The organism is Streptomyces lavendulae subsp. lavendulae (assembly GCF_002803845.1).
GTDB classification, from domain to species: domain Bacteria; phylum Actinomycetota; class Actinomycetes; order Streptomycetales; family Streptomycetaceae; genus Streptomyces; species Streptomyces lavendulae.
The window spans coordinates 5556576-5670223 of record NZ_CP024985.1; the positions used below are offsets into that span (position 1 = coordinate 5556576).

The following is a 113648-nucleotide window of genomic DNA, read 5'->3' on the forward strand; positions in this document are numbered from 1 at the left end:
TCCGCACCGCCCGCGGCGGCTTCCGCACCGTCGAGGACCTCCGGCAGGTCGACGGGATCGGCGAGCGCAGGTTCGCCGACCTGCGCGGGCTGGTGCGGCCGTGAGCACCCCGGAACAGGGCGGGGCCGCGGCGGTGGACCTGCGGCTGGCCGGGCCGGCGGTGGCCGCCTGGGGTGCGGCCGCCCTCGCGCTCGGGCTGCCCGGGGCATGGACCGCCGCCGGGGCGGGGCTCGCGGTGGCGGTGGCGGGGGCGCTGCTGCTGGCGGCCTCCCGCCGGCCGCAGCCGCTGTGGCAGGTCGGTACGGCCGCGGCCGCCGCGCTGCTGTGCGCGGCCGCCGGGGCGGGGGTGGCCGGGCTGGAGCGGGCCGAGGCACGGGCGGGGCCCGTCGCCGGGCTGGCCCGGGAGCACGCCCGGGTCCTCGTGGAGCTCACCGTCGGCTCGGACCCCCGCGTCACCCGGGGCGGGAGCGGACCGCCCGGGGTGGCCCTGGAGGCGGTGGTGACCCGGGTGACCGGGCCCGACGGGGTGACGACCCGGGTCGGTACGCCGGTGCGGGTGCTGGCCGGGCACCCGGGGTGGGCCGCGCTGCAGCCCTCGACCCGGGTGACGGTGGCCGCCCGGCTGGCCCCGGCCCGGGACGGGGAACGGGCGGTGGCGCTGCTGCGCCCGGCCGTCGACGCCCCGCCCGGGGTGAGCGGCGGCCCCGGTGCGGCGCAACGCCTCGCAGGGAGGCTGCGGGCCGGGCTGCGGGAGGCCACCGAGGGGCTCCCGGCCGACGCGCGGGCCCTGCTGCCGGGGCTGGTGGTCGGCGACACCTCCCGGGTGCCGCCCGACCTGCACGCCGCGTTCGAGGCCACCGATCTGCTGCACCTGCTGGCCGTCTCCGGGTCCAACCTGACCGTGGTGCTGTACCTGCTCATCGGGTCCCCGGCCCGCGCGCAGCAGGCCGAGCGGAGCGGGCTCGCGCCCCGGCTGGGGCTCCCGCTGCGGGCCACGGCCCTGGGCGGGGCCGCGCTGACGCTGGCGTTCGTGGTGGTGTGCCGGCCCGAGCCGAGCGTGCTGCGGGCCGCCGCCTGCGGGGCGGTGACCCTGCTCGCCCTGGCCACCGGGCGGCGCAGGTCCCTGATCCCCGCGCTGGCCGCGGCCGTGGTGCTGCTGGTGCTGTACGACCCGTGGCTGGCACGCAGCTACGGTTTCCTGCTCTCGGTGCTGGCCACCGGGGCGCTGCTCACCCTCGGGCCCCGGTGGGGCGAGGCCCTGCGGCGGCGGGGGATGCGGCCGGGGCCGGCCGACGCCCTGGGGGCCGCGGCGGCCGCGCAGGCGGTGTGCGCGCCGGTGGTGGTCGTGCTCTCCGCCCGGGTGAGCCTCGTCGCGGTGCCCTGCAACCTGTTGGCGGAGCTGGCGGCGGGGCCGGCCACGGTGCTCGGCTTCGCGGTCCTCGCCGTGGCCCCGCTGTCCCTGCCGGCGGCGAAGGCGCTCGCCTGGTGCGCGGGGGTCCCGGCCGGGTGGATCGCGGCCGTGGCGCGGGCCGGGGCCCGGCTGCCGGGGGCGGAACTGCCCTGGCCCGGCGGGCTCCGCGGGGGTCTGCTCCTGGCCGTCGTCACCTGCGCCGTCGTCGGGCTCGGAGCGCGCTACGGCCGGCGCCGCGGGGTCCGGGCCACCCTGGCGGTGCTGCTGCTGGTCGCGGTGGTGCGACCGCCGCTGCCGCTGCGCGTGCTCACCGGCTGGCCGCCGCCGGACTGGACGTACGTGCAGTGCGCCGTGGGGCAGGGGGACGCCGCCGTCCTCTCCGCCGGTCCGGGTACGGCCGTCGTCGTGGACACCGGCCCGGAGCCCGGTCCGGTCGACTCCTGTCTGCGCGCCCTGGGTGTGAATCGCGTCCCACTGCTCCTGCTGACGCACTTTCACGCCGACCACGTGGGCGGGCTCTCCGGAGTGCTGAGGGGCCGTTCCGTCGGTGTGATTCAGACCACCGCCCTGCAGGAGCCGGCCGCGCAGGTGGCCGTGGTCCGGCGCACCGCGGCGGCCGCCCGGGTGCCCGTCGTCGCCACGGCGGCGGGGGAGCGGCGCAGGGCCGGGCCGCTGGAATGGCAGGTGCTCTGGCCGTCGGCTTCCGGCCCGCCCCCGGACGGCCCCAACGACGCGAGCGTGGTCCTGCTGGTACGGACCGCGGGCCTGACGCTGCTCCTGCCGGGAGACCTCGAACCGCCTGCCCAGCAAGCCCTCTTGAGGGCGCATCCGGAACTGGGCCCGGTCGACGTGCTCAAGGTGGCCCACCACGGATCGGCGCACCAGGACCCCGTTCTGCAGGACCGGATCCGGCCACGACTCGCGATCGTCCCCGTCGGCGCGGGCAACCGCTACGGACACCCCGCACCGGGTACGCTCGCGCAGCTGAGGGCCCGTGGGACGACCGTGCTGCGCACGGATCGGGACGGCTCCGTGGCCGTCGCCGGAAGTGGCTCGGGGATGCGAGCATTTCCAGCCGGACGGCGCCGGAACCGGCGTGGTCATACCGGGCGCGACCACTCTGTTTGCCCACAACCCGACAGCATGATCGAATGCGTCTTCGCCAGAACGGTCCAAGTCCACACAGCACGGGGGTGCATCAGCCATGTTCGGTCGCAGACGGGGGATGGAGACAGCCGGGAGTGCCGGCTCACACACATCCGCGACCCTTTCACTGCCGCCCACGGCAAGGTTGTTGAGCTGCAGGGTCCTCGACACGGTCCACCAGCCCATCCGCCAGGCCAAGTTCGAGGTCACCGACCCGATCGGGCGACGGGTCGTCAGCGGGGAGACCGACCCCTACGGCGGTTTCGCGGCGGCCGTGCCGGAGGGGGAGTACCGGCTCTCGGTCACCGCGGAGGGGTACGCGCCGTTCCACGGGGCGACGCTGGTGGGGGACCCGGCGCAGCCCGGCACCGCGGAGATCATCCTGGACGCGGTGGAGCCGCCGCTGCTGCCGCAGCCCGGCCACTGGGAGCTCGACCCGACGCACTCCTCGATCGGTTTCACGGCCCGGCACATCGGCTTCGCGAGGATCCACGGCCGGTTCACCACCTTCGCCGGAGCGGTGCGGATCGCCGAGCGCATGGAGGACTCCTCCATGCACGTCATCATCGACGCGGCGAGCATCGACACGGGTCTGCGGATGCGGGACGACCACCTGCGCTCCGCCGACTTCCTCGACGCCGCCCGTCACCCGACGGTCGAGTTCTACAGCGAGCGGTTCATCCACCGCAGCGGCAGCCGCTGGGCGGTTGCGGGAGCCCTGACGCTGCACGGCGTCAGCCGCTCCGTGACCCTCGACACCCAGTACCTGGGCAACGGCACGGGTCTGGAGGGCGAACCGCGCGCGGCCTGCCGTGCCACGGCCGAACTGCACCGCGAGGACTTCGGTCTGAACTGGCAGTCGATCCTGGCGCAGGGGATCGCGGCGATCGGCTCCAGCGTGGAAGTGGAGCTGGACGTGCAGATCGTCCACAAGGCGTAGGGGCCGCCCTACGGGGCTTCCAGCCAGCCCTCGTACTCGGCGGCGAGTTCGTCGAGGGAGGCGGCCTCCAGGCGTTCCTGCGGGTCCTCGACGACCACCAGCCACTGGGCGTCCTCGGCGTCGTCCTCTCCGGCGAGGGCGTCGCGGACCAGCTGGGGTTCCTCGGGCAGGCCGAAGCGGTCGACGACCTCCCGGGCCACCTCCTCGGCGGCGTCGCGGTCGGGCAGGACCAGTACATGTCGCTCGTTCACCCGAACATTCTCGGGCACCGGGCGCGGGGGACTGTCGGTGCGGCGTGGGATGCTGGGGGCGATGGCCACCAGGAAGAACTCCACCGACGAACCGCTTGCCCCGCTCACCCTCGCGGTGGGGCAGGAGGACCTGCTGCTCGACCGCGCCGTGCGGGACGTCGTGACGGCGGCCCGCGCGGCCGACGCCGACACCGATGTGCGGGACCTCACGTCCGATCAGCTCCAGCCGGGCACGCTGGCGGAGCTGACGAGCCCCTCGCTGTTCTCCGAGCGCAAGGTACTGATCGTGCGCAACGCGCAGGACCTGGGCGCGGACACGGTGAAGGAGGTCAAGGCCTACATCGCCGCGCCGTACGAGGAGATCACCCTGGTCCTCCTGCACGCCGGCGGGGTCAAGGGCAAGGGCCTGCTGGACGCCGCCCGCAAGGCCGGAGCCCGGGAGATCGCCTGCCCGAAGATGACGAAGGCCGCGGACCGGCTGTCGTTCGTGCGGGGCGAGTTCCGCACGCTCGGGCGCTCCGCGACCCCGGAGGCCTGCCAGACGCTGGTCGACGCGATCGGCAGCGACCTGCGGGAGCTGGCGAGCGCGGCGGCGCAGCTGTGCGCGGACGTCGAGGGCACCATCGACGAGGCGGTGGTCGGCCGCTACTACACCGGCCGGGCCGAGGCCTCCAGCTTCACGGTCGCCGACCGTGCGGTGGAGGGGCGGGCCGCCGAGGCCCTGGAGGCCCTGCGCTGGTCGCTGTCCACGGGAGTGGCGCCGGTGCTGATCACCAGTGCGCTGGCCCAGGCGGTCCGGGCGATCGGCAAGCTCGCCTCGGCCCCCCGAGGTGCCCGTCCCGGCGACCTCGCGCGGGACCTGGGGATGCCGCCGTGGAAGATCGACCGGGTCCGCCAGCAGATGCGGGGCTGGTCGGCGGACGGCGTTTCGGACGCCCTGCGCGCCGTGGCCGCGGCCGACGCGGGGGTCAAGGGCGGCGGGGACGACCCCGAGTACGCCCTGGAGAAGGCCGTCGTGGCCGTGGCCCGCGCGGCCCGCCCCCAACGCCGCTAGACCGAGCCGGTCCGACCGAGCCACGCCGGTCCGACCGGGCCGACCGGGCCGGGCGGAGCCGACCGATTCGGCCCGGCCGAGCCGATCCGACCCGGCCCGGCCGAGCCGATCCGACCCGGCCCGGCCGAGCCGATCCGACCCGGCCGTCAGGGGTCTCGGGGGCGGCGGCCGGTCAGCTTCTGCCAGACGTCGCACTGCGCCTCCCAGTCGGCGAGGGCCCGCAGCAGGCGGGGGTCCGCCCGCTGGGTCTCGCCGAGGGCCGTTGCCTCCAGGTGGGCCTGCTCCCGCTGCGCGGCCGTGTCGGACTGCAACTGCTGGAGCTCGGCGTCGATCTCGGCGGTGCGCTCCCGCGCCGACTCCCGGAAGGCCCTCTCCGCCAGCACCTGGTTGTGGATCCGGTCGCGGAAGTGCCGGACCGCCGTCTCGCGGTGTTCGGCCCGCGGGAACGTCGCGGTGCGATGGGTGCCGTCCTGCCGGGTGACGTGCAGGAAGAGGTGCTCGCGGGCGTCCGAGAAGCCGATGGCGAGGTCGGCCAGCGGCAGCTCCTCGTCGATCCCGGCGGAAGCCTCCTCCCCTTCGGGGGCCTCCTTCATGAACACCAGCACGTGCTCGTGCAGCCGCAGCTGCCCCACGCGGGGCCCCACGGCAGCGCCCCGCCCCGGCCGCAGCAACCGCCGGCGCTCCGCCTCCAGCGTCCGGGCCCGCTGCCGGCCCCGCTGCTCGATCACCTCGACGTGCTCCCGCGCCCGTGCCAGGTGCCGCCGCTGCTCGCCCTCCACGGCCCGCCGGTTCACGCGGGCGCCGTGCAGGGCCTCCCGCTGGTCGCGGTGCGCGGCGGCGAAGGCGTAGCGCCATTCGCTCGCGCGGCACGGGTACAGGCGCAGCCGCCGCAGCGCCCAGAACGCTCCGAATCCCAGGACCACGAGCACGATGAGCACGGCGTTCAAGGTCCGCCCTTCTCCCGGGGGCCACGTCGCCAGCAGTGTCCCAGAGGGCCGGAGCGCGGTGAAGGGGGTCGGCCGGAAATGCCGACGGCCCACCCGGTGGGGCCGGGTGGGCCGTAGGTCACCCCGGTCGGTGACCGGGGGTGATGCTGTGAAGATGCTTGCGCCGCACCCGCGTGGCGAACGCAGGCCGCGTGCGGCGCGGTGTGCCGGTGAAGGAGCGGAAGAGAGGGCCCGCTGGGTCCCTACCGGCGATTCACATCAGGAGCTCAGCCCTGGAGGGAGGCAACCTTGGTGGCCAGCGCCGACTTCTTGTTGGCGGCGGCGTTCTTGTGGATGACACCCTTCGAGACAGCCTTGTCGAGCGCACGCGCGGCGGCGCGGGAAGCCACGGTGGCCTTCTCGACGTCACCGGCGAGGACGGCCTCGCGGGCCTTGCGGATCGCGGTCTTGAGCGACGACTTGACGGCCTTGTTGCGCAGGCGCGCCTTCTCGTTGGTCTTGTTCCGCTTGATCTGGGACTTGATGTTCGCCACGAAAGAGCCTTTTCAGGTTCAGAGTTTGATCTTCGGATTGTGTCCCGACAGCTGAGAGGGCATACGAGACACAGCTGCCCAGGCTACCAGGCGCGCTCCGACCGGCCCAAACCGAGCGCACTGCCCCGTCCATGGGACCATGGGAGCCTGCGTACAGATCCGACATCGCGCCGACGAAGCCGAAGGCGACGAGATCCGACCTTCGCTGAAGAGACCGCTTCCGACTGCGCCCCGAGAATCAGGACACTGCGTGCCCGCGATCCCCAGCCACGTGCCCGAGCCGAGCCGTACCGACCCGGCGCTGATCCGCAACTTCTGCATCATCGCGCACATCGACCACGGCAAGTCGACGCTCGCCGACCGGATGCTCCAGCTCACCGGTGTCGTCGACCAGCGGCAGATGCGCGCTCAGTACCTCGACCGCATGGACATCGAGCGTGAGCGCGGCATCACGATCAAGTCGCAGGCGGTCCGTCTGCCCTGGGCCCCCACCGAGGGTGCGGGCAAGGGCAGCACGCACATCCTGAACATGATCGACACCCCCGGCCACGTCGACTTCACCTACGAGGTCTCGCGCTCGCTGGCGGCCTGCGAGGGCACGATCCTGCTGGTGGACGCCGCCCAGGGCATCGAGGCCCAGACCCTCGCCAACCTGTACCTGGCGATGGAGAACGACCTCGCGATCGTCCCGGTCCTCAACAAGATCGACCTGCCGGCCGCCCAGCCGGAGAAGTTCGCCGAGGAGCTCGCGAACCTGGTCGGCTGCCAGCCCGAGGACGTGCTGCGGGTCTCCGCGAAGACCGGTCTCGGCGTCGACGCCCTGCTCGACAAGGTCGTCGCCACCGTCCCGGCCCCGGTCGGCGTCAAGGACGCCCCGGCCCGCGCGATGATCTTCGACTCGGTCTACGACTCGTACCGCGGCGTCGTGACCTACGTCCGTGTCGTCGACGGCCAGCTCAACAAGCGCGAGCGCATCCGGATGATGTCCACCGGCGCCACGCACGAGCTGCTGGAGATCGGCGTCTCCTCCCCGGAGATGACCTCCTCCGACGGCCTCGGCGTCGGCGAGGTGGGCTACATCATCACCGGCGTGAAGGACGTCCGTCAGTCCAAGGTCGGTGACACCATCACCAGCCTGCACAACGGCGCGACCGAGGCCCTCGGCGGCTACAAGGACCCGCGGCCGATGGTCTTCTCCGGCCTGTACCCGCTCGACGGCTCGGACTACCCGGACCTGCGCGAGGCGCTGGACAAGCTCCAGCTCAACGACGCCGCGCTCGTCTACGAGCCCGAGACCTCGGCGGCCCTCGGCTTCGGCTTCCGCGTCGGCTTCCTCGGCCTGCTCCACCTGGACGTGGTCCGCGAGCGCCTGGAGCGCGAGTTCGGCCTCGACCTGATCGCGACCGCGCCGAACGTGGTCTACCGGGTGGTCCTGGAGGACGGCAAGGAAGTCACCGTCACCAACCCGAGCGAGTTCCCCGAGGGCAAGATCTCGGACGTGTTCGAGCCGGTCGTGCGGGCCACGATCCTCGCGCCCAGCGAGTTCATCGGCGCGATCATGGAGCTCTGCCAGACCCGCCGCGGCACCCTGCTCGGCATGGACTACCTCTCCGAGGACCGGGTCGAGATCCGCTACACCCTCCCCCTCGCGGAGATCGTCTTCGACTTCTTCGACCAGCTGAAGTCCAAGACGCGCGGCTACGCCTCGCTGGACTACGAGCCCACCGGCGAGCAGTCCTCCAGCCTGGTCAAGGTCGACATCCTGCTGCACGGCGACAAGGTCGACGCCTTCTCCGCCGTCACGCACAAGGACGCCGCCTACGCCTACGGCGTGCGCCTCGTCGCCAAGCTGCGCGAGCTCATCCCGCGGCAGGCGTTCGAGGTGCCGATCCAGGCGGCCATCGGCTCGCGCGTCATCGCCCGCGAGACCATCCGCGCCATCCGCAAGGACGTCCTCGCCAAGTGCTACGGCGGTGACATCTCCCGTAAGCGGAAGCTGCTGGAGAAGCAGAAGGAAGGCAAGAAGCGGATGAAGATGGTCGGCTCCGTGGAGGTCCCGCAGGAGGCCTTCATCGCCGTCCTCTCCAGCGACGAGTCCGGCGGCAAGAAGAAGTAACCGGCCGGTAACCGACAGCGGTCGGGGGCGGCCGCGTCAAGCGGTCGCCAAGGGCGGGTCAAGAACCACCCTCGCCCCAACTCGGACGAATGGGCCCACATGCGCACGCATGGGGGCCCTTTTCGTTATGAAGCGGCCGCTCGGAGGCTCTTACGCGCCGGGCGCACGGCCTCTACGCTGATCATTGCTCGATGGTTACTCGCCAGTTTCAAAAAGGTGCCAGCACAACCCGCCCGTCCCAAAGCACCCCCACGCCCACGCCCTGCCGCGTGGACCGGTCCGGAGGATGTCGTGAGCGACACACAGACCTTGATCGAGAACCGCCCGCCCACCGTGGCGGCCCTCTTCCTTGACCGCGTCGCCGCGACACCGAACGCGGAGGCCTACCGCTTCCCGGTGCCCGCCGCCGGCCCCGAGGGCGGTCCGGACGACTGGAAGTCGCTGAGCTGGGGGCAGGCGGCCGAGCGGGTCTTCGCCATCGCGGCGGGCCTGATCTCCCTGGGCCTGCGCCCGGAGGAGCGGGTCGCGCTCGCCTCCAACACCCGGGTCGAGTGGATCCTGTCCGACCTCGGCGTGATGTGCGCGGGCGGCGCCGTCACCACGATCTACCCCAGCACCAACGCCGAGGAGTCCTCGTTCATCCTCGCGGACTCCGAGAGCCGGGTGCTGATCGCCGAGGACGCCAAGCAGCTCGCGAAGGCCCGCGAGCGCCGCGCCGGCCTGCCGAACCTCGCCCACGTGGTGGTCCTGGACGCGGCCGACGCGGTCGGCGCCGAGGGCGACCCCGAGGGCTGGGTCCTGTCCCTCGCCGACCTGGAGGCGCGCGGCAACGAGCACCTGGCCAAGCACCCCGAGGCGGTCAGGGAGCGGATCGCGGCCATCACCGCCGACCAGCTCGCCACCCTCATCTACACCTCCGGCACCACCGGTCGCCCCAAGGGCGTCCGCCTGCCGCACGACAACTGGTCGTACATGGCCAAGGCCACCGTGGCCACGGGCATGATCCACTCGGACGACGTCCAGTACCTGTGGCTGCCGCTGGCGCACGTGTTCGGCAAGGTGCTGACCTCCGGGCAGATCGAGGTCGGGCACGTCACCGCGGTCGACGGCCGGATCGACAAGATCATCGAGAACCTGCCGGTGGTCCAGCCGACGTACATGGCGGCCGTCCCGCGCATCTTCGAGAAGGTCTACAACGGCGTGGCCGCCAAGGCGCGGGCCGGCGGCGGGGCCAAGTACAAGATCTTCCAGTGGTCGGTCGGCGTCGCCCGCGAGTACGCCAAGGTCACCCAGGACAACTTCCGCCGCACGGGCCAGGCCACCGCCCCCTTCGGGCTCGCCACCAAGCACAAGATCGCCGACGCGCTCGTCTACTCCAAGCTCCGCGAGGCCTTCGGCGGCAAGCTGCGGGCCGCCGTCTCCGGCGCCTCCGCCCTCGCCCCCGAGATCGGCTACTTCTTCTCCGGCGCGGGCATCCACATCCTGGAGGGCTACGGCCTGACGGAGTCCAGCGCCGCCTCCTTCGTCAACCCCGGCGAGGCCTACCGCACCGGCACCGTCGGCAAGCCGCTGCCCGGCACCGAGGTCCGCATCGCCGACGACGGCGAGGTCCTGCTGCGCGGCCCCGGCATCATGCAGGGCTACCACGGGCAGCCCGACAAGACCGCCGAGGTGCTGGAGAGCGACGGCTGGCTGCACACCGGCGACATCGGCGAACTGTCGCCCGACGGCTACCTGCGCATCACCGACCGCAAGAAGGACCTGATCAAGACCTCGGGCGGCAAGTACGTCGCCCCGGCCGAGATCGAGGGCCAGTTCAAGGCGATCTGCCCGTACGTGTCGACCATCGTCGTGCACGGCGCCGACCGGAACTTCTGCTCGGCCCTGATCGCCCTCGACGAGCCGGCGATCCTCGGCTGGGCCGCCGAGAACGGCCTGGAGGGCAAGACGTACGCCGAGGTCCTGGCCGCAGCGGAGACCGACCGCCTGATCGAGACCTACGTCCAGACCCTGAACGAGGGCCTCCAGCGCTGGCAGACGATCAAGAAGTTCCGGATCCTCCCGCGCGACCTGGACGTCGAGCACGGCGACCTGACGCCCAGCCTCAAGCTGAAGCGCCCCGTGGTCGAGCGTGAGTTCAAGCACCTCATCGACGAGATGTACGCGGGCTCCCGGGAGGCCTGAGCAGGGCCCGGACCGGCGCGGGAAACGACCTTGGGGCAGTGCGGGACAATGGGCCCATGCCTTCCGCACTGCCCGACGGTGAACCCATGCCCGAAGACGGCTCGCTGCCGTCGCACGCCCTGGCGGGTGCCGGGGACCGGCCCCTCGGGTTCTACCTGCACGTCCCGTACTGCGCCACGCGCTGCGGGTACTGCGACTTCAACACCTACACGGCCACCGAGCTGCGGGGGACCGGCGGGGTGCTCGCCTCCCGGGAGAACTACGCCGACACCCTGATCGACGAGGTCCGCCTGGCCCGCAAGGTGCTCGGGGACGACCCCCGGGCCGTGCGGACCGTCTTCGTCGGCGGCGGCACGCCCACGCTGCTGCCCGCCCGCGACCTCGTCCGCATGCTCGCGGCGATCCGCGACGAATTCGGGCTCGCCGAGGACGCCGAGATCACCACCGAGGCCAATCCGGAGTCCGTGGACCCGCGCTACCTCGCGGAGCTGCGCGAGGGCGGCTTCAACCGGATCTCCTTCGGCATGCAGAGCGCGAAGCAGCACGTCCTGAAGGTGCTCGACCGCACCCACACCCCAGGCCGCCCCGAGGCCTGCGTCGCGGAGGCCCGCGCGGCGGGCTTCGAGCACGTCAACCTGGACCTGATCTACGGCACGCCGGGGGAGACGGACCAGGACTGGCGCGACTCCCTGGCCGCCGCCATCGGCGCCGGACCCGACCACGTCAGCGCCTACGCCCTGATCGTCGAGGAGGGCACGCAGCTGGCCCGCCGGATCCGCCGCGGCGAGGTCCCGATGACCGACGACGACGTCCACGCCGACCGGTACCTGATCGCGGACTCCGTCATGGCGGAGGCCGGGTACTCCTGGTACGAGGTGTCGAACTGGGCCACGACCGAGGCCGGCCGCTGCCTGCACAACGAGCTGTACTGGCGCGGGGCCGACTGGTGGGGCGCGGGCCCCGGCGCCCACTCGCACGTCGGCGGGGTGCGCTGGTGGAACGTGAAGCACCCCGGCGCCTACGCGGCGGCCCTGGCGGAGGGCCGTTCCCCCGGCGCGGGGCGCGAGCTGCTGTCAGCGGAGGACCGGCGCGTGGAGCGGATCCTGCTGGAGCTGCGCCTCGTCGACGGCGTCCCGCTGTCACTGCTGGCCCCGGCGGGCCTGGCGGCCGCCGCGAAGGCCCTGGCCGACGGCCTGCTGGAAGCCGGCCCGTACGAGGCCGGGCGCGCGGTGCTGACCCTGCGCGGGCGGCTGCTGGCCGACGCGGTGGTGCGGGACCTGGTGGACTGATCACTCCCCGGAGTGAATCGCTGCGGATACGGGCGGGAGCGGCCTAGCCTGTGAGTAGCTTTCTGTCGCAACCCCGGCGGCAGAAGTGGAGGGCACGGAGATGACCGCTGTGGACGATCGCCGGATGACCGAGTACTTCGAGAGCTTCGAGGCTCCCGAGGGGGTCAAGGTCGAGCTCCTCAGGGGGGAAATCGTGATGATGGCGGGGCCTGACGTGGTCCACAACCTGATCGTCATGTTCGTGCAGCGGCAGATCCCCATGGACCGCTGGTACCCGCTCCAGACGCAGGACGTGGCCATTCCCGGGGACTCGTCGGAGCCGCAGCCGGACCTCGTCGTCCTGCCGAGCGAGGCGGCGCCGGCGTCGGGCCGTCTCCTGCCCGCAGGCGCCCTGGCGATGGTGGTCGAGGTCGTCTCCAAGACCAGCAAGCTGCGCGACTACGTGACGAAGCGCTCCATCTACGCGGCTGGCGGCATTCCCGCCTATCTGATCATCGACCCCTTCCAGGCCACGTGCGTGGTGCTCACCGAGCCTTTCGGTGCCGGAGAGGAAGCCGACTACCGGGGCGCGCGGACCAGCAAGTTCGGTGAGCCGGTCCCGCTCGACGTCCTCGGCGTCACGCTCGACACCACGGAGTTCGCCACCCTGCCGTAGACCGGGTCAGGGCGCCGTGACGAAGTCGATCAGCTCCTCCACGCGGCCCAGCAGGGTCGGCTCCAGGTCGCGGTAGGACGTGACGCGGGACAGGACGTGCTGCCAGGCGGCCCCGGTGTTCTCCGGCCAGCCCAGGGCCCGGCAGACGCCCGTCTTCCAGTCCTGGCCGCGCGGCACCTCGGGCCACGCCCGGATGCCCAGCGCGGACGGCTTCACCGCCTGCCAGACGTCCACGTACGGGTGACCCACCACCAGCACGTCCGGGGAGGTCACCGACGCCGCGATCCGGGACTCCTTCGACCCCGGCACCAGATGGTCCACCAGGACGCCGAGGCGGGCGTCCGGCCCCGGGGCGAACTCCTCCACCACGGCCACGAGGTCGTCGATCCCCTCCAGGTACTCCACCACCACGCCCTCGATGCGCAGGTCGTCACCCCAGACCCGCTCCACCAGCTCGGCGTCGTGGCGGCCCTCCACGTAGATCCGCCCGGCCCGCGCCACCCGGGCCCGCGCCCCCGGGACGGCCAGCGAGCCCGATGCCGTACGGGCGGGCGCGGCGGGCGCCCGCGACGGGCGGGTCAGGGTCACCACGGCGCCGTCCAGCACGAAGCCGCGCGGCTCCAGGGGGAAGACCCGGCGCCTGCCGAACCGGTCCTCCAGCGTCACGGTGCCCGCCTCGCACGCCACCACCGCGCCGCAGAAGTCGGTGCCCGCCACCTCGACCACCAGATCGGGGTCCGCGGCCACCTCCGGCACGGCCTTGGCACGCTTCCACTGCGGGGTCAGGTCGGGGGAGTACTCGCGCATCCGGCCGACACTAGGAGAGCCGCCGCCGTCAGCTCCGCGACACGCCGAACAGGTCGGCCAGTGTGTCGCGTTGGGCACGCACGAACCCGGCGCCGACCACCGCTCCGTGACCCGGCACGTACAGCGCGTCGTCCCCGCCCAGCGCGAGCAGGCGGTCCAGGGCGGCGGGCCACTGCCCGGGCACCGCGTCCGAGCCGGCCTGCGGCTCGCCCGACTCCTCCACCAGATCCCCGCAGAACACCACCTCGCGCTCGCCCGGCACCAGGACCGTCAGGTCGTGCTGCGAGTGCGCGGGACCGACGTTGGCCAGCAGCACCTGTACGCCGCCCAGCTCCAGCGTCCACTCGCCCGACACCAGGTGCTCCGGCGCCCGCAGCAGGCCCGTCGCCTCGGCCGCCTCCGCCTCGTCCAGGCCGTGGTGGACCGCGCTCGCGCGCAGCGCCTCACGGCCGCCGGGGGTCGCCAGGAGCCGGTCGAGGCCGACGGCTCCGTAGAACCGGGCACCCGGGAAGGCCGGGCCACCCAGCACATGGTCGAAATGTCCGTGCGTGAATGCGATATGGGTCACGCGCCGACCCGTCAGCCGCTCCGCCTCCGCCCGCACCAGGGCGCCCTCGCGCACACAGGAACCGGGGTCGATCAGGAGCACCGACTCGTCCCCCACCACCAGTCCCACCGTGCAGTCCCACACCGGGAGCCGCCGCCGGCCGGTCCGCCCGGTCAGCCGTTCCCAGCCCGCCTCTTCCCAACGTACGTCCATGGGGCGACGCTACCCTGGCGGGCCGCCCTTGCCCGGGGTGTACCACCCGGCCGTACACTGACCGGGGGATCTCTGGCACTCGGGCGCTCGGAGTGCCAACCAGGGCCCGGGGGCGGACGCCGGCGGGCCGGCCGGCCGGACCCCATGACCGACCGACGACAGACGACCGACCGACGACCGACCGCATCCGGAGGTGTGCGCGATGCTCAGTGAACGCAGACTCGAAGTACTGCGCGCCATCGTCCAGGACTACGTCGGGACGGAGGAGCCGGTCGGCTCCAAGGCCCTCACCGAGCGCCACCGCCTCGGGGTCTCGCCCGCGACCGTGCGCAACGACATGGCCGTGCTGGAGGAGGAGGGCTACATCGCGCAGCCCCACACCAGCGCCGGCCGGATCCCCACCGACAAGGGCTACCGCCTCTTCGTCGACAAGCTGGCGGGGGTCAAGCCCCTGTCGACGCCCGAGCGGCGGGCCATCCAGAACTTCCTCGACGGCGCCGTGGACCTCGACGACGTGGTCGGCCGCACGGTGCGGCTGCTCGCGCAGCTCACCCGGCAGGTCGCCGTCGTCCAGTACCCCTCGCTGACCCGCTCCACCGTCCGGCACGTCGAGCTGCTGTCGCTGGCCCCGGCCCGGCTGATGCTCGTACTGATCACGGACACCGGGCGGGTCGAGCAGCGGCTCGTCGACACCCAGACGCCCTTCGGCGAGACCTCCCTCGCCGACCTGCGGGCGCGGCTGAACAGCCGGGTCGTCGGCCGTCGGTTCACCGACGTGCCGCAGCTCGTGCAGGACCTTCCGGAGTCGTTCGAGATCGACGACCGGGCGACCGTCAAGGCCGTCCTCGCGACCCTTCTCGAAACGCTGGCCGAGGAGGCGGAGGAGCGGCTGATGATCGGCGGCACCGCCAACCTCACTCGCTTCGGACATGATTTTCCCTTGACGATCAGGCCGGTGCTCGAAGCACTTGAGGAGCACGTCGTGCTCCTCAAGCTGCTGGGCGAGGCAGGGGAGTCGGGGATGGCCGTACGGATCGGGCACGAGAACGCCTACGAGGGGCTCAACTCCACGTCGGTCGTGTCCGTCGGCTACGGTTCGGGCGGCGAAGCAGTCGCCAAACTCGGCGTGGTCGGACCGACCCGCATGGACTACCCCGGAACGATGGGAGCGGTACGCGCAGTGGCACGTTACGTCGGACAGATCCTGGCGGAGTCGTAAGTGGCCACGGACTACTACGCCGTACTCGGCGTGCGCCGCGACGCATCCCAGGACGAGATCAAGAAGGCCTTCCGGCGGCTCGCGCGCGAGCTGCACCCGGACGTCAATCCCGATCCGAAGACGCAAGAGCGCTTCAAGGAGATCAACGCCGCCTACGAGGTCCTCTCGGACCCGCAGAAGAAGCAGGTCTACGACCTCGGCGGCGACCCGCTGTCCTCCTCGGGCGGCGGCGGCGCGGGCGGCTTCGGCGCGGGCGGCTTCGGCAACTTCTCGGACATCATGGACGCCTTCTTCGGCCAGTCCCAGCAGCGCGGCCCGCGCTCACGGACCCGCCGAGGCCAGGACGCCATGATCCGTCTGGACCTGGAACTGGACGAGGCCGCCTTCGGCACGACCAAGGACATCCAGGTCGACACGGCCGTCGTCTGCACCACCTGCTCCGGCGAGGGCGCCGCCCCCGGCACCTCCGCGCAGACCTGTGACATGTGCCGCGGCCGCGGTGAGGTCTCGCAGGTCACCCGGTCCTTCCTGGGCCAGGTCATGACCTCGCGCCCCTGCCCGCAGTGCCAGGGCTTCGGCACCGTGGTCCCGACCCCGTGCCCCGAGTGCGCGGGCGACGGCCGGGTCCGCTCCCGCCGCAGCCTGACGGTCAAGATCCCCGCCGGTGTCGAGAACGGCACCCGGATCCAGCTCGCGGGCGAGGGCGAGGTCGGCCCCGGCGGCGGCCCCGCCGGCGACCTGTACGTGGAGATCCACGAGCTGCCGCACCCGACCTTCCAGCGGCGCGGGGACGACCTGCACTGCACGGTCACCATCCCCATGACGGCGGCGGCCCTGGGCACCAAGTGCCCGCTGGAGACGCTGGACGGCATGGAGGAGATCGACATCCGGCCCGGCACCCAGTCCGGCCAGGCGATCCCGCTGCACGGGCGCGGCGTCACGCACCTGCGCGGCGGCGGGCGCGGCGACCTGATCGTCCACGTCGAGGTCACCACCCCCGGCAAGCTGGACCCCCAGCAGGAGGACCTGCTGCGCCAGCTCGCGAAGCTGCGCGGCGAGGAGCGCCCGATGGGCCAGTTCGCCCCCGGCCAGCAGGGGCTGTTCAGCCGCCTGAAGGACGCGTTCAACGGCCGCTGACCGGCCCGCGAGAGCACGTACGAGCCCGGTCCGGGGACACCCCGGACCGGGCTCCGCGTTTCTCCCGCGACGGGAGGGAAGTGGACTATGCCAGGCGAATTGCCGTGATTCGGTGCGGTGCTCCGGACGTGGCACGATGCAGTCCATGTCCTCCGCACCGAACGGTCTCCCCCGGTACCCGATCGTGCAGGCTCCCATGGCGGGCGGCGCCTCCTGTCCGCCGCTCGCCGCCGCCGTGTGCGAGGCCGGCGGGCTCGGTTTCCTGGCCGGCGGCTACAAGACCGCCGACGGCATGTACCAGGAGATCAAGCAGCTCCGCGGGCTCACCCGGCGCCCCTTCGGAGTGAACCTCTTCCTGCCGCAGACCGGATACGTCGACCCGGCAGCCGTCGAGGCCTACCGCGGCCAGCTGGCCGGCGAGGCGAGCTGGTACGAGGTCTCGCTCGCCGAGGAGGACATCATCGGCACCTGCGACGACGGCTACGAGGCCAAGCTGGCGATCCTGCTGGAGGACCCGGTCCCGGTCGTCTCCTTCGCCTTCGGCTGCCCGGCGCCCACCGTGATCGCGCGCCTGCGCGCCGCCGGTACGCACACCGTCATCACCGTGACCTCCGTCGACGAGGCCCGCGCCGCCCAGGAGGCGGGCGCCGACGCCCTGTGCGTCCAGGGGGTCGAGGCCGGCGGACACCAGGGCACCTTCCGCGACGACCCGCAGACCGACGGCACGGCGGCCGTCGGCCTGCTCACCCTGGTGGCGCAGGTGCGCGAGGCCGTGGCCCTGCCGATCACCGCCTCGGGCGGGCTGATGCGCGGGGCGCAGATCGCGGCGGTGCTCGCGGCGGGCGCGGAGGCGGCGCAGCTCGGCACGGCCTTCCTGGTCTGCCCGGAGTCCGGGGCGCACCCCCTGCACAAGAAGGCGCTGACGGACCCGCTGTTCGGCCACACGGAACTGACCCGGGCCTTTACCGGCCGCCCCGCCCGGGGCCTGGTCAACCGCTTCATGCGGGAGCACGGGCCGTACGCCCCTTCCGCCTACCCCCAGATCCACCACATGACCTCGGGGCTGCGCAAGGCCGCCGCCGCGGCCGGGGACCCGCAGGGCATGTCCCTGTGGGCCGGGCAGGGACACCGGCTGGCGCGGGCGCTGCCGGCCGGGGAGCTGGTGGAGGTGCTGGCCGCGGAACTGGCGGAGGCACAGAGCGCGTTGAAGGTGTTGCAGATGAGGAGAGCGTCATGACGGCCCCCGTGTTCGTGGTCGAAGAGGTCCCCGCGGGGCCGGAGTTCGTGCTGGACGGCCCCGAGGGGCGGCACGCGGTATCGGTGAAGCGGCTCGAACCGGGCGAGGCGCTCGTCCTCACGGACGGCCGCGGTCACTGGGCCGACGCCGTGGTGAAGACGGCGGAGGGCAAGGACCGGCTGGTCGTCTCCGTGTCGGGGGCCGGGGAGGAGCCCGAGCCCGCCGTGCGGATCACCGTGGTGCAGGCGCTGCCCAAGGGCGACCGGGGCGAGGTCGCCGTCGAGACGATGACGGAGACCGGCGTCGACGCCATCGTGCCGTGGCAGGCCTCGCGGTGCATCACCCAGTGGCGGGGCGAGCGCGGGGCGAAGTCCCTGGCCAAGTGGCGGGCCACCGCCCGGGAGTCGGGCAAGCAGTCGCGCCGGGTGCGGTTCCCGGAGGTGGCCGAGGCGCTGTCCACCAAGCAGGTGGCCGCGCTGCTGGCGGCGGCCGACCTGGCGATGGTGCTCCACGAGGACCGCGAGGCCGCCTCCGAGGCGCTGGCGACCGCGGAGCTGCCCGTGGCCGGCTCGGTGGTGCTGGTGGTCGGCCCCGAGGGCGGGGTCTCCCCGGAGGAACTCGCGGCCTTCGCACAGGCCGGCGCCCGCCCGTACCGCCTGGGCCGCTCGGTACTGCGCACGTCCACGGCGGGCACGGCGGCCACCGCAGTCCTGTTGGCCCGCACGGGCCGCTGGGCCTAGCCCGCCCCCGCCGGGCCTGCGGGCCCCTGTCGGGCCGTGGGGGCCCTGCCGGGCCTTCCGGGCCCGCTCGGCCCGTCTCGCACCCCTGGTCCTGCCGCCTCGCCCGGCGTGCCCCGCAGAGCTCGGCCCGGGCGGGACGGGCGGCCCGGGCCCTGCGCCGGGGCGGTGTGCGGTGGGGGCCGGGCGATCCGGGGGTGGGGGGCGGGCGGTTACGATGCCCCGACCGATCAACCTCACGGGAGGCGCAGCCATGGCCGGGGAACCGCAGGCGGACTGCCTGTTCTGCAAGATCGTCGCGGGGACCATCCCGGCGACCGTGGTCCGCGAGACCGAGACGACCTTCGCCTTCCGGGACATCAACCCGCAGGCGCCCACGCACGTCCTGGTCATCCCGAAGGTCCACTACCCCGACGCCGCCTCCCTCGCGGCCGCCGAGCCCGGAATCGCCGCCGACGTGCTGAGCGAGGCCGGCCGGATCGCCGCCGACGAGAAGGTCGACGGCCACGGCTACCGGATCGTCTTCAACACCGGTGCCGGTGCCGGGCAGACCGTCTTCCACGCGCACGCCCACGTCCTGGGCGGCCGCGGCCTCCAGTGGCCCCCGGGATAGACCGTGTCCGTACGTGAGTTCGTGGTCCTCGGCACCGCCAGCCAGGTCCCCACGCGCCAGCGCAACCACAACGGCTACCTGCTGCGCTGGGACGGCGAGGGCATCCTCTTCGACCCGGGCGAGGGCACGCAGCGCCAGATGCTGCGGGCCGGGGTCGCCGCGCACGACATCAACCGGATCTGCGTCACGCACTTCCACGGGGACCACAGCCTGGGCCTGGCCGGGGTGATCCAGCGGATCAACCTCGACCAGGTCCCGCACCCCGTGACCGCGCACTACCCGGCCTCGGGGCAGAAGTTCTTCGACCGGCTCCGGTACGCGACCGCCTACCGGGAGACCGTCCGGCTCCGGGAGGAGCCGGTCGAGCGGGACGGGACGCTGGCGGACGGGCCCCCGTACGTCCTGGAGGCCCGGCGGCTCTCGCACCCGGTGGAGTCCTTCGGCTACCGGGTGACCGAGCCCGACGGGCGCCGGATGGTGCCGGAGCTGCTCGCCCGGCACGGAATCAAGGGGCCCGACGTGGGCCGGATCCAGCGCGAGGGACGCCTCGGCGAGGTCACCCTCGACCAGGTCAGCGAGCACCGGGCGGGGCAGCGGTTCGCCTTCGTCATGGACACCCGGCTGTGCTCCGGGGTGGACGAGCTGGCGGAGGGCTGCGACATGCTGGTCATCGAGTCGACCTTCCTCGACGCCGACGTCCGGCTGGCCACCGACCACGGGCACCTGACCGCCGGCCAGGCGGCCGGGGTGGCGCGGGACGCGGGCGTGCGGCACCTGGTGCTGACGCACTTCTCCCAGCGGTACTCCGACCCGTCGGAGTTCGAACGCGAGGCCCGTGCGGCGGGCTTCGAGGGTGAGCTGACGATCGCGGCGGACCTGGTGCGGGTCCCGGTGCCGAAGCGTCCGTAGTCCCGCGGCCGTCGCCGGTGCCCGGCCGGAGCGGGAGGTTCCGGCGCGACGGGAAGAGCGTTCTGTGAGTGAGGTGCGTCACACTGGGTTTCGGTCCTGCCCGTCACGGGCAGGGCTGGCAGCTTTCCACCCGTGAACCCGCAAGCAGAAACGACACTTCAGACACCTCAACGGGGAGCACACCGTGACCAGTCGGGACAGCCGCACCAACCGCCCGGGCAAACTGGATCCTCTGGGGCCCTTGCGCGACCCCCAAGAGCCGGGCTGCGACGTCTTCCTGACCGGCACGGTCTTCCTCGACATCATCTTCACCGGACTCGACTCGGCCCCCGTGCGCGGTACGGAGTCCTGGGCGCGCGGCATGGGCTCCAGCCCCGGCGGCGTCGCCAACATGGCCACCGCCCTGGCCCGGCTCGGCCTGCGGACCTCGCTGGCCGCCGCGTTCGGCGACGACCACTACGGCGAGTACTGCTGGGACGCCCTCGAACAGGGCGAGGGCATCGACCTGTCGATGTCGCGGACCGTGCCCGGCTGGCACAGCCCCGTCACCGTCTCGATGGCCTACGAGGGCGAGCGCACGATGGTCTCCCACGGCCACGAGGCCCCGCCCCCCACCGGCCCGGGCCCCTTCCCCTGGTGCCCCCCGAAGGCCCGAGCTGCGGTGGCCTCGCTGGCGGCGGGCCCCGGCGAGGGGTGGGTCGCCGAGGCGGCCCGCCGCGGCTCGCGGATCTTCGCGGACGTGGGCTGGGACGACACCGGCCGCTGGGACCTGGGGACCCTGCCCGACCTGTCCCACTGCGAGGCCTTCCTGCCCAACGCGGGCGAGGCGATGCGCTACACCCGCACCGAGTGTCCGCGCGCCGCGGCCCGGGCCCTCGCGGAGAAGGTGCCGGTCGCGGTGGTGACCATGGGGGCGGAGGGCTCGTACGCGGTGGACAGCCGCACCGGGGAGACGGCCGAGGTCCCCGCGATCACCGTGGACGCCCTGGACCCGACGGGCGCCGGGGACGTGTACGTCGCCGGGTTCGTCACCGGCAGCCTGGCGGGTTGGCCGCTGGCGGACCGGCTCGCCTTCGCCGGTCTGACCGCCGCCCTGTCGGTACAGGAGTTCGGCGGCTCCCTCTCGGCCCCGGGATGGCCCGAGGTGGCCCACTGGTGGCGCACCGCCCCGGAGGCCCTGCGCGGCCGCTACGGCTTCCTCGACGCCCTCGTGCCGCCGGGAGCCGCCCCGTCCCCGCGCCGCCGGGCCGTGCCCACCATCGGCTTCCGCCACCCGGTCCAGTAGCCGTCCGGGGCCGGGCCGGAAAACCCCTCGGGGATGCCCGGGGGTGGACGTACCCTTGGTACTCCGGAGGTCGACGATCGGCGCGGCCCCTCAGCGGGAGGTATGCGCAGGCCACAGTGCCGGCCCATGACTCAGACACCGACAGCCCAGACCCCCGCGCCGGGCCAGGCGCGAGCCCACTTCACCGTACCGGCGACGCACCCGATGGTGACGGTGCTCGGATCGGGCGACGCCCTGCTGCGCGTGATCGAAAAGGCTTTCCCGAAGGCCGACATCCATGTTCGGGGCAATCAGGTCAGCGCGATCGGACCGGCGGTGGAAGTCGCTCTGATCCAGCGCCTGTTCGACGAGATGATGCTCGTGCTGCGCACCGGGCAGTCGATGACGGAGGACGCAGTGGAACGCTCGATCGCCATGCTCAAGGCGAACGGCACCGGTGGTGGCGAGGCGGAGACCCCGGCCGAGGTGCTCACCCAGAACATCCTCTCCAGCCGCGGGCGCACCATCCGTCCCAAGACCCTCAACCAGAAGCGGTACGTCGACGCGATCGACAAGAACACGATCGTCTTCGGCATCGGCCCCGCCGGTACCGGCAAGACCTACCTCGCCATGGCGAAGGCGGTCCAGGCGCTGCAGTCCAAGCAGGTCAGCCGGATCATCCTGACCCGCCCCGCCGTCGAGGCCGGCGAGCGCCTCGGCTTCCTCCCGGGCACCCTCTTCGACAAGATCGACCCGTACCTGCGTCCGCTCTACGACGCCCTGCACGACATGATCGACCCCGACTCGATCCCCCGTCTCATGGCCGCCGGCACCATCGAGGTGGCGCCCCTGGCGTACATGAGGGGCCGCGCCCAGCCGGTCTTCACGAACGTGCTGACGCCGGACGGCTGGCGGCCCATCGGCGATCTCCAGGTGGGTGACCTGGTCGTCGGGTCGAACGGCGAGCCGACCCCGGTCCTGGGGGTGTACCCGCAGGGCGAGAAGGACATCTACCGCGTCACGGCCCAGGACGGGTCCTGGACGCTGTGCTGCGCAGAGCACCTGTGGACCGTCAGGACACGTGACGACAAGCGCCGCGACAAGCCGTGGCGGGTCCTGGAGACCCAGGAGATGATCGGCAACCTCCGTGCGGCGCACGCCCGCCGGTACGAGCTGCCGATGCTCACCGCCCCCGTCGAGTTCCCCGGGCGTGAGGTCCCCATGGACCCGTACGCGCTGGGCCTGCTGCTGGGAGACGGCTGCCTGATCGGCTCCACCACACCCTCCTTCGCCACGGAGGACGAAGAGCTCGTCCGCTTCCTGGAGGCGGCCGTGCCGGGAATCGTGGCGCGCCACAGGGGCGGCCCCGACTACGTCCTGAACAGTGTGAAGTCGCCCGGCGACGTCGTCACCCTGGAGAACCCGGTCACCGGGGTCATGCGGCAATTGGACCTGCTCGGCAGCCGTTCGCACTCGAAGTTCGTGCCGGACGACTACCTGTTCAACACCGCCGAGGTCCGTCTCGCGGTGCTCCAGGGCCTGCTCGACTCCGACGGAGGACCGGTCACCCAGCGTGACCGCACCTGCCGGATCCGGTACTCGACCACGTCGATCGTCCTGCGGGACGACGTGATCGCCCTGGTCCAGTCCCTCGGCGGTGTGGCCCACACCCGGCGCCGGGAGGCCGAGGGGCGTGAACGGGGCACCGCTCTGGGGGTGCACCGCCACGACTCGCACGTCGTCGACATCCGCCTCCCCGAGGGCATCGAGCCCTTCCGTCTCCCCCGCAAGCAGGACGCCTACCACGCGGCCGGGGGCGGCGGGCGACCGATGCGCTTCATCGACTCCATCGAACCCGCGGGCCGCGAGGAGGCGGTGTGCATCCAGGTGGCCGCCGAGGATTCGCTGTACGTCACGCAGGACTACCTGCTGACGCACAACACCCTCAACGAGGCGTTCGTCGTGCTCGACGAGGCGCAGAACACGACCACCGAGCAGATGAAGATGTTCCTCACCCGGCTCGGGTTCGACTCCAAGATCGTGATCACGGGTGACATCACCCAGGTCGACCTGCCCGGCGGGGCCCGCAGCGGGCTGCGGCAGGTGCAGGACATCCTGGAGGGGGTGCCGGACATCCACTTCTCGCGGCTCACGTCGGAGGATGTGGTCCGCCACAAGCTGGTCGGCCGTATCGTCGACGCGTACGAGAAGTACGACGACGCCCATCCGGCCCCGAACGGCCACCAGCGGAAGTAGAGCTCAGCGCACCATGTCGATCGACGTCAACAACGAGTCCGGAACCGAGGTCGACGAGCAGGCGATCCTCGACATCGCCCGCTACGCGCTCACCCGGATGCGGATCCACCCGCTGTCCGAGCTCTCCGTCATCGTCATCGACGAGGACGCCATGGAGCAGCTCCACATCCAGTGGATGGACCTGCCCGGTCCGACCGACGTCATGTCCTTCCCGATGGACGAGCTCCGTCCGCCGTCGAAGGACGAGGAGGAGCCCCCGCAGGGGCTCCTCGGCGACATCGTGCTGTGCCCCGAGGTCGCGAAGAAGCAGGGCGAGGAAGCCCCGACGCAGCACTCCATGGACGAGGAGCTCCAGCTCCTGACCGTCCACGGGGTGCTGCACCTGCTCGGCTACGACCACGAGGAGCCGGACGAGAAGGCCGAGATGTTCGGCCTCCAGGCGGCCATCGTCGACGGCTGGCGCGGTGAGCGCGGCATGACCGGTCCCTCGCCGGCGCCCACCGTCTCGTGACCGCCCCCCAGCTGATCACCGGCGCGGTCCTGCTGGTCGTGGTGGCCTGGTTCGCGGCGTGCGCCGAGTCCGGCATCGCCCGCATCTCCGGATTCCGCGCCGAGCAGGCCGTACGGGAAGGCCGGCGCGGGAGCGCCAAGCTTGCCCAGGTGGCCGGGGACCCGACCCGCTACCTGAACGTGGCGCTGCTGGTCCGGGTGACCTGCGAGATGGCGGCGGGCGTGCTCGTCACGTACGTGTGCCTCGACGCGTTCGGGGAGAACTGGACCGCGCTGCTCGTGGCCATCGGGGTCATGGTCCTCGTGTCCTTCGTGGCGGTGGGGGTGTCCCCGCGCACCATCGGCCGCCAGCACCCGCTGAACACGGCGACGGCCGCGGCCTACGTGCTGGTGCCGCTGGCGCGGGTGATGGGTCCGGTCCCGCAGTTGCTGATCCTGATCGGCAACGCGCTCACGCCGGGGAAGGGCTTCCGCAAGGGGCCGTTCGCCTCCGAGGCCGAGCTGCGCGCGATGGTGGACCTCGCGGAGAAGGAGTCGCTGATCGAGGACGAGGAGCGCCGGATGGTGCACCAGGTCTTCGAGCTCGGGGACACCCTCGTGCGCGAGGTGATGGTGCCGCGCACCGATCTGGTGTGCATCGAGCGGTACAAGACGATCCGTCAGGCGACCACGCTCGCCCTGCGGTCGGGCTTCTCGCGGATCCCGGTCACGGGGGAGAACGAGGACGACATCGTCGGCATCGTGTACCTGAAGGACCTCGTCCGCCGGACGCACATCAGCCGCGACGCGGAGAGCGACCTGGTCTCCACGGCGATGCGGCCGGCGGTGTTCGTGCCGGACACGAAGAACGCGGGGGACCTGCTGCGCGAGATGCAGTCGGTCCGCAACCACGTGGCCGTGGTCATCGACGAGTACGGCGGTACCGCCGGCATCGTGACCATCGAGGACATCCTGGAGGAGATCGTCGGGGAGATCACCGACGAGTACGACCGGGAGATCCCGCCGGTGGAGGAGCTGGGCGACGACCGCTACCGGGTCACGGCCCGGCTCGACATCACCGACCTCGGCGAGCTGTTCGGGGTGGAGGCCTTCGACGACGAGGACGTGGAGACGGTCGGCGGGCTGCTGGCGAAGGCGCTGGGGCGGGTTCCGATCGCCGGTGCGTCGTCGGTGGTGGAGCTGCCGGACGGGCGTCCGCTGCGGATGACGGCGGAGTCGCCGGCCGGCCGGCGCAACAAGATCGTGACGGTGCTGGTGGAGCCCGTGCCGCCGGTGGCGGCGGCGGACGGCGAGGAGGACGGATGACCCCGGCGGAGCTGCGTGCCTTCTGTCTGGACTTCAACGCGGCGGTCGAGGAGTTCCCCTTCACTCCGGAGACCTCGGTGTTCAAGGTGATGGGGAAGATGTTCGCGCTGTCGGCGCTGGACGCCGAGCCGCTGAAGGTCAACCTCAAGTGCGATCCGGAGGAGGCCCTGCGCCAGCGTGCGGAGCACGCGGCGATCGCTCCGGGCTGGCACATGAACAAACGGCACTGGAACACGGTGACCGTCGCGGAGCTGCCGGACGCGCTGGTGCGGGAGCTGGTGGAGGACTCGTACGACCTGGTCGTGGCGGGTCTGCCGAAGGCGGAGCGGCTGCGGCTCGACCGGCCCTGAGCGGGGCGCCGGGAGGGTTCCGGAAAGGGAATCCAAAGGGTCCAAGGTCATGTGAAGCCGGGACCTTTGGATCGCAGGAAACGCTTAGTTGCAGCTTAGGTTTGTCCTGGCCCCGGGGGGACGGGGGACGAACCGGGGCGCGGAGGGGAGAGCGTCCCGGCGGGGTCGTCGTACGGCCGCGCCGGGGCGCTCCCTATGCTTTCGACCATGAGCGAGAGCACCGTGGACACCGGGATCGACCCCGAGGACAGCAAGATCATCACGCTGGCGCGCAGCGCCCGGGCCCGCAACGGGGTCCCGGAGGGCGCGGCGGTCCGCGACGAGACCGGCCGTACGTACGTCGCCGGCACCGTGGAGCTGGAGTCCCTGAAGCTGAGCGCCCTGCAGACGGCGGTCGCCATGGCGGTGGCCAGCGGCGCCCGGTCCCTGGAGGCGGCGGCCGTGGTGAGCGCGGCCGACGCGCCCGCCGAAGCCGACCGTGCGGCGGTCCGCGACCTCGGCGGGCCGGCCACCCCCGTCCTGCTGGCCGGCCCGGACGGCACCCTGAAGTCGACCACCCCCGCCGGGGCCTGACCGCCCGCCGGTAATCCGGTGGCCCTGCGTCCGCGGCCGGTGTGTGATGGCCCGATGGGTGAGGACGTACGGGAAACGGTGGACCGGCGCGACGACCCGCGGGGGGTGACCCCCTGGGACCGGGCCCCGTGGCGCGCCGCCGCCCTCGCGTGGGCCGGGAGCGCGCTCGCCGCGCACGGCCTGCGGGAGACGGGGGAGCGGCGGGTCCGGCTGCGGCCGTGGTCCGTGCTGGCCCGGATCTCCGTCGAGGACGGCGAACCCGTCTGGTTCAAGGCGAACCCGCCCGCCAGCGCCTTCGAGGCCGGGCTGACCGAGGCCCTCTCGCGCTGGCCCCCGCCCACGGGCTGCGGCCCCTGGCCGTGGACCCCGCCCGGGGCTGGTCGCTGCTGCCGGACGGCGGACCGCTCTTCCGGGACGTCCTGGACGCCGGCCCCGCCGACCCGCGGGCCTGGGAGGTCCCGCTGGCCCGGTACGCCGAACTCCAGCGGGACCTGACGCCGCGCACCGCGGAGATCGAGGCCCTCGGCGTGCCCGCCGCCCGGACCGCCGGACTTCCGGAGGTCTTCGACCGGCTGGTCGCCGCGAACACCGCCCTGGACGGGGACGGCCGCCGGGCGCTGCGGGCCCTGCGGCCCCGGCTCGCCGACTGGTGCGCCGAGCTCGCGGACGCGGGCGTCGCGGACTGCCTCGACCACGCGGACCTGCACGAGGGGCAGCTCTTCGCCCCGGCGCCGGACCGGTTCACCTTCTTCGACTGGGGCGACGCCTCCGTCACCCACCCGTTCTGCGGGCTGCTCGTCCCCCTGCGGGCGGCGCGGGCGCGCTACGGGCCCACGGTGCTGCCCCGGCTGCGGGACGCCTACCTGGAGCCGTGGGGCGGCGCGGGGGCCGACGCCGCCGGCCTGCGCCGCGCGGCGAGCCTGGCCCTGCGGCTCGGGGCCATCGGCCGGGCCGGGGCCTGGGCCCGGCTCTTCCCCGAGGCCCCGGCGGCCGGGGCCGGCTCCGGGGCCGCCGACAGCGCCCGCTGGCTGCGCGAACTGCTCACGGAGCCACTGCTGTAGCCGCCGGGGCGGGGCGCCGGATGACCATCGCCATCAGGGCGGCCATGGCGCACAGGCCGCCCGCCGCGTACCAGACGAGGTCGTAGGAGCCGAAGGCGTCGCGGGCCAGGCCGCCGAGGAAGGCCACCAGCGCCGCGCCCACCTGGTGGGAGGCCAGCACCCAGCCGAAGACGATCGCGCTGTCCTCCCCGTAGTGCTCGCGGCACAGGGCGATGGTGGGCGGGACGGTGGCGACCCAGTCCAGGCCGTAGAAGACGATGAAGAAGACCATCGGCGGGTGCACGGACGGCGCCAGCAGCAGCGGCAGGAACAGCAGGGACACCCCGCGCAGGGCGTAGTACACGGCCAGCAGGCGGCGGGGCGCGAAGCGGTCGGTGAACCAGCCGGAGGCGATGGTCCCGAGCACGTCGAACACGCCGATCACCGCCAGCAGTCCGGCGGCCGCCGTCACCGGCATCCCGTGGTCGTGGGCGGCGGGCACGAAGTGGGTCTTGACCAGGCCGTTGGTGGAGGCGCCGCAGATCGCGAAGGTGCCCGCGAGCAGCCAGAACGGTCCCGTGCGGGCCGCCCGGAAGAGCACGGCGAGGGCCCGCCGCGCCGCGCCCGGGACCGGCGCGGGCTTGTCGGTGTACGTGCCGCCGTAGGGGGCGAGGCCCACGTCGGCGGGGTGGTCGCGCAGCAGCAGCCAGACGAAGGGGACGACGGACAGGGCCGCGAGGGACACGGTCACGGCGGCCGGGCGCCAGCCGTGGTGCTCCACCAGCCAGGACAGCAGCGGCAGGAAGATCAGCTGGCCGGAGGCGCCCGCGGCGGTCAGGATGCCGGTGACCAGGCCGCGCCGGGCGGTGAACCAGCGGTTGGTCACGGTCGCCGCGAAGGCGAGGGCCATCGAGCCGCTGCCCAGGCCCACGAGCACGCCCCAGTACAGCACCAGTTGCCAGGACGCGGTCATCCACACGGTGGCCAGGGAGCCGCCGGCTATGACGGTCAGGGCGAGGGCGACGACCCGGCGGATGCCGAAACGGTCCATCAGGGCGGCGGCGAAGGGCGCGGTGAGCCCGTAGAGCGCGAGGTTGACGGAGACCGCGAAGCCGATCGTGCCCCGCGACCAGTCGAACTCCGCGTGCAACGGCTCGATGAGCAGCCCGGGGAGGGAGGCGAAGGCGGCCGCGCCGATGACCGTCACGAAGGCGACGGCCGCGGCGGACCAGGCGCGGTGGATGCGTCCGGCCCGCCGGGGGGCGGGCGCGCGGGTCGTGGAGGGGGGTGCTGTCTGCGTCACGCCGACAGCTTCCGGCCTGCGGGGTCCCGGCGACAGTGGCCTGACCGACACGGTTCGCTACGATCGGGCCATGGCCATGGAACCGAGCCCCCGGACCCACCGCGTCGTCGTCCTCGCGCTCACCGGGCTGCTGCCCTTCGAGCTCGGCATCCCGCACCGGATCTTCGGCCGTGCGTGGGACCCGGCAGGACGGCCCCTGTACACGGTCCTGACCTGCGGGACCGCGCCCGGACCGGTGCGCACGGACGCCGATTTCGCCATCCACGTGGAACACGGCCCGGAGCTGCTGGCGACGGCCGACACGGTCGTGGTCCCCGCCTCGCACGAGCTGGGGCCGGTGCACTCCGAGGGCCGGCTGACCGAGGAGCTCGCCGCCGCCCTCGCGCACGTCCGGCCGGGCACCCGGATGGTGTCCATCTGCACCGGCGGCTACGTCCTGGCCGCCGCCGGTTACCTGGACGGCCGCCCGGCCACCACCCACTGGGCCTGGGCCGAGCACTTCCAGCGGACGTTCCCCCGGGTGCGGGTGGACGCGGGCGTGCTCTACACCGACGACGGGGACGTGCTGACCTCGGCCGGGGTCGCCGCGGGCATCGACCTGTGCCTGCACATCGTGCGCCGCGACCACGGCGCGGCCGTCGCCAACGACACCGCCCGGCGGACCGTCGTGCCGCCCCACCGGGAGGGCGGACAGGCGCAGTTCGTCGCCCGGCCGGTGCCCGAGCCGCAGCAGGCCAGTACCTCGGCGGCGCGCGCCTGGGTGCTGGACCGGCTGCACGAGCCGCTGCGGCTGGGCGACCTCGCCCGGCAGGAGGCCATGTCGGTACGGACCTTCACGCGCCGTTTCCGTGAGGAGTCCGGGGTCAGCCCGGGCGAGTGGATCACCGCCCAGCGGGTGGAGCGGGCCCGGCGGCTGCTGGAGCGCACCGAGCTGCCGATGGAGGAGGTGGCGCGGGAGACGGGCTTCGGTACGGCCCAGTCGCTGCGCAAGCACGTCCAGGCGGCGCTGGGGGTGAGCCCGACGGCCTACCGGCGCACCTTCCGGGCGGCGGAGGCGGCCCCGCGGGCGCCCGGGAAGGCGGCGGTGCCGGACACGGTGCCATATCCTGATGGGCCATCAGTTGCTGCCGGGTCCGTGCATTGACTTCTCCCGCCGCCCGCTCGTGAATGGCCCCCTGTCCGGGCGGCGGAACGGGGCGACGGGACGCGGGGGGCTCAGTTGCGAACAGGCGCACGCAGCAGGGGATGGCGGGCGGTCGTCGGCATGGCCGTGCTCGCGGCCGCGAGCGGGGGAGCGCTGGGCGCTCCGGCGGCCGCCGTGGAGGACACACCCCCGGGGCAGGTGGAGTTCCCCGCGCACTGCCTGCCGCCCCAGGAGGCCGGGCTGCCGCCCGCCGACGGCCCCGCCACGGCCCGGATCACCGTCGACGACCCCGCACCGCGCGTCGGCGACACCGTGACCGTCACCTACCGGGTGGCCCGGTCCCCCGCCGTGAACCCGCTGTCCGTCCCGCTGCCCGCCGACGTGCTGACCCCGGCCGGGACGGTCGTGCTCGGCGGCGCGCAGAGCGGCGAGGTCACCGTGGTCGGCGCCAAGCGCAACGAGCCCGTGCCGGCGGGGGCCGCCCTGCCCGACGTCACCATGACCGGCACCTTCACCGTCACCTCCCCGGGCGCCATCACCCTCGCCCCCGGCCCCTACACCCTCCACACCGGCCACCTCCTCGACCTGGACACCGTCTGCGCGGTCACCGGCGCACCCGTCTCGGAGCGCCTCACCGCCACCGCGCTGCCCACCGCCAACCTGCGCCGCGTCCTGCCGGGCTCCGGCTACGGGGCCCCCGGCGCCCGCGTCACCGTCACCGGGGCGGGCTTCGCCCCGGGCGCCGCCGTGACCGTGACGGGCCGCGCGGGCGCCGCCGAGACCGCCGACCGGGTGGCGGTCACCGCGGACGCGCACGGGGAGGTCACCGCGCTGCTGCCCGTCACGGACCGGGCGACGACGGCGGTGGTGGCGTACGAGGGTCCGGCCTGGTCGGCGCAGCGGGGCACGGGCCCGGCCGCGTACACGGTGGTCGAGCCGGCCGTGACGCCGCCCGGCACCCAGCGGCTGACGGCGACCGTCGAGCCGGGCGCCCTCGCCATGACCCAGACGGGTGACGCGGTGACCCTGGGCGCGGTCCCGTACGGGGACGGCGGCGCGGCCCCCGGCCGGATCGGCACGGTCACCGTCAAGGACGCCCGCGGCGGGCCGGCGGGGTGGTCGCTGGTCGGCCGGGTCGGCGACTTCGCGGGCCCCGGCGGTACGCGCATCCCGGGCGGCTCCCTCTCCTGGACCCCCTCCTGCACGGCCGCGCCGGGCAGCCCCAGCCCCTGCGCGCCGGGCAGCCCGGGTCCGGTCGGCCCGGACGGCGCGGTCCTGGCCTCCACCGCCGACGCCCCCCTGACCGGGGGCACCTTCACCATCGACGCCACGGTCGCCCTGCGGGTCCCCGCCTACACCCCGCCGGGGGCGTACACGGCGGTGCTGACCCTGACCCTGTCGTGATCCGGACCGCGGCCGCCGCCCTGGCCGCGGCGGCGCTCGCGCTGGCCGCGCTGCTGGCCCCCGCCCGCCCGGCGGCAGCCGCCGACAACGGGCAGTGGTCCGTGCTGCCCGTCGCCACCGCCGCCGGGCAGCGCCCGTACTTCTACCTCGCCGCCTCCCCGGGCGGGACCGTCCGGGACACCGTCACCGTCGCCAACCGCACCGACCGGCCGCGCACCTTCCGGCTCTACGCCGCCGACGCCCACAACACCGCCCGCGACGGCGGGTTCGCCCTGCGCGGCCCCGACGAACCGCGCGGCGCCCCCGCGGCGTGGGTGCGGCTGGAGCGGGACCGGGTCACCGTGCCGGCCCGGGGGACGGTGGACGTCGGCTTCGAGCTGAGCGTCCCCGACCGGGCCGAACCGGGGGACCACCCGGGCGCCCTCGTGGCCCTGGAGGACGCCCCGGCCGCCGCCGCGGGCACCGCCCCGGGCATCGGGATCCGGCAGGCCGTCGGGGCCCGGCTCTACCTGCGGGTCGCCGGGCCCACCGCGCCCGCCCTCGCGGTCGAGGACGTCACCGCCGTCGCCGCCGCGGGAACCGGCGCGGAGGTCTCGTACACCCTGCACAACCTCGGCAACGTCACCCTGCGGCCCCGCGCCGCCCTCACCGCCACCGGCGCCCTCGGCCGGCCCCTGCTGCACCGCGCGCTCACGGGCCTGCCGCCCGAGCTGCTGCCCGGTCAGCGGGTCCGCCTCGGCACCCGCTGGGACGGGCCGCCGCCGCTGGAGTGGACCCGGCTGACGGTGCGCGCCGAAGCCTCCGGGGTCACCGCCGCCGGCGGCGCCGACCACGCCGCGCACCCCCTGCTCGTACCCGCTCTGGCGCTCGCCCTGACCCTCGCGGCGGTGGCCTGGTCGGCGCTGGGAGCGGCATCGGGGAGAATGGCCCGTATGAGCGATCGTTCCCCCGAGCCCACCGCCCCGCACCGCGCGGGCTTCGCCTGTTTCGTCGGCCGTCCCAACGCGGGCAAGTCGACCCTGACCAACGCGCTCGTGGGCACCAAGGTCGCGATCACCTCCAACCGGCCGCAGACCACCCGCCACACCGTCCGCGGCATCGTGCACCGCCCCGACGCCCAGCTGGTGCTGGTGGACACCCCCGGGCTGCACAAGCCGCGCACCCTGCTCGGCGAGCGGCTGAACGACGTCGTGCGCACCACGTGGGCCGAGGTCGACGTCATCGGCTTCTGCCTGCCCGCCGACCAGAAGCTCGGTCCCGGTGACAAGTTCATCGCCAAGGAACTCGCGGCGATCAAGAAGACCCCCAAGATCGCCATCGTGACCAAGACCGACCTGGTCGAGTCGAAGGCCCTGGCCGAGCAGCTCCTGGCCATCCACCAGCTGGGCGCGGAACTCGGCATCGAGTGGGCCGAGATCGTCCCCGTCTCGGCGGTCGGCGACAACCAGGTCCAGCTGCTGGCCGACCTGATCGCCCCGCTGCTGCCCGAGAGCCCCCCGCTCTACCCGGAGGGCGACCTCACCGACGAGCCCGAGATGGTGATGGTCGCGGAGCTGATCCGCGAGGCCGCCCTCGAAGGCGTGCGCGACGAGCTCCCGCACTCCATCGCGGTCGTGGTCGAGGAGATGATCCCGCGGGAGAACCGGCCCGCGGACCGGCCGCTGCTCGACATCCACGCCAACGTCTACATCGAGCGCCCCAGCCAGAAGGGCATCATCATCGGCCCCAAGGGCTCGCGCCTGAAGGAGGTCGGCATGAAGTCGCGCAAGCACATCGAGGCGCTGCTCGGCACCCCGGTCTTCCTCGACCTGCACGTGAAGGTCGCCAAGGACTGGCAGCGCGACCCCAAGCAGCTGCGCAAGCTCGGCTTCTAGACCAGGCGCCGGACCTTCACCGCGTTGTCCGTACGGGTCCCGGGCGTGCCGTCGGGCATGTCCTGGGCCCGTTCGTGCTCCTCGGCCAGCAGCACCTCCCAGGCCCCCTCGGGCAGCTCCAGCTCCGCCACGACCTGCTCGGGGGTGGGGAAGCGCACCGCGCGCCGGAGCTCGTCCATGGCCGCGGTGTCCTGCCAGGGCGCCCAGCCCGCGTGGCCGGCCACCAGCAGCACCCCGCCGGGGGCCACGGCCGCGGCGGCCGTCCGCAGGACCCGCTCGCGCGGAAACTCCCCGACGGTGTGCAGGAAGCAGGCGCAGACCAGGTCGAACTCCCCGTCCGGGAAGGACTCGGCCAGGTCGTGCCGCTCCCACCGCACCCGGTCGGCGACCCCGGCCCCGGCGGCGTGCGCGGCCGCCCGCTCCAGGGCCACGCCGGAGATGTCGGTCCCGGTCACCCGCCAGCCGCGCCGGGCCAGCCAGATCGCGTCGCCGCCCTCGCCGCAGCCCAGGTCCAGGGCCCGGCCCGGGGCCAGATCCGCGGTCTCCCGGACCAGGACGGCGTTGGCGGCCCCGCTCCAGATCCGCTCGCTCCCGCGGTAGCGGTCGTCCCAGTACGCGCGGCCGGAGCCGCTGTCGGGGGTGTGCTGCCGTTCGCGCTGCTGCTCGTGCTGCTGCTCGTGCGTCTGGTGGTCGGCCACGGGGCCTCCTCGGTGGTGCCGTCAGGGACACCGGCGATGCTGCGCCCGGCGGGGCGCGGCGGCAAACATCGTTGCCGTTCCGGCAACACGCGGCCCGTCCCGCCCCGCCGGGCGCACCGTCAGGCCTCCCGCGCGGCAGGTTCCGCGATCAGGGCCGTGCCCACGCGGCGGAAGCCGGCCCGGCCGTAGATCCGGGCCACGTCCTCGTCGCCGGCCGACAGGAACACGGTCCGGGCGCCCCGCTCCAGCGCGTGCGCCACCAGGGCCGCCGTCACCGCGAGGGCCAGCCCCTGGCGGCGGGCGGCGGGCAGCGTGCCGACGCCGACGATCTCCGCCACCTCGCCGACCGGGTTGTACTGGCCGGAGCAGAGCACCACGCCGTCGCGCACCGCCGCGGCCATGCCGGTACGGCCGTCCGCGAGCATGCCGGAGACGTGGGCCCGGCGGGCTTCGGTCCCCGGGTCCTCCAGGGCCGCCGCCAGCTCGGCGGTCCCGGCCTCGCCCAGGGCCGTCCCCGGTGCGGCGAAGGCCAGCGCGGGCACGGTCACCGCGGCCCGCAGCAGCGGGTCGCCGGCGCCCAGCAGCCGTACGTCGGGGTGCGGGGGCAGGGGCTGCGCACCCGCGTCCAGCACCATCAGAGGGTGGGCGTGGACGTGGAGCCCGGCCGCCTCCACGGCGGTCCGCAAGGAAGGGCTGGTTTCGGCCACCCATTCGAAGGCCTCGGGCACCCCCAGCTCCCGCTGTCTCTCCAGCACCTTCCGTACGTCCTCGGCGCCCACCTCGGCGGGGCCGCCGAGCGCGGGCCGCGCGTAGTAGGGCCAGCCCTCGCCCTCCTGGACGAAGAGGGTCAGCGGACCGAAGTCCTCGCCGCGCGCGCCGCCCACGCGGGGGACGGTGTCGTAGTACCGCTCCAGGGCGGCCAAGATCGTTTCGCTCATCCGGCCATCCAAGCAAAACCGCCCCGTCGGGTCACCCGCTTTGCGGAGCCCCGCCCGGCCGTCCGCCGCGGCCGGCCCCGCTCAGGCGCCCTCCTTCAGCACCCGGACGATCAGGCTCCGCTGGGCGTCCGAGAGGTGCGGGTCCTGACAGGACACCGTCCGCCCGTCCACCGTGATCCGGTACGAGAACCCGTCGCGCACCCCCGCCGAACCCCGCCCGGCGGCCGGGTCGGGCCGCAGCGCCAGCAGGGCCAGCGCCTTCAGTTCCTCCTCGTCGGGCCGGTCCGAGGTGTCCACCTCGGCCCGGCGCTCGATCCCGGCGAAACCGCCCGTCCGCACCACTTCGATCCGCATGCGGCCTTCTTACCCCAGGAGGGCCCGCTACCCCAGACCGACGGCCGACCACGCCTTCTGGAGGGCCTGGTGCTCGGCGCCGCCCTCCCCGTAGCGGGCGACGGCCGCCGCCGTGGACAGCCGCGCGAAGGCCGCGAAGTCGGCCCGCGCCTCCAGCTGTCCGCCCGTGAGGGCGTCGTACCAGATCTGCCCGGCCCGCTCCCAGGCCTTGCCGCCGAGCTCGCTCGCCACGATGTAGAAGGCGTGGTTGGGGATGCCGGAGTTGATGTGGACCCCGCCGTTGTCGCGCGAGGTGGTGACGTAGCCGTCCATCGTGGCGGGCTGGGGGTCCTTGCCGAGCTCGTCGTCGTCGTACGCCGTGCCGGGCGCCTTCATCGAGCGCAGCGCGACCCCGGTCACGTTCGGGCCGAGCAGCCCGGCGCCGATCAGCCAGTCCGCCTCGTCGGCGTTCTGGCCGAGGGAGTACTGCTTGATCAGCGAGCCGAACACGTCGGACATCGACTCGTTGAGGGCCCCGGACTGGCCGTGGTAGTCGAGGTTGGCCGTGTACTGGGTGACCCCGTGGGTCAGCTCGTGCCCGATCACGTCCACCGACACGGTGAAGTCGAGGAACAGATCGCCGTCGCCGTCGCCGAAGACCATCTGCTGCCCGTCCCAGAAGGCGTTGTTGTAGTCCTGGCCGTAGTGCACGCTCGCGTCCAGCGGGAGCCCCGAGCCGTCGATCGAGCGCCGCCCGAACCCCTTGAGGAACAGGTCGTACGTCGCCCCCAGCCCGGAGTAGGCGCGGTTCACGGTGGCGTCCTTGCTCGGCTCGGCCCCCTCCGCGCGGACCTTCTTGCCGGGCAGCCGGGTGCGGTGCTGGGAGTCGTAGATCGTCCGCCGGGGCCCGTCGGCCGCGGGCGCCTCCGGCGCGGGCGGGGCGATCCCCCGGACGGCGCTGATCCGGCGCCGGGTCCGCAGGGAGGCGTCCAGCTCCAGGGTGCGCTGCGCGGCGTCGGCGCGGGCGGAGTCCGCGGACCGGGCGGCCCGGTCGAGCAGGTGCGGCGGCACGACGGTGCAGAAGACGGGGTGGAGGCGGGCGTGGTCAGGGGTGTGGGAGGCATCCATGCCGGAAATGTGGCAGTGGGTCACCCCGATGTCACTAGCCGCAACCATGATTCATTCGACTGTCTGAAAGCCGTCATGCCGCGTTGACGGATCCGCCGGACCTCACAGGAGAGACCGAGGTATAACTCACAAAGGGTGCAAATCGGACGTGCGGGTCTTGCATACTGAAACAGGTCCTCGCGATACGGCGCGGCTCGGCTAGGCTCGGCCCATCATGCGTTTCGGGCTGCTTCTCCTTAGCTGCCGCGGCGAGGGTCTGTAGTCGTAGGCCGACCCCCTCCCCGCGGAGTTTGGTGTTGCGGTTTTCACTACCGCCGTCGGCCGTCCCAGCGAACTACACGCGGACACGCGAGGAGCCCAACGCCATGAGCCAGCAGCCTTTTGTCGGTCGCCCCACGCCCATCACGAACGCGACCCACTCCCAGAAGCCCTCCGGCATGCCGATCCACAAGTACGGCCGGTACGAGCAGGTGGACATCCCCGACCGCACCTGGCCGGACGCCCGCGTCACCAAGGCCCCCCGCTGGCTCTCCACCGACCTGCGCGACGGCAACCAGTCGCTGATCGACCCGATGACCCCCGCCCGCAAGCGCGAGATGTTCGACCTGCTGGTGCGCATGGGCTACAAGGAGATCGAGGTCGGCTTCCCCTCCTCCGGCGAGACCGACTTCGCCTTCGTCCGCTCGATCATCGAAGAGGGCGCGATCCCGGACGACGTCACCATCTCCGTACTGACCCAGGCCCGCGAGGACCTGATCGAGCGGACCGTGGAGTCGCTGGTCGGCGCCAAGCGCGCCACCGTGCACCTGTACAACGCCACCGCCCCCACCTTCCGCCGCGTGGTCTTCCGCGGCTCGAAGGAGCAGATCAAGCAGATCGCCGTCGACGGCACCCGCCTGGTCATGGAGTACGCCGAGAAGCTGCTGGGCCCCGAGACCACCTTCGGCTACCAGTACAGCCCGGAGATCTTCACCGACACCGAGCTGGACTTCGCCCTGGAGGTCTGCGAGGCCGTCTGCGACGTCTGGCAGCCGGCCGAGGGCCGCGAGATCATCCTGAACCTGCCCGCCACCGTGGAGCGCTCGACGCCGTCCACCCACGCGGACCGCTTCGAGTGGATGGCCCGCAACCTGACCCGCCGCGAGCACATCTGCATCTCCGTGCACCCCCACAACGACCGCGGCACCGCCGTCGCCGCCGCCGAGCTGGCCCTGATGGCCGGCGCCGACCGCATCGAGGGCTGCCTGTTCGGGCAGGGCGAGCGCACCGGCAACGTCGACCTGATCACGCTGGGCATGAACCTGTTCTCCCAGGGCATCGACCCGCAGATCGACTTCTCGCAGATCGACGAGATCCGTCGCACCAGCGAGTACTGCAACCAGATGGAGGTCCACCCGCGCCACCCCTACGCGGGCGACCTGGTCTACACCGCCTTCTCCGGCTCCCACCAGGACGCCATCAAGAAGGGCTTCGACGCCATGGAGGCCGACGCGGCCGCCCGGGGCAAGACCGTCGACGACATCGAGTGGGCCGTGCCGTACCTGCCCATCGACCCGAAGGACGTCGGCCGTTCCTACGAGGCGGTCATCCGCGTCAACTCGCAGTCCGGCAAGGGCGGCATCGCCTACGTCCTGAAGAACGACCACAAGCTGGACCTGCCGCGCCGCATGCAGATCGAGTTCTCCCGGATCATCCAGGCCAAGACCGACGCCGAGGGCGGCGAGGTCACGCCGAAGGCCATCTGGGACGTGTTCTCCGACGAGTACCTGCCCAACCCCGAGAACCCGTGGGGCCGCATCCAGCTGCGCTCCGGCTCGACCGCCACCGACAAGGACGGCACCGACACGCTGACCGTCGAGGCGGTCGTGGACGGCGTGGAGACGGTCCTGAACGGCACCGGCAACGGTCCGATCTCGGCCTTCTTCGACGCGCTGGCCGGCATCGGCGTCGACGCCCGCCTGCTGGACTACACCGAGCACACCATGAGCGAGGGCGCCTCCGCCGTGGCCGCCTCGTACATCGAGTGCGCGATCGACGGCCGCGTCCTGTGGGGCATCGGCATCGACGCCAACACCACCCGCGCCTCCCTGAAGGCGGTCATCTCCGCCGTCAACCGCGCGGGCCGCTGACACCCCGTACGACCCTCGTACGAGAACCCCGCCCCCCGCCGCAGCGCGGGGGCGGGGTTCCGCCGTTCCGGGAGCCGCGGGGACCCTCAGCGGGCCAGGTAGCCGCCGTCGACCGGGAGGACCGCGCCGGTCACGAAGGACGCCGCGTCCGAGGCGAGGAACGCGATGACCCGGGCCACCTCCTCCGGCTCGCCCAGCCGCCCCATCGGATGGGCGGCGGTCACCTCGGCCAGGTACTCCGGCCCGCCCGGCTCGTCCGCCAGCGCGATCACCCGCTCCGTGCGGATGGTTCCGGGTGCCACCGCGTTGACGCGGATCCCGTGCGCCGCCCACTCCACCGCCAGGTGCTTGGTCAGCCCGGAGGCCACGAACTTCGCGGGCCCGTACGCCGCCTGGCGGGCCTGCCCGGCCACTCCCGAGATCGAGGACACGCACACCAGCGCCCCGCCGGGACGGGGCTGCGCGATCATCGCCTCGATGGCGTACTTGCAGGTCAGGAACATCCCCCGGCCGTCGACGGCCATCACGTGGTCCCAGTCCTCGGGACTGGTCTCCCGTACGTCCGAGAGAGGGAGCACCCCGGCGTTCGCCACGGCGACGTCGAGGCGGCCGTAGGCGCCGACCGCCGCCTCGACCATCGCGCGGTTGGCCGCGGGATCGGACACGTCGCCGGTGACGACCGTGATGCCCCGGCCCTCACCGGCCAGTTCCGCGCGCAGGGACTCCAGGCCGCCGGCGTTGACGTCGGCGGCGGTCAGCCGGGCCCCCGAGCGGGCCAGCAGCAGGGACGTGGCCCGGCCGATGCCGCTCGCGGCACCGGTGACCAGACAGGACTTCTCGTTCATGGCGCCGAGGGTAGGGACTGCGGGAAGGCCCCGGGGGCGCACACGGCGGCGGGGGCGCAACTCGGCCAACTGCGCGCCCCCGTCCCATGTTGTCTTGTCACACGACTGACGCATCCTCACCGATGTGGCTAACATCACGCCAACCCGGCGATGTTGCCGGAAGGTGACGGAGGTGCGACGTGCTGCCAGTTCGGGGTGGGGACGGCCGGAAGCTGACGGCCTGGGGCATCCGTACCACCTGGAGCACCGTGGGCGACGGGGAGTTCTTCTGCCCCGGCTGCGGCGGTGACCGCAACTACCGCCGGCGCACCGGGCGCCGCCGCTTCACCGTGCTCGGAGTGCCGCTGCTGCCGCGCGGGGACGCGGGGCCCGTCGTCGAGTGCCAGGCCTGCCGGGACCGCTTCGACACCGACGTGCTCGACCACCTCACCACCACCCGCTTCTCCGCCCTGCTGCGCGACGCCGCGCACACGGTGGCCCTCGCCGTACTGGCGGCCGGCGGTACCTCCTCGCGCAGCGCGCTGGAGGCCGCCGTGACGGCCGTACGGACCGCCGGGTTCCAGGACTGCACCGAGGAGCAGCTGGAGTCCATGGTGGAGGCCCTGGCCACCGACGAGGGCCGGCTCGGGCTCTACGACGGGCCCGAGTGCTGCGGGGCCGCCCTGTCGATAGAGCTCCACGAGGCGCTGGAACCGCTGGCCCCGCACCTGGCCGGACCGGGCCGCGCATCGGTCCTGCTCCAGGGCGCCCGGATCGCCCTCGCGGACGGGCCGTACATCCCGGCCGAGCGCGAGGTGCTGGCCACCGTCGGCGCCGCGCTGCGCATGGACGCGGACGAGGTGGCCCGGCTGCTGTCGGCGGTGCGGGCGCCGTAGCGCACGCGCGTACGAGGGCCAGGGCCCGGCCGGGGCTGCCCCGGCCGGGCCCCCGTGCGTTCCGGGGCCCGCGGAGGGCCCCACGGCGGGCTCCGGCGGCCCCGGAGGAGGTAACGATCCGGCCTCACGGCGGTGAACCGGGGCCCCACGGGATCCGTGCCACGGGGTGGAAGTGCTCCCTCCTCATCCGGCCATCCAGCATGCGGACGGCCGAAATCATGCGCTCCCCTTTGCCGCGCCGAAGCCCCTCGCCGACGTCCGGGCACGTCAGAGGCCGTGCGCTTCGCTGCCGCACGGTCGCGGCGGGGCTTTGCGGAGCCCGGGGCCTTACCTCCGTCGCCACGCTCGCACCATTGGCGGAACCTCCAGATCGGCCGTCCCGGGACGTCAACACTTTGTAGAAGTCGACGATATGTGTGAGCACTTCCACAGGCGTTCAATTCCGGTCACACGACGAGACGCCGCCGGAAACACAGCGGGGCTTCGATCTCCGTGTTCCCCCTGACGACCCCGGCGGACCAACGGGTTAGCGACCCACTCCGACCAGGGACAACCAGCTTCCTCTCAATTACCTACCTTTGAAGGGCAAGGCAGAGATGGCACGTGTCGCCGCCCGGCTTTCCGTCAACGGAGAGCAGAGCTCGCACCCGGTCGACGAGGTGCTCCCCCTCCCCAAGCTCGCGCTGTACGGCTTCCAGCACGTACTCGCCTTCTACGCCGGCGCGGTGATCGTCCCGATCATCGTCGGCAGCGCACTGAAGCTGAGCCCGGAACAGCTGGTCTACCTGATCAACGCGGATCTCTTCACCTGCGGCATCGCCTCGATCATCCAGGCCTGGGGCATCGGCCGGGTCGGCGCGCGGCTCCCGCTGATCCAGGGCGTGACCTTCACGGCGGTCTCGCCGATGATCGCCATCGGCCTCGGCGCCGGCGGCGGCACCGCCGCCCTGCTGGTCATCTACGGCGCCGTCATCACGGCGGGTCTGGCCACCTTCGCCTTCGCCTGGCTGCCCGCCAAGGCGTTCCGCGCGGTCATGCGGCTCTTCCCGCCGGTGGTCACCGGCACGGTCATCACGGTCCTCGGCATCGTCCTGATCCCGGTCGGCCTCAAGGACGCGGCCGGCGGCGCCCCGACGATCGCCGACGGCGGCGTCCCCACGCAGCTGGCCTACGCCGGCGCCACCATGCTCTTCATCCTCGTCCTGATGAAGTTCGGCGGACCGTTCCTGCGCAGCATCAGCATCCTGCTCGGCCTGGTCGGCGGCACCGCGGCGGCCTTCCTCCTCGGCGACGCGAAGTTCGCCAGCGTCGGGCAGTCCGACTGGATCGGCGTCACCACGCCCTTCCACTTCGGCGCCCCGAAGTTCGAATGGTTCCCGGTCCTCCTCATGCTGATCGTCATGCTGATCACCATGGTCGAGACCACCGGTGACACGTACGCGGTCGGCGACATCGTCGGCAAGGAGGTCGACAGCGAGACCGTGGCCCGGGCCCTGCGTGCCGACGGCGCCGCCACCGCCCTGGGCGGCATCCTGAACTCCTTCCCCTACGTGGCCTTCGCCGAGAACGTCGGCCTGGTGCGGATGACCAAGGTCAAGAGCCGCTTCGTGGTCGTGGCCGCCGGCGCCTTCATGATCGTGCTCGGCCTGATCCCCAAGGCCGCCGCGATCGTCGCCTCCGTCCCGCCGGGCGTCCTGGGCGGCGCCGCCACCGTGATGTTCGGCATGGTCGCCCTGGCCGGTATCCAGACCCTCGCCAAGGTGGACCTCAAGGAGGAGAAGAACGCCCTGATCGTCGGCGTCTCGCTGGCCTTCGCGCTCTTCCCCGCCACGGTTCCGGCCTACTTCGACAAGCACGTCGGCCCGGACGTCTCCTCGCTCCTCAACAGTGGTGTCACCCTCGGTGCCACGGCCGCCATCCTCCTCAACCTGGTCTTCAACGGCCTGGCCAAGGACGAGGCCCGGTCCGCCCCGCCGGCCGGGCCGGCCGCCCCGCCGGTCGAGCTGCCCGCCCAGCCGGTGGCGGCCCCGGCCGGGGCCGAGAAGGCCGAGAAGGCCGAGAAGGCCGAGAAGGCCGTGACGGCCGACGGGGCCGGAACCACCGCCCCCTGATCCTCCCAAGGGGTGCCGCCCCCGCCCGGACCACGGTCCCGGCGGGGGCGAGCGCTGTCCCCGGACGGGGTCGCGCACAGGCGACAATGGGCGCATGAGTCTGTTCCGCGACGACGGCATCGTGCTGCGCACCCAGAAGCTGGGTGAGGCGGACCGCATCATCACGCTGCTCACCCGCGGTCACGGCCGCGTACGGGCCGTCGCCCGCGGGGTGCGCCGTACGAAGTCCAAGTTCGGCGCCGGGCTGGAACCTTTCTCCCACGCCGACGTGCAGTTCTTCGCCCGCGGCAGCGAGCTGATCGGCCGCAGCCTGCCGCTGTGCACCCAGACCGAGATCATCGCCCCCTACGGCAACGGCATCGTCACCGACTACGCCCGCTACACCGCCGGCACCGCGATGCTGGAGACCGCCGAACGCTTCACCGAGAACGAGGGCGAACCCTCCGTCCAGCAGTACCTGCTGCTGGTCGGCGCCCTGCGCACCCTCGCACGCGGCGAACACGAACCCCACCTCATCCTCGACGCCTTCCTGCTGCGCTCCCTCGCCGTCAACGGCTACGCGCCCAGCTTCGAGGACTGCGCGAAGTGCGGGATCCACGGCCCCAACCGGCACTTCTCCGTCGCCGCGGGCGGGGTCATATGCGCGGACTGCCGCGTCCCCGGCTCCGTCGTACCCTCGTCGGAGGCCATCGCCCTGCTCAGCGCGCTGCTGACGGGAGACTGGAAACACGCGGACGCCTGCGAGGCGCGCCACGTGCGGGAGGGCAGCGGGCTGGTCTCGGCCTATTTGCACTGGCATCTGGAGCGCGGGCTACGCTCCCTGCGATACGTCGAGAAATAGGAGCTGGGCACATGGCACGACGCGGGATTCTGGGACGCTCTCGCCGCGAGTACAAGGTTCCCGAGCCGCACCCGTCCGGTGCGCGCCCGCCGAAGATCCCCGGTGAGCTGGTCCCGAACCACGTCGCCGTCGTCATGGACGGCAACGGCCGCTGGGCCAAGGAGCGCGGCCTGCCGCGCACCGAGGGCCACAAGGTGGGTGAGGGCGTCGTGCTCGACGTGCTCAAGGGCTGCCTGGAGATGGGCGTCAAGAACCTCTCCCTGTACGCCTTCTCGACGGAGAACTGGAAGCGTTCGCCCGACGAGGTCCGCTTCCTGATGAACTTCAACCGCGACGTCATCCGCCGCCGCCGCGACGAGATGAACGAGCTCGGCATCCGGATCCGCTGGGTCGGCCGCATGCCGAAGATGTGGAAGTCCGTCGTCCAGGAGCTCCAGATCGCCCAGGAGCAGACCGTCGACAACGACGCGATGACCCTGTACTTCTGCGTGAACTACGGCGGCCGGGCGGAGATCGCCGACGCGGCGCAGGCGATCGCCCGTGACGTGGCCGCCGGCCGGCTGGACCCGTCGAAGGTCAACGAGAAGACCTTCGCGAAGTACATCTACTACCCGGACATGCCGGACGTGGACCTGTTCCTGCGTCCCAGCGGCGAGCAGCGCACCTCCAACTACCTGCTCTGGCAGAGCGCGTACGCCGAGATGGTCTTCCAGGACGTGCTGTGGCCGGACTTCGACCGCCGCAACCTCTGGGCGGCCTGCCTGGAGTACGCCCAGCGCGACCGCCGCTTCGGCGGCGCCGTCCCGAACCAGCCCGAGGGCTCCGGGAGCTGACCCCTCCGTTAGGCTCCGCCGCCATGGACACGACTGACCGGGCGGCGGAGCTGTACTACGGGGCGGCCCGCCGCGACCTGTGGGAACTGCTGCGCTGGCGCGTCCTGAAGGCGCCGGGCGGCCGCAGGCAGCTGCTGCTGTGGCTGGTGGTGCTCCCGCTGGTGCCGCTCGCGCTGATCACCGCCCAGCACGGCCGGGAGGTGGACCCGGTGGCCCTGGCCTGCACGGTCGGGGCGGGGGTGGCGTGCGGCGCCGTCTGCCTCTGGCTGGAGCTGTGGCGCACGGCGCGCCGGACGTACCGCTGGGCCGCCGAGCACCCCGGGTACGCGCTGGTGGTCACCGGGCACGGCACGCAGAACCGCCGCCCCGACGGGACGGCGGTGTCGTACGGGTGGGACAAGTACACGGGCTGGGCCGAGACCCGGGGCCTGTTCGTCTTCGTGTTCTTCAACGGGGACCTGGGCTGGGTACCGAAGCGCTGCGCCCGGACCCCCGAGGATCTCGACCGGATCCGATCGTTCTTCGACCGGAACCTGACCCGTCTGGGCTAGGACCGCGACTGGCCGGACGCTGCGCAGTCGGCGCAGGTGCCGAAGATCTCGACGGTGTGGGCCACGTTCACATAGCCGTGTTCGGCCGCGATGGCGTCCGCCCACTTCTCCACGGCGGGTCCCTCGACCTCCACCGCCTTGCCGCACTTGCGGCAGACGAGGTGGTGGTGGTGCTCCCCGGTGGAGCAGCGCCGGTACACGGACTCGCCGTCGCTGGTGCGCAGCACGTCGACCTCGCCCGCGTCGGCCAGGGACTGCAGGGTGCGGTACACGGTGGTCAGGCCCACGGAGTCGCCGCGGTGCTTGAGCATGTCGTGCAGCTCCTGGGCACTGCGGAATTCGTCCACCTCGTCCAGCGCCGCCGCCACTGCGGCCCGCTGCCGGGTGGACCGTCCTCGTACTGGCGCGGTATTCGTCTCGCCAGGCGCAGTCGCCACCGGTTCCTCCTCGTTTCGGCCTCGGCCCATTGTGCCAGGCGGCCGTCCCCTTCAGACTGTCACGTCATCCCGGGTGCAGACCTCCTCCGCCGCGCGGGAGGCCGCCGCGCGGCGCCGGGCCAGGGGCGCCGAGACGGCCGTGAGGGCCATGAACACCGCGATGGCGAGCAGCACGATCGCGGCGCCGGACGGTGCGTTGAGGTAGTACGTGGCGGTCGTGCCGACGAGGGACACGGTGAGGCTGATGCCGATGGCCAGCCCCAGCGTGGCGGCGAAGCCCCGGGTGATCCGCTGCGCGGCCGCGACCGGGATCACCATCATCGCGCTGACCAGCAGCAGTCCCACGATGCGCATGGCGACGGTGACGGTGACGGCGGCGGTGACCGCGATCAGCAGGTTCAGCAGGCGCACCGGCAGGCCGGTGACCTTGGCGAACTCCTCGTCCTGGCAGACGGCGAAGAGCTGCCGGCGCAGGCCGAGGGCGACGGCGAGGACGAAGGCGGCGAGGAGCGCCATCGCGGTGACGTCCTCGGGCGCGACGGCGGTGATCGAGCCGAACATGGGGCCCAGGAGCTTGGACGTGGAGCTGCCGCCGAGGTTCACGATCATCACGCCGCCCGCGAGGCCGCCGTAGAACAGCAGCGACAGGGCGACGTCCCCGCTGGTCCTGCCCCGGGAACGGATCGTCTCCATCGCGACGGCGCCGACGACCGCCACGAGGGTGGCCATCCACACCGGGCTGGTGTTGGTGACGAGGCCGAGCGCGACACCGGTCATCGCGACGTGGCCGAGGCCGTCGCCCATGATCGCCTGGCGGCGCTGGACCAGGTACGTGCCGATGGCGGGCGCGGTCACGCCGACCAGCGCGGCGGCGATCAGCGCGCGCACCATGAAGGGGTCGTTGAGGAAGCCCATCAGCTCAGCAGTCCCGTCCGCAGGGGTTCGGCGTCGTGCGCCGCGTGGGGGTGTACGTGGTCGTGGCCCGGCAGGGCGTGCTGCCCCACGGCCTCGGGGGGCGGGCCGTCGTGCGTGACGCAGCCGTCGCGCAGGACGACCGCCCGGTCGATCAGGGGTTCCAGGGGGCCCAGCTCGTGCAGGACCAGCAGGACCGTGGTCCCGGCCTCGACCTGGCGGCGTACGGCGTTGGCCAGGACCTCCTGGTTGCCCAGGTCCACGCCGGCCATCGGCTCGTCCATGATCAGGAGTTCGGGTTCGGCGGCGAGCGCGCGGGCGATGAGCACGCGCTGGTGCTGGCCGCCGGAGAGGGCGTTGACCGAGGCGTCGGCGTGGCCCTCCATGTCCACCAGGGACAGGGCGTGCTCGACGGCGGCCTTGTCGGCCCTGCGCAGGATCCCGAAGCGGGTGCGGGTCAGCCGGCCGGAGGTGACGACCTCGCGGACCGTGGCGGGCACGCCCCCGGCGGCGGTGGTGCGCTGGGGGACGTAGCCGATCCGCGACCACTGGCGGAAGCGCTTGAAGTCGGTGCCGAAGAGGGACAGCTCGCCGGAGGTCAGGGGGACCTGGCCGACGACGGCGCGGACGGCCGTGGACTTGCCGGAGCCGTTGGCGCCGAGCAGGGCGACGACCTCGCCCCGGCGCACGGTGAGGTCGACCCCGCGCAGCACGGGGCGCGAGCCGAGCGAGGCCGTGGCCCCGCGCAGGGATATGACGGTCGGGTCCTCGTCCTCGTGCGGCGTGGACTGCATGGTGCGCGCCTCCGTTACTGCCATTACTTGCTCCCGAGTGCCTTCTGGAGGTTCTTCAGGTTGGAGCGCATGACCTCGAAGTAGTCGGCGCCCTGGGACGAGTCGGTGATGCCTTCGAGGGGGTCCAGGACATCGGTCTTGAGGCCGGTGTCCCGGGCGAGGGCCTTGGCCGTCTTGTCGCTGGCCAGGGCCTCGAAGAACACGGTCGTCACATTGTCCTTCTTCGCGACGGACTGGAGTTCCTTCATCCGGGCCGGGCTGGGCTCGGCCTCGGGGTCGACGCCGGCGATGCCCTCCTGGTCCAGGCCGTAGCGCTCGGCGAGGTAGCCGAAGGCGGAGTGCGTCGTGATGAAGGTCTTGGTGGCCGTGTTCTGCAGGCCGTCCTTGAACTCGGTGTCGAGCGCGCCCAGCTTGGCGACGAGTTCGCCGGCGTTCTTGCGGTAGTCGGCCGCGTGGGAGGGGTCGGCCTTCTCCAGCGCCGCGCCGACGCCCTTGGCGATCTCCGCGTACTTGACGGGGTCGAGCCACACGTGGGGGTCGGTGCCGGCCTCGCCGTGGTCGTGCCCGTCGCCCTCGCCCTCGGCCGCGTGGTCGTGGCCCTCGTGCCCGGCGGCGGAGTGGGTCTCCAGCTTGGTGAGGGTGGCGGCGTCGACGACGTTCTTCACGCCGGACAGCTCGATGGCCTTGTCGACGGCGGGCTGGAGGGTCTTGAGGTAGAGCACCACGTCGGCGTCGCCCAGCTGCGAGGTCTGCCGGGGCGTGATCTCCAGGTCGTGCGGTTCCACGCCCGGCTTGGTGAGGCCCGTGACCTTCACGTGGTCCTTGCCGATCTGCTCGGCGAGGAACTGCAGCGGGTAGAAGGACGCCGTCACGCCCAGTCTGCCGCCCTTGTCGTCACCGGCCCCACCACCGGCTCCGGAGCAGGCGGTGAGGGCCGTCGCGGCCAGGGCGACGGCACCGGCGAGGGCGGCGCTGGGTATGAGGCGTCGTACGTTCATGACATCCATTTTCATCAAAGATGGAAACGATTGTCAAAAACCCAGGTGGGCGGACCGTCGCGGTCCGCAGAAGGGGTCCCCGATTTGATAGGCGGGGTGCGGGCGCCGGTAACCTAAAGACTTCGCCGTTCGTCCTCGTAATGAAGAGAGCACCGTGGCCGCCGACAAGATCGAAACCATCGTCAGCCTGAGCAAGCGCCGTGGCTTCGTTTTCCCGTGCAGTGACATCTACGGCGGCTCCAGGGCTGCCTGGGACTACGGCCCGCTCGGTGTCGAGCTCAAGGAGAACATCAAGCGCCAGTGGTGGAAGGCGATGGTCACCGGACGCGAGGACGTCGTCGGCCTCGACTCTTCCGTGATCCTGGCCCCCGAGGTGTGGGTGGCCTCCGGCCACGTCGCGACCTTCTCCGACCCGCTCACCGAGTGCACCTCCTGCCACAAGCGCCAGCGTGCCGACCACCTGGAAGAGGCGTACGAGGCCAAGCACGGCCGCCTGCCCGCCAATGGTCTTGCCGACATCAACTGCCCCAACTGTGGTGTGAAGGGCCAGTTCACCGAGCCGAAGCAGTTCTCCGGCATGCTGGAGACCCACCTCGGCCCGACCCAGGACACCGGCTCCAAGGCGTACCTGCGCCCGGAGACGGCCCAGGGCATCTTCACCAACTTCGCCCACGTGCAGACCACCGCGCGCAAGAAGCCCCCGTTCGGCATCGCGCAGATGGGCAAGTCCTTCCGCAACGAGATCACGCCGGGCAACTTCATCTTCCGCACGCGCGAGTTCGAGCAGATGGAGATGGAGTTCTTCGTCAAGCCGGGCGAGGACGAGCAGTGGCAGGAGTACTGGATGCAGGAGCGGTGGAACTGGTACCGCGACCTCGGCATCCGTGAGGAGAACATCCGCTGGTACGAGCACCCGAAGGAGAAGCTGTCCCACTACTCGAAGCGCACCGCCGACATCGAGTACCGCTTCAACTTCGGTGGCAACGAGTTCTCCGAGCTGGAGGGCGTGGCCAACCGCACCGACTTCGACCTGAAGGCGCACTCCGCCGCCTCCGGCCAGGACCTCGTCTACTTCGACCAGGAGTCGAAGGAGAAGTACACCCCGTATGTCATCGAGCCGGCGGCCGGCGTGAACCGCGCCATGCTCGCCTTCATGCTCGACGCGTACAACAACGAGGACGAGGCCCCCAACGCCAAGGGCGTCATGGAGAAGCGCACCGTCATGCGCCTCGACCCGCGCCTGGCGCCCATCAAGGTCGCCGTCCTCCCGCTGTCCCGCAACCCGCAGCTGTCGCCGAAGGCCAAGGGCCTCGCCGCCGACCTGCGCAAGTTCTGGAACATCGAGTTCGACGACGCCGGCGCCATCGGCCGCCGCTACCGCCGCCAGGACGAGATCGGTACGCCGTTCTGCGTCACCGTCGACTTCGACACCCTGGACGACAACGCGGTGACCGTGCGCGAGCGCGACACCATGAAGCAGGAGCGCGTCTCCCTGGACCAGATCCAGAGCTACCTCGGCAGCCGTCTGCTCGGCTGCTAGGTCTCCACGCGAAAAGGCCGGTGGCCCGGTGCGCGATCCGCGCACCGGGCCACCGGCTTTCGTGTGCTTCGCGGCGGGTCAGGCCGCGGGGGTTCCTCCGGCCGCCCGCTCGGCCTCCGGCGCGGCTTCCTGCGCGGCCGCCTCGGCGGCGCGGCGCTCCCCCTCCGCCTGGGAACGCTTGCCGTAGCGGGCCGTCCACAGCGCCAGGCCGCCCAGCGTCCCGTAGATCATGAACGGGCTGATCGTCACCATGGTCGAGGTGCTCAGGACGAAGGCCAGGGCCACCCGGACCAGGGCCTCGACGATGTAGGCCACGCCCCAGACCAGGGTCATGCGACGCATCGTGGTGCGGAAGCCCTCGTACTGCCACAGGCCGTTCCACCAGGCGGTGCTCTCGGGAGTGCCGTCCGTGGCAAACTTGCGGCCGAAGTAGAACATCAGCGGGCGGGCCGTCGCCAGGGTCACCAGGCAGAGCAGCCCGAACAGGCCCGTCACGCCCGAGTCCTTGATCAGCAGGGCCCGCGCCGAATGGGTGCCGACGAGCGAAACGACGGCTGTGATCACCAGGAACACCATGGTGACCAGGGCGAATTCGTCGAACTTGCGCCGCCAGGCCACGACGATGGCGGTGTCGAGGACCGGCCAGGCCCCACTGACCAGCAGTGCCGCGAACTCACTCCAGCCGTGGTCGTCGGTGAGCGTGTTGTACGTCAGGATCGGCGCGACCACATTGAGGCCGATCGTCATGATCCAGCTGACGGCGGCGGCCGCGCCGGAGCGCGCGGGAGGTGCGGGACGTGAGACGTCGGTGGACAAGGTTCCCCCTGGAACGTACCTGGTGACGTGTGCGGTAAGGGGACCGTAAAGAAATGACAGGGGCATGTACAACACGACTGACCCAAAATGATCACCAAGCCGTCCGGAGGGCCTCGCTCCGGATAGTGGAATCCCAGGTCAGGCGCGCAGGCCCCGGATGATGAGCGAGGTGACGGCCTCGAACTCGGGCACGATCGTCGGCGAGATCCAGTCGGCCGCGTACTGCGGATCATGGAAGCGCCCGGTGGCGTCGAAGACGGCGCGGGCGGCCGCCGGGACATCGGGCGCGGCCAGGGTTCCGGCCGCGACGCCCTCGGCGATGATCCGCGCCAGCTGGTCGATGAGCTGGGTCAGGTGGGCGTCGACCACCCCGCTGTTCTCGGCGAGCAGCACGGTGTAGGTGGCGAACAGCTCGGGATCCGCCCCGGCCTTCTGCCGCTTGGCCTCGAAGAGCGCTCCGAGCCACGCCTCCAGCTTGGAGGGGGCCGCCTCGGCCGGAGCCGAGGCGATGCGCTCCAGCACGACCACGCTCTTGGCGAGCCAGCGGTCCGTGACGGCCTCGCGCAGCGCCGCCTTCGACGGGAAGTGCCGGTACACGCTGCCGTGGCTGACGCCGAGGGCGCGGGCCACGTCCACCACGGTCGCCTTGCCCGGGCCGAAGCGCCGCAGCACCTCCTCGGTCGTTTCGAGGATGCGCTCGGGGGTCAGGGGCTCGGCGGCAGCGGGGGGCATGGGTACGACCGTACCGCCCGCTCAGTGCTCGCTGTCCAGGTGGGCCATCTGGGCCGCCGGGTAGCGGTCGCCGGCCGCGGCTCCCGCCGGGACCGCCGCTTCGATGGCGGACAGGTCTGCCGCGGTCAGCTCCACCTGCATGGCACCGAGTGCCTCGGTCAGCCGGTCCCGGCGCCGGGCCCCGACCAGCGGCACGATGTCGACGCCGTGGCGCGGGCCCTGCGCGAGCACCCAGGCGATGGCGGTCTGGGCGACGCTCACACCCTTCTCCGCGGCCACCTTGCGCAGCGCCTCGACCAGGTCGAGGTTGCGCTGGAGGTTCTCGCCCTGGAAGCGCGGGCTCATCCCGCGGAAGTCGCCCGGGCCCAGCTCGCGGTCACGGGAGAAGTGGCCGCTGATCAGGCCGCGCGAGAGCACCCCGTACGCGGTGATCCCGATGCCGAGCTCTCTGGCGGCCGGCAGGATCTCGGCCTCGATGCCGCGGGAGATCAGGGAGTACTCGATCTGGAGGTCGGAGATCGGGGCCACGGCGGCGGCCCGGCGCAGGGTGTCGGCGCCGACCTCGGAGAGGCCGATGTGCCGCACGTGGCCCGCCTGCACGGCCTCGGCGATGGCCCCGACGGTCTCCTCGATCGGGACGTCCGGGTCCACGCGGGCGATCCGGTAGATGTCGATGTGGTCCCGGCCGAGCCGCTGCAGGGAGTAGGCCAGGAAGTTCTTCACGGCCGCGGGCCGGCCGTCGTATCCGGCGAAGCCGCCCTCGACGGTGCGCAGGGCCCCGAACTTGACGCTGGTCAGGGCCGCCTCGCGGGCGGCCGCCGGGGCGGTGCGCAGGGCCTCGTTGATCAGCAGCTCGTTGTGGCCCATGCCGTAGAAGTCGCCGGTGTCGAGCAGCGTGTTCATCCCGGCGGGGGCCGCCTCCAGGAAGGCGTGGACGGTCGCGAGGGACTCGGAGCGGTCGGCCTCGCCGTAGAGCGCGGACATGCCCATGCAGCCCAGCCCCAGGGGGAAGACGGTGGGTCCCGTGGCGCCGAGCGTGCGGGGGGTGGGGGTGGTGTTCTCGTGGGTCGTCATGGAACAACCATGGCATGACGGGTGACAGATTTCAATATCTGTCACCCGTCGGCGTGAAGCGGCCGGTGTCCCGCTCGGTACCCGCTCGGGAGCGGCGGCCCGTCAGGCCGCGGGGGGAGCGGCCGCCGCCGCGGGGCTGAGGGCCGGTTCGAGGTCGCGGGCCGTGCGCCGGGCCGTCGCGTCGGCCCAGGCGCCGGTCGTCGCCGCGCCCACCGCCAGGACCAGCAGCCCGCAGGCCGTGATGATCCACCAGGCGGGCCGGGTGGCCGCCGCGAAGTCCCCGCCGCCCGCCGTCCCGGCCGCCAGCACCGCTCCGATCACCGCGACGCCCAGCGCGCCGCCGGTCTGCCGGCTGGTGGAGGCCACGGCGGCCGCGACCCCCGCCTGGGCGCGGGGCATCCCGGAGATCGCCGTATTGGTGATCGGGGCGTTGACCAGGCCGAAGCCGATGCCGAAGAGCACGTACCCGGCGAACATCAGGGGAGTGGAGCCCTCCGCGGAGAACGCCGCGAACAGCAGCCCGCTCGCGCCCATCGCCACCCCCGCGATCAGCAGCGGGAGCCGCGGCCCCCGGGTGGCGACCAGCCGGCCCGCCAGCGGCGCGCACAGGAAGGCCGGCACGGCCATCGGCAGCATGTAGAGCCCGGCGTCCAGGGCGCCCAGCCCCCGTACGTCCTGGAGGTAGAGGGTGTTCAGGAAGAGGAACCCGGACAGCGCGGCGAAGGCGCTCACCGCCATCACCGTCGCCCCGCTGAACGGGGCGCTGCGGAAGAACCGGGGGTCGATCAGCGGCTCCGCGCGCCGGGGCTCGTAGACGACCAGCGCGATCAGGGCGGCCACGGCGGCCAGGGCGCAGCCGACGATGACCGGGGAGGTCCAGCCGGCCGCCGGACCCTCGATGATCCCGTACGTCATCGCGCCGAGCAGGACCATGACCAGCAGCTGGCCCACCGGATCGGGCCGGCGGGGGTGCTCGGCCCGGGACTCGGGCAGGTAGCGCAGGGTCAGGGCGAGGGCGACGAGGCCGACGGGCAGGTTGACCCAGAAGATCGACCGCCAGCCGACGGAGTCCACCAGCAGCCCGCCGATCAGCGGCCCGGCGGCCATGGAGATGCCCACCACCGCGCCCCAGACGCCGATGGCGCGGGCGCGTTCCCTGGGATCGGTGAAGGTATTGGTGATGATCGACATGGCGACCGGGTTGAGCATCGAGCCGCCGACGGCCTGCACCATCCGGAAGGCGATCAGCCATTCGAGGGTGGGGGCCAGCGAGCAGAGCGCCGAGCCCGCCGTGAAGAGGATCAGGCCCGCCGCGAAGACCTTGCGGCGCCCGATCCGGTCGGCCGTGGACCCGGCCAGTATCAGCAGCGAGGCGAGGACCAGCGTGTAGGCGTCGATCGTCCACTGCATGCCCGAGACCGAGGCGTGCAGCTCGTGGCGCATCGAGGGGAGCGCGACGTTCAGGACGGTGTTGTCGAGACTGACGATGAGCAGGCTCATGCAGCAGATCGCCAGGACGAGCACGCGCCGCCGATGACTCATGTGATGCATGCCGCCGATAGTACGTCTAACTAACAACAGGGGCATGCGCGACAATGGGGGGATGACCACGCTCCCCCCGCCGCTCGCGATCGGCCCGCACACCGTGCAGCCCCCGGTGGTGCTCGCGCCGATGGCCGGCATCACCAATGCCCCGTTCCGCACCCTCTGCCGCGAGTTCTCGGGCGGCAAGGGACTGTTCGTGAGCGAGATGATCACGACCCGCGCCCTGGTCGAGCGCAACGAGAAGACCATGCAGCTGATCCACTTCGACGCGACGGAAAAGCCCCGCTCGATTCAGCTGTACGGGGTGGACCCGGTGACGGTCGGCAAGGCCGTCCGGATGATCGTCGAAGAGGACCGCGCCGACCACATCGACCTCAACTTCGGCTGCCCGGTCCCCAAGGTCACCCGCAAGGGCGGCGGCTCGGCCCTGCCCTACAAGCGCAACCTGCTGCGCGCGATCCTGCGCGAGGCCGTCGCGGGCGCGGGCGGCCTGCCGGTGACGATGAAGATGCGCAAGGGCATCAACGACGAGCACCTCACCTACCTCGACGCCGGCCGGATCGCCGTCGAGGAGGGGATCACCGCCATCGCCCTGCACGGCCGCACCACGGCCCAGCACTACGGCGGGACGGCCGACTGGGAGGCCATCGCGCGCCTCAAGGAGCACGTGCCCGAGATCCCGGTGCTCGGCAACGGCGACATCTGGTGCGCGGAGGACGCCCTGCGCATGGTCCGCGAGACCGGCTGCGACGGCGTGGTCGTGGGGCGCGGCTGCCTGGGGCGGCCGTGGCTGTTCAACGACCTGGTCGCGGCCTTCGAGGGCCGGCCCGAGGACTTCCACAAGCCCGTGCTGCGCGAGGTCGCGGCCACCATGGTCCGGCACGCACAGCTGCTGGGGGAGTGGATCGGAGACGAGGCGCGCGGGGTGATCGACTTCCGTAAGCACGTGGCCTGGTACCTCAAGGGCTTCGCGGTGGGGTCCGAGATGCGGGGGAAGCTGGCGGTCACGTCCTCCCTGGCCGAACTGGACGCTCATCTGAGCGAGCTCGACCTGGACCAGCCGTGGCCCGAGAGCGCGGACGGTCCGCGCGGCCGGACGTCCGGAAACAACCGGGTTGTCCTGCCCGAGGGCTGGTTGAACGATCCGTACGACTGCGCGGGCGTGAGCGAGGACGCCGAGCTGGACACGTCCGGAGGCTGACAAATCGCCCTCCGTGCGGCGTGATATACGCCACGCATGGGAGGGGTTTCGCTCAGATGAGCACATAAGTCACGGGTAAGACTTTCAAAGGGTGGCACTGGGTGCCACCCTTTGTGCGTTCAAGACTTGAACGCAAATGTATCGATGATCGCTCATCCGAGCGTGATCAGGCCTCAAAGCCCCCCTCCGCCTTCGGGTTCTGAACGCTGCAACGGGGATTTCCTTACCCGTGAGTTACTTTCGATCTGGTGGCGCACGGGTGGTTACAGCCGCATGACGGCCAAGTGGACGTACCCAGAAGCCTTCGATCTGGGTATGTTCCTGGCCGTCAGGGCAGCCACCCGAGTCCTCGAGGAGTCGAGACCCGTGTCGGAAAACAAAGATCAGAAGTTCGTCTACGACTTCACCGAGGGCAACCGGGACCTCAAGGACCTTCTCGGCGGCAAGGGAGCCAACCTCGCCGAGATGACCAACCTTGGTCTCCCCGTGCCCCCCGGCTTCACCATCACCACCGAGGCCTGCAAGGTCTACCTGGAGAGCGGCTCGGCCCCGGCCGCACTGCGCGACGAGGTCGGCGCGCACCTCGCCGCCCTTGAGGCGAAGATGGGCAAGAAGCTCGGTCAGTCGGACGACCCGCTGCTGGTCTCCGTCCGCTCCGGAGCCAAGTTCTCCATGCCGGGCATGATGGACACGGTCCTCAACATCGGCCTCTCCGACGAGTCCGTGGTCGGCCTCGCCGCCCAGGCGGGCAACGAGCGCTTCGCGTGGGACTCCTACCGCCGTCTGATCCAGATGTTCGGCAAGACCGTCCTCGGCGTCGAGGGCGAGCTCTTCGAGGACGCCCTCGACGAGGCCAAGGCCGCCAAGAAGGTCGCCGTCGACACCGACCTCGACGCCGCCGACCTCAAGAAGCTGGTCAAGGCCTTCAAGAAGATCGTCTCGAAGGAGGCCGGCCGCGAGTTCCCGCAGGACGCCCGCGAGCAGCTCGACCTCGCCGTCGAGGCCGTCTTCAACTCCTGGAACACCGACCGGGCCAAGCTCTACCGCCGCCAGGAGCGCATCCCGAGCGACCTGGGCACCGCGGTCAACATCTGCTCGATGGTCTTCGGCAACCTCGGCCCCGACTCCGGCACCGGTGTCGCCTTCACCCGTGACCCGGCCAGCGGCCACGCGGGCGTCTACGGCGACTACCTGCAGAACGCCCAGGGCGAGGACGTCGTCGCGGGCATCCGCAACACCGTCCCGCTCGCGGACCTGGAGGCCATCGACAAGGCCTCGTACGACCAGCTCATGACGATCATGACGACGCTGGAGACCCACTACAAGGACCTCTGCGACATCGAGTTCACCATCGAGCGCGGTCAGCTGTGGATGCTCCAGACCCGGGTCGGCAAGCGCACCGCCGGTGCCGCCTTCCGCATCGCCACGCAGCTCGTGGACCAGGGCCTGATCGACGAGGCCGAGGCGCTCCAGCGCGTCACCGGCCACCAGCTGGCCCAGCTGATGTTCCCGCGCTTCGACGAGGACGCCAAGACCACCCTGCTGGGCCGCGGCATCGCCGCCTCCCCGGGCGCGGCGGTCGGCAAGGCCGTCTTCGACTCGTACACGGCCGTCAAGTGGTCCCGGTCCGGTGAGAAGGTCATCCTGATCCGCCGCGAGACCAACCCCGACGACCTCGACGGCATGATCGCCTCCGAGGGCATCCTGACCTCGCGCGGCGGCAAGACCTCGCACGCCGCCGTCGTCGCCCGCGGCATGGGCAAGACCTGTGTCTGCGGCGCCGAGGAGCTCGACGTCGACACCAAGCGCCGCCGGATGACGGTCGGCGAGACGGTCATCGAAGAGGGCGACGTCGTCTCCATCGACGGCTCCACCGGCAAGGTCTACCTCGGTGAGGTACCCGTCGTACCGTCCCCGGTCGTCGAGTACTTCGAGGGCCGCATGCACGCCGGCGCCGACGACGCCGACGAGCTGGTCGCCGCCGTGCACCGGATCATGGCCTACGCGGACCGCGTGCGCCGCCTGCGGGTGCGCGCCAACGCCGACAACGCCGAGGACGCGCTGCGCGCCCGTCGCTTCGGCGCCCAGGGCATCGGCCTGTGCCGCACCGAGCACATGTTCCTCGGCGAGCGCCGCGAGATGGTCGAGCGCCTGATCCTCGCGGACACCGACGAGGAGCGCGAGGGCGCCCTGTCGGCCCTGCTGCCGCTGCAGAAGAAGGACTTCATCGAGCTGTTCGAGGCGATGGACGGCCTGCCCGTCACCGTCCGCCTGCTCGACCCGCCGCTGCACGAGTTCCTGCCCGACATCACCGAGCTGTCGGTGCGCGTCGCCCTCGCCGAGTCCCGCAAGGACGCCAACGAGAACGACCTGCGCCTGCTCCAGGCCGTGCACAAGCTGCACGAGCAGAACCCGATGCTGGGTCTGCGCGGTGTCCGCCTCGGCCTGGTCATCCCCGGTCTGTTCGCCATGCAGGTCCGGGCGATCGCCGAGGCCGCGGCCGAGCGCAAGAACGCCAAGGGCGACCCGCGCGTCGAGATCATGATCCCGCTCGTGGGCACCGTCCAGGAGCTGGAGATCGTCCGCGACGAGGCCGACGGGGTCATCGCCGAGGTCGAGGCCGCCACCGGCACCAGCCTCAAGCTGTCGATCGGCACGATGATCGAGCTGCCGCGCGCCGCCCTGACCGCCGGCCAGATCGCCGAGGCCGCGCAGTTCTTCTCCTTCGGCACGAACGACCTGACCCAGACGGTGTGGGGCTTCTCCCGCGACGACGTCGAGGCCAGCTTCTTCACCGCGTACCTGGAGAAGGGCATCTTCGGGGTCTCTCCCTTCGAGACCATCGACAAGGACGGCGTCGGCTCGCTCGTGCGCCACGCGGTCGAGCAGGGCCGGGCCACCCGCCCCGACCTCAAGCTCGGCGTCTGCGGTGAGCACGGCGGCGACCCGGAGTCGGTGCACTTCTTCCACGAGGTGGGCCTCGACTACGTCTCCTGCTCGCCCTTCCGGATCCCGGTGGCGCGTCTGGAGGCCGGCCGTGCGGCCGCCGAGGCGAAGGGCTCCGACAGCCGCTGAGCCCCGCCGGGAGCGGCCGCTGCCGCTCCCCCCTGACCGCGCCTGCCCCCGGTTGCCTGACCTCCGGGGGCAGGCGCGCCTTCATTTCGAAGGCGCCGTCGGAGCGGGTATCGCCGCATATTCAACGAAGTCTTTACGGCGCCAGGCGGTGGACGGATCCCCACCCGTCCACCGCCTGCCGCCTATCCGCCAGGCACGTCGGCGCTTCCCTGTGCGACCGACCGCCAGGCCCCGCAAAGCCCCCCACGGCCTTCACGGAGCGTTTCGGTCGCACCGGAGTGTGCCTGGCGGAGTACAGGATTTCGCTTGTCACGCCCCTGCCGAAAGGGGTTTCAACTGTGGCCGAAAGGGCGTGGTGACCACGTGTGACGGCATGCATACTCATAGGGCGGGGGGATTGCGGTTGCACAGCTGGGGGTTCGGTGCTTCGTATCCATTTCACTGGAGTGGACCTGGCACGCGTACGGATGGCAGGACGTCCCGATGCGTTGTGGGAAACGATTCTGAGTTTTCACCGCTTAAGAGACCGGCGTGATGTCCGGTTGTTCGGTGAATGGCGTACGGAAACCCGTAGCCGGTTGAATGGTGAAACAAGGCTGCTGGGCGCGCTCATACCCGCGCGCGGCTATTTCCCGGATTTCCTGACCCCGGCCGAGGGGCAGTACGGATGGGACGTCGGCCTCGACGCCCTGCGCGGGCTACGGCCCGAACGGCTGCGGCGCGAGCTGCTGCTCGTGGGCGCGGGCGCCGGGACGGGCTTCGGGGCGGCCTTCGGGACCCCGACGCCGACCCGGCTGCGGGAGTTCATCGACGGCGGCACCAAACACCTGCCCCGGCTCCTGGGCGAGCTGCGGGGCTACCACCGCGCGGCCGTGGAGCCGTACTGGAGCCACATCCAGGCCCAGATCGAGGCGGAGCGGGCGGCGCGCGGCCGGGCGCTGCTGGACGGCGGCGCGGACGAGCTGCTCGCCTCCCTGCCGCCGATGCTGCGCTGGCGGGCCCCGGTGCTGGAGTGCGAGTACCCGGTGGACCGGGACGTACGGCTGCGGGGGCGCGGGCTGCTGCTCCAGCCCTCCTTCTTCTGCCGGCGCACCGCGGTGACCCTGCACGACCCGGAGCTGCCGCCCGTGCTCGTCTACCCGGCCGCGGCCCAGCTGGCCTCCACGACGGCCGGCGGCGAGGCCGCCCGCCCCGCGGAGGAGCAGCGCCAGCGGACCCTGGGCAAGCTGGTGGGCCACACCCGCTCCGTGGTGCTGCGGGCCATCGGCGACGGGGCCACCACCAGCGAACTGGCCCGCCGGGCGGGGGTCTCCCTGGCCTCGGCGAGCCAGCACGCCTGCGTGATGCGCGAAGCCGGTCTGGTGACCACCCTCCGGCACGGCAACGCCGTCCTGCACACCGTCACCCCGCTGGGCGCGGCCCTCCTCAAGGGGGGCGCCGTGGTGTCCTGACCTGGCGTGCACGGCTCTGACCTGCGGTTTCGTGGCGCTGCGGAGAAACTTTGAAAAAGTTTCCCGAAGAGCGATGAGTTCGCCGGGGGGCCGCGGTCTACCTCTCGAAAGCACCACACGAGAGAAGAGAGAGACCGAGATGGCCACCATGATCTTCGTCAACCTGCCCGTCAAGGACCTGGAGGCGACCAAGGCCTTCTGGAGCGCGCTCGGTTACTCCTTCAACGCGCAGTTCACCGACGAGAACTGCGCGGCCATGCCCATCACCGAGAGCATCGTCGCGATGTTCCTCACCGAGGCCCGCTACAAGGACTTCACCCACAAGGCCATCGCCGACGCCACCACCACCTCCGAGGTGCTGCTGTGTCTGAGCGCCGAGAGCCGCGCCGCGGTCGACGCGCAGGTGGACGGGGCCCTGGCGGCCGGGGCCACCGAGCCCCGGCCCGCCCAGGACCACGGCGTCATGTACGGCCGGGCCTTCGACGACCTCGACGGCCACACCTGGGAGATCATGTGGATGGACCCCTCGGTGGTCCAGGGCTGACCGGAGCTACGGGGCCGCGGCGGTCCGCACCGGGTACGTCCGGACCGCCACCTCCTCGTCGTCCAGGCAGCGCCCCGACTCCAGGTCGAAGCGCTGCTTGAGCAGCGGCGAGGCCACGAACGGCCGGCCCGCCGCCCACCCCAGGAGCCCGCGCGACAGGACGTGCGCGCCAGTGAAGGGGTCCTGGTTGCCGATCGCGTACGGGCGCCCGGCGCGGTCGAGGAACACGGCGGCCTGGCTCCCGTCGGGCAGCAGGGCGGCGACCCCCCGCCCGGGGGTGAGCGAGGACAGCTCGCACACCGTCAGCCAGCCTTCCGCCACCCGCAGTTCCACGGTCATCGGACGGTACCTCCCAGGGTCAAGGCGGCCAGGTCGGGCTTGACCTGGTCGCGTTCGGGCACGAACCGCACGCTCGGGTCGGGGGTGCCGGGAGCGTTGACGAAGGACACGAACCGGCGCATCCGCTCCGGGTCCCGCAGGGTTTCGGCCCACTCGTCGCGGTAGTGCGCGACGTGGTCGGCCATCAGCGCCTCCAGTTCCGCGCACAGTCCGAGCGAGTCGTGCACGATCACGTCCCGCAGGTGGTCCAGGCCCCCCTCCAGCCGGTCCAGCCAGGTCGACGTGCGCTCCAGCCGGTCCGCGGTGCGGATGTAGAACATCAGGAAGCGGTCGATGAGCCGGACCAGTTCGGCGTCCGACAGGTCCTGGGCCAGGAGGTCGGCGTGGCGCGGGGCGGCCCCGCCGTTGCCGCCGACGTAGAGGTTCCAGCCGTTCGCCGTGGCGATGATCCCGAAGTCCTTGCTCTGGGCCTCGGCGCACTCGCGGGTGCAGCCGGAGACCGCCGACTTCAGCTTGTGGGGCGCGCGCAGGCCGCGGTAGCGCAGCTCCAGGTCGATGGCCATGCGGACGCTGTCCTGGACCCCGTAGCGGCACCAGGTCTGCCCGACACAGGACTTCACCGTCCGCAGGGCCTTGCCGTAGGCGTGGCCGGATTCGAATCCGGCGTCGACCAGGCGCGCCCAGATGCGGGGGAGCTGGTCCACGCTCGCGCCGAAGAGGTCGATGCGCTGGCCGCCGGTGATCTTCGTGTAGAGGCCGAAATCGCGGGCCACCTCGCCGATCACGATCAGCTTGTCGGGGGTGATCTCCCCGCCCGGGATGCGCGGGACGACCGAGTAGGAGCCGTTGCGCTGCAGGTTCGCGAGGAAGTGGTCGTTGGTGTCCTGGAGGGCGGCCTGCTCCCCGTCCAGGACGTAGCCGCTCGCGCCCAGCGTGGGGGCGAGGGAGGCGATGACCGAGCCGACGGCAGGCTTGCAGACCTCGCAGCCCTCGCCGCCCCGGGCCTCCTCGCGGCCGTGGGCGTCGAGGATCTCCCGGTACGAGGTCAGGCGGCGGGTGCGGACGATCTCGTAGAGCTCGGCGCGGGTGTACGGGAAGCAGCCGCACAGCCCCTTGTCGGCGGCGGCCGGCAGCAGCCGGCCGATCACCTTCAGGCAGCCCCCGCAGCCGGTCCCGGCCTTGGTGCACTTCTTGACCTCGGGCAGGGTCGAGCAGGCGGTGATCGCCTTCTTGGTGACGTTGTGGCAGGAGCAGATCACCGCGGTGTCCGGGAGCGAGGCCGGGCCCAGCCGGGTGGCGGGGCCGAGCCCGGCGGGCAGGACCAGCTGCTCCGGGGCGACGGGCGGGACGCTGCCGGTGAGCGGGCGCAGCAGCCCGTACGCGTCGGCATCGCCGACCAGCACCCCGCCGAGCAGGACCCCGTCCGGGGAGACGACGAGCTTCCTGTAGACGCCGCTGCGCGAGTCGGACCAGACCACGTCCAGGCTGTCGGGGGAGGCTCCGTGCGCGTCGCCGAAGGAGGCCACGTCCACACCGAGCAGCTTCAGCTTGGTGGACAGGTCGGCCCCGGTGAACTCCCGCTCGCGGCCCAGCAGGTCCTCGGCGGCCGTCTCGGCCATCTCGTAGCCGGGCGCGACCAGGCCGTACACCCGGCCGTCGCAGGCCAGGGCGCACTCGCCGACGGCGTAGATCCGCGGGTCGGAGGTGCGGCAGCGGGAGTCGACGGCGATCCCGCCGCGTTCGCCGACGTCCAGGCCGCAGTCGCGGGCGAGCCCGTCGCGTGGGCGGACCCCGGCGGAGAAGACGACGAGCCCGGTGTCGACGGTGGAGCCGTCCGAGAGCCGCATGCCGGTGACCGCGCCGTCCTCGCCCGTCAGCACCTCCTGGGTGCCGACGCCGGTGTGCACGGTCAGCCCCATGGACTCGACGGTCCGCAGCAGGGCGGCGCCGCCGCCCTCGTCCACCTGGACGGGCATCAGCCGGGGCGCGAACTCCACGACGCGGGTGGCGAGTCCGAGGCCCTTGAGCGCCCCGGCCGCCTCCAGGCCGAGCAGTCCGCCGCCGACGACGGCGCCGGCGGTGCGCGTTTTGGCGTACTCCTCGATCGCGAGGAGGTCCTCGACCGTGCGGTACACGAAGCAGCCCGGGGCGTCCTTCCCGGGGACGGGCGGCACGAAGGGGTAACTGCCCGTCGCCAGGACCAGGACGTCGTACGGGAACACGCGCCCGGACCGGGAGGTGACGGTGCGCGCCTCCCGGTCGATGCTCTCGGCGGGGTCGTCGAGGTGCAGCGCGATGCCGTGCCGCTCCATGAACCCGTCCGGGACGAGGGACAGGTCCTCGGGGGTGCTGCCGGAGAAGTACGAGGTCAGGTGCACGCGGTCGTAGGCGGCCCGGGGCTCCTCGCAGAGCACGGTGATCCGGTGCGTGGCGGTGGCGCCGCGTTCGGCGAGGGCCTCCAGGTAGCGCTGGCCGACCATGCCGTGGCCGATCAGCACGATCGCGGGCAGGGGCTCGGTCATGTCAGTGGCCTCCGTCGTCGGTGAGCAGGTGGAACAGGTCGCCCAGTGGTTCGTCGCCCGCCCAGCCGCGGGCGAGGGCGCCCACGGTGGAGAGCTCGCCCAGCAGCACCCCGCCGACGAGGCGGTCGCCGCGGACGACGACCTTGCGGTAGGTGCGGCGGGTGGCGTCGGCGAGACGGACCACGTCGTCGCCGGGGAGCGGGGTCGGCTCGCCGAAGGCGGCGAGGTCGAAGGGGCCGGTGCCCGGGGTGCTCAGGGTGAGGCGGGTGAGGGCGCGGGTCCCGGTGTAGCCGGCCCCGCGGGCGCCGTCGGTGGCGTCGGCGCCCGTCAGGACCGCCGCCAGGGCGTCGGCCTGTTCCAGGGCGGGGCCCGCCAGGCCGTACACCCGGCCGGCGTGTTCGGCGCAGTCGCCGATGGCGTGGACGCGGGGGTCGCCGGTGCGCAGCCGGTCGTCGACCACCACGCCCTCGCGGACGTCCAGCCCGGCGGCGCGGGCGAGCCCGGTACGGGGGCGCACGCCGCAGGCGAGGACGACGAGGCCGGCGTCGAGGCGGTAGCCGTCGGCGAGTTCGACTCCGGTGACCCGGCGGGCGGCGTGGCCCGGCCGGGCGGCGGGGGTGGCGGTGGCGGTGGCGGTGGCGGTGGTGGTCAGGCCGCGGACGCGGCAGTGCGTGTGGATCTCCACGCCGAGGGAGTTCAGGTGGGCGTGCAGCAGCGCGGACGCGTCCGCGTCCAGCTGGCGCTCCATCAGGCGCTCCGCCTGCTGGGCGAGGACCACCTGCGCGCCCCGGGCGGCCAGGGCGCGGGCGGCCGAGACGCCCAGGAGCCCGCCGCCGATGACCACCGCGCGCAGGTCCGGTCGTACGGCGGCGGCCAGGGTGAGGCAGTCGTCCATGGTGCGGAACGCGTGTACCCCGTCGGGGAGTTCCCGGCCGCCGGGGGTGAACAGCCCGCGCAGCGGCGGCAGCACCGGGTTCGAGCCGGTGGCCAGCACCAGCGTGTCGTACGTCTCCACGCTGCCGTCGTCGCAGTGCACCCGCCGCTCGGCGCGGTCGACGCGCACGGCCCGCACCCCGCGGCGCAGCACGGGACCGGGGTCCGGGAGGGCGGTCACCGCGGGGGCGTACCGGCCCGCCAGGACCTCGGCGAGCAGGACCCGGTTGTAGGGGGCGTGGCTCTCCTCGCCGAGGACGCGCACCCGCGCGGCCGGGCCCAGCCGCGCGGCGAGCCGCAGGCCCGCCAGGCCGCCGCCGATCACCACCACACGCTGTTGCGAGGTCATGGAACGAGCGTGCGGGCCCGCTGTTTCCCCGCCGCATCACCCCTGTTACCCGGACGGAACGCCGACCTCAGCGCCGGGATTAAGGGCTGGTGAGGCCTTCCTCAAGGCGCCCTTAAGGATCACCGGGAGGACTCCGCAGGACCTCGGGAGGCTCTTAGCGTGGGCGCCATGCGAGATGTGGCGGTGCGGGTCAAGGGCGGGATGCTGGGCGGCGCGGGGCTGGTGGTCCTGCTCTGGGCCGCCCAGGTGCGGCCCTCGGCCCGGCTCGACGCGCTCTTCGCCACCGCCGCGCACCTGACCGGGCTGCTCGCCGGGTACGGGATCCTCGTGCTGCTGTTCCTGATGGCCCGGGTGCCCGCCGTGGAGCACGGGATCGGAGGCGACCGGCTCGCCCGCTGGCACGCGCTGGGCGGCCGGCACGTGCTCCTGCTCTGCTTCGGGCACGGGCTCCTGGCCCTGTTCGGCTACGCCGTGCACGAGGGCGCGGACGTGCTCTCCGCCGCCCGGGGGCTGCTCGGCTACCCGGCGCTCGCGGCCGCCGCGGCCGGGACGGGTCTCCTGGCCGCGGTCGGCGTGACCTCCGCCCGCGCCGTACGCCGCCGCCTCGCGCACGAAACCTGGCGCGGGGTGCACCTGGCCGTGTACCTCGCCGCCGCCCTGGCCTTCGGGCACCAGCTCGCCGGGCCCGATCTGGCGGTGGCCGCCTGGTTCTGGGCCCTCGCCCACGCCCTCGTCGGCGTGCTGCTGGTCTGGTACCGGGCCGTGGTGCCCGTACGGCAGGCCCTGCGGCACGCGCTGCGCGTCGCCGAGGTGCGGGCGGAGGGCCCCGGGGTGGTCTCCGTCGTCATGCACGGGCGCGACCTCGCGGGACTGCGGGCCGAGCCCGGACAGTTCCTGCGCTGGCGGTTCCTGCGGCGGGGGCTCTGGTACACGGCACTGCCGTTCTCGCTCTCCGCGCCGGTGAGCGGCGCCGCCCTGCGGATCACCGTCAAGGGGCTCGGCGGGCACTCGCGGCGGATCCGCCGGCTGCGCCCCGGTACGCGGGTCCTCGCCACGGGGCCGTTCGGGGCGCTCACCGCCGCCCGGCGGACGCGGTCCAAGGTGCTGCTGATCGCGGGCGGGGTCGGGATCACCCCGATGCGGGCCCTGTTCGAGACGCTGCCCGGCGGGCCGGGCGACATCACCCTGCTCTACCGGGCCGGGGCCGAGGAACAGCTCGTGCTGCGGGGCGAGCTGGAGGCCATCGCGGCCCTCCGGGGGGCCGGGCTGCACTACCTGCTCGGACCGTCCGACGGCCCCTACGACCCCCTGGCACCGCGGGCGCTGACCGCGCTCGTCCCGGACCTGGTGGAGCACGACGTGTACCTGTGCGGGCCGCCCGGGATGGCGGAGGCGACGCGCGCCGCGCTGCTGCGGGCCGGGGTGCCGGCCGGGCGCGTCCACAGCGAGTGCTTCAGCTTCTGACCCGGCCGCGGGCGGCCCCCGGCTGCCCGGTCCCGCGTTCCCGATCCGCCCGCGAAAGGTCGCCCCGCGTCATGCGTCACCCCCTGCACATCACCGTGCCCGTGTCCCCGCCGGACGGTGGCGTGCCGCGCGCCGCCGCCCGGCACCGCAGGCCGCGCCCGGACTCCGTCCCGCGGGCCGCGCTGGCCGGGCTGGTCCGCGTACCGCCCGCCCGGCGGCTCGCGGCCGGGCTGGGGCTGGCCGGCGTACTGGTCGCCACCGCGCTGACGGCATGGGTGGATCCTGCTGCTCCGGTGGCCCCGGACCGGGTGCCGGCCGGGCGAAGCTCAACCTTTGCGCAAGTTTCCCGGGATTGATGGAAGGTGCATCGAACCTGTCCCTAGGGTCGGGTCCGTGCCTGACATATCAATCACCATGATCATCGTGCTGTGCGTGGCCGCAGCCGCGGCCGGCTGGATCGACGCGGTGGTGGGCGGCGGCGGACTGCTGCTCCTGCCCGCCCTGCTGCTCGGGCTGCCGCACGCCCACCCCGCCACCGTGCTCGGCACCAACAAGGCGGTGGCCATCGTCGGCACCACCGGAGCGGCCGTCACCTACGTCCGCAAGGCCCCGGTCGATGTGAAGCTCGCCGTCCGGATCGGTCTGGCCGCCCTCGCCGGATCGATGGGGGGCGCCGCACTCGCGGGCGGGATCAGCAAGGACGCGCTGCGCCCGCTGATCATGGGGGTGCTCGTGGTGGTGGCCGCCGTGGTGATCTTCAAGCCCGGCTTCGGCGCCGCCCCCTCCGCCTCGCCCGTCTCCCGGCAGCGGGTGCTGCTCACGATCGGCCTGGCCGGACTGGGCATCGGCTTCTACGACGGCCTCATCGGGCCCGGCACCGGCACCTTCCTGGTGCTGGCCCTCACCGCCCTGCTCCACCTCGACCTGGTCACCGCCTCCGCCACCGCCAAGATCGTCAACGTGTGCACCAACGCCGGGGCGCTCGCGATGTTCGCGTACCAGGGGATGGTGCTGTGGCAGCTGGCCGCGCTGATGGCCGTCTTCAACCTCGCCGGGGGCATGATCGGCGCCGGGATGGCGCTCAAGAAGGGCAGCGGTTTCGTCCGCGGGGTCCTGCTGACGGTGGTGGGCGCGCTGGTGATCAAGCTGGGCTTCGAGCAGTGGGGGTGAGCGGCGGGGTCAGTACGTCCCGGTGAGGTGCGCGAAGACCACCACGTTGCCCTGGTAGCCCGTGCGCGGCGAGAAACCGCCGCCGCAGGTGATCACCCGCAGCTCCGCGCGCGGCGAGGGACCGTAGACGCGCGCGTCCGGGAAGGCCTTGGCGTCGTAGACCTCGACCGCGTGGACCGTGAAGACGGCCGTGCGCCCGTCCGCTCGCGCCACCTCGATCACGGCTCCCCGGCGCAGCGCGCCCAGGTGGTAGAAGACGGCCGGGCCGCTGGCGTCGTCCACGTGTCCCGCGATGAGGGCCGTGCCCGTCGCGCCGGGGGTCGTCCCGTCCCGGTACCAGCCCGCGAGGTCGCGGCGGGTCGGCGGGGGTACTTCGAGACCGCCGTCCTGGTCGAGGCCGAGCCCGGTCAGCGGGGCGTCCACGCGGATGGACGGGATCCGGATCCGGGTGGGCGGGGAGCCGGTGAGCGGGGCGATGGCCCCCGGGTAGCGGTCCTGGGCGCTCAGGGCCTCGGCGGGGGAGGGCAGCGGGGGGCCGACGGGCTCGCGGGAACCGCTGGTCACGAGCCAGATGCCGATGCAGGCGGCGATCGCGACCAGCCCGGCGGGACCGCGCCTCCCGGTCGGGCCCGCCCCGGCCGCGGGGCGCCCGCGCGGGCGCCGGAAGCCGCCGTGCATGCGTACCCCCTGTCGTGCCGTTCCGTTCCGTGGGCTGTCGTTCGGAGGACTGGCCGTCGCCCGGCCCCGCGAACGGGGGGGACCTCGCGGGGCGGGCGACGGGGGGGCGGTACCGGTCGGACCGCGGCCGGGGCCGCGGTGGGCGCCCGTCAGCTCCGCGTGCCGCTCGCCCGGCGACGCAGGAGCCAGGTACCGCCGACGGCGGCCGCGGCCAGGGAGACCACTCCCGCCGTGATCTTGGCGGGGTCGGTGGTGGTGGTCGTGCCACCGCCCACCCCGGTGTGGACGTGGCCCTGCGGGCCGCGCTCGGTGACGATCAGGTCGCCGGTGGCGAACTTGCCGTTCGCGCAGGTCGCGCCGATGCCGTAGGTGCCCGGCCGGAGGCCGTGGTCGACCCGGAACTGGCCCTCGACCACTTCCTTGTGCGTGCCGGGGGCCAGCTTGAAGCGCCCTCCGCCCACGGTGCTGGCGTCTCCCTCCGCGAGGCTGCCGGAGCCGCAGGCCTTGGTGTTCACGGTGACCGTGGCACCCGGGGTGGCGGACTTCGGCCAGACCTCCAGTACGGCGAAGTCCCCCGGCGCGAAAGCGGCCATGCCGAGGTCCGCGGCGGCCACCGCCCCGGCGACCGGTCCGGCGAAGGCGACGGCGGTCAGCGCGGTGGCGGTGAGCACGTGGGCGGTGCTGCGGCGCATGGGTACTCCTGGGGACACGGGGTCGTGTTCCGAGCAAAACCGGCGGCCCCGGCGCGCGCCTGCTGAAGGACCGTCAGATTCTCGGCGGCGTGACCGGTGGGACGGGATCCGCGCACGTCAGAGCCCGTGTAAGGGCATCAGGGTGCCCCCACCCCGTCCGGGTGACGGGGCCCCGCCTCAGGCCCGCGGAAGGGTCACCGTGGCCGCCGCGCCCGAGGGGTCCGGGTTCGACAGGGTCACCGTGGCTCCGATCACCTGGGCCTGGCCGAAGGCGATGGTCAGACCGAGCCCGGTGCCCTGGCCGCGCTCCGCCGCACCCGTTTTGAACCGCTGCGGCCCCTCCCGCAGCAGGCTCTCCGGGAAGCCGGGCCCGTGGTCCCGCACCGTCACCGAGGCCCCCGACACCGTCACGGTGATCGGCCCGGCCCCGTGCCGACGGGCGTTGAGCAGCAGGTTCGTCAGGATCCGCTCCAGCCGCCGGACATCCGTCCGCACCACCGCACCGGCGCCCGTGCGGCTGCCCGCACCGTCGTCCGTACGGCTGCCCGCGCCGCCGACCGTTCGGCTGCCCGCCCCATCGTCCTTGTGGCCGCCCGTACGGCCTTCCGCGCGATCCTCCGTGCACCCGTCCGGCCACCGGTCGGTCCGGCCGTCCGGGCGGCCGGTCTGCCGCTCGCCCGGCCCGCCGCACAGTCCGCCGTCATGGCCACCGCGCAGTCCGCCGTGCACCCGGCCGTCGGGGCCGTCGTGCAGCCCGGCGTCCTCCCCGCCGGACAGGCGGGCCGGTACGCCCGAGCGGTGGGTGATCGAGGCGACCAGGGGGCCCAGCAGGTGCTCCTCCAGCCGTGCCTCCTCCCGGTTCGCGTCGAGCCGGGCCACCTCCAGCAGGTCCTCCGTCAGCGTCCGCAGCGCCCCGACCCGGTCGCGCACCAGCTCCGTCGGCCGTCCGGGCGGCAGCAGCTCGGCCGCCGTGTGCAGCCCCGTCAGCGGGGTGCGCAGTTCGTGCGCCACGTCCGCGGTGAACCGCTGCTCCGCCTCCAGCCGCCGCTGCAGGCTCGCCGCCATGGTGTCGACCGCCGAGGACAGCTCGGCGACCTCGTCCCGGCTCCCCGGGACCCCCGAGGCCCCGATCCGCGCGTCCAGGTCGCCCGCGCTGATCCGCCGGGCCGTCTCCGCGGCCGACCGCAGGTCCTTGCTGAGCCGGCTGGCCAGCAGCGCCCCGCCCACCGCGGAGAGCGCCACCACCCCGGTCCCGGAAGCGATCAGCTGCCCGTCCAGCTCCGCCAGTTCGGCCTGCTCGGCGGTGAGCGCCTGCCGCACCGTCAGCACCCGGCCGCCGCCCACCGGCCGCGCCGCCCACACCGCCGGGTGCGGTCCGGACAGGTCGAGGTAGGTGGTCCGCCGCCCGGCCAGGGCGGCCTCGCGCAGCGGCCCCGGCATGGCGGGGCAGTCGATCCGGGCGTCGGCCTCCCCGACCTTGTCGAAGTCGAGCCGGCCGGTCAGCTCGTAGACCTGCCGTACCCGGATCAGCTGCTCGGTCGCGCTCTTGCGGGCCGCGTCGGCCACCTGGCGCACCCGCGCCTGGTGGATCAGGGCGCCGATGGTGACCGCGACCAGCGAGCAGCCGACGGCCAGCAGCACGGCGATCTTCCAGCGCAGTCCCAGGGCCCGCAGCAGCCGCCGGCCGCGGGCCGGCAGGGCCCTCACCGCGGGGCCCGCCCGTCCGTGCCGGCGCGCTCCGAGGGCCCGGGGGCCCCGGGGCTGCGGCTCGGGCAGGACTTGTTGAAGCGCCGCTCGTCGCTGACCACCGTCATCCGTTCGCCGTCCCAGCGGTAGCGGACGGCCTGTTCGGAGCCGTCGTCGGCGGCGATCCGGATCAGCAGGTCCGGGCCCAGGGACTCGACGGCCATCCGCCGCCCGGCGGTGAAGAGGATGGGGACGATCTGCTTGCCCCGGGCGGTGTACACGCTGAGGGCGGTCCGCCCGGTCTCGGTGTCGGCGGCGACGAGGAGGTCCTGCTTCCCGTCGCCGGTCACGTCGAGGTGGACGGCCGGGCGGACCCCGGCCCGCCCCGGAGCGTCGATCCTCCCCTTGCCCAGGAACGGCTTCATCCGCTTGTCCGCCCGTACGACGTCCAGCTCGTTCACCGCCGTGAGGCCCTGCGGACCCACCTCCGGCGCGCCGGTCAGCGGTGCCGGGGGCGGCTGCCGGGTGCCCGTCGCGACCCCCGCGGCCTTGGGCGAGTCGTCGGCCCAGGCGGGCCAGAGCGCGCGCGGCAGCGGCTGGAGCGAGACGGGGGCCACGGGTTCGCCGACGGCCAGTCCGCCGGGTGCGGCGCAGCCGCCCAGGGCGAGCGCGGTCGCGGACAGCAGCAGGGCGGCGGTGGAGCGGCGGGGTGATCGCGTCATGGGGGAACCGTCGGGAGGTGGGGAGGGGGGCGGTTTCCGACCGTAGTCGGCGACCGTCACGGGGGCCGGGAGATCGTGTAACAGCGGTGCGTACGGTGGTGGTCCGCGCACAGGTCGGGACCTTCGGCCCGCGCCGCGGACTGCCCAGTGTCAGTCGAGGGAGGGCCCTGTGACATCGGTCGATCGGCCGGAAGCCGGCGTACTGCCGTTCTTCGTGTACGGGACGCTACGGCCGGGAGAGGTCAACCACGCCCTCTTCCTGCGGGGGCGCACGGCGGCCGAGGAACCCGCCCGGCTGCCGGACGCGGCGCTCTACGAGGGCCCCGGCTACCCGTACGCCGTCGAGCGGGCGGGCTCCGCCATAACCGGGGAGCTGATCACCCCGGCGCCGGGCGCGTACCGGGAACTGCTGGCCGCGCTGGACCTGCTGGAGGAGTACGCGGGCCCGGGCCGCCCGGGGAACGTCTACGACCGGGTCGCCCGCGAGGCCGTCCGCCCCGACGCCAGCCGCGTCCGCGCCTGGGTCTACCTGGCGGCGGCCCCGCTGGCCCGGCGCCTCACCGCCTCGGGCACCGAGATCCCCGGCGGCGACTGGCTCCGCCGCGGCGACCGGGTCTAGCCGCCGGGACGGCCCCGCTCAGAGCCCTTCGGCCCCGCGGTTGCGCAGGCGCTGCCCGTACTGCTGGAGGACCCACAGTTCCTGCTGGATCGCCGCGTGCTGCTCCGGCGGGGCCTGCGGGCTCAGTCGGGTCATGGCGCCCTGGATCTCCAGGACGCGGCGGTCCACGGCGCGCAGCCGGACCTGGACCAGCTGTACCCCCGCGTAGACCTCGTCCACCGTCTTGGCGTGGATGGCCTCCACCGCCAGCTCCGTGACCATCGCGCGGACGGAGTCGTTCGGCGCGGCCTCGCGGACCCGGACCAGGTAGTCCTCCGTGCCCTGGGCGGCGCCCCCGGCGTCCTGGATGGCCTGGCGGACCGCGGCGTAGGGCGGGGCGGTGAACTCGTCGATCCCGTACGCGTCGAAGGCGGGGGAGACCAGCGCGGGACGCTGGAGCGCCAGCTTGAGCAGCTCGCGCTCGGTGCGGTGGGCGGGGCTGCGCAGGTTCAGGGCGGGACCGCCCCGGTCCGCGGCGGGCGGCTGCGCGGGCGGGGCCTCCTGGGGCGCCCGCCCGCCACCGCGGCCCTGCTGCGGCTGGTTGCCGCGCTCGCGGGCCCAGCGCGCCAGCTGCGCGACCCGCTTGACGACGAACTGCTCGTCGAGGATGCCCAGCATGCCCGCCAGCTGGACGGCCGACTCGTGCTGGATCGAGAGGTCCTTGATGCTCGCGACGACCGGAGCGGCCTCGGCCAGCGCGGCCGCGCGACCCGCCGGGTTCTCCAGGTTGTGCCGGGCAACGATGTGCCGCAGCGCGAACTCGAACAGCGGGGTACGGGCATCCACCAGCCCGGACACGGCGGCGTCGCCCTGCGCGAGCCGCAGGTCACAGGGGTCCATCCCGCCCGGGGCGATGGTGATGGAGGTCTCCGCCGCGAACTTCTGGTCGTCCTCGAACGCCCGCAGGGCCGCCTTCTGCCCGGCCGCGTCACCGTCGAAGGTGAAGATCACCTCGGCGGTCGCGTTGTCCATCAGCAGCCGGCGCAGGATCTTGATGTGGTCCCCGCCGAAGGCCGTGCCACAGGTGGCGATGGCGGTGGTGACCCCGGCCAGGTGGCAGGCCATGACGTCGGTGTAGCCCTCGACGACCACGGCCCGGGAGGTCTTGGCGATCTCCTTCTTGGCCAGGTCGATGCCGTACAGCACCTGGGACTTCTTGTAGATGGCCGTCTCGGGGGTGTTCAGGTACTTCGGGCCGTTGTCGTCGTCGCGCAGCTTGCGGGCGCCGAAGCCGACGACCTCGCCGCTGATGTCGCGGATCGGCCACATGAGCCGGCCGCGGAACCGGTCGATGGGCTTGCCGCTGCGGCTGTCCTGGGCCAGCCCGGAGAGGATCAGCTCCTTGTCGCTGAAGCCCTTGCCGCGCAGGAACCGGGTCAGGTGGTCCCAGCCGGCCGGGCTGTAGCCCACGCCGAAGTGCTCGGCCGCCGCCTGGTCGAAGCCGCGCTCCGCCAGGAACCGGCGGGCGATCTCGGCCTCGGCGCCGCCCAGCTGCTCCGCGTAGAAGAGGGCGGCGGCCTTGTGTGCCTCGACCAGGCGGATGCGCTCGCCACGGCCGCTGGTGCCGGCGGTGTAGCCGCCCTCCTCGTACCGCAGTGTGATCCCGGCCTGGCCGGCCAGCCGTTCGACCGCCTCCGAGAAGGAGAGGTGGTCGATCTTCATGATGAAGTCGAGGGTGTCCCCGCCGGCCTGGCAGCCGAAGCAGTGGTAGAAGCCCTTGCTGGGGCTGACCTGGAAGGACGGGGACTTCTCGTCGTGGAAGGGGCAGAGGCCCTTGAGGTTGCCGCCGCCGGCGTTGCGCAGCTGGAGGTACTCGGAGACCACGGCGTCGATCGGGACCGCGTCCCGTACCGCCTTCACGTCGTCGTCGTTGATCCGTCCTGCCACGCGTGAAGTCTACGGCCGGGCGCGGACAAACCCGTCAGGCCCCCTGCCCCGGCAGCAGCGAGGTGAGCGGAACCTCCGGGTCCGTGAGCCGGTCGGCCTGTACCGGGCGTCCCGACCTGATCAGGGCCTGGATCTGCTCGGCGACGTCCCACACGTTCACGTTCATGCCGGCCAGCACCCGGCCCTCGGAGAGCCAGAAGGCGATGAACTCCCGCTTGCCGACGTCCCCGCGGATCAGCACCTGGTCGTAGCTCCCGGCCGGGGCGTACCCCGAGTACTCCAGGCCCACGTCGTACTGGTCGGAGAAGAAGTACGGCACCCGGTCGTAGCTGACCTCCTGGCCCAGCATGGCCCGCGCGGCGGCGGGGCCGCCGTTGAGGGCGTTGGCCCAGTGCTCCACGCGCAGCCGGGACCCGATCCACGGGTGGTGGGCGGCGGCCACGTCCCCGGCCGCGTAGATGTCCGGATCGGAGGTGCGCAGCGACTCGTCGACCGCGATCCCGCCGCCGTGCTCCCGGTCGACCAGGGCCAGGCCGGAGGTCTCGGCGAGCGCGGTCCGGGGCGCGGCGCCGATCGCCGCGAGCACCGCGTGGGCCGGGTGTTCCTCGCCGTCCTCCGTCCGCGCGGCCAGCACCATGCCGTCCTGGCCGACGATCTCGGTGAGCCGCGCCCCGAAGTGGAAGCGGACCCCGTGCTCGGCGTGCAGGTCGGTGAAGAGCCGGCCGACCTCCGGGCCCAGCACCGCGTGCAGCGGGGTGGCCAGCGGCTCGATCACGGTGACCTCGGCCCCGTACTCGCGGGCCGCCGCCGCGACCTCCAGGCCGATCCACCCGGCGCCCGCGATCAGCAGGTGGCCGTTGTCCCTGCCCAGGGAGGCCAGGACGCCCCGCAGCCGCTCGGCGTGCGCGAGGCGCCGCAGGTGGTGCACGCCGGCCAGGCCCGTTCCCGGGACGTCCAGGCGGCGCGGTTCGGCGCCGGTGGCCAGCAGCAGTTTGTCGTAGTGCAGCAGGGTGCCGTCGCCCAGGCGCACCGTCTTGGCGGCCCGGTCCAGGTGGACGGCGGGCTGGCCCAGGTGCAGTTCGATCTCGGCGCTCGCGTACCAGGACGGCTCGTGGACGAAGACGCTGTCGCGGTCCTCCTTGCCCACCAGGTAGCCCTTCGACAGCGGTGGCCGCTCGTACGGATGCTCGCGCTCGTCCCCGATCAGGATCACCCGCCCCGTGAACCCCTCCGCCCTCAGCGTCTCGGCGGCTTTCGCCCCGGCGAGCCCTCCGCCGACGATGATGAACGTCTGGTGTGCGTCGACCACCTGATGCCTCCTCATAACCTCTTCGCCACATGCGACCACATGCGAGCGTCCCGCACCGAGCCTGCCGCGTGAAGGGGGAATGGCCCGATCGGCTCACCCCCCGGTGTGCCGCCCGCGTCTGGTGAGGCGCGCGTGCAGGGAGCGGGCGGCGGCGTCGGTCAGGCACGCGATCTGGTCGATCACCGCGCGCTTGCGGGCCCTGTCGTCGGGGGCGGCGTCGAAGATCGCCCGGAACTGGGGGTCGAGGCCCTCGGGTGCGCGGGCGCTGAGCGCCTCGGCGAGTTCGGCCAGGACGATGCGCTGGTCCGCGCGCAGCCGCTCCTGCTCGTCGCGCTGCATCACGTACAGGTCGGCGACGGCCTTGAGGACGGCGCATTCGTTGCGCGCCTCGCGCGGCACCACCAGCTCGGCGCCGTAGCGGGTGAGGCGCCCGGAGCCGTACGCCTCACGGGTGGCGCCCTCGGCGGCCAGGCAGAAGCGGCCGACCAGCTGGCTGGTGGCGTCCTTCAGCCGGGCCTGGGCCACGGCCGAGCCGTCGTAGCCGTGGGGCCACCAGTCCTCCTCCATCAAACGGTCGAGGGCCTCGCGCAGTTCCTCGGGCTCGGTGTCGGCCGGTACGTAGCGGCCGATGGCGACCCGCCAGATGGCGGCCCGCTCGGGTTCGGCGAACAGGAGGTTGGGGTCGAGGTGCCCGGCGTGCAGACCGTCCTCGAAGTCGTGCACCGAGTAGGCGACGTCGTCCGCCCAGTCCATGACCTGGGCCTCGAAGCACTTGCGGTCGGCGGGCGCGCCGCGGCGCAGCCACGCGAAGACCGGCAGGTCGTCCTCGTAGGCGCCGAACTTCACCGAGCCGGGGTCGGTGGGGTGGTCCCCGCGGGCCCAGGGGTACTTGGTGGCGGCGTCCAGGCAGGCGCGGGTGAGGTTGAGGCCGACGCTGACGGGCTGCCCGCCCGCCGGGTCCGGCACGAACCGCTTGGGCTCCAGCCGGGTCAGCAGGCGCAGCGACTGGGCGTTGCCCTCGAAGCCGCCGCAGTCCTTGGCGAACTCGTTGAGCGCCTCCTCGCCGTTGTGCCCGAAGGGCGGGTGGCCCATGTCGTGGGAGAGGCAGGCCGCTTCGACGAGGTCGGGGTCGCAGCCCAGGGCCGCGCCGAGCTCCCGGCCGATCTGCGCGCACTCCAGGGAGTGGGTCAGCCGGGTACGGGGGCTCGCGTCCCACTCGTAGGAACGGGTGCCCGGGGTGACCACCTGCGTCTTCCCGGCGAGCCGGCGCAGGGCGGCCGAGTGCAGCACGCGCGCGCGGTCGCGCTGGAAGGCGGTGCGGCCGGGGCGTTTGTCCGGCTCGGGGGCCCAGCGCTCGGTGGCGGCCGTGTCGTAGGACTCGTAGGCGGGGGCGTGCGGGGTGCCTTCCATGCTCAGACGTTAACCGGAGTCACCGACAATCCGAGCAATCCGAACGAACACCGCCTTTATGCGGTGGCCAGTTCGCGGCGGCCCGTCTCGCGGGCGAGGGCCTCGTCATAGCGCTGGAGGACCAGCCGGGCGAGCGCCGGATGGGCGCCGAGCGGGGCGGACGCCGGACCGGGCGCGGCGGCGGCGCTCGCGGAGGCGAAGCGGCCCGGGGCGGCGAAGTAGGAGGCCACCGCGATCCGGTGGTGGCCCCGGGCGGTCAGTGCCCGTACGGCCTCGGGGACGTCCGGTGCGGCGGCGGTGTTGGCGGAGGCGTAGGCGGGCACCACGGGTATCCCGCCGAGCCGCTCGGACAGCTGGGCGGCGGTGCGCCGGGTGTCGGCGGCGGAGTCGGGGTCGCGGGATCCGGCGGCGGCCAGCACGACGGCCGCGCCGCCGCGCCGCCCCGGGTTCCAGCCGGCCTCCAGGAGCCGCTCGAACAGGGCCTCGACGAGCAGCGGGTGCGGCCCGAGCGGCGCGGCGACGCGGACCCGCAGGTGGGCGGCCCGGGCGGCGGAGGCGGGGAGGTCCCGTTTGACGTGGGTGCCGCGCCCGAGCAGCAGCGGCACGAGCACCGCCTCGCCGGACAGCGCGCTCAGGGTGTCGCCGAGCAGGGGCCGGTTCAGCTCGATGTGGCCGAGGCGGACGTCGAGGCGGGGGCGGAGCTCGCGGACCCGTTCGAGGAGGGCGAGGACGGCGCGCGGGGCGCGCGGGTCGCGGCTGCCGTGGGCCACGGCGACGAGGGTGGGCTGCATGGGTGGGCTCCGTGGTGCCGGGCGCGTGGCGGGCGCAGTCCGCTGAGCTGGGTGCCGAGCTGGTCGGTGATCCGGGACAGCAGCTCGACCGCGCTGTCGAAGGGGAGGGCGAGGGCTTCGGGAGGGTGCACCGGCTCCGTCATGAACCGATACTGCGCGCCGGAGGTTGCGGGGGCGTTGCGCCGCGGTGACGGGTCGTTTCGGCCCGCTCACTCGCTCATTCGTACGGGTGAAAGCCGGGGCGGGCGGAACTGCCGGGCCGGGGTGGTTCGTCAATCCGTGCGAACGAGGCGTGGAGCGAGGGGGAGCGGTCATGGGGAAGCCGGAGCAGGTCACGGGCGCGGACGCGGGGACGGGCGCGGGCGCGGAGGCGGGTGGGTACGCCGGCGCGGAGGCCGCCGCGGGCGGCAGCGTGAGGACGGGGACAGGGACGGGCGCGGTCGCGGGGGTGGCGAAGGCCGAGACGCAGGCGGCGACGCAGGCCGAGACGCAGGGCGAGGCGCAGGGCCCGGAGCCGGTCGTCGGGCCGGGGCGCGGCGCGGGGGCCGGGCGGTGGTGGTCGGGGCGGTCGCGCGTGGGGTGGCCGCGGACGGTGCGGGCGCGGCGGCGGGCGGTGCGGGTCGTCATGGGGCTGTGCGTGCTGGCGCTGCTCCCCTCGACGTGGACCCACGTGAGCGCGGCCGGCCGGCTGCGGACCACCGCCCGGGCGCCCGCGGCGGAGGTGGCGGTGGTGTTCGGAGCGGGCCTGTGGAACGGCCGCCCGACCCCGTACCTGGCCAACCGGCTCGACGCGGCCGTGGAGCTGTACCGCACCGGCAAGGTGAAGGTGGTCCTGGTCACCGGGGACAACAGCCGCCGGGAGTACGACGAGCCCGACGCGATGCGGACCTACCTCACCGCCCACGGGGTCCCGGACGGGCGGGTGGTCAGCGACTACGCCGGCTTCGACACCTGGGACTCCTGCGTGCGCGCCCGGGAGATCTTCGGGGTGCGCCGGGCGGTCCTGGTCAGCCAGGGGTTCCACATACACCGGGCCGTGGCCCTGTGCCAGGCCGCGGGCGTGGACGCGTACGGGGTCGGGGTCGACGACGCCCACGACGCCACCTGGTACTTCGGCGGGGCGCGCGAGGTGTTCGCGGCGGGCAAGGCGGCGCTGGACGCGGTCCTGCGGCCGGATCCCACGTTCCTCGGGCCCAAGGAGGAGGGGGTGTCGCGAGCCCTGGGGGCTCTGGCAGACTGACGCCACTATCGGCATATACCGATTAGTCATATGGCTAAGTGTCTGGCAGGGGTGTGAAACCGTGGCTGTTGTGGATCTCAGCGGCAAGGTCGTCGTCATCACCGGTGGGGCCCGGGGCCTCGGCGCGGCGGCAGCGCAGGCCGTCGTGGACGGCGGCGGCCGGGTACTGATCACCGATGTGCTGGAGGCGGAGGGCGCCGAGACCGCGGCGAAGCTCGGCGACGCGGCCCGCTTCCTGCGGCACGACGTGACCAGCGAGGCCGACTGGCAGGCGGCCCTGGAGTACGCGGTGGCCGAGTTCGGCCGCCTCGACGGGCTCGTCAACAATGCCGGCATCTCCACCGGCCAGTTCCTGGAGCACGAGAGCGTCGAGCACTTCCGCCGGGTCGTCGAGATCAACCTGGTCGGCGTGTTCATCGGCATCAAGACGGCGATCCCGCTGCTCCGGGCGAACGGCGGCGGCTCCGTCGTCAACATCTCCTCCGCCGCCGGACTCACCGGACTCGCGCTCACCGCCGGGTACGGAGCCTCCAAGTGGGGCGTGCGCGGCCTGTCGAAGATCGGCGCGGTGGAGCTCGCCGAGGCCGGAATCCGGGTGAACTCGGTGCACCCGGGCATGACGCTGACCCCGATGACGGCCCCGGTCGGCATCCAGGCCGGCGAGGGCAACTACCCGGGCGCCCCCCTGGGCCGGGTCGGTGTCCCCGAGGAGATCGCCGCCGCCGTCGTCTTCCTGCTCTCGGACGCCGCCGGATACGTGACCGGCGCCGAGCTGGCCGTGGACGGCGGCTGGACGGCCGGCCTGACGGTGAAGTACCTGACGGGCCAGTGACCCCGCGGCCCGGCGCCACCCGGCGGAAAAGCACGTGCCCCCGCCGGGGCGCCGGGGTACCGTCCGGGCCGTGGAACGGGAAGCACCCCTCGTGCGCGAAGTCCTCCCCGCCCTGACGGCCGAGCTCGTCCGTCTCCTGGAGGAGGAGGGCGAACGCGACCTCGCCGTCTGCGCCCACGACCTCCGGCTGGTCGCGGTGTGCGGCTGCGGGGACGACTTCTGCCAGAGCATCCGCACCGGCACGCACGTACCGGGCACGCCCTACGGCCCCGGCGTCCGCAGCGTCCACCTGCTTCCGGAGCGGGGCATGCTGAACCTCGACGTCCTCCACGGCCGGATCGAGTACGTCGAGGTCCTGGACCGGCCCGAGTACCGCCTGCCGGACCCCTCACCGTCCCCGCGGGACGGCGCTGAGGGGGAGCACGCCTGACCGTAACGCGGGGGCGCGACCCGTGTAACACCCCCGGCGCAGGCTGGCCGCATGCCCACGCCGGAAGCCGCTCCCGCCGCCACCACCGCCGCCACCGCCACGCACTGCCCCTACTGCGCGCTCCAGTGCGGGATGCTGCTGCGCCCCACCCCGGACGGCACGGCGGTGACGGTCGAGGAGCGGGCCGACTTCCCCGTCAACCGGGGCGCGCTGTGCGGCAAGGGCCGCACCGCCCCCGCCGTGCTCTCCTCCCGGGTGCGCCTGACCGAACCGCTCGTCCGCACCCACGCCGGGCGGCTCGTCCCGGCCACCTGGGAGGAGGCCCTCGACGCCGTCGCCGCGGGCCTCGCCCGTACGGCCCGCGCGCACGGCCGCGACGCGGTCGGCGTCTTCGGCGGCGGCGGGCTGACCAACGAGAAGGCGTACGCTCTCGGCAAGTTCGCCCGCGTCGCCCTGCGGACCTCCCAGATCGACTACAACGGCCGGTTCTGCATGTCCTCTGCCGCCGCCGCGCACCAGCGGGCGTTCGGACTCGACCGCGGCCTGCCCTTCCCGCTGGAGGACGTCCCGCGCACCGGCTGCCTGATCCTCGTCGGCTCCAACCTGGCCGAGACCATGCCGCCCGCCCTGCGCCACCTCACCGAGCTCAAGGCGAACGGCGGCACCCTGATCGTCGTGGACCCGCGCCGCACGCGCACCGCCGAGCAGGCCGACCTGCACCTGGCGCCGCGCCCCGGCACCGACCTCGCCCTCGCCCTCGGACTGCTGCACCTGGTGGTCGCCGAGGGCCGCACCGACGAGGAGTTCATCGCCGCGCGCACCACCGGCTGGGAGCAGGCGCGGGCCGCCGCCATGGCCCACTGGCCGGAGCTGGTGGAACGGATCACCGGCGTACCGGTGCCCCGCCTGCGCGAGGCGGTGGGGATGTTCTGCGACGCCCCCTCCGCCATGGTCCTCACCGCGCGCGGCCCGGAACAGCAGTCCAAGGGCACCGACACCGTCGGCGCCTGGATCAACCTCTGCCTCGCCACCGGCCGGGCCGGCCGCCCCCTGTCCGGCTACGGCTGCCTCACCGGCCAGGGCAACGGCCAGGGCGGCCGGGAGCACGGCCAGAAGGCCGACCAGCTCCCCGGGTACCGCAGGCTCACCGACCCGGCGGCCCGCGCGCACGTCGCGGGGGTCTGGGGGGTCGACCCGGAGACCCTGCCCGGCCCCGGACGCAGCGCCTACGAACTCCTCGACGCCCTCGGCACCGACGTCCGGGCCCTGCTCCTGATGGGCTCCAACCCGGTGGTCTCCGCACCCCGCGCCGCCCACGTGGAGGAGCGCGTCCGCGCGCTGGACTTCCTCGCCGTCGCCGATGTCGTCCTCTCCGAGACGGCCGCGCTCGCGGACGTGGTGCTGCCCGTCACCCAGTGGGCGGAGGAGACCGGCACCACCACCAGCCTGGAGGGCCGCGTCCTGCTGCGCCGCCGCGCCCTCACCCCGCCGTCCGGGGTCCGCAGCGACCTGGAGGTGCTGCACGGGCTCGCCGCCCGCCTCGGCGTGGAGAAGGGCTTCCCCACCGACCCCGAGGAGGTCTTCGAGGAACTCCGCCGGGCCTCCGCCGGCGGCCCGGCCGACTACTCCGGCATCTCCTACGCCCGCGTCGAAGCCGAACAGGGCGTCTTCTGGCCCTGTCCCGAGGGCTCACCGGGAGAGCCCCGGCTCTTCCTGGACCGCTTCGCCACCGACGACGGCCGGGCCCGTTTCGCGCCCGTCTCCCACCGGGAGGCCGCCGAGACCCCCGACGCCGACTACCCCCTGCTGCTCACCACCGGCCGGGTCGTCGCCCAGTACCAGTCCGGCGCCCAGACCCGCCGGGTGCCCGAGCTCAACGCCGCGGCCCCCGGCCCCTTCGTGGAACTCCACCCGCGCCTGGCCGCCCGCCTCGGGGTGGACGACGGCACCCCGCTCGCGGTGACCTCCCGCCGGGGCCGGGCGGTGGCCCCGGCCCGCGTCACCGACACCATCCGGGCCGACACGGTGTTCATGCCGTTCCACTGGCCCGGGGAGGGGCGCGCCAACTCCCTCACCAACCCCGCCCTGGACCCCGTCTCCCGGATGCCGGAGTTCAAGGTGTGCGCGGTCCGGGTCGAGCCGGCGTAGCCCGCACGGCCAGGTCCGCACGGCCAGGTCCGCGCGGCCGGTCCGCCGGCCCTGCCGAGACCATCTCTTGCCGCAGTCTTGGCCGGCGCTTTGGCGAGCGGTCCCGGAGCCCGAACTACCGTTCCCGCCATGGTATTTCGCCCCCAGCAGCCTCCGGCGTCCCGCGCCCTCCGGGTGCTTCCGTACCGCAAGCCGACCCGCGGCCGCGACTACTGGGTCCTGGACGACGTACTGCCCGACGTGGACGCCGTCCGGGCCCGCTGCCTGGCCAAGGAGGACTGGGTCCAGGGCGCCCCGCACAAGCCCGAGCCCTGGCCGGGACTGCGGGCCATGCCCGGACTGGAGCCGCCCGAACTGGCCCGGGTGGAAAGGCTGGTGCGGCAGGCGACCGGGGCCCGGCGGATCTGGCCCGAGGACCCGGAGGGCGCGGGCACCTTCAACCACAACTGCGTCCAGGTCGTCGGCAAGGACGAGTGCGAGCCCCGCCCGCACACCGACTCCCGGACCCTGTGCCGCTACGCAGCCGTGCTCTACCTCAGCCCCGGCACGCCCAAGGACTGCGGCACCAGCTTCTACCGCCAGAGCCTCCCCGGCGGGGTCCTCGGCGGCAACCAGGTCCTCGCCCCGCACAACAACCTGGTCGACGCCCTGGGCACCCGCTTCGTCCCCGAGGACTCCTTCACCGAGGACGTCCGCGTCCCGCACCGCTACAACCGGCTCCTGCTCTACTCCGCCAACCTGATCCACAGCGCGACGGGTTACTGGGGCACGACCCTGGAGGACAAGCGGATGACGGCCGTCTTCTTCTGGATGGCCTAAAGCCCCTCCCCGTTCCGGTCGTCTTCCGACAAGTCGCTGTCGTACAGCACGAGTTCGCGCAGCTCGCAGTCGATCTCGTACCCCGCCGCCACCAGTTCCGCGATCAGCGTGTCGCAGGCCGCCGCCGCCCGCGACGCGCTGCCGCGCACCCGCTGGGTCACGTACCGCTCCTGCTCCCGGCCGCCGCAGGCCGCCCACGACAGGCGGGCCCCGTGGGGGAGCACCAGCGCCTCCAGTGCCCCGTGGTCGTATCCCGGCGGCAGCAGCAGCCGCAGGTGGTGCTCGTGGTAGCCCCCGCCCGGGCCCGCCGGCTCCGTGCTCCAGGGCACCGTCTCCACCTTGACCCGTACCGGGTCGAAGCCCGCCGCCCGCAGCTGCGGCACCAGCCTCTCGTGACCCGTCCGGTCGGGCAGTGTCAGCATCGAACGGGAGCGCGCCCGGCCCCGGGCCGGTGTGATGTGCGTGACCTTCAACTCCCGTGCCCCGGCCCATGATTCGAGCCGGGCCAGCTCCGCCGCGTCCGGACACAGGACCGTCACGTGGGTTTCGTAGGTTCCGTACGAAGACATGATGTCGATCATCTCGGACATGCGTCCGATCCGCATCGGGGTTCCCGGCGGGGGGTAACCATCCGGTCACGCACCGGACTCAGAAAGTGCTCGCACGCCCCTCGTGGCGGCGATGTGTCGTACCCCACACTGAGGTGCGGTGCTTGAGTCCTCGCCAGCCCTGGAGGTCGCCCCCGTGCAGACCCAGACCCTGACCGTGAACGTGAGCCGGCCCGTCAGCGACACCGCCGGAGCGAGCGGCACGGCCCGGACCGCCGCCGCTCCGGAGGCCCGAAGGACGGACGAGCCCGTGGACGAGGCCGTGGACGAAGCGGCGGATCCGGCGGCCCGGGCGGCCGGGGACGAGACGGCCGAGGACGAGGGGCCCGACGAGGGGCCCGAGGTCCTGGAACTGATCGAGCACGTGCCCCCGCCGCGGACCCGCGGCGCGGAGAGCGGCGGAGCCGGACCCTCCGCGGACCTCTTCCGGCAGTACCTGCGCGAGATCGGCAGGATCCCGCTGCTCACCGCCGCGGAGGAGGTCGACCTCGCACGGCGGGTGGAGGCCGGCCTCTTCGCCGAGGAGAAGCTCGGCGGGGCAGCCGACCTCGACTCCCAGCTCGCCGTGGACCTCGACCGGCTCGTCGTCATGGGCCGGATGGCCAAACGCCGGCTGATCGAATCGAACCTGCGTCTGGTCGTCTCCGTCGCCAAGCGCTACGTCGGACGCGGCCTCACCATGCTCGACCTGGTCCAGGAGGGCAACCTCGGACTGATCCGGGCCGTCGAGAAGTTCGACTACGCCCGCGGCTACAAGTTCTCCACCTACGCCACCTGGTGGATCCGCCAGGCGATGTCACGGGCCCTGGCCGACCAGGCTCGCACCATCCGCGTGCCCGTCCACGTCGTCGAGCTGATCAACCGCGTCGTGCGCGTCCAGCGCCGCATGCTCCAGGAGCGCGGCTACGAGCCCACCGCCGAAGAGGTCGCCGTCCACCTGGAGCTGACCCCCGAGCGGGTGCTGGAGGTGCTGCGCCTCGCGCAGGAGCCGGTCTCCCTGCACGCACCGGTCGGCGAGGAGGACGACGTGGCCCTCGGCGACCTCATCGAGGACGGCGACGCCGCCTCCCCGGTGGAGTCCGCCGCGTTCTTCCTGCTGCGCGAGCACCTGGAAGCCGTGCTGTCGACCCTCGGGGAACGCGAGCGCAAGGTGGTCCAGCTCCGCTACGGGCTCGCCGACGGGCGGCCGCGCACCCTGGAGGAGATCGGGCGGATCTTCGGCGTGACCCGTGAGCGGATCCGCCAGATCGAGTCCAAGACCCTCAACAAACTGCGCGACCACGCCTTCGCCGACCAGCTGCGCGGCTACCTGGACTGACCGGCCCGCCCGGACGCGCGGAAGGGGGCGCCCCGAGGGACGCCCCCTTCCGCCACGACGGCCGCCGCGCCGCGGCTAGTCGACCTCGGCCACCGCCTGCGCGAACTGCGCCGCGTACAGGCGCGCGTACGCGCCGTCCGAGGCCAGCAGCTCCTCGTGCGAGCCCTGCTCCACGATCGAGCCGTTCTCCATCACGAGGATCACGTCCGCGTCGCGGATCGTGGACAGCCGGTGCGCGATCACGAAGGACGTACGGCCGTGCGCCAGGCGCGCCATCGCCTTCTGGATCAGCACCTCGGTACGGGTGTCCACCGAGCTCGTCGCCTCGTCGAGCACCAGGATCACCGGGTCCGACAGGAACGCCCGCGCGATCGTGATCAGCTGCTTCTCGCCCGCGCTGACGCCCGCGCCCTCGTCGTCCAGCACGGTGTCGTAGCCGTCCGGCAGGGTGCGCACGAAGCGGTCGGCGTGCGCCGCCCGCGCGGCCTCCTCGATCTCCGCCCGGGTGACCTCGCGCGAGGCGCCGTAGGCGATGTTCTCCGCGATCGTGCCGCCGAACAGCCAGGTGTCCTGGAGCACCATGCCGATCCCGGAGCGCAGCTCCTCGCGGGTCATCTTCGCGATGTCCACCCCGTCGAGGGCGATCTCCCCGCCCGTGACCTCGTAGAACCGCATCAGCAGGTTGACCAGGGTGGTCTTGCCGGCGCCCGTCGGTCCGACGATCGCGACCGTCTGGCCCGGCTCCACGCTCAGCGAGAGGTTCTCGATGAGCGGCTTGTCGAGCTCGTAGCGGAAGGCCACCTTGTCGAGGGTGACCTGGCCGCGCAGCTGCTCCGGACGCTCCGGAACCTCCGCGTCGGGCTCCTGCTCCTGCGCGTCCAGCAGCTCGTACACCCGCTCCGCCGAGGCCACGCCCGACTGCACCAGGTTCGCCATCGAGGCCACCTGCGTCAGCGGCATCGAGAACTGGCGCGAGTACTGGATGAAGGCCTGCACGTCGCCGATCGACAGGGTGCCCGAGGCCACCCGCAGACCGCCGACCACGGCTATCAGCACGTAGTTGATGTTCGAGATGAAGAACATCACCGGCTGCATGATGCCGCTGACCAGCTGCGCCTTGAAGGAGGCCCGGTAGAGCTCCTCGTTCTGCTCGGCGAAGACCGCCGCCGACTCCTTCTGCCGCCCGAACACCTTCACCAGGTTGTGGCCGGAGTACATCTCCTCGATGTGGGCGTTCAGCGCGCCGGTGCTCTTCCACTGCGCCACGAACTGCGGCTGCGACTTCTTGCCGATCTTCGCCGCGACGAAGATCGAGACCGGTACGGTCACCAGCGCGACCAGCGCCAGCAGCGGCGAGATCCAGAACATCATCGTGAGCACGCCGACGATCGTCAGCAGCGAGTTCAGCAGCTGACCCATCGTCTGCTGCAGGGTCTGCCCGATGTTGTCGATGTCGTTCGTCGCCCGGCTGAGCACCTCGCCGCGCTTCTGCTGGTCGAAGTACGACAGCGGCAGCCGCGACAGCTTCGCCTGGAGCTCCTCGCGCATCCGGTACACGGTGCCGTTCATGACGTGGTTCGAGAGCCGTGTCGCGACCAGCATGAGCAGCCCCGCCAGCGTGAACACCACCAGCGCCCAGATCGCCACGACCCCGACGGCGCCGAAGTCGATGCCCTCGCCCGGGGTGAAGTCGGTGCCGGACAGCATGTCCGCCATGCCGTCCTGCCCCTTGGCGCGCAGACCCTCCAGGGCCTGCTCCTTGGTTATCCCGGCCGGCATCTGCCGGCCGACGATCCCCGCGAACACCAGGTCGGTGGCCTCGCCGAGGATCTTCGGTCCGACCACCGCGCAGGCCACGCTCGCGAACACGGCCGCGACCATGCCCCAGAGCTTGGCCCGGTCGTGCGCCAGCTGCCGCAGCAGCCGCTTGCCCGACCCCTTGAAGTCCATGGACCTCTGGGCCGGGCCCATCATCATCCGTCCTCCGGGCCCGCTCATGCGGCCTCCGCCTCCGTCAGCTGGGAGAGCACGATCTCCCGGTAGGTCTCGTTGCCGGCCATCAGCTCGTGGTGGCGGCCCTCGCCGACCACCTGTCCCGCGTCGAGGACGATGATCCGGTCGGCGTCGCGGATCGTGGAGACCCGCTGCGCCACGATGACCACCGTCGCCTCCTCGGTCTCTCGGGAGAGCGCCGAGCGCAGCGCCGCGTCCGTCGCGTAGTCCAGGGCGGAGAAGGAGTCGTCGAAGAGGTAGATCTCGGGCTGCTGCACCAGGGTGCGGGCGATCGCCAGGCGCTGGCGCTGGCCGCCGGAGACGTTCGTACCGCCCTGGCTGATGGGCGCGTCCAGCCCGCCCTGCAGTTCGGAGACGAACTCCTTGGCCTGGGCCACCTCCAGGGCGTGCCACAGTTCTTCGTCGGTGGCGTCCGGGCGCCCGTAGCGCAGGTTGGAGGCGACCGTCCCGGAGAACAGGTACGGCTTCTGCGGAACCATGCCGACCGTCTTGGCCAGCAGTTCCGGGTCGAGCCGGCGCACGTCCTCCCCGTCGACCAGCACGTCGCCGCCGGTCGCGTCGAACAGCCGGGGGACCAGGCCGAGCAGCGTGGACTTGCCGCTGCCGGTGGAGCCGATCACCGCGGTGGTCTCGCCGGGGCGGGCCACCAGGTCCACCCCGCGCAGCACCGGCGCCTCGGCGCCCGGGTAGCGGAAGTCGGCGCCGCGCAGTTCCAGCTGCCCGCGCCGCAGGAGCTTGCGGACCGGCTCGGCCGGCGGGACCACGCTGGACTCGGTGTCCAGGACCTCCTGGATGCGCTCGGCGCAGACCTCGGCGCGCGGCACCATCATGAACATGAAGGTGGCCATCATGACGGACATGACGATCTGCATCAGATAGGCGAGGAAGGCCGTCAGCTGGCCGATCTCCATGCCGTTGCTGTCCACGCGCATCGCGCCGAACCAGATGACGGCCACGCTGGAGATGTTCACGACGACGATGACGGTCGGGAACATCAGCGCCAGCAGCTTGCCCGAGGCGAGCGAGACGCCGGTCAGATCGGAGTTCGCGGTGCGGAACCGCTCCTCCTCATAGCCGTCGCGGACGAAGGCGCGGATCACGCGGTTGCCGGTGATCTGCTCGCGCAGCACCCGGTTCACGGTGTCGAGGCGGTCCTGCATCTGGCGGAACAGCGGACGCGTCCTGAAGACGATCGCGCCGACCGCCAGACCGAGCACGGGCACCACCGCGAGGAGTACGCCCGACAGCTTCACGTCGAGGGAGAGCGCCATGGCGATGCCGCCGACGCACATGATCGGCGCCGACACCATCAGGGTGAAGGTCATCAGCGTCAGCATCTGGACCTGCTGGACGTCGTTCGTCGTCCGGGTGATCAGTGAGGGTGCGCCGAACTGGCCCAGTTCGCGGGCGGAGAAGCTCTGCACCCGGTCGAAGACGGCGGCGCGGACGTCCCGGCCGAGTGCGGCCGCGGTGCGGGCGCCGTAGTAGACGGCCCCGACGTTGCACACGAGCTGGACGAGGGAGACGCCGAGCATCAGCGCGCCGAAGCGCAGGATGTAACCGGTGTCGCCGTTGACGACACCGTTGTCGATGATGTCCGCGTTGAGGGTGGGCAGGTAGAGGCTCGCACTGGTCTGCAGCAGTTGCAGCAGCACCAGTGCGGTGATCGGTTTCCGGTACGGACCGAGATGGGTCCGCAAAAGTCGTATGAGCACGCGCAGGCTCCGGTCGGCATGATCGAGGGGGTTCGGTCCATCTTGTGCCAACCGGACGGGTGATCCCCACCCGTTTTCGCAAAGCCCGGTCAAAAGGAGTAGGCCACCGCGCATCCCGCGACCTACGCCGCGCCGGGTCCGCGCAAGGCCCCGGCGCGGCCGCGACGCCGGCGCCTAGCCCTGGAAGGCGCCCGGGTGGAGCTGCTCGCGCGTCGTCACGTACTGCTGCCGCACCGCCTGCCAGGCCGGGAGCTCCTCGCCCGGCTCGAAGACCTGCGCCGCCGCGGCCGGCCAGACCGGCGGGGTGTGCGGGGCCAGCGTGCCCTGCCGCACCCCGAGCGCCCAGGCCGCCTGGCGTGCGGCGCCGAGTGCCGCGTAGTCCGCCGGGGCCGGGACCACGACCTGCGTGCCGAACAGCCCCGGGGCCGCCGCCTGTACGGCGGGCAGTTCGGCCGCCGCGCCCAGCAGGAACACCCGCCGGATCGGCACGCCCCGGTGGCGGAGCACGTCGAGGGCGTCCACCAGTCCGCAGAGCATGCCCTCGAAGGCGGCGCGCGCGAGGTGTTCGGGCTTCATCGAGTCCCGGCGCAGCCCGGACAGGGTGCCCGCGGTGTGCGGGAGGTTGGGGGTGCGCTCCCCCTCCAGGTAGGGCAGGAGCACGAGTCCGTGTGCACCGGGGGTCGACTTCAGCGCGAGCGCGCTGAGCCCCTCCAGGTCGGTGCCCAGCAGTTCGGCGGTGCCGCGCAGGGCCCGTACGGCGTTGGAGGTGTTCACCACCGGCAGGTGCATGCCACCCGCATCGGCCAGGGAGGTGATCAGCCCGCCCGGCTCCATCAGCGCCTCGTGGTGGACCGCCATCACCGAGCCCGACGCGCCCAGCGAGACCACCGCGTCGCCGGGCCCCAGGCCCAGGCCGAGCACGGCGGCCGTGGTCTCCCCGGTACCGGCCGATATCAGCAGTCCCTCGGGGGTCGTCCCGGCGGCGTCGGCGGGCCCGAGCACCTCGGGCAGCAGCGCCTGGTGCCCGAGCGCGAGCTCGACCAGGTCGGGACGGTAGGAACCGGTGGCCGCCGACCAGTACCCGGTCCCGGAGGCCCCGGCCCGGTCGGTGGTGCGGCGGGCGGGGCGGCCGAGCAGCTGCCAGACGAGCCAGTCGTGCGGGGACATCACCACCGCCACCCGGCGCGCGGCCTCCGGCTCGGTACGTGCCAGCCAGGCGAGCTTCGTGACCGGCTGGGCGGAGTGCGGGACGGAGCCGACGGCCGCGACCCAGGCCTGTCGGCCGCCCAGCGCCTCGACGAGGTCGGCGGCGGCGACCTGGCCGCGCTTGTCGTTGCCGACCAGGGCGGGCCGGACGAGGGCACCCTGCGCGTCCAGCGGCAGGACGCCGTGCTGCTGCGCGGAGACCCCTATGGCCTGGACGCCCTCCAGCAGTCCGCCGCCGGCGGCTTCGCCGAGGGAGAGCAGCCAGGCCTGTGGATCGGTCTCGTGGGGGACCGTTTCACCGGCGGGCTGCGGATGGGGCGCGTAGCCCTGGCGCAGCACGGCGCCCGTGTCGGTGTCACAGACCACGATGCGAGTGAAGGTGGAAGAGCTGTCCAGCCCGGCGACTATCCCCATGCGGAGAATTCTGCCGCACGCCGGGCCGGACTCGACGCGTCCGGAACGGCCCTAGGTGTTGCTGGTGCCCCACTCGTCCTCGGAGCCGGCGGCGCCCCGGCCGCGCAGGACGCGGACGCGCTCCGAGAGGGAGTCCGGTACGGCGTCGCCCACCTTTTCGCCCACGGCGGCGAACGCCTTGCCCGCGAAGGCGCGCCCGCTCTGGCCGGCCGTCTCGGCGGCGTTGCGGACCGCCGGGTTCTGCACGAACCCCCGGACCGACTTCTTCAGCTCCTCGTAGCGCTCCCGTCCGGCCCGGGTCCCGAGCACGTACCCGAGGGCCAGTCCGACCACGAACGTGACCTTGTACCGCATGCCTGTCACCCTTCGTCGTGTGGTGCCCGGCCGGCCGTCGATACCGATTGGCGGAGCACCCCCCTGCTTGCGCTAATCTATGACTCGCAACGGGCGCTCGCCCCCCGGCAAGGCCGGAGGTGGGCTGTTCGATGCACCGCAGCAATCCCCTGTAGCTCAATTGGCAGAGCAGCCGGCTGTTAACCGGCAGGTTACTGGTTCGAGTCCAGTCGGGGGAGCGCGGTCCCCTGTAGCTCAATTGGCAGAGCAGCCGGCTGTTAACCGGCAGGTTACTGGTTCGAGTCCAGTCGGGGGAGCAGGAAAGAAGAGGGCCCCGGGTGGGTCCTCTTTCTTTTTGCCCTGAACGGGGAACCGGGCAGCCCTCGGCGCGGTCTCTCTGGGCAGGCGAAGCCGATCATGCGAGGCATCCGAAGCAGGAGATCGTATGAGCGGCTATGCTGCGGCAGACGGCGCGCACACATGTACGCGCCACGCCGTAAAGGGGCGGTAGCTCAGCCGGTTAGAGCAGCGGACTCATAATCCGTCGGCCGTGGGTTCGAGTCCCACCCGCCCCACCTCTGCACACACGGCATGCAGAAACGATAAGGCGGCCCCTTGGGGCCGCCTTTCGCGTGCACGGGGTCGGCCCGGGGCCGCAGGGGGTCAGTCCCAGCCGATGACCTTCTTGTCCGCGGGGGCCGAGTCCCAGCCGATGACCTGCGGGGTGGCGGGGCCCGCGGCGCGCACCGAGTCCCAGCCGATGACCGCCTTGCCGGCCGGAGCCGAGTCCCAGCCGATGACGGCCGGAGCCGCTGCGCGGACCGAGTCCCAGCCGATGACCTGGGGGGCGGCGGTGGCGGCGACCGTGAGGGCGGTGACGGAGAACACAGTGGTGAGGCCGGCGGCAGCGATCAGGCGAGCGGTGCGAGACATGGAATCCCCCTGGAAACACGGACGGACGAGGCGGTGCGCGCTGCTCCGGTCCGGCCTTTCGGCCCTGGCCTGGGGTGGGGCTCCGTGCCCCGCCGTCCCGGTGAACACCATCCTGCTGGCCGTCGGGGGAGCGCAGAAGGGGAAGCGGGTGGCACCAAAGTGCCCTGTCACCTTGGTGCCGTCCGTAGGTCTGATCAAGCCACCTTTAGGATCATGAGACCGGCGGGCCGCAGCCCGTCGGCAGGGGATTCGTGCCGGGGGGCTGAAGCATGCTCGAAGCGCTGGGACTGGACTCGCACGTGGAGCGCGTCTACCGCGAAATGCTCGCGGATCCGACGGGCGGAGTGGCCGAACTCGGCGCCCGGCTCGGGCTGACGGAGGGGCAGGTGCGCGACGGGCTCGACCGGCTCGTCGACCTCGATCTGCTCACCCCCTCCCGGGAGAACGCCGGCGGACTGCGCGCCGTCAGCCCCGAGGCGGGGCTGGAGCAGATCCTGCGCCGCCAGGAGGAGGACCTGATCCGCCGCCAGCAGGAGCTGGCGCTCAGCAAGGCCGCCGCGGCCCGCGCCGTCGCGGAGTTCGCGACCCTGCGTCCGAACACGGAGACCGACGGCGCCGAGCGGCTCGTCGGGCTCGACGCCATCCAGTCCCGGCTGGAGGTCCTCGCCAAGGGGCTCAGCCGGGAGTGCCTCGCGATCATGCCGGGCGGCGCCCAGTCCCAGGCGAGCCTGGACGCTTCGCGGCCCCTGGACGAGGACGCCCTCGCCCGGAAGGTCGCCATGCGGGTGGTCTACCAGGACAGCGCCCGCAACGACCCGGCCACCCTCGCCTACGCGCAGTGGACCACCGAGCGGGGTGGCCAGGTGCGCACCAGTCCGGTCCTGCCGCCCCGCCTGGTGATCTTCGACCGGGCCACCGCCGTGGTCCCCATCGACCCGGAGAACTCCCGCCTCGGTGCCCTGTGCACCACGGCCCCCGGCATCGTCGCCTCGCTCGTCACCCTCTTCGAGCAGACCTGGGGGACGGCCGTACCCCTCGGCGCCGCCCGCGAGCAGGCCGGGGAGGACGGGATCACCACGGCCGAGCGGGAACTGCTGAAGCTGCTTGCCTCCGGGATGACCGACGAGGCCGCGGGCAAGCGCCTGGGGGTCTCCCTGCGCACCGTCCGCCGCCAGATGTCGGGGCTGATGGAACGGCTCGACGCGACGAGCCGCTTCGAGGCCGGTCTCCGGGCCGCCCAGCGCGGCTGGCTCTGACGACGCCCCCGGCCCGCGCCCGTGGGCGCCGCGGCCGCGGGTGCCCGTCCTGCGCACCCGCGGCCGCGTGCCCCGGGCCCGGGGCCTAGAAGTTCTCCGTCTCCTCCACCAGGAGGCGCAGCACGTCCGTCAGGTCGTGACGGCGGGCGAACGCCGCGCGCTGGCGGGCCGCGCCCGAGCCGTCGCGCAGCAGACCGCCGAGGGTCTTCGCCGCGTGGTCGAGGTCACCGGCCGCGGCCAGTTCCGGAGCGACCAGGTCGAGCAGGGCCTCCGCGAGATCGGCCGCCGGGAGCTCGGCGCCCGTGTACGGGTCCAGGCCGAAGCCCTCCAGTCCGTCGTGCGCCGCCCGCCAGCGCGCGAGACGCAGTACGTCGTCCCGTACGGGCGGATCGGGCCGCTGCTCCGCGAGCTCGCGCAGGGCCGTCGCCACCAGGGCACGGCCCAACTCGGCCTGGAGGACGGCCGTGTCGATGTCCGGTGACATGTCGGGCGCCCGGATTTCGAGCGTCGGCCAGTTCCCGGACGGGCGCAGGTCCCAATAGACCATCTTCGTGTCCAGGGCCGCCCCCGAGCCGAGCAGGGTCTGCACCGAGCGCCGGAAGTGGGCCGTGGACGTGAAGTGCGGGGGCGGGCCCGCGGAGGGCCAGCCCGACCAGGCCATCGCCCGCCAGCTGGAGTGGCCGGTGTCGCGGCCGCCCCAGAAGGGGGAGTTGGCGGCCAGCGCGATCAGCGTGGGCAGCCATGGTCTGACCCGGTTGGACACGGCCACCGCCGTGTCCACGTCGAGGGTGCCGATGTGGATGTGGCGGCCGCAGCTGACCAGGGTGTCGGTCAGGGCGCCGAACCGGCGGTGCTGCTCGCGCTGGCGCGGCTCGTCGTCGGTCAGGTGCAGCGGTCCCTCCACCGCCATGACGGGTGAGGGTGCGGCCAGCAGCCGGCAGCCGTGCGCGCGGGCCGCCGCGGCGAGGGTGCGCCGCAGACCGGCGAGATCCGCGCGCAGGGCGGCCGCCGAGTGGGCGACCGGGGTGGCGAGCTCCACCTGGTACCGGGTCCCCTCGGCGTGCACCTGCTGGGGGAGTCCGGCGGCGGTGGCGAGGACGAGCGGTGCGGCGGGGACCACCCGCAGGGTGTGCGCGTCGACGAGCAGGAACTCCTCCTCGACCCCCACGGTGAGGGGGGTGGTGACACCGCTCGCGACGCGCAGGTTTCTGCCGGCGGAGCCCGGGGCGCCGGTGGCGCCGGTGAGGCCGGTGCGGTCGGTGTCACTGGTGCTCGTGGTGCTGTTGCCAGGTTCGATCACTACGCCTCCCTGGACATACGAGTCTTTCATCATGAGCCGACCGGGAGGCCGGAGGGCTACGTCGATTCGGTCAAATGTCTGGTGATAGTGGCGGGTTAGCGGCAAGCCGGACCCCGCCCTGGGGCCGCGGATCCGGGTGGGGAGGACGTTGCGGGTGTGTGAAGGACCACCCGCGCTCCAGGGCCGCCCGACACGGCGGTGGTTATCATCCGCTGTGACCGGTACCGCCTCGCCACCCCGCCCCCGACGGCGCATATTCGCCGACCTGACCCCGCTGCGCACCTCCGCCCACTACCGGCGGCTGTGGGTCGGCGGCACCATCTCCTGGATGGGCCAGGCGATGACCGCCCTGGCCATCTCGCTCCAGGTCTACGAGATCACCGGGTCCAGCTTCTCGGTCGGACTGGTCGGCCTCTTCTCGCTCGTCCCGCTCGTCGCCTTCGGCCTCTACGGCGGGGCCATCGCCGACACCGTGGACCGGCGCAAGCTCGGCCTCCACAGCCAGATCGGCCTCACCGTCCTGTCCGCCGGTCTGGCGGCCGCGGCCCTGCTCGACTACCACCGGGTCTGGCTGCTGTACACCGTCGTCGCCCTCCAGGCCGTCTGCGGGGCGCTGAACGGGCCGGCCCGCTCGGCCATGATCCCGAAGCTGCTGCCGCCCGAGCAGCTCCCCGCCGCGAACGCGCTGGGCTCCGTCACGATGACCTCCGGCACCATGCTCGGCCCGGTGCTGGGCGGGCTGATCGTCGGCTGGTGGGGCTACCAGGCGGCGTACCTGATCGACGTGGTGACCTTCGTCGCCGCCCTGTACGCGATGTGGCGCCTGCCCGCGATGCTGCCGGAGGGGCGCAAGGGGCGGGCCTCGGTGATGGACGGGCTGCGCTTCCTCGGGACCACGCCCAACATCCGCATGACCTTCTTCTCCGACATGGCCGCGATGATCTTCGCTCAGCCGAAGGCGCTGTTCCCGGCCATCGCCGTCCTCTGGTACGGCGGCGACGCCAAGACCGTCGGCCTGCTGGTCGCCGCCCCCGCCGTGGGGGCGCTGCTGGGCGGGCTGTTCTCCGGCTGGCAGGGGCGGGTCCAGCGGCACGGGCTGGCGATCCTGCTGTCCGTCGCCATGTGGGGGCTGGCCATCGCCGTGTTCGGGCTGACCCGCAACCTCTGGCTGGGGCTGTTCTTCCTCGCGCTTGCCGGGTGCGCCGACACCATCTCGATGGTGTTCCGCTCGACGATGATGCAGACCGCGACCCCGGACGGGATGCGGGGCCGGCTCCAGGGCGTGTTCATCGTGGTCGTCGCGGGCGGGCCCCGGCTCGGGGACTTCCTCGCCGGAACCGTCGCGGACCTGACCTCTCCGGCCGTCGCCGTCACCGGCGGGGGCCTGGCCTGCGTGCTGGTGCTGGGCCTGCTCGCCGCGCGCTGGCGCGCCTTCGCCCGCTACGACGCCCGCTCCCCGCAGCCCTGAGCCGGCGGCGGGGCCGCTGCCGCGGCGGGCGCGGCGCCGGGGCCGACGGCAGGGGTGTGAAGGAGAGTTGGCGGGTTCGTTGCCGTGCTGTTGCCGGGTCTTCCGCTTTCTTTCGATCAGGCATATGACAGTTCGGCAGTCCTCGCCCGTGCCGACGCGGGCGATCCGGCCGAACCAGGAGGAAGGCCTTCATGCGCCTTCGTACGCTCGTCACCACCGCCGTGGCCACCGCCGCGCTCACCGCGGCGCTCACGCCCCCCGCCCTCGCGGCCCCCCGCGACGGCGACCGGGCCTGCTCGCCGCGCATGACGGTCCGCGGGTTCTCCGACTCCCTCGACAAGACCCTCCTCGACGGCAAGCTCGTCGGCGGCATCTCCGCTCTCTCCCTCGACCGGGACGGCAAGGTCGCCGCCGTCTCCGACCGGTCGGCCCTCTACACGCTGGACGTGGCCCGCGGGGACACCCCCACCGCCCGCGCCACCCGCAGGCTCCCCCTGACCGACGGCGCGGGAGCGGTCGTCGACTCCGAGGGCGTGGTCGTCGACCGCGACGGCACCTACCTGGTCACCGACGAGACCACCCCCGCGATCCGCCGCTACGACCGCACCGGCGGGGTGCTCTCCACCCTCCCGGTCCCGCCCGCCTTCCGGATCGCCCCGCAGGGACGCGCCACGGTCAACCAGACCTTCGAGTCCCTCACCCTGCTGCCCGGCGGACACACCCTGGTCGCGGGCCTGGAGGGGCAGCTCGCCGGGGACGGCAAGGACGCCCGGGGGCGCACCCTGCAGCGGATCCAGACCTGGGAGCGGCGCGGGAACGGGGAGTTCGTCCTGGGCCGCCAGTACGCCTACCCCGTCGACGCGGGCCACGGCCTCGTCGAGCTCGCGCCGACCCGCGACGGCCGGCTGATCGTGCTGGAGCGGGGCTTCACGCAGCAGTTCGCGATCACGGCGCGGCTGTACGTGGCCGATCCGCTGGGCGCCGGTGACACCTTGAAGGTGGAGACGCTGACCGAGGGCCGGGGGCTGCGGCCCGCCCGCAAGTCGCCGATCGGCGACTTCAACGACTGCCCCACCCTCGGCGCCCCGTCGAAGCTGCCGCAGAACCACCCCCTCGTCGACAACATCGAGGGCATGGTCGCCACGGAAGAGGACGGATCCGGCCGGGTGCGGCTGCTGCTGGCCAGCGACGACAACGAGTTCCCGCAGCAGATCACCCGGCTCTACCGGGTCGACGTACGGCTCCCGGACCGCCGGGGATAGCCCTGCCGACGGCGGGCGGCGGGTGCCGCCCGCCGGACCGTCAGCGTCCCGGCCCCGGCCGGGTTTCCAGCAGCCGCTCGGCACGCTCCACGAGCAGCGGCAGCAACGTCCGGCGCCACGTGTCGAGATGGACCGTCCCGCCGGACATCCCGCCATGGGCGTACCGCTCCCGGTACACGTGCGGCGCCGGTTCGGCGGAGAGGTCCACCTCGACGAGCTCCTCGAACGTCGCCCGCAGGAGGCGGGCGACCGCGTCGGCCGAAGCCGGGAGGTCCGTACCGGACAGGGTGTCGCGGAGCGCCTGCCAGACGTGGGGATCCCCGCGCAGGCCCCACTTGTCGGGACCGGCGTCGAAGAGCGCGGCCATCTTCGGGACGGCCGTGTCGTCATGTGCCATGGCGTCAGTCTCCCAGAGCCGCGGCCGGGCCTACGCGCCGCCCGCCGGGCCGACGACGCCCCGTGCCACGCCCAGGGCGACCAGGTCCTGGGGGCGGATGCGCAGCTGGTCCGCCGTCGCGGGGGCCTCGGCGCGGGGGCGCTTGAGGATGGCCGTCGCCAGCTCCGGGGCGATGACGGAGAAGTAGCTGTCGGGGGTGACCCAGGTGTTTCCCGGGGCGGCCAGGGCGAGCGCCCCGCCCGAGCCGCCCTCGCCGATGAGCAGGGTGGTCACCGGGACCGTCGCCGCCGCGAGCGCCGCGAAGGCGTCGGCGATGGCCGGGCCGGCGCCCGCCTGCTCGGCGGCGGCGTCGTTGGCCGCTCCCGGGGTGTCCACCAGGGTGAGCACCGGGATCCCGAGCCGGTCCGCGAGGCGGATCACGCGGGCCGCCGTACGGTAGCCCGCCGGGCGGGTGGCGGTGCCGCACTGGGCCGCGTACGCCACGGCCCGGCCCCCGCGCAGCCCGATCCCGCACAGCATGCCGGGGTCGGCGCCGCCGGAGCGGTCCCCGCGCAGGGGCAGGCGCAGCTCGAAGTACGCCTCCAGGTAAGCCTGCGCGCGCGGCCGGTCCGGGTGCCGGGCCTGCCGGACGGCGTCCCAGCCGGTCTCCGGGGGCACTACGGCGGCCAGCGCGGCCGGGGGTTCGACGGGCGCGGTGGCGCGGGGCGCGGCCAGCACCCGCAGCCAGTCCCCGAGGACGCCCGGGAGCTCCCCGGGCGGCACGACGGCGTCCACGTGCCCGGCGGCGTACTGCCCCTCGGCGGTGTAGGCCGCCGGATCGGCGTCCGCCGGCCGCACCCGGGACCCGGCGAAGCCGACCTGGGCGCCGGGCAGCGCGAGCACCACGTCGGCCCCCGCACCGAGGGTGGCCCAGCCGCCGCCGGTGGTGGGGTCGCGCAGCACGGCGATCTGCGGGAGGCCGGCGGCGCGGGTCAGCACGCACTGCCGGGCCACGCGCTGGAGCTGCGTCAGCGCGAGCATGCCCTCCTGCATGCGGGAGCCGCCGGTCGCGATCAGGGACACCAGGGGCAGGCGGTGCGCGCGGGCATGGGCGTAGGCGGCTTCGAGGCGGTCCCCGGTGCGTTCGCCGAGCGACCCGCCGAGGAAACCGAACTCGAAGGCGATCAGGGCGGCTTCGCGACCCCCGATGCGGGCGGTGCCGGTGACGACGGACTCCCGCTCCCCGGTCCGGGCCGTGGCACGGGCGCGCGAGGCGTCGTAGCCGGTCCAGCCGAGGGGGCCGTCGTCGGCGGACTCCCGCTGTGGCGCGGGGAGTTCGGCGAAGCTGCCGGGGTCGGCGAGGGCGGCGATGGCGGCGCGGGCGGAGAGGCGGGTCGTCGTCACGGATTCACCCTAGGGGGTCATGCCAGGTCCGGCAGGGGGAAGGCGATCTTCAGGGCGTAGGCCGCGACGAGGCCGTAGCCGAGGCGGAAGGTCCAGGCGCGGGCGGCGGGGGAGATCCTGCGGCCGGCGAAGGCGCCGAGGGCGACGAGGGTCTGCTGCCACAGGAGGGAGGCGGCGGCGACGCCGACGAGGAAGGCGCCGGCGGTGGCGGGGGTGGTGAGGGCGGAGGCCTGGGCGGTGGTGAGGGCGGCGAAGTAGAGGGCGGTGGTGGGGTTCACGGCGGTGAGGCCGACGTACCGGCCGAACGCCCTGACGGCACCGGCCCCACCGGCACCGCCGCCGCTCCCGGTGCCGTCCCCCGGGGGCCGGTCCCCGGGCGGTGGCGGGGCCGGTGGGGTGGAGGAGGCGGGGCGGGCGGAGCGGTGGAGGGCGTGGGCGGCGATGGACAGCAGGACCGCGGCCGCGAAGAGGCGGATCCAGGCCTCGACGGGGGAGACCCGGGAGGCCACCCACGGACCCACCGCGGTGGCCAGCGCGGCGTAGCCCAGGTCGACCGCCGCGATGCCCGCCGCCGCGGCCACCGCCGTACGGCGGTGGCGCATCGCCTCCTGGAGCAGCAGCACGCTCATCGCGCCCATCGGCATCGCCACGCCCAGGCCCGCGACCGCGCCCGACAGGGCGGGGGAGAAGAGTTCGCTCATGGACGGGAGGGTGGGGTGCGGGGGCACCCGATGGGCGGCCGATATCGGCTCGGACTGCGAGAATCGCGGTATGGACCGCCTCGACAGGGAAATCCTCGGCATCCTGCAGCAGGATGCGCGGCTCTCGTACCGCGACCTCGGCGTCCGCGTCGGGCTCAGCGCGAACGCCACCGCCGACCGGGTGCGCCGGATGCGGCGGGACGGGGTGATCCGCGGGTTCACCGTCATCGTGGACCCGGCGGCCGACACCCGGGGCGGGCTCGTGGTCTTCATCGACCTCGTCCTGCGGCAGGACACGACCAACGAGGAGTTCGAGCAGCGGGTCGCCACCCTTCCCGGGATCACCGAGGTGGTGCACGTGACGGGGGAGTACGACTACCTCGTGCGGGCGCGGGCCGCGGACCCCGCCGCGCTCGACGCGCTGCTGCGGCGGCTCAAGCGGGAGGCCGGGGTGGCGCAGTCCAGCACCCGGATCGCGTTGCGGGCCGCCACGAGGCACCCGGCCGGGTGATGTCGCCGGGATGTCCGCGACCCGGGGGCCAGGACCGCCGCCCCGCGCGGGGCGGGCGGTAGCGTGCCGGTGGACGCCGGACGTCCGGGGCCGGGGAGTCCCGCGCCCGTGTCCGGGGAGCGGGGGGACGGCAAGCGGGGAGCCGGGGCGTACCCGTCTGCCCGGCGGCGCACTGTCATCCTCGGTGAGGGGCGATGATCGTATCGGTGGTGTCGATGCCGGAGGGCGTCGTCACGCGCACGGACCTGCCCGGGGCCCGGGAGCGCCTCGCGGCCTCCGACTTCGTGATCGTGGACATCGACCTGGGCGAGGAGCCCGAACCCGGCGAGGAGCCGGAGCCCGGCGGGGAACCAGCGCCCGTGCCCGGCGGGGAGAGCGCGCCCGGAGAGGAGCCGCTCTTCCGCGGGCTCGGACTGGACGACGAGGCCTGGAAGTGGCTCGGCGGACCGCGGGAACCCGTGCGGGTGGAGTACCGCGAGGGCACCGTCGGATGTGTCGTCCCGGTGCTCGACGGCAGCCGCGTCGTCCACGTCCACCTGCTCGCGAGCGAGCACCGGCTCGTCATGGTGCACCACGGGCCCGTCGAGGTGATCGAGACCTTCGTCGGACGGCTGCCGCAGGACAGGCCCGCCGACCCGGCGGCCACGGTGTTCCTCCTCCTGCACGGCGCGCTGGAGGGGTTCCGCCGGGCCGCCTCCCAGGCCCTGCTGGAGGTCGAGGACATCGAGCAGGCGATGTTCGAGCAGTGGGAGCCGCGGGACGTCCAGCGCCTGGCCCAGCTGCGGCGGCGCGCGGCCCAGCTGCACCGTGCGTTCCGCCCCTACGCCGCGGTCGCGCAGGAGTTCCTCGCGCGCCGCGGGCTGGCGCACCGCGAGATCCCGGAGGAGCGGCGGGCGTTGCACCGCCTGCACGAGAGCACCGTGCGGCTGGTGGTGCTGGAGATCGAGTCCTTGCGGGACGAGACCCGGCGGGCCGCCGACAGCTACGCCTCCCTCGTCGCCGACCGGCAGAACCTCGTGATCAACCGACTCGCCATCGTCTCCGTGATCTTCCTGCCGCTGTCGTTCCTGACCGGCTTCTTCGGCATGAACTTCGGCTTCATGAGCACCCTCATGGCGAGCGAGAAGGCCTTCCTGGCGCTCGGCCTCGGCCTGCAGCTGTGCGCCCTGGTCGTGGCCATGTACTTCGTGCTGTACCGCACGCACTGGCGCCAGCTCCGGGGAGGCGGGCCGGACGACACCGCCGACCGCCGGCGCCGCCGGCTGCTGCAGGCCGGGCGCCGCGCCGACGGCGAAGGGTCCTAGAGCGCCGACTCCCACCGCAGCGTCGTCCCCCGGGCCCCCGCCTCCGTACGGCCGTCGTCCGTGACCGTCAGGCGGACCCGGCTGCGGGTCGCGTCCACCCGGACCTCGATGGAGGTGACCCCCGAGCGGCGGTGGGCCGCTGCCAGGGCGCCGCGCAGGGCGGAGAGCAGGTCGCCCGCCACCGGATCGGGGACCAGCGCGTCCACCGCCCCCGTGAAGTGCACCGACGGCTGGAACCCCAGCGGCACCGCCGCCCCCCCGGTCTCGCGCAGGACCCGGCCCCGGAAGGTCGCGGGGGCGTCGCTCGGCGGCTGCTGGAGGGCGAAGATGGCCGTGCGGACCTCCTGGATGGTGGAGTCCAGCTCGTCCACGGCCCGGCTCAGCTCCTCCCCGACCGTGTCCCCCGAGGGAGCGTTCGAGGAGCGTCGCCGGGTGCTCTCCAGCATCATCTCCGTGGCGAACAGCCGCTGGACCACCAGGTCGTGCAGGTCGCGGGCGATCCGGTCCCGGTCCTCGTACACCGCGAGCCGTTCGCGGTCGTGCTGGGCGTCGGCCAGGACCAGGGCCAGCGCCGCCTGGGAGGCGAACTGCGAGGCCAGCAGCCGGTCCACCGCGTCGTACGCCGGACCGCCCCGGGCCCGCGGCAGGGCGAGCGTGCCGATCAGCTGGCCGCCGCTCTGGAGCGGCAGCATCATGCTGGGGCCGAAACGTTCCCGCACGTGGGTGGTCATCCGGGGATCGGTCGCGGAGTCCTCGATGAAGACCGGCTCCCCGCCCAGCAGCTGCTCCAGCACCGCCGAGCCGGGGGCGATGGCCGTGCCGACCAGGTCGCCGGGGTCCCCCTGCGTGGAGGCGGCGACGATCTCCATGCCGCCCTCCGGGGTCGGCTGGAGCACCACCCCGGCGGCGGCGTCCGCGAGCAGCCGGGCGCGTTCGGCCACGCACATCAGGGCGTCGGCGGCCGGACGCCCCGCCAGCAGGGTGGTGGTCACGGCCGCGGCGCCCTCGATCCAGCGCTCCCGGCGGCGGGCCGTCTCGTAGAGGCGGGCGTTGCCGATCGCTATGCCCGCCTGTGAGGCCAGGACGCGGACCAGCGCGAGGTCCTCCTCGGTGAAGGGGCCGCCGCCCGCCTTCTCGGTGAGGTAGAGGTTGCCGAACACCTCGGTGTGCACCCTGATGGGCACGCCGAGGAAGCTGCGCATGGGCGGGTGGCCGGCCGGGAAGCCCACCGAGCGGGGGTCCTTCGTCAGGTCGTCCAGCAACAGCGGCCGCGGGTCGTCCACGAGCGCGCCGAGCACGCCGGTGCGCCCGTCGGGCATGCGGGCGACGGCCGCCCGTTCGGCCTCGCTCATCCCCGCGGTGAACAGCCGGGTCAGCCGGGCGCGCTCGGGGTCGACGACCCCGAGCGCGCCGTACCGTGCCGCGCACAGCTCGGCGGCGGATTCCACGATGTGCTGGAGGGTGGTCCGCAGCTCCAGTTCGGAGCCGACGTTGAGGACCGCCTCCAGGAGCACGGGCAGGCTGGACGGCTCGTCCGGTGGATCCGGTGGCTCCGGCGTCATTCGGACAGCGGGTTGAGGACCATGGGGGCGATCTTCCCTTCCAGCATCGCGCCGAGACCCATCACGGCGCACACGTCGGGCCGTTCCGCGATGGCCACGGGCATTCCGGTCGCGTCCCGCAGCATCTGGTCCAGGCCGGGCAGCAGGGCGCTGCCTCCCACCATCATGATCCCCCGGTCCGTCAGGTCCGCGACCAGGTCGGGCGGGCAGTCCCGGAGGATCTTGCCGATGCCGTCCAGGACGGCGGTCAGGGGAGTGTGGATGGCGTCCCGGACGGCCGCGGTGTCCACGTGGACGGAGCGGGCGAGTCCGGTGGCCACGTCGCGGCCGTGGATGAGGGTGGAGGCCGGGCCCTCGGCGGTGATGCCGTTGCCGTGCAGGGCCAGTTGCAGGGGGCGTACCGCCTGGCTCGGCAGCATCAGCTCGTGCGCGTGCCGCAGGTGCTGGACCACGGCGTGGTCGATGGCCTCGCCGCCGACGGGGATCCGCTCGGCGGTGACGATCGAGCCGAGGGAGAGGACCGCCACCTGGGTGGCCGCCGCCCCGCACACCATGATCATCGTCGCGGTCGGCTGCTCCACGGGCAGGCCGCAGCCGACGGCCGCCGCGATCAGGGTGTCGACCAGTTCGACGCGGCGGGCGCCGAGCCCCACGAGGGTCTCGACGGTCGCCCGCTGGGCGAGGGGGTCGGCGTCGTGCGGGGTGCAGGCGGCGGCCCGCAGCCGGGGCTTGCGGCGCAGGGCGCGCCGCAGCTTCTCGCCCAGGAGGTGACGCAGCATCCGCTGGGCCATCTCGATGTCGACGACGGTGCCGCCGGAGACGGGCCGTACCACGCGGATGTAGTCGGGCGTGCGGCCGGTCATCCGCTCGGCGAAGGAGCCGACGGCGATGAGCGCACCGGTCCGCGTGTTCACCGCGGCGACGCTGGGCTCGTCGACGACCAGTCCCGCTCCCTTGACGTAGACGCGGGTCCTGGCGGCTCCCAGGTCGACGGCGACGTGGCAGCGGCGCAACTGCTCAAGACTGACGGTCACGGCAGATCCTCCCGAGTGCGCTGACGCAAGAAGACCGGCGGTTGCCGGTCGCATTTCATATCTTCTCGGGTAAATGGGTCAACCCGCCCGTTGAAATGCTCCGGGTGGGGTGGGTCGCACGGGGCGCGGGGTGCTGCACAGGGGTGGATTTCTGTACCGACAGGCACGACCATGCGCGCACCGCCCGCGCTACCGACGCGTAACAAGGTAAAGGGAAGCCGATGCTGACGACCCGACAGGCGATCCTGGCCCTTCCGACCCTCTGCCTCGCCCTCCTCGCACCCCTCCCGGCCCACGCGCAGGACGCCCCGGCCGTCCGGGCCGCGCCGCGCGTCCCGGTGGTCTTCGTCCACGGCTACAACGCCGATCCGGGCGTCTGGGGCGCCCTGCGCGAGGACCTGCGCGCCGACGGGTACGCGGACTCGGAGCTGTTCTCCTGGGGGTACGACACCCACCAGTCGGTCAACGAGGTGCTCTCCGGACGGCTCGCCGCCTACGTCGACCAGGTCCGCCGGCAGACCGGCGCCGCCCGGGTGGACATCGTCGGCCACTCCTTCGGCTCGCTCGTCAGCCGCTGGTACGTCAAGTTCGGGGGCGGGGCGGCGGCCGTGGACCACTGGGTCTCCCTGGCCGGCCCCAACCACGGCACCTCCACCGCGTGGGCGTGCGCCCTGTGGGACGAATGGGTACCCCCCTAGGACATCCAGGGGACACCCTTGCGCTCCAGCACCCGCATGACGACGAAGACCGCTGCACCCCGTACATCCGCCCAGCTCAGCGCACCTAAGCAATCGGCACCCCAGACGGCGGGCATGACCACCCCGAAGCCGTCTGCGAACATCAAGAGGCATGTCACCCGCTCCGGCGCTGATGTGACAGCCCACACGAACCCCGCGCCCGTCCGGCCTGAGCTTGCCTTCAGCCTCCGTCTGTCGATCTCCTCGGATGAGTCCTCATCCCTCGCGGTCCAGCGTCGAGCTTGCCGCGCTCAGGCTGTCGCCCTGGGACTCGACCCCGACACCGCCGTTGAGTACATCGACGAAGACGTATCCGGCGCGTCCGCCCTTGAGAGCCGCACCGAAGGCATGGCCCGCATCCTCGTGGACCGCCCGCGCGTCGTGATCGCGTGGAAGCTCGACCGCTTCGCACGCTCCGTGTCGGAGTTCCTGAAGCTGGTCACGTGGTCTGAAGAACACGGCGTCGCCCTGGCGACGGCTGACGGGGCCCTGAACACGTCCACGCCCGGCGGTCGCCTCGTGGCCACCATCCTGGCGGCTCTCGCCCAGTGGGAGCGGGAGATGATCCAGGACCGTGTCACGGCGGCGCACGCGGAGCGACGGGAACAGGGCCGATGGATCGCCGGTCGCGCACCCTTCCCGTACGTGATGGAACGCCGGGACGGAAAGGCGTACCTCGCTGAGGACCCCAAGGCGTTCGCCCTGGTGCGCGCACAGATAGAGGCGCTCCTCGCGGGTGGCAAGAACGGCACGCTGTCAGCGACGGCAGAAGCGTTGCCCATCGGGCGAATCCATTGGCGCAACCTGCTGCGCGGGGTCGTCCTTCGCGGTTGGCGGGAGCACAAGGGTGAGCTTGTCACTGAGTCGGATGGAGTAACCCCGGTCCAGTTCGGCCCTGAGGTCATCGACGCTGCGACGTACAAGCGCGTCAAGGATCGGCTCAGAGAGCTGGAGGCGGGGGAGCGTGCCCCGCGCCGGAATGCCCCGTGGCTGGCGGACATGGTCTTCTGTGCCGACGGGTGCAAGATGAACGGCGGGATGAACGACTACAAGAGGTCGCTCTACAAGTGCAGCAAGGGCCACGGGTCGATCATGGCTCACTTCCTTGAGCCGGAGGTGTTCACCACCTTCCGTGCCGAGCACGGGGATCAGCCGCTGTATGAGGTGACCTACTCCGGCGGCATCGACCACAGCGGCGAGATTGCCGACCTTGACGCCCAGCGTGGACGGATCACGAAGGCGGTGGCACAGGTTGACGGCCCGGCGCTCGAAACCCTCACGGCCAAGCTGACGGAGCTTGAAGCGACGTACGCCCGGCTGAAGGCCGAACACGCCCCGGACGTGACGGAGACGTGGACGCTCACGGACAAGAAGCTGTGGGAGGCATGGGACGAGGCCACGGAGGACCAACGGCGCAACATGCTCGCCAACGAGGGATGCCGGATCACCGTGCACCCGAAGGACCACCCAGGCGGGCGCATCGTCATTGAGTGGAACGCCGTGCCGCTGGACCCCGAAGGCGGTGACTACGCCACAGCCGCATAACCCCGCGCCCGACGCAGGCAGCCCCGTTCTCCCCTGGTGGAGCGACGGGGCTTCGTCGTCTGAGGGGCGTGGGCCGGCTCATCGCGGGCAACCCTCGCGCTCCTGCTGAGGCGGGGGCAAGACCGCACGTGCGGGATTGACCAACGCGTCACGTGACGGGGTGGCCAGGCAGGCAATCCGCTCCCCAGATCCCCTGTGTAGCCGGGACCGGGACGCGTGGCAGGACACAAACGCACTGGTCAGCACTGGATGTCCCCCTGTCCCTGCCTGTCCCGTCCACGGACCGGCGCACATCTACCAACGAAAGAGCGATGACTCATGACCCTTACCCATGCTCAGGCGCTCCGGCGCGTAACCGAGCGGCTGGACGCTCCACGACCGGACGGAGAGAAGTGGTCTACGGACTTCTTCAGGCACGACCGTGACGCGCTGCCGAGCTACCTTGCCCGGCAGGGGCGGTCTGGTGATTTCGGCCGGGACTACGAGGATCTTGCCGACCCGTACGCCGTGCACGTGCCCGGGTGCGCTGAGCGCTCCGTGGCTGCCCTCCTGGATGCCGTGGCCGACACGGGCCTGACGGTGGCCGCCGAGACGAAGCCGGGGAAGTCTCCGCGCTTCGGCCTGGGAGGCAAGCACGCCACGGCGGGGCTGATGGACCTTCGCGGCGTGGTGCTGGCACTGGTAGTCGAGTACACGGAGAACGGCCGCCAGGTCCCCGCTGAGCTGCGCTACGCGGCAAGCCGTATCAGCATGTCCGGTACGCATACCGGCGGTGTGGCCTACCGATTCGGTAAGGCGCTCAAGCGGGTGGCGGGAAGGTGACCGACTTCCTTACTGACACCTTGAGGGCTCAGGCCAAGGTGAGCCCCGGCGGCGCGGAGGCGCTGACCCGTGCTGAGGCGGCACTACGCCGCTTCGTCTGGTTCCCGGAGCCCCGTCACTTCGACGTCGTGACCCTCTGGACGGCGTACACGCATCTGCTCACACGGTCCCCTGATCTTCCGATCGCTCCCCGACTCGGCTTCTTCTCCGGATCTCCCGGCAGCGGGAAGACGCGCGCACTGGAAATCCTCAGTCGCATTTCCGCGAACGGCCAGGATGTGGGTTCGCTCTCGGCTGCCTCCATGCTCCGCATCATCGGTGCGTCGGCGCAGACGGATCAACCGGGCGCCTTCCCCGTCACGCTGTTTCCGGATGAGTTGGACCGAACTTATTCGGCGCACTCCGCAGGATCTCAAGATGACCTGACCATTATCTTGAATGCGGGCTACAAGCGCGGGGCCGTGGTCGTGCGTGCCCACAAAGACAAGCAACAGGAAGTGATCCGCTATCCGTGTTTCGGGCCGGTGGCCTTCGCTGGACTCGCCACGGCACGACTTCCTGACGCCCTGCTGACCCGAACGTTTGTGGTTCACACGAAACGCGCCCGCAGTGAAGAGCGTCCCGACTCCTTCTTGCCCGTGGCTCACGGGGGTGAATTGGAGAGTGTTCGTGATGACCTTTCTGAGTGGGCAGCGGAGACGGCTTTTCGGATAGCCGATCCGTCAGACATGCTGGCCCTGTTGCTGGATGAAAGGATTACCGGTGTCACGGACGGTCGGGATCACGAGATTTGGTCCTGTCTCTTCCTCGTGGCCGTCCTCGCAGGGGGTGTCTGGCCCGAACGGTGTCTAGCGGCAATTCAGGCAGCCAAGGAGGATGCGGCGGACCGCGTGGACGGATCGGCGTCGGCGCGATTGCTTACGGTGCTCAGAAGGCACTACACGGCCCGCCCGGCACATCTCTGGCCGGTAGCTGTCACGAAGGACGATGTCGCCTCTGCCGCAATTGAGTTGGATCCGTTGGCCTTCCAACGATTCAACGGCCCCGACGAATTGCGAGCCGAAGACGTTGCCGCCCTCTTGCGTGAGCACGGTCTGAAACAGGTTCGCGTGCGTACCGCACACGGTCGCTCGTACGGCTATCGCTGGTCAGCCCTGGCGGATGCGTGGGACCGCGCGCTACCGCCGCTCATCGCCGATGACGAAGACGACAGCGAAGAGCCGGAAGACGCAACCGCATCGCTCTTCCGGCAGTAGGCGGGACATGCAGGGACATAGGGACATGGAGGGGAAACCGCAGGTCGGCGCACCACCTCGTGTCCCTCTTTCGTGCCCTGTCCCGCTGTCAATCAGGACGAAGAAGGAACAAAGAATGTCCCATACAGAAATCCAGCGGCGGACTGCTCCGCTTGTTGTGTCGCTCCGAAGTTCCGGGGGAGTCAACACCATCACCGGATATGCAATCAGGTTCAACGAACTCAGTCACGACCTGGGTGGTTTCCGTGAACGGATTGCCCCCGGCGCTTGGAACCCCGCTGCCGCACGTACTGACGTGATCGCCACGTTCAACCACAGCAATGACAACGTGCTTGGTCGCGTGAGCGCCGGCACTCTCCGTCTCTTCGGTGATGCGGAGGGGGTTCGATATGAAATCGACGTGCCGAATACGTCTGCCGGTCGAGACGTGGCGGAGCTAATCCGGCGCGGCGACATCGTCGGTAGCTCATTCACATTCCGGGTGAACCCCGGTGGTCAGGAAGTGGCAGGCGAGAACGATCCTGCAAGCGGCCTTCCGGTTCGCGTCATCACGTCGATGAGTGTTTACGAACTGGGGCCGGTCACCACTCCGGCCTACCCGACCACCAGCGCGAATGCGCGCTCCCTTAGTTCCCTCTATCCGATGGAAAGCGAGTCCCGCATGACCAATACTCCCATCCGTACCGGCGCCGGATTCCTGCCTGTCAACCATCGGGCCATTCCTGTTGGGACAGAGTGGATGGCTACCGAACCGGCCGCACTGTGGGTCAACATGATCGGTCCGAACTCCCGCTTCCTGGCTAGCATTCCTGCATCCAACAAGCTGCCGATGCATGAGGCGTCGCTGATGCTTCCCGCTATCAGGACCGGCGATGGTAGTTACGTTGACGCGAATACTCCGCTCCCGGAGCCGTCCACTGAGATCACTTCCCGTACCGCCCATGCTGCGAAATTCGCTGCGATGGAGCGGGCTTCGTCTGAATCTCTAGAGGATGCGCGCCCCGACCTGGTGGCGGGGATCAACCAGTCTCTTGCCGCCGGTATGGCGCGCGGAATAGACAAGGGACTCTTCAACGGTGCCGCTCCGGCTGATCCGAACGACCCCCGCCGGATCGTCGGTCTACTCGCCCAGGGCGACACGAAGCACATTGCTCCGTCCGTCGTTGAGATCAGTTCGGCTGTTGAGCGGATGGAGGCAACCGGCGCGGCAGCAACCGTTCTTTGGGTGGACCCGGTAGCGGCGAAGGCGCTGCGCGCCGAGGTCTCCGCTACGGATTGGCCGAAGGGGGTCTATGGGCTGGTGCCGATTGTTTCTCAGCACCTTCCTGCCAACACGGCTGTTGTTGCTGATGCTTCGCGCATCTTCGTTGGGCTGCACAGCGGGATTTCCATTACGACGTCTCGGGTCTCACCCGGGGCGTTCATGGAGGACCGCGTTCTGTTCCGGGCGCTTGCCCGCGTGGCTGGAGTGTGGGTGCAGGAGTCCAATTCGGTACAGATCATCAGCGGCACCCTGCCGGACAACCACCCGGATCTGTCGGCGTTCGGGGACGTGGAGACGCCCGCGCTGAACTCCCCTCAGGCCCTTGCCGAACAGGAAGCGAAGCACGCCGCTGAGCTTGAGGCGTTCCGCGCGCTGCCCCGGTCCGAAAGGCGGGCCAGCGCCGTGACCGCCCCGGTCCTCACGGAGGATGAAGCCCAGCGGATTCGCTCCCGGCGGCAGCGAGCGGGGGAGAAGCGGTGACTGCCATGAGTCGGTGGGGTGCCGTCGTCGCTGGTCATGCGCGGTGGCGTGGTCGCGCTCCTGAGCGTGAGCCGGCCATCCTGGAAGCGTGCTCCCGCTTCGCCCGGCTGCCCACGTCCACGCTGCGATGTGAGCCGTGCGACGCATTCGGTCCGGCCACGGCAGTGGGCATCGGGTGGCGTACGCCCATCCAGCGGGGCGGGAAGCGCAGGCGGGAGAACCTGGCGGTGATGTGTCGTGGCTGCTGGATTGAGTCCGGCCGGAATGACTGGCTCGCCGTTCCGGTCGGCGCGCGGATTCATCAGCGGATCGTGCCAAATGACTCGCCGGTTCAGGTGATCGAACTCTGATGCGGGGAGGGGAGGGCGCGCCAAAAGTAGAAGGGATGCCCTCCCCAGCGACCCCGCCAACAGCTCGCCTTTTACGTCCGTCCCGGACACGCAAAACCAAAGTGTCCGCCAACTTCAAAGGAGACAATTGAAGAGACGATGCGCTCATGCCCCGTGCGGCATGGAACTGCCGATTGATGCCGACCGGCGGACCCGCTATTGCAGCGACGCGCACAGGAAGGCGGCAGCGCGCGCCCGGAAGGCTACCGACAGAACGGCCATCGCAAAACCCGCTGAGGTGCCTGAGAGCGATGGGGAGCGGTACGAGGATCTTCGGGCCGTGTGGGGTGCTCTGGTGGCCCAGATCGCCAGGGACGGGGTGCTTGTGCCCGGCAGCGCGGGGGCACCGGTCGCTCATCCGGGGCTCAGGTTCCTGGCCCAACTCGATGCCGCCCTATCGGCCCACGAGCGGGCAACCGACGCCGGAGACGCTGACCCGCTTGCCGCCATGAGGGCAGCCGCCCGCGCTGCCGTAGAGGAGTCCCGCCGTGTCTGAGACCCTGCACGACCGTCAGCGTCGCTGGGCCGAAAGCCTGCCGCTCTTGAGTAATGAACTCACGGAACTAGCTTGCGTGTTGGCCGATGAAGAGCCCCGAAAGATCGGCGTGCATCTGCTGTGGCCGCTCTTCGTGGAGCTGTTCCGCGCTGAGGCTGACGCCGACCCGGACCCGGCAGCTCTGGGAGTCGTCTGCAACTGCCCGGAACACTTCTGACCACCGCCCCCGGCGGCTTCCCTGACTGGGTGGCCGTCGGGGGCCTTCTTCGGTTTCAGGCCGATGCCACCGACTCCTAGCCTCCTTGGACGCCCCGGACGAACAACGTGCCCGTGCGCCGGGTCCCCGGGGGCGGAGCGATCACGGAGGCGGACACGTCCACGTATCCGTGCTCCTTGAGGATCAGCGCCCACACATCTGGTTCGTAGTCCCACCGCTTGACGACAGCAGGGTCTTCATCAGGCCCGCGCGGGATGTACGACGCCTGGCAGCCGTAGCAGCCTTCGACAGGGGGCCGCTGGGAGAAGGCGAAGACTCCGCCGGGCTTGAGGTTCGCGTGAACGATCGGCAGCAGTAGGCCGGGGTCCGAGAACCAGCCCGCACCGAAGACGCTGTAGATCGCATCGAAGACCGTATAGGTCTCTCCCAGGTAGGCGAGCGCGTCGCCCTGGTGCAGCTCCATCCCGTCCACGTCGGACCACCTGTCCCGTGCCTTCGCGAGCTGCTTGGGAGAGAGGTCGATGCCCACAGCCCGCACACCGAGGCTCGCGAGGTGAGCCGCGTTCCCGCCCGCACCACAGCCAAGGTCGAGCGCGGTCTCGCCCGGCTTCAAGGCAAGTACGTCGGCCCCCGGGCCGTGGTCCGCGTACTGAGTCCAGTTGAACCACGTGGACTCGCCACGGGCGTTCGTCGTGCGCCGCTGGGGCTTGGTCTGCGCGTACTCGTCCCAGGCAGCACTACGGGTGTCAGACACTTCGGTTCCGTTCTCGTTCACTGGCACAGCCGCCCGGCCACGACGCCGGGCGGCTGGCTCAAAGGGCTACTTGTTCACGGGGCTGTCGGTGCACCCAGCGTGGCACTGCGAGCAGTCGGCCGCACCCATGCCGGGCCAGAACTCGGCGTCGACTTCGAACCCGGCCGCCACGATCGCGGCCGTTGTCGCCGCCATCGCCGCCCTTCCCTCCTCGGGGTCGGAGCCGGCCTCGTCGTCGGGAACGTGGTGGATGTAGTCCACCCCGAGGGACCTGGAGAACGCGACGTAGGGAACCGTCCGCTGAAGGAACCGGTGCCAGAACAGGTCCACGCGGAGCGAGGGCGTCAGCGGGCTGTCGGTGACCGTGCTGGCGGCGAGGAAGGCCGCCATCTGGTTCACACCGCGCTCGCCCATCTCGTCGGTGAGGTCGGGCCAGTCCTTGCGCACGTCCTTGATGAGCAGCGCCCGAAGGTCGCGGCTGATGAGTTCGAGAACCTCGGTCGGTCGCTGATGGGTGATCGTCACGTCTGTGCCTTCCTGGTCAAGGGACGACCCTGGTCGGTCCCTGCGGATGGTGCGTGATCGTTCTGAGGGCCACCACGGAGGTTTCCGAGGTGGAGTCTGTGGTCAGGGACCGACGGGGGACACAAGAGCCACGTCCTCGTACTTGCGAGCAAAGGTGGGGTGCCCGGTACGGCCCGTGTGGCTCATGCAGTCGACGTCCACCCTCGCCACGTCCGCCACGGGGCCAGCAGTCCAGCCGCAGTCAGCGTCGAGGCACTGCGCGGACACGGTGACCTCTCCGGCGGGGTGGCTGATGATCCGGTGGGTCACGAAGCGAAGAACCGTACTCACGGGCGCTTCCCGTCCGCGTGGGGGTGGCTGCGCATCTCGACGTTGCAGGCGGTTACGCCGCTCCCGTCGCGCGTCAACCGGTGGTGCGAGCGCTGCTTGTCCAGCTCGGCGCACACGTCGCATCCCTCTACGGGTACCGGTTCGAGGGTCACCCGCATCGGCAGCTCTACCGGCGCTGTCTCGTAGTCGGTCGGACTCGTCATAGTGCCTTGCCGTCCCCTCGCCATGTCGTTCCCTGGTCTGCGCCGATACTCCCTTTTGGGGGCGCGTCGGATCGACGGCGAAGCGGGCGTCGTCGGGGCGTCACTCGGAGGGGCGTCATTGACGCCCCTATGGGCGTCAATTGGGTGTCATTGGGCGTCAGTTCGGTCTAGCTTTGACGTCATGACGACGACCGCCGTGGTGCCGAATGATGTGCTGCGGGCCGTGCGTATCGGCCTGCGCTTAAGCCAGGACGACTTCGCCAAGGCCATCCGCCGAGCGGGCGAAGAACTGGGAGAGCCCAACGAGGCTTCGAAGCGGCTGGTGCAGCGCTGGGAATCCGGAACGAGCAAGACACCCCGGGGTGTGTACTCCAGGGCGTTGGAGCGGGTCACCGGTCGCCCGGTGGAGGCTCTTGGCTTCACGCTGCCGGTACCGATGGCAAGAGTCCGCACGGACGGCAAAGGAGGGCACGACATGGACGCAGGAGCAGGCGGGGTCACCTCCGCCTCTGTAGGTGCACAGAAGGCCGTACAGACGACTGACGAGACGTTCTCGGGTGTGTGGCTCAGTCGCTACGAGTTCTACTCATCCAGCCGTGCGGAGACGTACGAGGGCAAGCACTACGTCGTGATCGTCCAGCACGGGAACCGGCTGACCGCTCAGAGCCTGCCCGGGGCCAGCAGCAACCCGGACAGCCCGCTCACGCTGGATCTGACCGTTGACCGCAACGTGGTCACCGGGTCGTGGGTCGAGCAGACCGCTTCGGACGGCTACTACAACGGCGCCCGGTACCACGGGGCCGTTCAGCTCCTCGTAGAGCCGACCGGCCGACGTATGGCCGGGAAGTGGGTCGGGTTCGGGAAGGACTTCGACGTGAACACAGGACCGTGGGAGCTGCGCCTAGTCGACCGGTCCACCAGCAAGGCGACGTTGGAGCGGTACAGCAGCCCGCCGGAGTGAGGCACCGCCCGTCCCCTGCCCCGTCTGGCAACCGCCGGGCGGGGCTTCGTGCTGTCCGGGCGGACTCTCAGCCTTCGCGCCGACCACCGGTGTACCGTGCCCATGTAGGCATATCCCGACGGGGTACCTGATGGGACCAGGCGTGCCGGGACATGACTCCCGGGTCGTACGTGGTGAAGAACCTGGCCTCCGGGGACGAGACCCCGGGTGTGGTGAAGTACGCGACGTTCTGGTCGGCGTGCGACGAGGTGGTCAACCCGGACGACAGCGTCCCGCTCGCCGGGGCCCTCAACACGCCGGTCGGCTGCCTGAAGCACAACGACCTGCTCGGCGACGAGGCCACCTCGGCCGGTGTCCGCGCCTTCCTCGCCTCCTAGGCCCTGTCGGCCGTCTCCCCGGGCTGTACCCGCTGGAGCAGGCCGTACGTGAACTCCGCCACCAGAGGCCGCCCGGACGCGGTGAACGCCAGGCGCCAGCGGGTCGGTGCGGTGCCCTCCATCGGCCGGGCCGGGGGGAAGGCCCGTGCCACCTCGTCCACCGTCGCCGACCAGGGCCGCAGGTCCCCGGCCGCCGTGAGGACGGGCCCCGGCGCCCCGGGGGCCCGGACCAGCCACTCGTTCCAGACCGCCCCGTCCGGCGCGGCCAGCACCTCGAAGCGCAGGCCCGGCCAGAGCGGCACCGGCCACAGCAGCGCCTCGCACTCCAGGTCACCGATCCGGCGCCGCTCGGCGGACTCCGGCGGCCCCAGCATCGACCGGTAGCGGGCCAGGGCCCCGCGGGAGCGCGGCGAGCGGACCATCGCCTGCCAGCGCCGGTTGGCCTCGCGCTGCTCGGCGAGCGTGGCGCCGAGGCGCAGCCGGGCCTCCTCGGCGAGGTCCGGCTGGAAGTCGGCCATCCGGCGTAGCAGTACCAGCTGGAAGGCGGCGGGGCCGAAGGAGCCGGGGGTCGCGGTCATGGAGGCAACGATTCCACACAGGATCCTTACGTTCCCGGAATGCAGCTGTTGCCGAGAACGGCATAGCCTGCGGGCGCCATGAACTACTGCCCCGCCTGCCACAGACACCTCAACGGCGCGCTCGCCTGCGCCGGGTGCGGAACCCCGGCCGAGTACCTGACGGTCGCTCCGACGCCCGGCCCCGCGGTGCCGCCGGCTCCGCAGCCCGCCCTGGCGGAGGTGTTCGCCGACTCCCTCGTGGTGCTCTCCGTGCCGGGCGAGGGGCGCGCGGGCACCCGCCGCAGGGCCGTCACCCAGCGCAGACGCCGCCGGACCGTGCTGACGGTCGGCCTCGGGCTGCTGCTGGCGACCGGGGGCTCCATGGCGGTGGCCCGGATCGTGACGGACGACGGGGGTGTCGACCGGGCCGCCGAGGTGGTGCTGACGGACGACGCCCCGAAGGATCCGGATCCGCTGCCCAGCCTGGGCGGCGGGCCCGCCGCGCCGTCGGCCCTGCCTTCGGCGAAGGCCGCCGCCGGGCGGGCGAAGGCGGCCGGGGCCGGGGGTGG

The 113648-nt window shown here is 72.5% G+C and carries 103 protein-coding genes, 3 tRNA genes and 3 pseudogenes (2 of these 109 cut by a window edge); 62 read left to right on the forward strand and 47 right to left on the reverse strand.

The genetic code is table 11. The features are described 5' to 3' along the window. From SLAV_RS24635 to SLAV_RS24645, 3 genes and pseudogenes are all read left to right on the forward strand, one after another. On the forward strand, positions 1-104 hold the 3' portion of the coding sequence (locus tag SLAV_RS24635) for a ComEA family DNA-binding protein (protein ID WP_335341787.1). The gene continues 622 nt to the left of window position 1, outside the view; 104 of the gene's 726 nt are visible here — the last part of the coding sequence; the start codon falls outside the window, past its left edge; it ends in the stop codon at positions 102-104. After that, positions 101-2479: pseudogene (locus tag SLAV_RS24640) on the forward strand (ComEC/Rec2 family competence protein); the annotation flags it as partial. The gene SLAV_RS24635 and the pseudogene SLAV_RS24640, both read left to right, overlap by 4 nt. Before the next feature lie 136 nt (positions 2480-2615). Then, positions 2616-3497 (forward strand): YceI family protein, encoded by an 882-nt coding sequence (locus SLAV_RS24645; RefSeq protein ID WP_030226922.1) that lies wholly within the window; start codon positions 2616-2618, stop codon positions 3495-3497. Between the two features lie 8 nt (positions 3498-3505). On the opposite strand, the gene SLAV_RS24650 is transcribed toward SLAV_RS24645, so the two are convergent. After that, complete coding sequence (locus tag SLAV_RS24650) at positions 3506-3748, reverse strand: hypothetical protein (RefSeq protein ID WP_030226925.1); 243 nt, start codon at positions 3746-3748, stop codon at positions 3506-3508. A 61-nt stretch (positions 3749-3809) separates the two neighbouring features. On the opposite strand from SLAV_RS24650, the gene holA reads away from it, so the two are divergent. Next, positions 3810-4802 (forward strand): DNA polymerase III subunit delta, encoded by a 993-nt coding sequence (holA, locus tag SLAV_RS24655; protein ID WP_030226927.1) that lies wholly within the window; start codon positions 3810-3812, stop codon positions 4800-4802. Between the two features lie 146 nt (positions 4803-4948). Here holA and SLAV_RS24660 read toward each other — a convergent pair whose 3' ends face one another. Together SLAV_RS24660 and rpsT are read right to left on the reverse strand one after the other, a co-directional pair. Further along, the gene (locus tag SLAV_RS24660) at positions 4949-5749 is read right to left on the reverse strand and encodes a hypothetical protein (RefSeq protein ID WP_030226930.1); all 801 of its coding nucleotides are present in this window, start codon (positions 5747-5749) and stop codon (positions 4949-4951) included. A 266-nt stretch (positions 5750-6015) separates the two neighbouring features. Beyond that, positions 6016-6282 carry a 30S ribosomal protein S20 gene (gene rpsT / locus SLAV_RS24665; protein ID WP_030010251.1) on the reverse strand — a complete coding sequence of 89 codons (267 nt, stop codon included), beginning with the start codon at positions 6280-6282 and terminating at the stop codon, positions 6016-6018. 250 nt (positions 6283-6532) lie between these two features. Between rpsT and lepA the strand changes: the two genes are divergently transcribed. The 4 genes from lepA to SLAV_RS24685 all read left to right on the forward strand — a co-directional run bounded on the left by lepA (position 6533) and on the right by SLAV_RS24685 (position 12526). Next, positions 6533-8398 (forward strand): translation elongation factor 4, encoded by a 1866-nt coding sequence (gene lepA / locus SLAV_RS24670; protein ID WP_030226936.1) that lies wholly within the window; start codon positions 6533-6535, stop codon positions 8396-8398. A gap of 291 nt (positions 8399-8689) precedes the next feature. Then, positions 8690-10582, forward strand: coding sequence for an AMP-dependent synthetase/ligase (locus tag SLAV_RS24675; RefSeq protein ID WP_030226938.1), 1893 nt, complete (start codon positions 8690-8692; stop codon positions 10580-10582). 56 nt (positions 10583-10638) lie between these two features. Then, the gene (gene hemW / locus SLAV_RS24680; RefSeq protein ID WP_030226941.1) at positions 10639-11871 is read left to right on the forward strand and encodes a radical SAM family heme chaperone HemW; all 1233 of its coding nucleotides are present in this window, start codon (positions 10639-10641) and stop codon (positions 11869-11871) included. Positions 11872-11971: 100 nt separating this feature from the next. Then, positions 11972-12526, forward strand: coding sequence for a Uma2 family endonuclease (locus tag SLAV_RS24685; RefSeq protein ID WP_030226943.1), 555 nt, complete (start codon positions 11972-11974; stop codon positions 12524-12526). Between the two features lie 6 nt (positions 12527-12532). Here the strand turns inward: SLAV_RS24685 and SLAV_RS24690 are convergent, their stop codons facing one another. Beyond that, positions 12533-13333, reverse strand: coding sequence for a DUF3097 domain-containing protein (locus tag SLAV_RS24690; protein WP_030226944.1), 801 nt, complete (start codon positions 13331-13333; stop codon positions 12533-12535). 28 nt (positions 13334-13361) lie between these two features. Continuing rightward, positions 13362-14093, reverse strand: coding sequence for an MBL fold metallo-hydrolase (locus SLAV_RS24695; RefSeq protein ID WP_030226946.1), 732 nt, complete (start codon positions 14091-14093; stop codon positions 13362-13364). 202 nt (positions 14094-14295) lie between these two features. On the opposite strand from SLAV_RS24695, the gene hrcA reads away from it, so the two are divergent. The 13 genes and pseudogenes from hrcA (at position 14296) to SLAV_RS24760 (ending at position 27264) form a co-directional block, all read left to right on the forward strand. After that, positions 14296-15312, forward strand: coding sequence for a heat-inducible transcriptional repressor HrcA (hrcA, locus tag SLAV_RS24700; protein ID WP_030226948.1), 1017 nt, complete (start codon positions 14296-14298; stop codon positions 15310-15312). After that, complete coding sequence (gene dnaJ, locus SLAV_RS24705; protein WP_030226950.1) at positions 15313-16449, forward strand: molecular chaperone DnaJ; 1137 nt, start codon at positions 15313-15315, stop codon at positions 16447-16449. A gap of 145 nt (positions 16450-16594) precedes the next feature. Next, the gene (locus SLAV_RS24710; RefSeq protein ID WP_030226952.1) at positions 16595-17686 is read left to right on the forward strand and encodes a nitronate monooxygenase; all 1092 of its coding nucleotides are present in this window, start codon (positions 16595-16597) and stop codon (positions 17684-17686) included. Further along, positions 17683-18426: a 16S rRNA (uracil(1498)-N(3))-methyltransferase gene (locus SLAV_RS24715; RefSeq protein WP_030226954.1), complete on the forward strand. Its 744-nt coding sequence runs from the start codon at positions 17683-17685 to the stop codon at positions 18424-18426. The genes SLAV_RS24710 and SLAV_RS24715 overlap by 4 nt, the downstream gene beginning before the upstream one ends. A gap of 250 nt (positions 18427-18676) precedes the next feature. Further along, entirely contained in the window at positions 18677-19036 is a 360-nt protein-coding gene (locus SLAV_RS24720) for a histidine triad nucleotide-binding protein (protein ID WP_030226955.1), read from the forward strand. A gap of 3 nt (positions 19037-19039) precedes the next feature. Further along, positions 19040-19945, forward strand: coding sequence for a ribonuclease Z (locus SLAV_RS24725; protein ID WP_030226957.1), 906 nt, complete (start codon positions 19040-19042; stop codon positions 19943-19945). Positions 19946-20129: 184 nt separating this feature from the next. After that, on the forward strand, positions 20130-21230 hold the full coding sequence (locus tag SLAV_RS24730) for a carbohydrate kinase family protein (RefSeq protein WP_030226960.1): 1101 nt from the start codon (positions 20130-20132) through the stop codon (positions 21228-21230). 126 nt (positions 21231-21356) lie between these two features. After that, on the forward strand, positions 21357-23465 hold the full coding sequence (locus tag SLAV_RS24735; RefSeq protein WP_030226962.1) for a PhoH family protein: 2109 nt from the start codon (positions 21357-21359) through the stop codon (positions 23463-23465). Between the two features lie 13 nt (positions 23466-23478). After that, entirely contained in the window at positions 23479-23976 is a 498-nt protein-coding gene (gene ybeY, locus SLAV_RS24740; protein ID WP_030226964.1) for an rRNA maturation RNase YbeY, read from the forward strand. Then, positions 23973-25280 (forward strand): hemolysin family protein, encoded by a 1308-nt coding sequence (locus tag SLAV_RS24745; RefSeq protein WP_030226965.1) that lies wholly within the window; start codon positions 23973-23975, stop codon positions 25278-25280. Before ybeY ends, SLAV_RS24745 begins: the two co-directional genes overlap by 4 nt. Beyond that, positions 25277-25630 (forward strand): MmcQ/YjbR family DNA-binding protein, encoded by a 354-nt coding sequence (locus SLAV_RS24750; protein ID WP_030226968.1) that lies wholly within the window; start codon positions 25277-25279, stop codon positions 25628-25630. Before SLAV_RS24745 ends, SLAV_RS24750 begins: the two co-directional genes overlap by 4 nt. Positions 25631-25825: 195 nt before the next feature. Beyond that, positions 25826-26203, forward strand: a complete 378-nt coding sequence (locus SLAV_RS24755) for a cytidine deaminase-like protein (RefSeq protein ID WP_030226970.1) — start codon at positions 25826-25828, stop codon at positions 26201-26203. A 54-nt stretch (positions 26204-26257) separates the two neighbouring features. Then, a pseudogene (locus SLAV_RS24760) lies at positions 26258-27264 on the forward strand (aminoglycoside phosphotransferase family protein). Here SLAV_RS24760 and SLAV_RS24765 read toward each other — a convergent pair. Further along, positions 27245-28546: an MFS transporter gene (locus SLAV_RS24765; protein WP_030226973.1), complete on the reverse strand. Its 1302-nt coding sequence runs from the start codon at positions 28544-28546 to the stop codon at positions 27245-27247. The pseudogene SLAV_RS24760 and the gene SLAV_RS24765 sit on opposite strands and share 20 nt — an antisense overlap. A gap of 70 nt (positions 28547-28616) precedes the next feature. Here SLAV_RS24765 and SLAV_RS24770 point away from each other — a divergent pair, with 70 nt between their 5' ends. The 3 genes from SLAV_RS24770 to era all read left to right on the forward strand — a co-directional run bounded on the left by SLAV_RS24770 (position 28617) and on the right by era (position 32968). Next, positions 28617-29690 carry a GlxA family transcriptional regulator gene (locus tag SLAV_RS24770; protein WP_078950176.1) on the forward strand — a complete coding sequence of 358 codons (1074 nt, stop codon included), beginning with the start codon at positions 28617-28619 and terminating at the stop codon, positions 29688-29690. A gap of 120 nt (positions 29691-29810) precedes the next feature. Beyond that, positions 29811-31094, forward strand: a complete 1284-nt coding sequence (locus tag SLAV_RS24775) for a beta-xylosidase (protein ID WP_037686548.1) — start codon at positions 29811-29813, stop codon at positions 31092-31094. Between the two features lie 923 nt (positions 31095-32017). Then, on the forward strand, positions 32018-32968 hold the full coding sequence (gene era, locus SLAV_RS24780) for a GTPase Era (protein WP_373913591.1): 951 nt from the start codon (positions 32018-32020) through the stop codon (positions 32966-32968). Here the strand turns inward: era and SLAV_RS24785 are convergent. From SLAV_RS24785 to SLAV_RS24800, 4 genes are all read right to left on the reverse strand, one after another. Continuing rightward, the gene (locus tag SLAV_RS24785; protein ID WP_030226989.1) at positions 32965-33666 is read right to left on the reverse strand and encodes an SAM-dependent methyltransferase; all 702 of its coding nucleotides are present in this window, start codon (positions 33664-33666) and stop codon (positions 32965-32967) included. The two genes, era and SLAV_RS24785, sit on opposite strands and share 4 nt — an antisense overlap. A gap of 119 nt (positions 33667-33785) precedes the next feature. Beyond that, the gene (locus tag SLAV_RS24790; RefSeq protein WP_030226991.1) at positions 33786-34604 is read right to left on the reverse strand and encodes a GNAT family N-acetyltransferase; all 819 of its coding nucleotides are present in this window, start codon (positions 34602-34604) and stop codon (positions 33786-33788) included. A gap of 81 nt (positions 34605-34685) precedes the next feature. After that, complete coding sequence (locus SLAV_RS24795) at positions 34686-34958, reverse strand: protealysin inhibitor emfourin (RefSeq protein WP_030226993.1); 273 nt, start codon at positions 34956-34958, stop codon at positions 34686-34688. A gap of 27 nt (positions 34959-34985) precedes the next feature. Then, a complete protein-coding gene (locus SLAV_RS24800) occupies positions 34986-36065 on the reverse strand; it encodes a M4 family metallopeptidase (RefSeq protein WP_030226999.1) in 1080 nt (359 codons plus the stop codon). Positions 36066-36430: 365 nt separating this feature from the next. On the opposite strand from SLAV_RS24800, the gene leuA reads away from it, so the two are divergent. After that, positions 36431-38194 carry a 2-isopropylmalate synthase gene (leuA, locus tag SLAV_RS24805; protein WP_030227001.1) on the forward strand — a complete coding sequence of 588 codons (1764 nt, stop codon included), beginning with the start codon at positions 36431-36433 and terminating at the stop codon, positions 38192-38194. An 86-nt stretch (positions 38195-38280) separates the two neighbouring features. Here leuA and SLAV_RS24810 read toward each other — a convergent pair whose 3' ends face one another. Further along, a complete protein-coding gene (locus tag SLAV_RS24810) occupies positions 38281-39039 on the reverse strand; it encodes an SDR family NAD(P)-dependent oxidoreductase (protein WP_030227002.1) in 759 nt (252 codons plus the stop codon). A 179-nt stretch (positions 39040-39218) separates the two neighbouring features. Here SLAV_RS24810 and SLAV_RS24815 point away from each other — a divergent pair, with 179 nt between their 5' ends. From SLAV_RS24815 to SLAV_RS24835, 5 genes are all read left to right on the forward strand, one after another. Continuing rightward, the gene (locus SLAV_RS24815; protein ID WP_030227010.1) at positions 39219-39914 is read left to right on the forward strand and encodes a TerB family tellurite resistance protein; all 696 of its coding nucleotides are present in this window, start codon (positions 39219-39221) and stop codon (positions 39912-39914) included. A gap of 596 nt (positions 39915-40510) precedes the next feature. Next, on the forward strand, positions 40511-42025 hold the full coding sequence (locus SLAV_RS24820) for a nucleobase:cation symporter-2 family protein (RefSeq protein ID WP_078950177.1): 1515 nt from the start codon (positions 40511-40513) through the stop codon (positions 42023-42025). A gap of 94 nt (positions 42026-42119) precedes the next feature. Further along, complete coding sequence (gene recO / locus SLAV_RS24825; protein ID WP_030227013.1) at positions 42120-42866, forward strand: DNA repair protein RecO; 747 nt, start codon at positions 42120-42122, stop codon at positions 42864-42866. Positions 42867-42877: 11 nt separating this feature from the next. Then, positions 42878-43699 carry an isoprenyl transferase gene (locus tag SLAV_RS24830; RefSeq protein WP_030227016.1) on the forward strand — a complete coding sequence of 274 codons (822 nt, stop codon included), beginning with the start codon at positions 42878-42880 and terminating at the stop codon, positions 43697-43699. Positions 43700-43722: 23 nt separating this feature from the next. Next, on the forward strand, positions 43723-44250 hold the full coding sequence (locus SLAV_RS24835; protein ID WP_030227018.1) for a YcxB family protein: 528 nt from the start codon (positions 43723-43725) through the stop codon (positions 44248-44250). On the opposite strand, the gene SLAV_RS24840 is transcribed toward SLAV_RS24835, so the two are convergent. From SLAV_RS24840 to SLAV_RS24855, 4 genes are read right to left on the reverse strand one after another with little or no spacing between them, the layout of a single operon-like run. After that, positions 44247-44687 carry a Fur family transcriptional regulator gene (locus SLAV_RS24840; protein ID WP_030227019.1) on the reverse strand — a complete coding sequence of 147 codons (441 nt, stop codon included), beginning with the start codon at positions 44685-44687 and terminating at the stop codon, positions 44247-44249. The two genes, SLAV_RS24835 and SLAV_RS24840, sit on opposite strands and share 4 nt — an antisense overlap. A 51-nt stretch (positions 44688-44738) precedes the next feature. Further along, positions 44739-45602 (reverse strand): metal ABC transporter permease, encoded by an 864-nt coding sequence (locus SLAV_RS24845; RefSeq protein WP_030227021.1) that lies wholly within the window; start codon positions 45600-45602, stop codon positions 44739-44741. Then, positions 45602-46417 carry a metal ABC transporter ATP-binding protein gene (locus SLAV_RS24850; RefSeq protein ID WP_234333471.1) on the reverse strand — a complete coding sequence of 272 codons (816 nt, stop codon included), beginning with the start codon at positions 46415-46417 and terminating at the stop codon, positions 45602-45604. The genes SLAV_RS24845 and SLAV_RS24850 overlap by 1 nt, the downstream gene beginning before the upstream one ends. Further along, positions 46417-47391, reverse strand: coding sequence for a metal ABC transporter substrate-binding protein (locus SLAV_RS24855; RefSeq protein WP_030227025.1), 975 nt, complete (start codon positions 47389-47391; stop codon positions 46417-46419). The genes SLAV_RS24850 and SLAV_RS24855 overlap by 1 nt, the downstream gene beginning before the upstream one ends. Positions 47392-47545: 154 nt before the next feature. Here SLAV_RS24855 and SLAV_RS24860 point away from each other — a divergent pair, with 154 nt between their 5' ends. Further along, on the forward strand, positions 47546-48931 hold the full coding sequence (locus SLAV_RS24860; protein WP_100660959.1) for a glycine--tRNA ligase: 1386 nt from the start codon (positions 47546-47548) through the stop codon (positions 48929-48931). A gap of 78 nt (positions 48932-49009) precedes the next feature. Here SLAV_RS24860 and SLAV_RS24865 read toward each other — a convergent pair whose 3' ends face one another. The 4 genes from SLAV_RS24865 to SLAV_RS24880 all read right to left on the reverse strand — a co-directional run bounded on the left by SLAV_RS24865 (position 49010) and on the right by SLAV_RS24880 (position 53104). Beyond that, positions 49010-49747 (reverse strand): VC0807 family protein, encoded by a 738-nt coding sequence (locus SLAV_RS24865; protein WP_037686550.1) that lies wholly within the window; start codon positions 49745-49747, stop codon positions 49010-49012. A gap of 138 nt (positions 49748-49885) precedes the next feature. Continuing rightward, complete coding sequence (locus SLAV_RS24870; protein WP_030227028.1) at positions 49886-50479, reverse strand: TetR/AcrR family transcriptional regulator; 594 nt, start codon at positions 50477-50479, stop codon at positions 49886-49888. A gap of 21 nt (positions 50480-50500) precedes the next feature. Continuing rightward, positions 50501-51553, reverse strand: coding sequence for an aldo/keto reductase (locus tag SLAV_RS24875; protein WP_030227030.1), 1053 nt, complete (start codon positions 51551-51553; stop codon positions 50501-50503). Between the two features lie 102 nt (positions 51554-51655). Beyond that, on the reverse strand, positions 51656-53104 hold the full coding sequence (locus tag SLAV_RS24880; protein WP_030227032.1) for an MFS transporter: 1449 nt from the start codon (positions 53102-53104) through the stop codon (positions 51656-51658). A gap of 34 nt (positions 53105-53138) precedes the next feature. Between SLAV_RS24880 and dusB the strand changes: the two genes are divergently transcribed. The 4 genes from dusB (at position 53139) to SLAV_RS24900 (ending at position 59369) form a co-directional block, all read left to right on the forward strand. Further along, the gene (dusB, locus tag SLAV_RS24885) at positions 53139-54299 is read left to right on the forward strand and encodes a tRNA dihydrouridine synthase DusB (RefSeq protein WP_078950169.1); all 1161 of its coding nucleotides are present in this window, start codon (positions 53139-53141) and stop codon (positions 54297-54299) included. A gap of 366 nt (positions 54300-54665) precedes the next feature. Then, positions 54666-57374, forward strand: a complete 2709-nt coding sequence (gene ppdK / locus SLAV_RS24890; RefSeq protein WP_030227036.1) for a pyruvate, phosphate dikinase — start codon at positions 54666-54668, stop codon at positions 57372-57374. A 422-nt stretch (positions 57375-57796) separates the two neighbouring features. Then, positions 57797-58825 carry an ArsR/SmtB family transcription factor gene (locus SLAV_RS24895; RefSeq protein ID WP_051840463.1) on the forward strand — a complete coding sequence of 343 codons (1029 nt, stop codon included), beginning with the start codon at positions 57797-57799 and terminating at the stop codon, positions 58823-58825. A 139-nt stretch (positions 58826-58964) separates the two neighbouring features. Then, a complete protein-coding gene (locus SLAV_RS24900) occupies positions 58965-59369 on the forward strand; it encodes a VOC family protein (protein ID WP_030227040.1) in 405 nt (134 codons plus the stop codon). A gap of 6 nt (positions 59370-59375) precedes the next feature. On the opposite strand, the gene nirD is transcribed toward SLAV_RS24900, so the two are convergent. The 3 genes from nirD to SLAV_RS24915 are packed head-to-tail and all read right to left on the reverse strand — an operon-like array spanning position 59376 to position 63512. Continuing rightward, a complete protein-coding gene (gene nirD / locus SLAV_RS24905; protein WP_030227043.1) occupies positions 59376-59708 on the reverse strand; it encodes a nitrite reductase small subunit NirD in 333 nt (110 codons plus the stop codon). Further along, positions 59705-62230, reverse strand: coding sequence for a nitrite reductase large subunit NirB (gene nirB / locus SLAV_RS24910; RefSeq protein ID WP_030227046.1), 2526 nt, complete (start codon positions 62228-62230; stop codon positions 59705-59707). The genes nirD and nirB overlap by 4 nt, the downstream gene beginning before the upstream one ends. A gap of 1 nt (position 62231) precedes the next feature. Continuing rightward, positions 62232-63512, reverse strand: coding sequence for an NAD(P)/FAD-dependent oxidoreductase (locus SLAV_RS24915; RefSeq protein ID WP_030227047.1), 1281 nt, complete (start codon positions 63510-63512; stop codon positions 62232-62234). A gap of 168 nt (positions 63513-63680) precedes the next feature. On the opposite strand from SLAV_RS24915, the gene SLAV_RS24920 reads away from it, so the two are divergent. The 3 genes from SLAV_RS24920 (at position 63681) to SLAV_RS24925 (ending at position 66146) form a co-directional block, all read left to right on the forward strand. Next, positions 63681-64976 carry a ferredoxin reductase family protein gene (locus tag SLAV_RS24920; protein WP_030227050.1) on the forward strand — a complete coding sequence of 432 codons (1296 nt, stop codon included), beginning with the start codon at positions 63681-63683 and terminating at the stop codon, positions 64974-64976. 71 nt (positions 64977-65047) lie between these two features. Next, a complete protein-coding gene (locus SLAV_RS41100; RefSeq protein ID WP_158740535.1) occupies positions 65048-65332 on the forward strand; it encodes a hypothetical protein in 285 nt (94 codons plus the stop codon). Between the two features lie 37 nt (positions 65333-65369). After that, positions 65370-66146 carry a sulfite exporter TauE/SafE family protein gene (locus SLAV_RS24925; RefSeq protein WP_030227052.1) on the forward strand — a complete coding sequence of 259 codons (777 nt, stop codon included), beginning with the start codon at positions 65370-65372 and terminating at the stop codon, positions 66144-66146. Between the two features lie 9 nt (positions 66147-66155). Here SLAV_RS24925 and SLAV_RS24930 read toward each other — a convergent pair whose 3' ends face one another. From SLAV_RS24930 to SLAV_RS24945, 4 genes are all read right to left on the reverse strand, one after another. Continuing rightward, the gene (locus SLAV_RS24930) at positions 66156-66824 is read right to left on the reverse strand and encodes a class F sortase (protein ID WP_078950170.1); all 669 of its coding nucleotides are present in this window, start codon (positions 66822-66824) and stop codon (positions 66156-66158) included. Positions 66825-66973: 149 nt separating this feature from the next. Further along, complete coding sequence (locus SLAV_RS24935; protein ID WP_030227056.1) at positions 66974-67516, reverse strand: GVDTG sorting domain-containing protein; 543 nt, start codon at positions 67514-67516, stop codon at positions 66974-66976. A 177-nt stretch (positions 67517-67693) separates the two neighbouring features. Continuing rightward, positions 67694-69223 carry an ATP-binding protein gene (locus tag SLAV_RS24940; protein ID WP_051840465.1) on the reverse strand — a complete coding sequence of 510 codons (1530 nt, stop codon included), beginning with the start codon at positions 69221-69223 and terminating at the stop codon, positions 67694-67696. Beyond that, on the reverse strand, positions 69220-69924 hold the full coding sequence (locus SLAV_RS24945; RefSeq protein WP_063760256.1) for a hypothetical protein: 705 nt from the start codon (positions 69922-69924) through the stop codon (positions 69220-69222). The genes SLAV_RS24940 and SLAV_RS24945 overlap by 4 nt, the downstream gene beginning before the upstream one ends. Before the next feature lie 169 nt (positions 69925-70093). Between SLAV_RS24945 and SLAV_RS24950 the strand changes: the two genes are divergently transcribed. Further along, entirely contained in the window at positions 70094-70543 is a 450-nt protein-coding gene (locus SLAV_RS24950) for a gamma-glutamylcyclotransferase family protein (RefSeq protein WP_030227065.1), read from the forward strand. 18 nt (positions 70544-70561) lie between these two features. Here the strand turns inward: SLAV_RS24950 and dnaG are convergent, their stop codons facing one another. The 4 genes and pseudogenes from dnaG to SLAV_RS24970 all read right to left on the reverse strand — a co-directional run bounded on the left by dnaG (position 70562) and on the right by SLAV_RS24970 (position 76122). After that, positions 70562-72469 carry a DNA primase gene (gene dnaG, locus SLAV_RS24955; RefSeq protein ID WP_030227066.1) on the reverse strand — a complete coding sequence of 636 codons (1908 nt, stop codon included), beginning with the start codon at positions 72467-72469 and terminating at the stop codon, positions 70562-70564. A 34-nt stretch (positions 72470-72503) separates the two neighbouring features. Beyond that, on the reverse strand, positions 72504-73778 hold the full coding sequence (locus SLAV_RS24960) for an NAD(P)/FAD-dependent oxidoreductase (RefSeq protein WP_030227068.1): 1275 nt from the start codon (positions 73776-73778) through the stop codon (positions 72504-72506). Positions 73779-73871: 93 nt separating this feature from the next. Further along, positions 73872-75188, reverse strand: coding sequence for a deoxyguanosinetriphosphate triphosphohydrolase (locus tag SLAV_RS24965; RefSeq protein ID WP_030227069.1), 1317 nt, complete (start codon positions 75186-75188; stop codon positions 73872-73874). 56 nt (positions 75189-75244) lie between these two features. Beyond that, positions 75245-76122 (reverse strand): annotated as a pseudogene (locus SLAV_RS24970) (sirohydrochlorin chelatase). 431 nt (positions 76123-76553) lie between these two features. Here SLAV_RS24970 and SLAV_RS24975 point away from each other — a divergent pair. From SLAV_RS24975 to SLAV_RS24995, 5 genes are all read left to right on the forward strand, one after another. Continuing rightward, a complete protein-coding gene (locus SLAV_RS24975; protein ID WP_037686587.1) occupies positions 76554-77219 on the forward strand; it encodes a SanA/YdcF family protein in 666 nt (221 codons plus the stop codon). 61 nt (positions 77220-77280) lie between these two features. After that, positions 77281-78051, forward strand: coding sequence for a glucose 1-dehydrogenase (locus tag SLAV_RS24980; protein ID WP_030227072.1), 771 nt, complete (start codon positions 77281-77283; stop codon positions 78049-78051). Between the two features lie 70 nt (positions 78052-78121). Continuing rightward, positions 78122-78481: a hypothetical protein gene (locus SLAV_RS24985; RefSeq protein ID WP_158740537.1), complete on the forward strand. Its 360-nt coding sequence runs from the start codon at positions 78122-78124 to the stop codon at positions 78479-78481. 51 nt (positions 78482-78532) lie between these two features. Then, positions 78533-80629: a molybdopterin oxidoreductase family protein gene (locus tag SLAV_RS24990; RefSeq protein ID WP_030227075.1), complete on the forward strand. Its 2097-nt coding sequence runs from the start codon at positions 78533-78535 to the stop codon at positions 80627-80629. A 129-nt stretch (positions 80630-80758) separates the two neighbouring features. Next, positions 80759-81448: a DUF6445 family protein gene (locus SLAV_RS24995; RefSeq protein WP_030227078.1), complete on the forward strand. Its 690-nt coding sequence runs from the start codon at positions 80759-80761 to the stop codon at positions 81446-81448. On the opposite strand, the gene SLAV_RS25000 is transcribed toward SLAV_RS24995, so the two are convergent. Next, complete coding sequence (locus tag SLAV_RS25000) at positions 81445-82038, reverse strand: hypothetical protein (protein WP_051840496.1); 594 nt, start codon at positions 82036-82038, stop codon at positions 81445-81447. The genes SLAV_RS24995 and SLAV_RS25000 overlap by 4 nt on opposite strands. Before the next feature lie 118 nt (positions 82039-82156). Here SLAV_RS25000 and SLAV_RS25005 point away from each other — a divergent pair, with 118 nt between their 5' ends. Beyond that, positions 82157-83374, forward strand: a complete 1218-nt coding sequence (locus SLAV_RS25005; RefSeq protein ID WP_030227083.1) for an RNA polymerase sigma factor — start codon at positions 82157-82159, stop codon at positions 83372-83374. A 75-nt stretch (positions 83375-83449) separates the two neighbouring features. On the opposite strand, the gene SLAV_RS25010 is transcribed toward SLAV_RS25005, so the two are convergent. From SLAV_RS25010 to SLAV_RS25025, 4 genes are all read right to left on the reverse strand, one after another. After that, positions 83450-85372: an ABC transporter ATP-binding protein gene (locus SLAV_RS25010; RefSeq protein ID WP_030227085.1), complete on the reverse strand. Its 1923-nt coding sequence runs from the start codon at positions 85370-85372 to the stop codon at positions 83450-83452. Continuing rightward, on the reverse strand, positions 85369-87102 hold the full coding sequence (locus tag SLAV_RS25015; RefSeq protein WP_030227087.1) for an ABC transporter ATP-binding protein: 1734 nt from the start codon (positions 87100-87102) through the stop codon (positions 85369-85371). Before SLAV_RS25015 ends, SLAV_RS25010 begins: the two co-directional genes overlap by 4 nt. Before the next feature lie 174 nt (positions 87103-87276). Continuing rightward, positions 87277-88722, reverse strand: coding sequence for an FGGY family carbohydrate kinase (locus SLAV_RS25020; RefSeq protein ID WP_030227090.1), 1446 nt, complete (start codon positions 88720-88722; stop codon positions 87277-87279). A gap of 51 nt (positions 88723-88773) precedes the next feature. Continuing rightward, positions 88774-89076 carry a hypothetical protein gene (locus tag SLAV_RS25025; protein ID WP_030227092.1) on the reverse strand — a complete coding sequence of 101 codons (303 nt, stop codon included), beginning with the start codon at positions 89074-89076 and terminating at the stop codon, positions 88774-88776. Between the two features lie 145 nt (positions 89077-89221). On the opposite strand from SLAV_RS25025, the gene SLAV_RS25030 reads away from it, so the two are divergent. From SLAV_RS25030 to SLAV_RS25040, 3 genes are all read left to right on the forward strand, one after another. Next, a tRNA-Asn gene (locus tag SLAV_RS25030) sits at positions 89222-89294 on the forward strand. 5 nt (positions 89295-89299) lie between these two features. After that, positions 89300-89372, forward strand: a tRNA-Asn gene (locus tag SLAV_RS25035). Positions 89373-89556: 184 nt separating this feature from the next. Continuing rightward, positions 89557-89630, forward strand: a tRNA-Ile gene (locus tag SLAV_RS25040). A gap of 88 nt (positions 89631-89718) precedes the next feature. Here SLAV_RS25040 and SLAV_RS25045 read toward each other — a convergent pair. After that, positions 89719-89988, reverse strand: a complete 270-nt coding sequence (locus tag SLAV_RS25045) for a hypothetical protein (RefSeq protein ID WP_030227093.1) — start codon at positions 89986-89988, stop codon at positions 89719-89721. Positions 89989-90257: 269 nt separating this feature from the next. Between SLAV_RS25045 and SLAV_RS25050 the strand changes: the two genes are divergently transcribed. After that, positions 90258-91244, forward strand: a complete 987-nt coding sequence (locus SLAV_RS25050; RefSeq protein ID WP_030227095.1) for a helix-turn-helix domain-containing protein — start codon at positions 90258-90260, stop codon at positions 91242-91244. 85 nt (positions 91245-91329) lie between these two features. On the opposite strand, the gene SLAV_RS25055 is transcribed toward SLAV_RS25050, so the two are convergent. Next, on the reverse strand, positions 91330-92544 hold the full coding sequence (locus SLAV_RS25055; RefSeq protein WP_158740539.1) for a carboxylate-amine ligase: 1215 nt from the start codon (positions 92542-92544) through the stop codon (positions 91330-91332). A 214-nt stretch (positions 92545-92758) separates the two neighbouring features. On the opposite strand from SLAV_RS25055, the gene SLAV_RS25060 reads away from it, so the two are divergent. Both SLAV_RS25060 and SLAV_RS25065 read left to right on the forward strand, forming a co-directional pair. Continuing rightward, complete coding sequence (locus SLAV_RS25060; protein WP_030227100.1) at positions 92759-94012, forward strand: MFS transporter; 1254 nt, start codon at positions 92759-92761, stop codon at positions 94010-94012. A gap of 191 nt (positions 94013-94203) precedes the next feature. Beyond that, positions 94204-95274 (forward strand): esterase-like activity of phytase family protein, encoded by a 1071-nt coding sequence (locus SLAV_RS25065; protein ID WP_030227102.1) that lies wholly within the window; start codon positions 94204-94206, stop codon positions 95272-95274. Positions 95275-95314: 40 nt separating this feature from the next. On the opposite strand, the gene SLAV_RS25070 is transcribed toward SLAV_RS25065, so the two are convergent. The 3 genes from SLAV_RS25070 to SLAV_RS25080 are packed head-to-tail and all read right to left on the reverse strand — an operon-like array spanning position 95315 to position 97755. Continuing rightward, positions 95315-95671 (reverse strand): hypothetical protein, encoded by a 357-nt coding sequence (locus tag SLAV_RS25070; RefSeq protein ID WP_051840469.1) that lies wholly within the window; start codon positions 95669-95671, stop codon positions 95315-95317. 30 nt (positions 95672-95701) lie between these two features. Further along, entirely contained in the window at positions 95702-97054 is a 1353-nt protein-coding gene (locus SLAV_RS25075) for a carboxyl transferase domain-containing protein (RefSeq protein ID WP_030227107.1), read from the reverse strand. Between the two features lie 17 nt (positions 97055-97071). Further along, positions 97072-97755 carry a LysE family transporter gene (locus SLAV_RS25080; RefSeq protein WP_051840471.1) on the reverse strand — a complete coding sequence of 228 codons (684 nt, stop codon included), beginning with the start codon at positions 97753-97755 and terminating at the stop codon, positions 97072-97074. A 70-nt stretch (positions 97756-97825) separates the two neighbouring features. On the opposite strand from SLAV_RS25080, the gene SLAV_RS25085 reads away from it, so the two are divergent. Both SLAV_RS25085 and SLAV_RS25090 read left to right on the forward strand, forming a co-directional pair. Then, entirely contained in the window at positions 97826-98266 is a 441-nt protein-coding gene (locus tag SLAV_RS25085) for an Lrp/AsnC family transcriptional regulator (RefSeq protein ID WP_030227111.1), read from the forward strand. Between the two features lie 194 nt (positions 98267-98460). After that, the gene (locus SLAV_RS25090) at positions 98461-99570 is read left to right on the forward strand and encodes a magnesium transporter CorA family protein (RefSeq protein ID WP_051840473.1); all 1110 of its coding nucleotides are present in this window, start codon (positions 98461-98463) and stop codon (positions 99568-99570) included. Here SLAV_RS25090 and SLAV_RS25095 read toward each other — a convergent pair. After that, positions 99567-101132, reverse strand: coding sequence for a sensor histidine kinase (locus SLAV_RS25095; protein ID WP_030227120.1), 1566 nt, complete (start codon positions 101130-101132; stop codon positions 99567-99569). The two genes, SLAV_RS25090 and SLAV_RS25095, sit on opposite strands and share 4 nt — an antisense overlap. Beyond that, positions 101129-102166, reverse strand: coding sequence for a rod shape-determining protein (locus tag SLAV_RS25100; protein ID WP_030227122.1), 1038 nt, complete (start codon positions 102164-102166; stop codon positions 101129-101131). Before SLAV_RS25100 ends, SLAV_RS25095 begins: the two co-directional genes overlap by 4 nt. Before the next feature lie 221 nt (positions 102167-102387). On the opposite strand from SLAV_RS25100, the gene SLAV_RS25105 reads away from it, so the two are divergent. The 6 genes from SLAV_RS25105 (at position 102388) to SLAV_RS41110 (ending at position 109372) form a co-directional block, all read left to right on the forward strand. After that, entirely contained in the window at positions 102388-102864 is a 477-nt protein-coding gene (locus SLAV_RS25105; protein ID WP_234333472.1) for an esterase/lipase family protein, read from the forward strand. Between the two features lie 114 nt (positions 102865-102978). After that, a complete protein-coding gene (locus SLAV_RS25110; RefSeq protein WP_158740541.1) occupies positions 102979-104448 on the forward strand; it encodes a recombinase family protein in 1470 nt (489 codons plus the stop codon). Positions 104449-104766: 318 nt separating this feature from the next. Beyond that, positions 104767-105270, forward strand: coding sequence for a hypothetical protein (locus SLAV_RS25115; RefSeq protein ID WP_030227129.1), 504 nt, complete (start codon positions 104767-104769; stop codon positions 105268-105270). After that, positions 105267-106526 carry a DUF3631 domain-containing protein gene (locus SLAV_RS25120; RefSeq protein ID WP_030227131.1) on the forward strand — a complete coding sequence of 420 codons (1260 nt, stop codon included), beginning with the start codon at positions 105267-105269 and terminating at the stop codon, positions 106524-106526. The genes SLAV_RS25115 and SLAV_RS25120 overlap by 4 nt, the downstream gene beginning before the upstream one ends. 115 nt (positions 106527-106641) lie before the next feature. After that, the gene (locus SLAV_RS41105) at positions 106642-108270 is read left to right on the forward strand and encodes an HK97 family phage prohead protease (protein ID WP_158740543.1); all 1629 of its coding nucleotides are present in this window, start codon (positions 106642-106644) and stop codon (positions 108268-108270) included. Between the two features lie 877 nt (positions 108271-109147). Further along, positions 109148-109372 carry a hypothetical protein gene (locus tag SLAV_RS41110; RefSeq protein ID WP_158740545.1) on the forward strand — a complete coding sequence of 75 codons (225 nt, stop codon included), beginning with the start codon at positions 109148-109150 and terminating at the stop codon, positions 109370-109372. A 76-nt stretch (positions 109373-109448) separates the two neighbouring features. On the opposite strand, the gene SLAV_RS25135 is transcribed toward SLAV_RS41110, so the two are convergent. The 4 genes from SLAV_RS25135 to SLAV_RS25150 form a co-directional block, all read right to left on the reverse strand. Next, on the reverse strand, positions 109449-110126 hold the full coding sequence (locus SLAV_RS25135; protein WP_030227137.1) for a class I SAM-dependent methyltransferase: 678 nt from the start codon (positions 110124-110126) through the stop codon (positions 109449-109451). A 66-nt stretch (positions 110127-110192) separates the two neighbouring features. Next, on the reverse strand, positions 110193-110651 hold the full coding sequence (locus SLAV_RS25140) for a glycine-rich domain-containing protein (protein ID WP_030227140.1): 459 nt from the start codon (positions 110649-110651) through the stop codon (positions 110193-110195). A 102-nt stretch (positions 110652-110753) separates the two neighbouring features. Continuing rightward, on the reverse strand, positions 110754-110981 hold the full coding sequence (locus SLAV_RS25145) for a DUF7848 domain-containing protein (RefSeq protein ID WP_030227142.1): 228 nt from the start codon (positions 110979-110981) through the stop codon (positions 110754-110756). Continuing rightward, positions 110978-111184: a hypothetical protein gene (locus SLAV_RS25150; RefSeq protein ID WP_030227145.1), complete on the reverse strand. Its 207-nt coding sequence runs from the start codon at positions 111182-111184 to the stop codon at positions 110978-110980. The genes SLAV_RS25145 and SLAV_RS25150 overlap by 4 nt, the downstream gene beginning before the upstream one ends. Before the next feature lie 181 nt (positions 111185-111365). Here SLAV_RS25150 and SLAV_RS25155 point away from each other — a divergent pair, with 181 nt between their 5' ends. Together SLAV_RS25155 and SLAV_RS25160 are read left to right on the forward strand one after the other, a co-directional pair. Beyond that, positions 111366-112145, forward strand: coding sequence for a helix-turn-helix domain-containing protein (locus SLAV_RS25155; protein ID WP_030227147.1), 780 nt, complete (start codon positions 111366-111368; stop codon positions 112143-112145). Between the two features lie 152 nt (positions 112146-112297). Next, positions 112298-112522, forward strand: a complete 225-nt coding sequence (locus tag SLAV_RS25160; protein ID WP_234333473.1) for a hypothetical protein — start codon at positions 112298-112300, stop codon at positions 112520-112522. Here the strand turns inward: SLAV_RS25160 and SLAV_RS25165 are convergent. Then, positions 112519-113100, reverse strand: a complete 582-nt coding sequence (locus SLAV_RS25165) for a hypothetical protein (protein ID WP_030227151.1) — start codon at positions 113098-113100, stop codon at positions 112519-112521. The two genes, SLAV_RS25160 and SLAV_RS25165, sit on opposite strands and share 4 nt — an antisense overlap. Positions 113101-113178: 78 nt before the next feature. Between SLAV_RS25165 and SLAV_RS25170 the strand changes: the two genes are divergently transcribed. Further along, on the forward strand, positions 113179-113648 hold the 5' portion of the coding sequence (locus SLAV_RS25170; protein WP_051840479.1) for a hypothetical protein. The gene runs 250 nt beyond the window's last position; the window shows 470 of its 720 coding nt (coding positions 1-470); its start codon is at positions 113179-113181; its stop codon lies beyond the right edge, outside the window.

What these genes read in the sequence shown, in the direction of transcription:
- SLAV_RS24645 (WP_030226922.1), top strand. Translation starts at nt 2,616, where the DNA reads ATGTTCGGTCGCAGACGGGGGATGGAGACAGCCGGGAGTGCCGGCTCA.
- holA (WP_030226927.1), top strand. Translation starts at nt 3,810, where the DNA reads ATGGCCACCAGGAAGAACTCCACCGACGAACCGCTTGCCCCGCTCACC.
- hemW (WP_030226941.1), top strand. Translation starts at nt 10,639, where the DNA reads ATGCCTTCCGCACTGCCCGACGGTGAACCCATGCCCGAAGACGGCTCG.
- SLAV_RS24685 (WP_030226943.1), top strand. Translation starts at nt 11,972, where the DNA reads ATGACCGCTGTGGACGATCGCCGGATGACCGAGTACTTCGAGAGCTTC.
- SLAV_RS24690 (WP_030226944.1), bottom strand. Translation starts at nt 13,333, where the DNA reads ATGCGCGAGTACTCCCCCGACCTGACCCCGCAGTGGAAGCGTGCCAAG.
- SLAV_RS24695 (WP_030226946.1), bottom strand. Translation starts at nt 14,093, where the DNA reads ATGGACGTACGTTGGGAAGAGGCGGGCTGGGAACGGCTGACCGGGCGG.
- hrcA (WP_030226948.1), top strand. Translation starts at nt 14,296, where the DNA reads ATGCTCAGTGAACGCAGACTCGAAGTACTGCGCGCCATCGTCCAGGAC.
- SLAV_RS24710 (WP_030226952.1), top strand. Translation starts at nt 16,595, where the DNA reads ATGTCCTCCGCACCGAACGGTCTCCCCCGGTACCCGATCGTGCAGGCT.
- SLAV_RS24715 (WP_030226954.1), top strand. Translation starts at nt 17,683, where the DNA reads ATGACGGCCCCCGTGTTCGTGGTCGAAGAGGTCCCCGCGGGGCCGGAG.
- SLAV_RS24720 (WP_030226955.1), top strand. Translation starts at nt 18,677, where the DNA reads ATGGCCGGGGAACCGCAGGCGGACTGCCTGTTCTGCAAGATCGTCGCG.
- SLAV_RS24735 (WP_030226962.1), top strand. Translation starts at nt 21,357, where the DNA reads ATGACTCAGACACCGACAGCCCAGACCCCCGCGCCGGGCCAGGCGCGA.
- ybeY (WP_030226964.1), top strand. Translation starts at nt 23,479, where the DNA reads ATGTCGATCGACGTCAACAACGAGTCCGGAACCGAGGTCGACGAGCAG.
- SLAV_RS24750 (WP_030226968.1), top strand. Translation starts at nt 25,277, where the DNA reads ATGACCCCGGCGGAGCTGCGTGCCTTCTGTCTGGACTTCAACGCGGCG.
- SLAV_RS24755 (WP_030226970.1), top strand. Translation starts at nt 25,826, where the DNA reads ATGCTTTCGACCATGAGCGAGAGCACCGTGGACACCGGGATCGACCCC.
- SLAV_RS24770 (WP_078950176.1), top strand. Translation starts at nt 28,617, where the DNA reads ATGGCCATGGAACCGAGCCCCCGGACCCACCGCGTCGTCGTCCTCGCG.
- SLAV_RS24775 (WP_037686548.1), top strand. Translation starts at nt 29,811, where the DNA reads ATGGCCGTGCTCGCGGCCGCGAGCGGGGGAGCGCTGGGCGCTCCGGCG.
- era (WP_373913591.1), top strand. Translation starts at nt 32,018, where the DNA reads ATGGCCCGTATGAGCGATCGTTCCCCCGAGCCCACCGCCCCGCACCGC.
- SLAV_RS24790 (WP_030226991.1), bottom strand. Translation starts at nt 34,604, where the DNA reads ATGAGCGAAACGATCTTGGCCGCCCTGGAGCGGTACTACGACACCGTC.
- SLAV_RS24795 (WP_030226993.1), bottom strand. Translation starts at nt 34,958, where the DNA reads ATGCGGATCGAAGTGGTGCGGACGGGCGGTTTCGCCGGGATCGAGCGC.
- SLAV_RS24800 (WP_030226999.1), bottom strand. Translation starts at nt 36,065, where the DNA reads ATGGATGCCTCCCACACCCCTGACCACGCCCGCCTCCACCCCGTCTTC.
- leuA (WP_030227001.1), top strand. Translation starts at nt 36,431, where the DNA reads ATGAGCCAGCAGCCTTTTGTCGGTCGCCCCACGCCCATCACGAACGCG.
- SLAV_RS24810 (WP_030227002.1), bottom strand. Translation starts at nt 39,039, where the DNA reads ATGAACGAGAAGTCCTGTCTGGTCACCGGTGCCGCGAGCGGCATCGGC.
- SLAV_RS24820 (WP_078950177.1), top strand. Translation starts at nt 40,511, where the DNA reads ATGGCACGTGTCGCCGCCCGGCTTTCCGTCAACGGAGAGCAGAGCTCG.
- recO (WP_030227013.1), top strand. Translation starts at nt 42,120, where the DNA reads ATGAGTCTGTTCCGCGACGACGGCATCGTGCTGCGCACCCAGAAGCTG.
- SLAV_RS24830 (WP_030227016.1), top strand. Translation starts at nt 42,878, where the DNA reads ATGGCACGACGCGGGATTCTGGGACGCTCTCGCCGCGAGTACAAGGTT.
- SLAV_RS24835 (WP_030227018.1), top strand. Translation starts at nt 43,723, where the DNA reads ATGGACACGACTGACCGGGCGGCGGAGCTGTACTACGGGGCGGCCCGC.
- SLAV_RS24845 (WP_030227021.1), bottom strand. Translation starts at nt 45,602, where the DNA reads ATGGGCTTCCTCAACGACCCCTTCATGGTGCGCGCGCTGATCGCCGCC.
- SLAV_RS24850 (WP_234333471.1), bottom strand. Translation starts at nt 46,417, where the DNA reads ATGGCAGTAACGGAGGCGCGCACCATGCAGTCCACGCCGCACGAGGAC.
- SLAV_RS24855 (WP_030227025.1), bottom strand. Translation starts at nt 47,391, where the DNA reads ATGAACGTACGACGCCTCATACCCAGCGCCGCCCTCGCCGGTGCCGTC.
- SLAV_RS24870 (WP_030227028.1), bottom strand. Translation starts at nt 50,479, where the DNA reads ATGCCCCCCGCTGCCGCCGAGCCCCTGACCCCCGAGCGCATCCTCGAA.
- SLAV_RS24875 (WP_030227030.1), bottom strand. Translation starts at nt 51,553, where the DNA reads ATGACGACCCACGAGAACACCACCCCCACCCCCCGCACGCTCGGCGCC.
- SLAV_RS24880 (WP_030227032.1), bottom strand. Translation starts at nt 53,104, where the DNA reads ATGCATCACATGAGTCATCGGCGGCGCGTGCTCGTCCTGGCGATCTGC.
- dusB (WP_078950169.1), top strand. Translation starts at nt 53,139, where the DNA reads ATGCGCGACAATGGGGGGATGACCACGCTCCCCCCGCCGCTCGCGATC.
- SLAV_RS24900 (WP_030227040.1), top strand. Translation starts at nt 58,965, where the DNA reads ATGGCCACCATGATCTTCGTCAACCTGCCCGTCAAGGACCTGGAGGCG.
- nirD (WP_030227043.1), bottom strand. Translation starts at nt 59,708, where the DNA reads ATGACCGTGGAACTGCGGGTGGCGGAAGGCTGGCTGACGGTGTGCGAG.
- nirB (WP_030227046.1), bottom strand. Translation starts at nt 62,230, where the DNA reads ATGACCGAGCCCCTGCCCGCGATCGTGCTGATCGGCCACGGCATGGTC.
- SLAV_RS24915 (WP_030227047.1), bottom strand. Translation starts at nt 63,512, where the DNA reads ATGACCTCGCAACAGCGTGTGGTGGTGATCGGCGGCGGCCTGGCGGGC.
- SLAV_RS24920 (WP_030227050.1), top strand. Translation starts at nt 63,681, where the DNA reads ATGCGAGATGTGGCGGTGCGGGTCAAGGGCGGGATGCTGGGCGGCGCG.
- SLAV_RS41100 (WP_158740535.1), top strand. Translation starts at nt 65,048, where the DNA reads ATGCGTCACCCCCTGCACATCACCGTGCCCGTGTCCCCGCCGGACGGT.
- SLAV_RS24930 (WP_078950170.1), bottom strand. Translation starts at nt 66,824, where the DNA reads ATGCACGGCGGCTTCCGGCGCCCGCGCGGGCGCCCCGCGGCCGGGGCG.
- SLAV_RS24935 (WP_030227056.1), bottom strand. Translation starts at nt 67,516, where the DNA reads ATGCGCCGCAGCACCGCCCACGTGCTCACCGCCACCGCGCTGACCGCC.
- SLAV_RS24945 (WP_063760256.1), bottom strand. Translation starts at nt 69,924, where the DNA reads ATGACGCGATCACCCCGCCGCTCCACCGCCGCCCTGCTGCTGTCCGCG.
- SLAV_RS24965 (WP_030227069.1), bottom strand. Translation starts at nt 75,188, where the DNA reads ATGGAAGGCACCCCGCACGCCCCCGCCTACGAGTCCTACGACACGGCC.
- SLAV_RS24990 (WP_030227075.1), top strand. Translation starts at nt 78,533, where the DNA reads ATGCCCACGCCGGAAGCCGCTCCCGCCGCCACCACCGCCGCCACCGCC.
- SLAV_RS24995 (WP_030227078.1), top strand. Translation starts at nt 80,759, where the DNA reads ATGGTATTTCGCCCCCAGCAGCCTCCGGCGTCCCGCGCCCTCCGGGTG.
- SLAV_RS25000 (WP_051840496.1), bottom strand. Translation starts at nt 82,038, where the DNA reads ATGTCCGAGATGATCGACATCATGTCTTCGTACGGAACCTACGAAACC.
- SLAV_RS25010 (WP_030227085.1), bottom strand. Translation starts at nt 85,372, where the DNA reads ATGAGCGGGCCCGGAGGACGGATGATGATGGGCCCGGCCCAGAGGTCC.
- SLAV_RS25020 (WP_030227090.1), bottom strand. Translation starts at nt 88,722, where the DNA reads ATGGGGATAGTCGCCGGGCTGGACAGCTCTTCCACCTTCACTCGCATC.
- SLAV_RS25025 (WP_030227092.1), bottom strand. Translation starts at nt 89,076, where the DNA reads ATGCGGTACAAGGTCACGTTCGTGGTCGGACTGGCCCTCGGGTACGTG.
- SLAV_RS25045 (WP_030227093.1), bottom strand. Translation starts at nt 89,988, where the DNA reads ATGTCTCGCACCGCTCGCCTGATCGCTGCCGCCGGCCTCACCACTGTG.
- SLAV_RS25050 (WP_030227095.1), top strand. Translation starts at nt 90,258, where the DNA reads ATGCTCGAAGCGCTGGGACTGGACTCGCACGTGGAGCGCGTCTACCGC.
- SLAV_RS25065 (WP_030227102.1), top strand. Translation starts at nt 94,204, where the DNA reads ATGCGCCTTCGTACGCTCGTCACCACCGCCGTGGCCACCGCCGCGCTC.
- SLAV_RS25070 (WP_051840469.1), bottom strand. Translation starts at nt 95,671, where the DNA reads ATGGCACATGACGACACGGCCGTCCCGAAGATGGCCGCGCTCTTCGAC.
- SLAV_RS25080 (WP_051840471.1), bottom strand. Translation starts at nt 97,755, where the DNA reads ATGAGCGAACTCTTCTCCCCCGCCCTGTCGGGCGCGGTCGCGGGCCTG.
- SLAV_RS25085 (WP_030227111.1), top strand. Translation starts at nt 97,826, where the DNA reads ATGGACCGCCTCGACAGGGAAATCCTCGGCATCCTGCAGCAGGATGCG.
- SLAV_RS25090 (WP_051840473.1), top strand. Translation starts at nt 98,461, where the DNA reads ATGATCGTATCGGTGGTGTCGATGCCGGAGGGCGTCGTCACGCGCACG.
- SLAV_RS25095 (WP_030227120.1), bottom strand. Translation starts at nt 101,132, where the DNA reads ATGACGCCGGAGCCACCGGATCCACCGGACGAGCCGTCCAGCCTGCCC.
- SLAV_RS25105 (WP_234333472.1), top strand. Translation starts at nt 102,388, where the DNA reads ATGCTGACGACCCGACAGGCGATCCTGGCCCTTCCGACCCTCTGCCTC.
- SLAV_RS25110 (WP_158740541.1), top strand. Translation starts at nt 102,979, where the DNA reads ATGACCACCCCGAAGCCGTCTGCGAACATCAAGAGGCATGTCACCCGC.
- SLAV_RS25115 (WP_030227129.1), top strand. Translation starts at nt 104,767, where the DNA reads ATGACCCTTACCCATGCTCAGGCGCTCCGGCGCGTAACCGAGCGGCTG.
- SLAV_RS41105 (WP_158740543.1), top strand. Translation starts at nt 106,642, where the DNA reads ATGTCCCATACAGAAATCCAGCGGCGGACTGCTCCGCTTGTTGTGTCG.
- SLAV_RS25150 (WP_030227145.1), bottom strand. Translation starts at nt 111,184, where the DNA reads ATGACGAGTCCGACCGACTACGAGACAGCGCCGGTAGAGCTGCCGATG.
- SLAV_RS25155 (WP_030227147.1), top strand. Translation starts at nt 111,366, where the DNA reads ATGACGACGACCGCCGTGGTGCCGAATGATGTGCTGCGGGCCGTGCGT.
- SLAV_RS25160 (WP_234333473.1), top strand. Translation starts at nt 112,298, where the DNA reads ATGACTCCCGGGTCGTACGTGGTGAAGAACCTGGCCTCCGGGGACGAG.
- SLAV_RS25165 (WP_030227151.1), bottom strand. Translation starts at nt 113,100, where the DNA reads ATGACCGCGACCCCCGGCTCCTTCGGCCCCGCCGCCTTCCAGCTGGTA.